The sequence below is a fragment of the Serratia sp. CY83965 genome (assembly GCF_052166375.1).
In the GTDB taxonomy this organism is placed as follows: domain Bacteria; phylum Pseudomonadota; class Gammaproteobacteria; order Enterobacterales; family Enterobacteriaceae; genus Serratia; species Serratia marcescens.
The window spans coordinates 1-109,746 of record NZ_JBJNOV010000001.1 but is presented as its reverse complement, the minus strand read 5'-3'; the positions used below and the strand labels follow the sequence as shown (position 1 = coordinate 109,746).

116 protein-coding genes and 3 tRNA genes (1 of these 119 only partly in view) are annotated in these 109,746 nt (G+C 58.8%); 42 read left to right on the top strand and 77 right to left on the bottom strand.

Annotated elements, in window-relative coordinates:
* A protein-coding gene (locus ACJ8PL_RS00595) for a TonB-dependent siderophore receptor (RefSeq protein WP_049191782.1) crosses the window boundary here: on the bottom strand, positions 1 to 1,687 show its 5' portion. Its footprint begins 437 nt before the window's first position; the window shows 1,687 of its 2,124 coding nt (coding positions 1–1,687); its start codon is at positions 1,685 to 1,687; its stop codon lies off the left edge, out of view.
* Positions 1,680 to 2,795 carry an ABC transporter substrate-binding protein gene (locus ACJ8PL_RS00590; protein WP_048795154.1) on the bottom strand — a complete coding sequence of 372 codons (1,116 nt, stop codon included), beginning with the start codon at positions 2,793 to 2,795 and terminating at the stop codon, positions 1,680 to 1,682. The genes ACJ8PL_RS00595 and ACJ8PL_RS00590 overlap by 8 nt, the downstream gene beginning before the upstream one ends.
* A gap of 219 nt (positions 2,796 to 3,014) precedes the next feature.
* Here ACJ8PL_RS00590 and ACJ8PL_RS00585 point away from each other — a divergent pair, with 219 nt between their 5' ends.
* Positions 3,015 to 3,476, top strand: coding sequence for a GNAT family N-acetyltransferase (locus tag ACJ8PL_RS00585; protein ID WP_442530737.1), 462 nt, complete (start codon positions 3,015 to 3,017; stop codon positions 3,474 to 3,476).
* Here ACJ8PL_RS00585 and ACJ8PL_RS00580 read toward each other — a convergent pair whose 3' ends face one another.
* Both ACJ8PL_RS00580 and ACJ8PL_RS00575 read right to left on the bottom strand, forming a co-directional pair.
* Complete coding sequence (locus ACJ8PL_RS00580) at positions 3,477 to 4,034, bottom strand: class I SAM-dependent methyltransferase (RefSeq protein ID WP_016928909.1); 558 nt, start codon at positions 4,032 to 4,034, stop codon at positions 3,477 to 3,479.
* 241 nt (positions 4,035 to 4,275) lie between these two features.
* A complete protein-coding gene (locus tag ACJ8PL_RS00575) occupies positions 4,276 to 4,560 on the bottom strand; it encodes a YdgH/BhsA/McbA-like domain containing protein (protein ID WP_004940519.1) in 285 nt (94 codons plus the stop codon).
* A 309-nt stretch (positions 4,561 to 4,869) separates the two neighbouring features.
* On the opposite strand from ACJ8PL_RS00575, the gene ACJ8PL_RS00570 reads away from it, so the two are divergent.
* Positions 4,870 to 6,045 carry a low temperature requirement protein A gene (locus tag ACJ8PL_RS00570; RefSeq protein ID WP_016928910.1) on the top strand — a complete coding sequence of 392 codons (1,176 nt, stop codon included), beginning with the start codon at positions 4,870 to 4,872 and terminating at the stop codon, positions 6,043 to 6,045.
* Positions 6,046 to 6,076: 31 nt separating this feature from the next.
* Here ACJ8PL_RS00570 and ACJ8PL_RS00565 read toward each other — a convergent pair whose 3' ends face one another.
* A complete protein-coding gene (locus ACJ8PL_RS00565; RefSeq protein WP_442530735.1) occupies positions 6,077 to 7,438 on the bottom strand; it encodes an esterase-like activity of phytase family protein in 1,362 nt (453 codons plus the stop codon).
* A gap of 425 nt (positions 7,439 to 7,863) precedes the next feature.
* On the opposite strand from ACJ8PL_RS00565, the gene aqpZ reads away from it, so the two are divergent.
* Positions 7,864 to 8,559 carry an aquaporin Z gene (gene aqpZ / locus ACJ8PL_RS00560; RefSeq protein WP_004940529.1) on the top strand — a complete coding sequence of 232 codons (696 nt, stop codon included), beginning with the start codon at positions 7,864 to 7,866 and terminating at the stop codon, positions 8,557 to 8,559.
* Between the two features lie 57 nt (positions 8,560 to 8,616).
* On the opposite strand, the gene ACJ8PL_RS00555 is transcribed toward aqpZ, so the two are convergent.
* Entirely contained in the window at positions 8,617 to 9,387 is a 771-nt protein-coding gene (locus ACJ8PL_RS00555; RefSeq protein ID WP_049299700.1) for a class I SAM-dependent methyltransferase, read from the bottom strand.
* Between the two features lie 117 nt (positions 9,388 to 9,504).
* Here ACJ8PL_RS00555 and ACJ8PL_RS00550 point away from each other — a divergent pair, with 117 nt between their 5' ends.
* The 3 genes from ACJ8PL_RS00550 to ACJ8PL_RS00540 all read left to right on the top strand — a co-directional run bounded on the left by ACJ8PL_RS00550 (position 9,505) and on the right by ACJ8PL_RS00540 (position 11,785).
* A complete protein-coding gene (locus ACJ8PL_RS00550) occupies positions 9,505 to 10,308 on the top strand; it encodes a helix-turn-helix transcriptional regulator (RefSeq protein ID WP_016928914.1) in 804 nt (267 codons plus the stop codon).
* Between the two features lie 107 nt (positions 10,309 to 10,415).
* Positions 10,416 to 11,141: a DUF2076 domain-containing protein gene (locus tag ACJ8PL_RS00545; protein WP_016928915.1), complete on the top strand. Its 726-nt coding sequence runs from the start codon at positions 10,416 to 10,418 to the stop codon at positions 11,139 to 11,141.
* Positions 11,142 to 11,236: 95 nt separating this feature from the next.
* Positions 11,237 to 11,785, top strand: a complete 549-nt coding sequence (locus ACJ8PL_RS00540; RefSeq protein WP_016928916.1) for a GNAT family N-acetyltransferase — start codon at positions 11,237 to 11,239, stop codon at positions 11,783 to 11,785.
* Here the strand turns inward: ACJ8PL_RS00540 and ACJ8PL_RS00535 are convergent.
* From ACJ8PL_RS00535 to ACJ8PL_RS00515, 5 genes are all read right to left on the bottom strand, one after another.
* Complete coding sequence (locus tag ACJ8PL_RS00535) at positions 11,776 to 12,027, bottom strand: hypothetical protein (protein ID WP_016928917.1); 252 nt, start codon at positions 12,025 to 12,027, stop codon at positions 11,776 to 11,778. The two genes, ACJ8PL_RS00540 and ACJ8PL_RS00535, sit on opposite strands and share 10 nt — an antisense overlap.
* A gap of 86 nt (positions 12,028 to 12,113) precedes the next feature.
* Positions 12,114 to 12,566: a thiol-disulfide oxidoreductase DCC family protein gene (locus ACJ8PL_RS00530; protein WP_049299702.1), complete on the bottom strand. Its 453-nt coding sequence runs from the start codon at positions 12,564 to 12,566 to the stop codon at positions 12,114 to 12,116.
* A gap of 75 nt (positions 12,567 to 12,641) precedes the next feature.
* Complete coding sequence (locus tag ACJ8PL_RS00525; protein WP_015376796.1) at positions 12,642 to 12,971, bottom strand: hypothetical protein; 330 nt, start codon at positions 12,969 to 12,971, stop codon at positions 12,642 to 12,644.
* A gap of 154 nt (positions 12,972 to 13,125) precedes the next feature.
* Positions 13,126 to 13,752, bottom strand: coding sequence for an isochorismate family cysteine hydrolase YcaC (gene ycaC / locus ACJ8PL_RS00520; protein ID WP_004928476.1), 627 nt, complete (start codon positions 13,750 to 13,752; stop codon positions 13,126 to 13,128).
* Between the two features lie 118 nt (positions 13,753 to 13,870).
* Positions 13,871 to 14,752 carry a pirin family protein gene (locus ACJ8PL_RS00515; protein ID WP_016928920.1) on the bottom strand — a complete coding sequence of 294 codons (882 nt, stop codon included), beginning with the start codon at positions 14,750 to 14,752 and terminating at the stop codon, positions 13,871 to 13,873.
* Between the two features lie 125 nt (positions 14,753 to 14,877).
* On the opposite strand from ACJ8PL_RS00515, the gene ACJ8PL_RS00510 reads away from it, so the two are divergent.
* Positions 14,878 to 15,786, top strand: a complete 909-nt coding sequence (locus ACJ8PL_RS00510) for a LysR family transcriptional regulator (RefSeq protein ID WP_033634044.1) — start codon at positions 14,878 to 14,880, stop codon at positions 15,784 to 15,786.
* Here the strand turns inward: ACJ8PL_RS00510 and ACJ8PL_RS00505 are convergent, their stop codons facing one another.
* Together ACJ8PL_RS00505 and ACJ8PL_RS00500 are read right to left on the bottom strand one after the other, a co-directional pair.
* Complete coding sequence (locus tag ACJ8PL_RS00505; RefSeq protein ID WP_033651049.1) at positions 15,787 to 16,170, bottom strand: VOC family protein; 384 nt, start codon at positions 16,168 to 16,170, stop codon at positions 15,787 to 15,789.
* 2 nt (positions 16,171 to 16,172) lie between these two features.
* Positions 16,173 to 16,955, bottom strand: coding sequence for a DeoR/GlpR family DNA-binding transcription regulator (locus ACJ8PL_RS00500; RefSeq protein ID WP_016928923.1), 783 nt, complete (start codon positions 16,953 to 16,955; stop codon positions 16,173 to 16,175).
* A 173-nt stretch (positions 16,956 to 17,128) separates the two neighbouring features.
* On the opposite strand from ACJ8PL_RS00500, the gene ACJ8PL_RS00495 reads away from it, so the two are divergent.
* The gene (locus ACJ8PL_RS00495; protein WP_048795777.1) at positions 17,129 to 17,746 is read left to right on the top strand and encodes a hypothetical protein; all 618 of its coding nucleotides are present in this window, start codon (positions 17,129 to 17,131) and stop codon (positions 17,744 to 17,746) included.
* Between the two features lie 36 nt (positions 17,747 to 17,782).
* Here the strand turns inward: ACJ8PL_RS00495 and ACJ8PL_RS00490 are convergent, their stop codons facing one another.
* The 4 genes from ACJ8PL_RS00490 to ACJ8PL_RS00475 form a co-directional block, all read right to left on the bottom strand.
* Complete coding sequence (locus ACJ8PL_RS00490) at positions 17,783 to 18,046, bottom strand: putative hemolysin (protein ID WP_016928925.1); 264 nt, start codon at positions 18,044 to 18,046, stop codon at positions 17,783 to 17,785.
* A 50-nt stretch (positions 18,047 to 18,096) separates the two neighbouring features.
* Positions 18,097 to 18,585: a DUF2501 domain-containing protein gene (locus tag ACJ8PL_RS00485; protein WP_079449624.1), complete on the bottom strand. Its 489-nt coding sequence runs from the start codon at positions 18,583 to 18,585 to the stop codon at positions 18,097 to 18,099.
* A 126-nt stretch (positions 18,586 to 18,711) separates the two neighbouring features.
* A complete protein-coding gene (gene pagP, locus ACJ8PL_RS00480; RefSeq protein WP_028128205.1) occupies positions 18,712 to 19,302 on the bottom strand; it encodes a lipid IV(A) palmitoyltransferase PagP in 591 nt (196 codons plus the stop codon).
* Between the two features lie 156 nt (positions 19,303 to 19,458).
* Positions 19,459 to 19,938 (bottom strand): universal stress protein, encoded by a 480-nt coding sequence (locus ACJ8PL_RS00475; protein WP_016928927.1) that lies wholly within the window; start codon positions 19,936 to 19,938, stop codon positions 19,459 to 19,461.
* Between the two features lie 675 nt (positions 19,939 to 20,613).
* On the opposite strand from ACJ8PL_RS00475, the gene ACJ8PL_RS00470 reads away from it, so the two are divergent.
* Positions 20,614 to 22,293 carry an alpha-keto acid decarboxylase family protein gene (locus tag ACJ8PL_RS00470; RefSeq protein ID WP_079450855.1) on the top strand — a complete coding sequence of 560 codons (1,680 nt, stop codon included), beginning with the start codon at positions 20,614 to 20,616 and terminating at the stop codon, positions 22,291 to 22,293.
* A gap of 55 nt (positions 22,294 to 22,348) precedes the next feature.
* On the opposite strand, the gene ACJ8PL_RS00465 is transcribed toward ACJ8PL_RS00470, so the two are convergent.
* On the bottom strand, positions 22,349 to 23,452 hold the full coding sequence (locus tag ACJ8PL_RS00465; RefSeq protein WP_079450854.1) for a DUF1615 domain-containing protein: 1,104 nt from the start codon (positions 23,450 to 23,452) through the stop codon (positions 22,349 to 22,351).
* A 178-nt stretch (positions 23,453 to 23,630) separates the two neighbouring features.
* On the opposite strand from ACJ8PL_RS00465, the gene tehB reads away from it, so the two are divergent.
* A complete protein-coding gene (tehB, locus tag ACJ8PL_RS00460; RefSeq protein WP_016928930.1) occupies positions 23,631 to 24,494 on the top strand; it encodes an SAM-dependent methyltransferase TehB in 864 nt (287 codons plus the stop codon).
* On the opposite strand, the gene ACJ8PL_RS00455 is transcribed toward tehB, so the two are convergent.
* Both ACJ8PL_RS00455 and ada read right to left on the bottom strand, forming a co-directional pair.
* Positions 24,489 to 25,202 (bottom strand): 2OG-Fe(II) oxygenase, encoded by a 714-nt coding sequence (locus tag ACJ8PL_RS00455; RefSeq protein WP_442530734.1) that lies wholly within the window; start codon positions 25,200 to 25,202, stop codon positions 24,489 to 24,491. The genes tehB and ACJ8PL_RS00455 overlap by 6 nt on opposite strands.
* Positions 25,199 to 26,254 carry a bifunctional DNA-binding transcriptional regulator/O6-methylguanine-DNA methyltransferase Ada gene (gene ada / locus ACJ8PL_RS00450; RefSeq protein WP_110146715.1) on the bottom strand — a complete coding sequence of 352 codons (1,056 nt, stop codon included), beginning with the start codon at positions 26,252 to 26,254 and terminating at the stop codon, positions 25,199 to 25,201. Before ada ends, ACJ8PL_RS00455 begins: the two co-directional genes overlap by 4 nt.
* 237 nt (positions 26,255 to 26,491) lie before the next feature.
* On the opposite strand from ada, the gene leuE reads away from it, so the two are divergent.
* Both leuE and ACJ8PL_RS00440 read left to right on the top strand, forming a co-directional pair.
* Positions 26,492 to 27,130, top strand: coding sequence for a leucine efflux protein LeuE (leuE, locus tag ACJ8PL_RS00445; RefSeq protein WP_016928933.1), 639 nt, complete (start codon positions 26,492 to 26,494; stop codon positions 27,128 to 27,130).
* A gap of 159 nt (positions 27,131 to 27,289) precedes the next feature.
* Positions 27,290 to 28,789: an aldehyde dehydrogenase family protein gene (locus ACJ8PL_RS00440; RefSeq protein ID WP_442530733.1), complete on the top strand. Its 1,500-nt coding sequence runs from the start codon at positions 27,290 to 27,292 to the stop codon at positions 28,787 to 28,789.
* A gap of 33 nt (positions 28,790 to 28,822) precedes the next feature.
* Here the strand turns inward: ACJ8PL_RS00440 and feaR are convergent, their stop codons facing one another.
* From feaR to ACJ8PL_RS00425, 3 genes are all read right to left on the bottom strand, one after another.
* Positions 28,823 to 29,722, bottom strand: coding sequence for a transcriptional regulator FeaR (feaR, locus tag ACJ8PL_RS00435; protein WP_049299733.1), 900 nt, complete (start codon positions 29,720 to 29,722; stop codon positions 28,823 to 28,825).
* A 137-nt stretch (positions 29,723 to 29,859) separates the two neighbouring features.
* Complete coding sequence (locus ACJ8PL_RS00430; protein ID WP_048795772.1) at positions 29,860 to 30,501, bottom strand: DsbA family protein; 642 nt, start codon at positions 30,499 to 30,501, stop codon at positions 29,860 to 29,862.
* A 107-nt stretch (positions 30,502 to 30,608) separates the two neighbouring features.
* Positions 30,609 to 31,013 carry an Exc2 family lipoprotein gene (locus ACJ8PL_RS00425; protein ID WP_016928937.1) on the bottom strand — a complete coding sequence of 135 codons (405 nt, stop codon included), beginning with the start codon at positions 31,011 to 31,013 and terminating at the stop codon, positions 30,609 to 30,611.
* Positions 31,014 to 31,205: 192 nt separating this feature from the next.
* Here ACJ8PL_RS00425 and ACJ8PL_RS00420 point away from each other — a divergent pair, with 192 nt between their 5' ends.
* Positions 31,206 to 31,454, top strand: coding sequence for a hypothetical protein (locus ACJ8PL_RS00420; protein ID WP_016928938.1), 249 nt, complete (start codon positions 31,206 to 31,208; stop codon positions 31,452 to 31,454).
* Here ACJ8PL_RS00420 and ACJ8PL_RS00415 read toward each other — a convergent pair.
* Positions 31,451 to 32,218, bottom strand: a complete 768-nt coding sequence (locus ACJ8PL_RS00415; protein ID WP_110146714.1) for an NAD(P)H-dependent oxidoreductase — start codon at positions 32,216 to 32,218, stop codon at positions 31,451 to 31,453. The two genes, ACJ8PL_RS00420 and ACJ8PL_RS00415, sit on opposite strands and share 4 nt — an antisense overlap.
* An 84-nt stretch (positions 32,219 to 32,302) precedes the next feature.
* On the opposite strand from ACJ8PL_RS00415, the gene ACJ8PL_RS00410 reads away from it, so the two are divergent.
* On the top strand, positions 32,303 to 32,683 hold the full coding sequence (locus tag ACJ8PL_RS00410; protein ID WP_016928940.1) for a winged helix-turn-helix transcriptional regulator: 381 nt from the start codon (positions 32,303 to 32,305) through the stop codon (positions 32,681 to 32,683).
* Here the strand turns inward: ACJ8PL_RS00410 and ACJ8PL_RS00405 are convergent.
* On the bottom strand, positions 32,680 to 33,261 hold the full coding sequence (locus tag ACJ8PL_RS00405; RefSeq protein WP_033641194.1) for a flavin reductase family protein: 582 nt from the start codon (positions 33,259 to 33,261) through the stop codon (positions 32,680 to 32,682). The genes ACJ8PL_RS00410 and ACJ8PL_RS00405 overlap by 4 nt on opposite strands.
* Positions 33,262 to 33,435: 174 nt before the next feature.
* Between ACJ8PL_RS00405 and ACJ8PL_RS00400 the strand changes: the two genes are divergently transcribed.
* From ACJ8PL_RS00400 to ACJ8PL_RS00380, 5 genes are all read left to right on the top strand, one after another.
* Positions 33,436 to 35,037 (top strand): ABC transporter substrate-binding protein, encoded by a 1,602-nt coding sequence (locus tag ACJ8PL_RS00400; protein WP_097102707.1) that lies wholly within the window; start codon positions 33,436 to 33,438, stop codon positions 35,035 to 35,037.
* Positions 35,038 to 35,306: 269 nt separating this feature from the next.
* Complete coding sequence (gene cybB, locus ACJ8PL_RS00395; protein WP_097103131.1) at positions 35,307 to 35,831, top strand: cytochrome b561; 525 nt, start codon at positions 35,307 to 35,309, stop codon at positions 35,829 to 35,831.
* A 53-nt stretch (positions 35,832 to 35,884) separates the two neighbouring features.
* A complete protein-coding gene (locus ACJ8PL_RS00390) occupies positions 35,885 to 37,171 on the top strand; it encodes a hypothetical protein (RefSeq protein ID WP_442530731.1) in 1,287 nt (428 codons plus the stop codon).
* A complete protein-coding gene (locus tag ACJ8PL_RS00385) occupies positions 37,168 to 38,343 on the top strand; it encodes a hypothetical protein (RefSeq protein WP_016928945.1) in 1,176 nt (391 codons plus the stop codon). The genes ACJ8PL_RS00390 and ACJ8PL_RS00385 overlap by 4 nt, the downstream gene beginning before the upstream one ends.
* A gap of 16 nt (positions 38,344 to 38,359) precedes the next feature.
* Complete coding sequence (locus ACJ8PL_RS00380) at positions 38,360 to 39,064, top strand: hypothetical protein (protein ID WP_016928946.1); 705 nt, start codon at positions 38,360 to 38,362, stop codon at positions 39,062 to 39,064.
* 3 nt (positions 39,065 to 39,067) lie between these two features.
* Here the strand turns inward: ACJ8PL_RS00380 and ACJ8PL_RS00375 are convergent, their stop codons facing one another.
* Positions 39,068 to 40,183, bottom strand: a complete 1,116-nt coding sequence (locus ACJ8PL_RS00375) for a hypothetical protein (protein WP_240293892.1) — start codon at positions 40,181 to 40,183, stop codon at positions 39,068 to 39,070.
* A 485-nt stretch (positions 40,184 to 40,668) separates the two neighbouring features.
* On the opposite strand from ACJ8PL_RS00375, the gene ACJ8PL_RS00370 reads away from it, so the two are divergent.
* Positions 40,669 to 41,199: a hypothetical protein gene (locus tag ACJ8PL_RS00370; RefSeq protein WP_240293891.1), complete on the top strand. Its 531-nt coding sequence runs from the start codon at positions 40,669 to 40,671 to the stop codon at positions 41,197 to 41,199.
* A gap of 50 nt (positions 41,200 to 41,249) precedes the next feature.
* Here the strand turns inward: ACJ8PL_RS00370 and ACJ8PL_RS00365 are convergent, their stop codons facing one another.
* The 13 genes from ACJ8PL_RS00365 to ACJ8PL_RS00305 all read right to left on the bottom strand — a co-directional run bounded on the left by ACJ8PL_RS00365 (position 41,250) and on the right by ACJ8PL_RS00305 (position 53,833).
* Complete coding sequence (locus ACJ8PL_RS00365) at positions 41,250 to 41,468, bottom strand: TM2 domain-containing protein (protein WP_015376761.1); 219 nt, start codon at positions 41,466 to 41,468, stop codon at positions 41,250 to 41,252.
* Between the two features lie 623 nt (positions 41,469 to 42,091).
* Complete coding sequence (locus ACJ8PL_RS00360; protein ID WP_442530730.1) at positions 42,092 to 42,262, bottom strand: hypothetical protein; 171 nt, start codon at positions 42,260 to 42,262, stop codon at positions 42,092 to 42,094.
* A 70-nt stretch (positions 42,263 to 42,332) separates the two neighbouring features.
* Entirely contained in the window at positions 42,333 to 42,890 is a 558-nt protein-coding gene (locus ACJ8PL_RS00355; RefSeq protein ID WP_442530729.1) for a LuxR family transcriptional regulator, read from the bottom strand.
* A 71-nt stretch (positions 42,891 to 42,961) separates the two neighbouring features.
* Positions 42,962 to 44,506: a Wzy polymerase domain-containing protein gene (locus ACJ8PL_RS00350; protein ID WP_442530728.1), complete on the bottom strand. Its 1,545-nt coding sequence runs from the start codon at positions 44,504 to 44,506 to the stop codon at positions 42,962 to 42,964.
* A 1,611-nt stretch (positions 44,507 to 46,117) separates the two neighbouring features.
* On the bottom strand, positions 46,118 to 47,104 hold the full coding sequence (locus ACJ8PL_RS00345; protein WP_442530727.1) for a reverse transcriptase domain-containing protein: 987 nt from the start codon (positions 47,102 to 47,104) through the stop codon (positions 46,118 to 46,120).
* Positions 47,097 to 47,621: a fimbrial protein gene (locus ACJ8PL_RS00340; protein ID WP_080497505.1), complete on the bottom strand. Its 525-nt coding sequence runs from the start codon at positions 47,619 to 47,621 to the stop codon at positions 47,097 to 47,099. Before ACJ8PL_RS00340 ends, ACJ8PL_RS00345 begins: the two co-directional genes overlap by 8 nt.
* Before the next feature lie 14 nt (positions 47,622 to 47,635).
* The gene (locus ACJ8PL_RS00335) at positions 47,636 to 48,112 is read right to left on the bottom strand and encodes a fimbrial protein (RefSeq protein WP_308346740.1); all 477 of its coding nucleotides are present in this window, start codon (positions 48,110 to 48,112) and stop codon (positions 47,636 to 47,638) included.
* A gap of 14 nt (positions 48,113 to 48,126) precedes the next feature.
* Positions 48,127 to 48,627 (bottom strand): fimbrial protein, encoded by a 501-nt coding sequence (locus tag ACJ8PL_RS00330; protein WP_442530725.1) that lies wholly within the window; start codon positions 48,625 to 48,627, stop codon positions 48,127 to 48,129.
* A gap of 10 nt (positions 48,628 to 48,637) precedes the next feature.
* Positions 48,638 to 49,291, bottom strand: a complete 654-nt coding sequence (locus ACJ8PL_RS00325) for a fimbrial protein (RefSeq protein ID WP_442530723.1) — start codon at positions 49,289 to 49,291, stop codon at positions 48,638 to 48,640.
* Between the two features lie 29 nt (positions 49,292 to 49,320).
* Entirely contained in the window at positions 49,321 to 50,070 is a 750-nt protein-coding gene (locus ACJ8PL_RS00320; RefSeq protein WP_442530722.1) for a fimbria/pilus periplasmic chaperone, read from the bottom strand.
* Positions 50,071 to 50,077: 7 nt separating this feature from the next.
* A complete protein-coding gene (locus tag ACJ8PL_RS00315; RefSeq protein WP_442530721.1) occupies positions 50,078 to 52,624 on the bottom strand; it encodes an outer membrane usher protein in 2,547 nt (848 codons plus the stop codon).
* A 54-nt stretch (positions 52,625 to 52,678) separates the two neighbouring features.
* Positions 52,679 to 53,224, bottom strand: coding sequence for a fimbrial protein (locus tag ACJ8PL_RS00310; RefSeq protein WP_265527265.1), 546 nt, complete (start codon positions 53,222 to 53,224; stop codon positions 52,679 to 52,681).
* 84 nt (positions 53,225 to 53,308) lie between these two features.
* Positions 53,309 to 53,833 (bottom strand): fimbrial protein, encoded by a 525-nt coding sequence (locus ACJ8PL_RS00305; protein WP_442530720.1) that lies wholly within the window; start codon positions 53,831 to 53,833, stop codon positions 53,309 to 53,311.
* Positions 53,834 to 54,209: 376 nt separating this feature from the next.
* Between ACJ8PL_RS00305 and ACJ8PL_RS00300 the strand changes: the two genes are divergently transcribed.
* From ACJ8PL_RS00300 to ACJ8PL_RS00270, 7 genes are all read left to right on the top strand, one after another.
* Positions 54,210 to 55,055, top strand: a complete 846-nt coding sequence (locus ACJ8PL_RS00300; RefSeq protein ID WP_442530718.1) for a winged helix-turn-helix domain-containing protein — start codon at positions 54,210 to 54,212, stop codon at positions 55,053 to 55,055.
* On the top strand, positions 55,052 to 55,519 hold the full coding sequence (locus ACJ8PL_RS00295) for a hypothetical protein (RefSeq protein ID WP_135637813.1): 468 nt from the start codon (positions 55,052 to 55,054) through the stop codon (positions 55,517 to 55,519). Before ACJ8PL_RS00300 ends, ACJ8PL_RS00295 begins: the two co-directional genes overlap by 4 nt.
* 684 nt (positions 55,520 to 56,203) lie before the next feature.
* Entirely contained in the window at positions 56,204 to 56,488 is a 285-nt protein-coding gene (locus ACJ8PL_RS00290) for a DUF3892 domain-containing protein (protein ID WP_442530717.1), read from the top strand.
* Between the two features lie 132 nt (positions 56,489 to 56,620).
* Positions 56,621 to 57,847, top strand: a complete 1,227-nt coding sequence (locus ACJ8PL_RS00285) for an SMODS domain-containing nucleotidyltransferase (RefSeq protein ID WP_442530716.1) — start codon at positions 56,621 to 56,623, stop codon at positions 57,845 to 57,847.
* A gap of 1 nt (position 57,848) precedes the next feature.
* Positions 57,849 to 58,328 carry a hypothetical protein gene (locus ACJ8PL_RS00280; RefSeq protein ID WP_442530714.1) on the top strand — a complete coding sequence of 160 codons (480 nt, stop codon included), beginning with the start codon at positions 57,849 to 57,851 and terminating at the stop codon, positions 58,326 to 58,328.
* Positions 58,318 to 58,872, top strand: a complete 555-nt coding sequence (locus ACJ8PL_RS00275) for a 3'-5' exonuclease (protein WP_442530713.1) — start codon at positions 58,318 to 58,320, stop codon at positions 58,870 to 58,872. Before ACJ8PL_RS00280 ends, ACJ8PL_RS00275 begins: the two co-directional genes overlap by 11 nt.
* Position 58,873: 1 nt before the next feature.
* Positions 58,874 to 59,980 carry an SAVED domain-containing protein gene (locus tag ACJ8PL_RS00270; protein ID WP_442530712.1) on the top strand — a complete coding sequence of 369 codons (1,107 nt, stop codon included), beginning with the start codon at positions 58,874 to 58,876 and terminating at the stop codon, positions 59,978 to 59,980.
* A gap of 218 nt (positions 59,981 to 60,198) precedes the next feature.
* Here ACJ8PL_RS00270 and ACJ8PL_RS00265 read toward each other — a convergent pair whose 3' ends face one another.
* The 13 genes from ACJ8PL_RS00265 to gpt all read right to left on the bottom strand — a co-directional run bounded on the left by ACJ8PL_RS00265 (position 60,199) and on the right by gpt (position 71,472).
* Positions 60,199 to 62,532, bottom strand: a complete 2,334-nt coding sequence (locus tag ACJ8PL_RS00265; protein WP_442530710.1) for a primase-helicase zinc-binding domain-containing protein — start codon at positions 62,530 to 62,532, stop codon at positions 60,199 to 60,201.
* A gap of 10 nt (positions 62,533 to 62,542) precedes the next feature.
* Positions 62,543 to 62,878 carry a DUF5375 family protein gene (locus ACJ8PL_RS00260; RefSeq protein WP_043147841.1) on the bottom strand — a complete coding sequence of 112 codons (336 nt, stop codon included), beginning with the start codon at positions 62,876 to 62,878 and terminating at the stop codon, positions 62,543 to 62,545.
* Positions 62,875 to 63,138 (bottom strand): hypothetical protein, encoded by a 264-nt coding sequence (locus ACJ8PL_RS00255; protein ID WP_015376194.1) that lies wholly within the window; start codon positions 63,136 to 63,138, stop codon positions 62,875 to 62,877. Before ACJ8PL_RS00255 ends, ACJ8PL_RS00260 begins: the two co-directional genes overlap by 4 nt.
* A complete protein-coding gene (locus tag ACJ8PL_RS00250) occupies positions 63,135 to 63,680 on the bottom strand; it encodes a host cell division inhibitor Icd-like protein (protein ID WP_380692660.1) in 546 nt (181 codons plus the stop codon). Before ACJ8PL_RS00250 ends, ACJ8PL_RS00255 begins: the two co-directional genes overlap by 4 nt.
* 5 nt (positions 63,681 to 63,685) lie before the next feature.
* A complete protein-coding gene (locus tag ACJ8PL_RS00245; RefSeq protein ID WP_265526709.1) occupies positions 63,686 to 63,931 on the bottom strand; it encodes a hypothetical protein in 246 nt (81 codons plus the stop codon).
* The gene (locus ACJ8PL_RS00240) at positions 63,928 to 64,191 is read right to left on the bottom strand and encodes a helix-turn-helix transcriptional regulator (RefSeq protein WP_265526707.1); all 264 of its coding nucleotides are present in this window, start codon (positions 64,189 to 64,191) and stop codon (positions 63,928 to 63,930) included. The genes ACJ8PL_RS00245 and ACJ8PL_RS00240 overlap by 4 nt, the downstream gene beginning before the upstream one ends.
* 746 nt (positions 64,192 to 64,937) lie before the next feature.
* The gene (locus tag ACJ8PL_RS00235) at positions 64,938 to 66,128 is read right to left on the bottom strand and encodes a tyrosine-type recombinase/integrase (RefSeq protein ID WP_033634086.1); all 1,191 of its coding nucleotides are present in this window, start codon (positions 66,126 to 66,128) and stop codon (positions 64,938 to 64,940) included.
* 162 nt (positions 66,129 to 66,290) lie between these two features.
* A tRNA-Thr gene (locus ACJ8PL_RS00230) sits at positions 66,291 to 66,366 on the bottom strand.
* Between the two features lie 190 nt (positions 66,367 to 66,556).
* The gene (proA, locus tag ACJ8PL_RS00225) at positions 66,557 to 67,810 is read right to left on the bottom strand and encodes a glutamate-5-semialdehyde dehydrogenase (protein WP_016928977.1); all 1,254 of its coding nucleotides are present in this window, start codon (positions 67,808 to 67,810) and stop codon (positions 66,557 to 66,559) included.
* 9 nt (positions 67,811 to 67,819) lie between these two features.
* On the bottom strand, positions 67,820 to 68,923 hold the full coding sequence (gene proB, locus ACJ8PL_RS00220; RefSeq protein WP_015376738.1) for a glutamate 5-kinase: 1,104 nt from the start codon (positions 68,921 to 68,923) through the stop codon (positions 67,820 to 67,822).
* A gap of 239 nt (positions 68,924 to 69,162) precedes the next feature.
* The gene (gene crl / locus ACJ8PL_RS00215; RefSeq protein WP_004930258.1) at positions 69,163 to 69,564 is read right to left on the bottom strand and encodes a sigma factor-binding protein Crl; all 402 of its coding nucleotides are present in this window, start codon (positions 69,562 to 69,564) and stop codon (positions 69,163 to 69,165) included.
* 60 nt (positions 69,565 to 69,624) lie between these two features.
* Positions 69,625 to 70,872 (bottom strand): esterase FrsA, encoded by a 1,248-nt coding sequence (gene frsA / locus ACJ8PL_RS00210; RefSeq protein ID WP_016928979.1) that lies wholly within the window; start codon positions 70,870 to 70,872, stop codon positions 69,625 to 69,627.
* A 141-nt stretch (positions 70,873 to 71,013) separates the two neighbouring features.
* A complete protein-coding gene (gene gpt / locus ACJ8PL_RS00205) occupies positions 71,014 to 71,472 on the bottom strand; it encodes a xanthine phosphoribosyltransferase (RefSeq protein WP_004930253.1) in 459 nt (152 codons plus the stop codon).
* 339 nt (positions 71,473 to 71,811) lie between these two features.
* On the opposite strand from gpt, the gene pepD reads away from it, so the two are divergent.
* Positions 71,812 to 73,272: a beta-Ala-His dipeptidase gene (gene pepD, locus ACJ8PL_RS00200; protein WP_117287615.1), complete on the top strand. Its 1,461-nt coding sequence runs from the start codon at positions 71,812 to 71,814 to the stop codon at positions 73,270 to 73,272.
* A 42-nt stretch (positions 73,273 to 73,314) separates the two neighbouring features.
* On the opposite strand, the gene dinB is transcribed toward pepD, so the two are convergent.
* Positions 73,315 to 74,376 (bottom strand): DNA polymerase IV, encoded by a 1,062-nt coding sequence (gene dinB / locus ACJ8PL_RS00195; RefSeq protein ID WP_016928981.1) that lies wholly within the window; start codon positions 74,374 to 74,376, stop codon positions 73,315 to 73,317.
* A 183-nt stretch (positions 74,377 to 74,559) separates the two neighbouring features.
* On the opposite strand from dinB, the gene ACJ8PL_RS00190 reads away from it, so the two are divergent.
* Entirely contained in the window at positions 74,560 to 75,456 is an 897-nt protein-coding gene (locus ACJ8PL_RS00190) for a glycerophosphodiester phosphodiesterase family protein (RefSeq protein WP_240293890.1), read from the top strand.
* Between the two features lie 65 nt (positions 75,457 to 75,521).
* On the opposite strand, the gene ACJ8PL_RS00185 is transcribed toward ACJ8PL_RS00190, so the two are convergent.
* Positions 75,522 to 75,941, bottom strand: coding sequence for a putative T6SS immunity periplasmic lipoprotein (locus ACJ8PL_RS00185; RefSeq protein ID WP_117287617.1), 420 nt, complete (start codon positions 75,939 to 75,941; stop codon positions 75,522 to 75,524).
* Between the two features lie 4 nt (positions 75,942 to 75,945).
* Positions 75,946 to 76,479: a hypothetical protein gene (locus tag ACJ8PL_RS00180; protein ID WP_016928984.1), complete on the bottom strand. Its 534-nt coding sequence runs from the start codon at positions 76,477 to 76,479 to the stop codon at positions 75,946 to 75,948.
* Between the two features lie 216 nt (positions 76,480 to 76,695).
* On the opposite strand from ACJ8PL_RS00180, the gene ACJ8PL_RS00175 reads away from it, so the two are divergent.
* Positions 76,696 to 76,917: a hypothetical protein gene (locus ACJ8PL_RS00175; protein ID WP_016928986.1), complete on the top strand. Its 222-nt coding sequence runs from the start codon at positions 76,696 to 76,698 to the stop codon at positions 76,915 to 76,917.
* Between the two features lie 32 nt (positions 76,918 to 76,949).
* Here the strand turns inward: ACJ8PL_RS00175 and nqrM are convergent, their stop codons facing one another.
* From nqrM to ACJ8PL_RS00135, 8 genes are read right to left on the bottom strand one after another with little or no spacing between them, the layout of a single operon-like run.
* Positions 76,950 to 77,177: a (Na+)-NQR maturation NqrM gene (gene nqrM / locus ACJ8PL_RS00170; protein ID WP_016928987.1), complete on the bottom strand. Its 228-nt coding sequence runs from the start codon at positions 77,175 to 77,177 to the stop codon at positions 76,950 to 76,952.
* Between the two features lie 7 nt (positions 77,178 to 77,184).
* On the bottom strand, positions 77,185 to 78,234 hold the full coding sequence (locus ACJ8PL_RS00165; RefSeq protein WP_117287619.1) for an FAD:protein FMN transferase: 1,050 nt from the start codon (positions 78,232 to 78,234) through the stop codon (positions 77,185 to 77,187).
* The gene (gene nqrF / locus ACJ8PL_RS00160; protein ID WP_028127828.1) at positions 78,218 to 79,441 is read right to left on the bottom strand and encodes an NADH:ubiquinone reductase (Na(+)-transporting) subunit F; all 1,224 of its coding nucleotides are present in this window, start codon (positions 79,439 to 79,441) and stop codon (positions 78,218 to 78,220) included. Before nqrF ends, ACJ8PL_RS00165 begins: the two co-directional genes overlap by 17 nt.
* A 15-nt stretch (positions 79,442 to 79,456) precedes the next feature.
* Positions 79,457 to 80,053, bottom strand: a complete 597-nt coding sequence (nqrE, locus tag ACJ8PL_RS00155; RefSeq protein WP_004930235.1) for an NADH:ubiquinone reductase (Na(+)-transporting) subunit E — start codon at positions 80,051 to 80,053, stop codon at positions 79,457 to 79,459.
* A 6-nt stretch (positions 80,054 to 80,059) separates the two neighbouring features.
* Complete coding sequence (locus ACJ8PL_RS00150) at positions 80,060 to 80,689, bottom strand: NADH:ubiquinone reductase (Na(+)-transporting) subunit D (protein WP_004930232.1); 630 nt, start codon at positions 80,687 to 80,689, stop codon at positions 80,060 to 80,062.
* On the bottom strand, positions 80,682 to 81,476 hold the full coding sequence (locus ACJ8PL_RS00145) for a Na(+)-translocating NADH-quinone reductase subunit C (protein WP_016928990.1): 795 nt from the start codon (positions 81,474 to 81,476) through the stop codon (positions 80,682 to 80,684). The genes ACJ8PL_RS00150 and ACJ8PL_RS00145 overlap by 8 nt, the downstream gene beginning before the upstream one ends.
* Positions 81,466 to 82,707 carry an NADH:ubiquinone reductase (Na(+)-transporting) subunit B gene (locus ACJ8PL_RS00140; RefSeq protein WP_016928991.1) on the bottom strand — a complete coding sequence of 414 codons (1,242 nt, stop codon included), beginning with the start codon at positions 82,705 to 82,707 and terminating at the stop codon, positions 81,466 to 81,468. The genes ACJ8PL_RS00145 and ACJ8PL_RS00140 overlap by 11 nt, the downstream gene beginning before the upstream one ends.
* A 3-nt stretch (positions 82,708 to 82,710) precedes the next feature.
* Positions 82,711 to 84,060, bottom strand: coding sequence for a Na(+)-translocating NADH-quinone reductase subunit A (locus tag ACJ8PL_RS00135; protein ID WP_028128252.1), 1,350 nt, complete (start codon positions 84,058 to 84,060; stop codon positions 82,711 to 82,713).
* A gap of 554 nt (positions 84,061 to 84,614) precedes the next feature.
* On the opposite strand from ACJ8PL_RS00135, the gene dpaA reads away from it, so the two are divergent.
* Positions 84,615 to 85,385 carry a peptidoglycan meso-diaminopimelic acid protein amidase gene (dpaA, locus tag ACJ8PL_RS00130; RefSeq protein ID WP_004930225.1) on the top strand — a complete coding sequence of 257 codons (771 nt, stop codon included), beginning with the start codon at positions 84,615 to 84,617 and terminating at the stop codon, positions 85,383 to 85,385.
* Here the strand turns inward: dpaA and ACJ8PL_RS00125 are convergent.
* On the bottom strand, positions 85,320 to 86,123 hold the full coding sequence (locus ACJ8PL_RS00125; RefSeq protein WP_004930222.1) for a class II glutamine amidotransferase: 804 nt from the start codon (positions 86,121 to 86,123) through the stop codon (positions 85,320 to 85,322). The genes dpaA and ACJ8PL_RS00125 overlap by 66 nt on opposite strands.
* A gap of 101 nt (positions 86,124 to 86,224) precedes the next feature.
* Complete coding sequence (gene lpcA, locus ACJ8PL_RS00120; RefSeq protein WP_004930220.1) at positions 86,225 to 86,806, bottom strand: D-sedoheptulose 7-phosphate isomerase; 582 nt, start codon at positions 86,804 to 86,806, stop codon at positions 86,225 to 86,227.
* Between the two features lie 246 nt (positions 86,807 to 87,052).
* On the opposite strand from lpcA, the gene fadE reads away from it, so the two are divergent.
* From fadE to ACJ8PL_RS00105, 3 genes are read left to right on the top strand one after another with little or no spacing between them, the layout of a single operon-like run.
* Positions 87,053 to 89,509 (top strand): acyl-CoA dehydrogenase FadE, encoded by a 2,457-nt coding sequence (gene fadE, locus ACJ8PL_RS00115; protein ID WP_016928993.1) that lies wholly within the window; start codon positions 87,053 to 87,055, stop codon positions 89,507 to 89,509.
* Positions 89,510 to 89,564: 55 nt separating this feature from the next.
* Entirely contained in the window at positions 89,565 to 90,647 is a 1,083-nt protein-coding gene (locus ACJ8PL_RS00110) for a hypothetical protein (protein WP_442530707.1), read from the top strand.
* A 53-nt stretch (positions 90,648 to 90,700) separates the two neighbouring features.
* Positions 90,701 to 90,853: a Hok/Gef family protein gene (locus ACJ8PL_RS00105; RefSeq protein ID WP_097102716.1), complete on the top strand. Its 153-nt coding sequence runs from the start codon at positions 90,701 to 90,703 to the stop codon at positions 90,851 to 90,853.
* A 73-nt stretch (positions 90,854 to 90,926) separates the two neighbouring features.
* Here ACJ8PL_RS00105 and mtnK read toward each other — a convergent pair whose 3' ends face one another.
* Positions 90,927 to 92,126: an S-methyl-5-thioribose kinase gene (gene mtnK, locus ACJ8PL_RS00100; protein ID WP_442530706.1), complete on the bottom strand. Its 1,200-nt coding sequence runs from the start codon at positions 92,124 to 92,126 to the stop codon at positions 90,927 to 90,929.
* Positions 92,127 to 92,271: 145 nt separating this feature from the next.
* On the opposite strand from mtnK, the gene mtnA reads away from it, so the two are divergent.
* The gene (mtnA, locus tag ACJ8PL_RS00095) at positions 92,272 to 93,300 is read left to right on the top strand and encodes an S-methyl-5-thioribose-1-phosphate isomerase (RefSeq protein ID WP_442530705.1); all 1,029 of its coding nucleotides are present in this window, start codon (positions 92,272 to 92,274) and stop codon (positions 93,298 to 93,300) included.
* 17 nt (positions 93,301 to 93,317) lie between these two features.
* On the opposite strand, the gene ACJ8PL_RS00090 is transcribed toward mtnA, so the two are convergent.
* The 3 genes from ACJ8PL_RS00090 to ACJ8PL_RS00080 are packed head-to-tail and all read right to left on the bottom strand — an operon-like array spanning position 93,318 to position 95,157.
* Complete coding sequence (locus tag ACJ8PL_RS00090; RefSeq protein WP_079449647.1) at positions 93,318 to 93,860, bottom strand: 1,2-dihydroxy-3-keto-5-methylthiopentene dioxygenase; 543 nt, start codon at positions 93,858 to 93,860, stop codon at positions 93,318 to 93,320.
* The gene (gene mtnC, locus ACJ8PL_RS00085; protein WP_016928998.1) at positions 93,857 to 94,546 is read right to left on the bottom strand and encodes an acireductone synthase; all 690 of its coding nucleotides are present in this window, start codon (positions 94,544 to 94,546) and stop codon (positions 93,857 to 93,859) included. Before mtnC ends, ACJ8PL_RS00090 begins: the two co-directional genes overlap by 4 nt.
* On the bottom strand, positions 94,543 to 95,157 hold the full coding sequence (locus tag ACJ8PL_RS00080) for a methylthioribulose 1-phosphate dehydratase (RefSeq protein ID WP_016928999.1): 615 nt from the start codon (positions 95,155 to 95,157) through the stop codon (positions 94,543 to 94,545). The genes mtnC and ACJ8PL_RS00080 overlap by 4 nt, the downstream gene beginning before the upstream one ends.
* A 164-nt stretch (positions 95,158 to 95,321) precedes the next feature.
* Here ACJ8PL_RS00080 and ACJ8PL_RS00075 point away from each other — a divergent pair, with 164 nt between their 5' ends.
* Positions 95,322 to 96,482 (top strand): pyridoxal phosphate-dependent aminotransferase, encoded by a 1,161-nt coding sequence (locus ACJ8PL_RS00075; protein ID WP_016929000.1) that lies wholly within the window; start codon positions 95,322 to 95,324, stop codon positions 96,480 to 96,482.
* Complete coding sequence (locus ACJ8PL_RS00070; RefSeq protein WP_016929001.1) at positions 96,470 to 97,243, top strand: amidohydrolase; 774 nt, start codon at positions 96,470 to 96,472, stop codon at positions 97,241 to 97,243. Before ACJ8PL_RS00075 ends, ACJ8PL_RS00070 begins: the two co-directional genes overlap by 13 nt.
* 152 nt (positions 97,244 to 97,395) lie before the next feature.
* Here ACJ8PL_RS00070 and ACJ8PL_RS00065 read toward each other — a convergent pair whose 3' ends face one another.
* Positions 97,396 to 98,274: a siderophore-interacting protein gene (locus ACJ8PL_RS00065; protein ID WP_116403898.1), complete on the bottom strand. Its 879-nt coding sequence runs from the start codon at positions 98,272 to 98,274 to the stop codon at positions 97,396 to 97,398.
* Between the two features lie 234 nt (positions 98,275 to 98,508).
* Here ACJ8PL_RS00065 and ACJ8PL_RS00060 point away from each other — a divergent pair, with 234 nt between their 5' ends.
* Positions 98,509 to 100,749 (top strand): TonB-dependent siderophore receptor, encoded by a 2,241-nt coding sequence (locus tag ACJ8PL_RS00060; protein WP_079450821.1) that lies wholly within the window; start codon positions 98,509 to 98,511, stop codon positions 100,747 to 100,749.
* Positions 100,750 to 100,854: 105 nt separating this feature from the next.
* Here the strand turns inward: ACJ8PL_RS00060 and ACJ8PL_RS00055 are convergent.
* Together ACJ8PL_RS00055 and dnaQ are read right to left on the bottom strand one after the other, a co-directional pair.
* Positions 100,855 to 100,931: transfer RNA gene (locus ACJ8PL_RS00055), tRNA-Asp, on the bottom strand.
* Between the two features lie 144 nt (positions 100,932 to 101,075).
* Positions 101,076 to 101,819: a DNA polymerase III subunit epsilon gene (gene dnaQ, locus ACJ8PL_RS00050; protein ID WP_004930195.1), complete on the bottom strand. Its 744-nt coding sequence runs from the start codon at positions 101,817 to 101,819 to the stop codon at positions 101,076 to 101,078.
* A 72-nt stretch (positions 101,820 to 101,891) separates the two neighbouring features.
* Between dnaQ and rnhA the strand changes: the two genes are divergently transcribed.
* On the top strand, positions 101,892 to 102,359 hold the full coding sequence (gene rnhA / locus ACJ8PL_RS00045) for a ribonuclease HI (protein WP_004930193.1): 468 nt from the start codon (positions 101,892 to 101,894) through the stop codon (positions 102,357 to 102,359).
* Here rnhA and ACJ8PL_RS00040 read toward each other — a convergent pair.
* Entirely contained in the window at positions 102,356 to 103,075 is a 720-nt protein-coding gene (locus tag ACJ8PL_RS00040) for a class I SAM-dependent methyltransferase (protein WP_016929004.1), read from the bottom strand. The two genes, rnhA and ACJ8PL_RS00040, sit on opposite strands and share 4 nt — an antisense overlap.
* 44 nt (positions 103,076 to 103,119) lie before the next feature.
* On the opposite strand from ACJ8PL_RS00040, the gene gloB reads away from it, so the two are divergent.
* Positions 103,120 to 103,875: a hydroxyacylglutathione hydrolase gene (gloB, locus tag ACJ8PL_RS00035; protein WP_016929005.1), complete on the top strand. Its 756-nt coding sequence runs from the start codon at positions 103,120 to 103,122 to the stop codon at positions 103,873 to 103,875.
* Between the two features lie 71 nt (positions 103,876 to 103,946).
* Positions 103,947 to 105,329 (top strand): murein transglycosylase D, encoded by a 1,383-nt coding sequence (gene mltD / locus ACJ8PL_RS00030; RefSeq protein ID WP_442530702.1) that lies wholly within the window; start codon positions 103,947 to 103,949, stop codon positions 105,327 to 105,329.
* Between the two features lie 51 nt (positions 105,330 to 105,380).
* Here the strand turns inward: mltD and ACJ8PL_RS00025 are convergent, their stop codons facing one another.
* Positions 105,381 to 106,175, bottom strand: coding sequence for an endonuclease/exonuclease/phosphatase family protein (locus ACJ8PL_RS00025; protein WP_028127832.1), 795 nt, complete (start codon positions 106,173 to 106,175; stop codon positions 105,381 to 105,383).
* 239 nt (positions 106,176 to 106,414) lie between these two features.
* Positions 106,415 to 107,590, bottom strand: coding sequence for an MFS transporter (locus tag ACJ8PL_RS00020; RefSeq protein WP_197789890.1), 1,176 nt, complete (start codon positions 107,588 to 107,590; stop codon positions 106,415 to 106,417).
* 105 nt (positions 107,591 to 107,695) lie between these two features.
* Between ACJ8PL_RS00020 and yafC the strand changes: the two genes are divergently transcribed.
* Positions 107,696 to 108,583, top strand: a complete 888-nt coding sequence (gene yafC, locus ACJ8PL_RS00015) for a DNA-binding transcriptional regulator YafC (protein WP_004930183.1) — start codon at positions 107,696 to 107,698, stop codon at positions 108,581 to 108,583.
* Between the two features lie 47 nt (positions 108,584 to 108,630).
* Here yafC and dkgB read toward each other — a convergent pair whose 3' ends face one another.
* Together dkgB and ACJ8PL_RS00005 are read right to left on the bottom strand one after the other, a co-directional pair.
* On the bottom strand, positions 108,631 to 109,434 hold the full coding sequence (gene dkgB, locus ACJ8PL_RS00010; RefSeq protein WP_016929009.1) for a 2,5-didehydrogluconate reductase DkgB: 804 nt from the start codon (positions 109,432 to 109,434) through the stop codon (positions 108,631 to 108,633).
* 209 nt (positions 109,435 to 109,643) lie between these two features.
* A tRNA-Asp gene (locus ACJ8PL_RS00005) sits at positions 109,644 to 109,720 on the bottom strand.
* Positions 109,721 to 109,746: the final 26 nt, after the last annotated feature.

The following is a 109,746-nucleotide window of genomic DNA, read 5'->3' as shown; positions in this document are numbered from 1 at the left end:
GCTCCACGCCCTGCGAACGCACGCGCCCGGCGGTGCGCGTCACGGTTTCGCCCTCCACCAGCTCATTGACCATCACGTTGCGTTTGGTGATGTCGAACAGCGCCAGCGTGCCGGTGACGCCGTTCGGCAGCGCCAGCTTGCCGCCGACTTCCCACGACTTGCCCTGTTCCGGCGGCAGCGAATCAATTTGGGTGGCGATGGAAGAGTTCGGCTTGAACGACTCGGTATAGCTGCTGTACAGCGACACGTAAGGCGTCAGCTTGTAGACCACACCGGCGCGCGGCACCAGCTTGCCGTCCGAGCTGTCGGTGTTGGTCTGGAACGGCCGCCCCTTGCCGGCATAGACGTCGAAAGCGTCGTAACGCAGCCCGCCCATCACCAGCCATTTATCGGTCAGTTGGATGGAGTCCTGCATAAACCAGCCGTAGCTGGTGAGATTTTCCCGCTGGTCGCTGTCTTTGGCGCTGACCGCGGTCGACGGCGGCATCAGGCCGTATACCGGATGATAGATATTGAAATCGCTGTTCTTTTTACCGCGGATCATGTCGCCGCGGTAGGTACGGTTATCTTCAAAATCAAAGCCGAACAGCATCTGGTGGTTGATGCTGCCCCAGTCCACGTCGCCATTGAGCGTCAGCTGCACCGCGTTGGCGTGGCTGACGGCATGGGCGGTCGAGTCGGCCTGGCGGCTCAATGCGCCGCTCTCCGGGTTCAGCGCCGTAGCGCGCGCCTGGTTGTCGCTGTAGCTGTTGCGGCTGTAGGCGTAGGTCAGCGAGCTTTTCCAGCGCTCATTGAGCGTTTGATCGATCTGCAGAGTGACGCTGTCCTGATCGCCGCGGGTGGCGTTATAGGCTTCGTCGAAACGGCGATCGCGCGGCGTATTCACCGGTTTGCCGGTGCGCGAATCGATAATGGTGCCGCGATCGAACGGCACCAGATATTCCATATGTTCATAGGCCAACCGCACGGTGGTGTTCTCGCCGTACCACATCAGCGAGGGCGCGATCACCGTCTGGCGATTGCGGCCAAAGTTGCGCCAGTAGTCGGTTTCATCGTGATCGACGATCATCCGATAGGCAAATCCCGACGTGCCGAGCGGCCCGGTAACGTCAAGCTGGCCGCCGCCGCCGTTGAAGCTGCTGCCCCAACCTTCCACGTGGGTGTGCTGCTGCAGCTGGGGTTTTTTGGTGATCATATTGATCATCCCGCCCGGCTCGCCCATGCCGTACAGCATCGAGGCAGGCCCCTTAAGCACCTCCACCCGCTCGGTGGTCGGCGTAAAGTTGCGCGCCTGCACCGAACGCACGCCGTCGCGCAGAATGGAGCCGTCGCGGTTGTCGCCGAAGCCGCGTTTCATTACCGCGTCCTGGGTGCCCCCCAGCGTGTTGGCCTGGGTAATGCCGCTGACGTTGTACAGCGCTTCGTCCAGGCTGCTGACAGCCTGATCGGCAATCACCTGTTGCGGCACCACGTCGATCGCTTGCGGCACATTCAGCAGGTTGGTTTCGCTGCGGGTGCCGGTGACGCTGGTCAACGGCTGATAGCTCTGCACGCCGTCGGCGTCTTTGCGGCCGACCACCACCAGGTTCTCTTCCTGCGGCGCGGCTTTTTCCGCCGCCCACGCCGGCGATGTCGCGCAGGCCGCCAAAGGCAATGCGCACCACCAGCCGCGCTTGTTGTTATTCATTATCTAACTGACTCCAATAGGTCCCTGAAAAAGGTAACGGCAAAAACTGCTGATACAACTGTTGGAAGGTCTGCTGCGGGTTGATGTCGGCGAACAGATCCGGGTAAAACGCTTTGGCGAACATCTCGACCAGCACGACATGGTACGGGCTGAGGTAAAAATTGTGCCAGACGCTCCAGGCGCGGTGGTTTTTCACCGCCTGCAGGTTGGTCAGCATCGGCTGTTTGGCGATCAGCCGGCGGAAGCTGTCGGCGGCCTCCTGCGGGCTGACCTGCGGCCCGAGGCGCAGATCGGACAGCCGTTTGCCCTGCGGGCCGGCCATGCCGGTGGCGAGGTACACGTCAGGATTGGCGCTCAGAATGGTTTCCGGGTTCAGTTCACCATACACCCCTTTGACGCTGGCGTTGGCGATGTTGTCGCCGCCGGCGAAGGTCAGCAGATCGCCGAGATTGCCGTGCGCGGCGGTGGTGCAGCAGGTGTCGCGCCGCCCCAGATGCAGGTGCAGCATCACTTTGGGCTTCGGTCCCTGATAGCCCGCCAGCCGTTGCTGAACCACCGCCATATGCTGCTGATAAAACGTGATGAATTGCTCGGCGCGCTGCTGGCGGTTGAGCACTTCGCCCAGCAGCCGCACGCTCGGCACGGTGTTGTTCAGCAGATCGATGCGCAAATCGACGTAGATCACCGCCACGCCGGCCTTGCTCAGTGCGGAAACCAGCCGATCGTTGTCGCCGTCTTCCCGCGCGTAGCGCGCCAGGATCACCAGATCCGGCTTCAGCTGCAGCAGGCTTTCGATGTTGACCTGGCGAAAGTTATTGCCGCTGATGACGGGGATCTGGGCTATCTGGGGAAACTTCTGCGTATAAAGCTGCCAGCTTTGCGCATCAAAGCGCGCCAGATCCGCCGGCCAGCCGATGATGCGCTGCGCCGGGTTGCCCGGCTCCAGCAGCGCCAGCGTATACAGCATGCGGCTCTCCCCCACCACGATGCGCTGCGGGTTGTCCGGCACCGCGACCTGGCGGCCGGTGATATCGGTCACCGTCTTCGCCTGGGCGGAGAACACGCCGAACCACAGGGAAAGCAGCAGTAAAATGAGGGAATTGCGCATGATTGAGCCGAAACGGGGGAAATAGTGTGCGCATGATAATCACTCTCATTAGCACTTGCAATCCCACGCCGCGATTGCCAAAAGAAATCCGGGAAACGGTGCCGGGCACGCGGTGAAACACCGTGAAACCGCTAAAATAGCGGCTTTAAAAAGTTAAAAAAATGGCGGAAAAATCGGTTAAATAGGAGGGGGAAACAGCAAAAAAACCGGGAGACCGCCATGACTCAACGCATCATTCCGCTGTCGGAGTGCCCGCAGTTTGCCGATGTGTGCGCCGCCTGGGCTTTCGGCCAATGGGGCTCACAGCGCGGCGGTTCGCTGGCGCGCACCCAGCTGCGTTTCGCCCAATGCAGCCGGCCAAGCGACGACCACCTGACGCTGATGATGATCGACGGCGATCGTCCGGTGGGCATGGCCAGCCTGTGGCCCAGCGACGACCATCAGCGCCAGGATCTCACCCCGTGGCTGGCCGGCGTCTTCGTGCATCCCGATCACCGCCGCAAGGGCATCGCCCACCGTCTTGAAATGGCCATCGTCGAGGCGGCACGGCAGCGCCATCACTCGGTTCTGCATCTCATCACCGACAAATCGGAAGTGCTGTACGCCGGCTGGGGTTGGCAACCTCTGGAACGCCGGCGGCAGCATGACGAAGACGTGGTGGTGATGGCGAAAACGCTGTAGCTAACGCGGCGTACAGACATACACCAGCGCCGGCGGGAAGTTGCGCACCACCCGCAGGCGCCTCCAGTGAAAATAGCGGGACAGCAATTTTTCCGACAGGTGGCTGTATTGGAACAGCACCAGCGTGCCGTTGCGCGCCAGCAGCCGCTGCCGGGCCTGCTGAAGAATGCGCACGCTGATCCTGACCGGGATCGACAGCAGAGGCAGGCAGGAAAACACCACGTCGTAATCCGTGGCCATCCGGGTCGCCGAATGGCCCATCACCTGCAGCCGCCGATCGTCTATCCCGCGCAGCCGATGCACGAAATGGGGCTGGATTTCGAAAGCCTCCAGCGCCGCATCGGCGCGCATCCGCCCCAAAATGCGTTTGGTCAACACCCCGTCGGCCGCCCCCAGTTCCGCGATCGACAGCGCCCGGGTCCATTCAATCTGGTTCAGCATCGCCTGACACAGCCACGGGGAAGAAGGTGCCAGCGTACCGACGGTGCGCGGTGAAGCCATAAATTGCTGCAGGTAAGCGAAGTGATTCATCAGTTGCAGCCGGGTCGCATTTAACATTGAGGCCTCCTTGGGTTAAGCCCTCAATGTGAGCCGAATTTCTTAAGTAATCATTAACATGATTCCGAAAGCGGCAGACACAGTTGTAATAAAATGCAACCTCATCAGCGGCACGCAAAGAAAAACGGCCGTAATAATGACCTGAAAATAAGTCGTTTAAACACCGACCACTCAGATAATTAGTACGACCATTTATTTTATTGACCGCGTTGCCGCGGCCAAAGCGTAAAAAAGCCGATGCTTAGCGATAAATTTCCGCATTGCCGCGCCAGTTGCTGGAATCCCCGGGGGTGTCCAGACCGATAATGCGATAATGGCTGGCGCCGTCCGCCGCGGCTTTTTCTTTAAGGGCGGTGATGGCATCATGCGGTGAGCCGCTAATGCCGGAAACCGACACGACGCCGATGCTTTGCAGATTGGCGGCCTGCTCGCTGTTGACCTGTTTCACCGACGACAGCGGCGCGGCGAAAGTGGAGAAGGAAGCGGCGGCGATCAATACGGCTGCGATGCTTGGGATGAGTTTCATGATTGACTCCAGGTGTTCTTGTTTATTAGCTCGTTGTCAGTGATGTTAATTATCCGCCAGCCAATGAAAACGGACGTCATGCAACGTAAAGAACATCAATCATTGTGAGGAGAATAAGGAGGAAGTGAGAGCGGGTGTGTATTTTCAGGCGAGAGTGGCTTTATAGGCTTCACCTTACCCCTATTTGATGAACAATTAAAGGCAGGGTGAAAGAAAGAACGCGCGCTGCGTCTATTTAAGATTTTTTACCCGCCGGAGCGCGCTGAGCTACGCTGATTTTGTGGCTTACCCTTTTAAGGAAGAACGCTTATGTCGCAAAACCTGCTGCGCGTGCGTGACGGTCAGGGCGCTTCGGTGTCATTTTCCGAGCTGCTGTTCGATCTGATCTACGTTTTCGCCGTGACCCAACTCTCCCACTATCTGTTGCATCATCTGACGCTGACCGGCGCGCTGGAAACCCTGCTGCTGTGGTTCGCCGTCTGGCTGGCCTGGCAATACACCGCCTGGGTCACCAACTGGTTCAATCCGGATACCCGTCAGATCCGCCTGCTGCTGTTCGCGATCATGCTGCTGGGGCTGTTCGCCGCCGCCGCGCTGCCACAGGCGTTTGGCGAGCGCGGCCTGATCTTCGCGCTGTTCTATGTCGCCATTCAGGTCGGCCGCTCTGTCACGGTGCTGCGCCTGCTGGCGCCTGGTCACCCGTTGAAACAGAACTTTCGCCGCATCCTCGGCTGGCTGTGCATCTCCGCCGTCTTCTGGATCGCCGGTGGGCTGGAGGAAGGCAATGCCCGCCTGGCGCTGTGGGCGATCGCCGTCTTGTGCGAATACGTCTCGCCGATGTTCGGCTTCCGTCTGCCGGTGCTGGGGCGCTCGGACAGCAGCAGCGAATGGACCATCGAAGGCCACCATCTGGCGGAGCGCTGCCAGCTGTTCGTTATCGTGGCGCTGGGGGAAACCATTCTGATCACCGGCGCCACCCTGAGCGAGATGGAAAGCTGGAGTCTGCCGGTGCTCATCGCCTCGCTGGTGGCCTTTCTCGGCAGCCTGGCGATGTGGTGGGTTTACTTCGACACCAGCAGCAAAGCAGGCAGCCACGCCATCAGCCAGGCGGAAAACCCCGGCCAGCTGGGCGCTTATTTCCACTACGTGCACGTCGCGCTGGTGGGTGCCATCATCGTCTGCGCCGTGGCCAACGAGCTGGTGATCGCCCATCCCGATGGCCGCATCCAACACGCCACGGCGGCGGTGCTGCTGCTCGGCCCGGCGCTCTACCTGTTCGCCAACGCGCTGTATAAACGGCTGGTGTATCGCCGCTTCCCGCTGTCGCACCTGGTTGGGCTGCTGGCGTTGGCGGTATTGGCCCCTGTCGCCTATTTAACCGATCTGCTGATGGTCAATGGCCTGACGACGCTGATCATGGTGGTGGTGGCGGTGTGGGAGAGCATCTCGCGCGGCAGAGCGCCGCAGCGGCACGCGGAAGCCTGAAGCGAACGGGGGCGCTGTCGCCCCCTCTCGATCACTTCAAGGGTTGCGGCAAGGTGAGCACCCAGAGCTCGCTCAGCGACTCCGGCTGCTCCAGAGGGCGCAATTCGATACGGGCGTCGGTCTTGTCGCCGTCGAGGCTCAACCGCCCTTCTTTCTCCAACTGGTAGTCGCCGATTTTTTTGCTCTTTGGCGACGCATCCACCAGCTTCGCCTGCAAGCCGAAATCGTTGTCATTGATCACCGCCAGCGTGCGCTCGTCGATCAGCGCCAGCCCTTCCGCTTTCTCCTGGCGCCAGCCCAACTGGCGCAGATCCGCCACTTCCCGTTTCTGCGCCAGCTTCACGCCGCGTTTAGCCAGATCTTGCGCGTCGTCGAATTCCAGCGCTTTACCCTGGCCATCAAACGTACTCAGATCGCTGGCCTGCGCGAGATCCACCAGATAGATCTTGTTGATCATCGTCTTATCTTTACCGGTTCCCTGTTCAATCAACAGGATGCGCTGGTTGTCCAACGCCACGACATCGCCAATCTTGGCGTCTTTGGCTTTTTTATAGCGGTCGATATCGATGGGATAGCCATACATCGCAGTTTTGCCACTGCGCGGATCGAAGCTCACCAGCCGGGTAAACTGCGCCTTGTTTTTGCTTTTACCATCGACATCCAGCGTGCTCTGCACCGCCGCCAAAATGCGCCCATCCCGCATCCGAGTCAGCCCCTCAAAACCGCGGTTAGGCTGGCGCCACTTCAGGATGTTCGGCAAACCGCTCGCCACCGCCTGCTCGCCGGCCTGCGGCGTTGGGCCATATTTGGCGAGAATTTTGCCTTTGTCGTCGACGTGGATCAGAAACGGGCCATACTCGTCACACAGCCAATAGCCGCCGTTGCCGTCACCGATGATGCCTTCGGTATCCAACCCGCGGCGATCGCCGGACAGCGGTTGCAGCGCGTCGTTCAAGGCCACTTCGTTCGTGGAACCAATCAGCTCGCTCGGCAGCGGCAGCCCGCTAATCGGCCCTTTTTCGTCATGCAAGGGCCGCGCATTCTCGGCCACGGCCTTGCCGCCGCCGATGCGAATATCCATCAACAGAGGCGTGAATTGCGGATTGGCGAAAATCTTGGCTTCTTGCTTGCCCACCGCAGGGGCATCAGCATTCGGGCCGCGATCGGTCAGCGTCGTCAGCACCAGATCGTCGCCCTGCTTGCGATTGAACGACAGCCCTGAGCCGATCCCCACCGGCAGCCCCTGCGGGAAATGCTTGGCAAACGCCCCCTGATAGGCGACGCGCTCCCCGCCGGGGAAGCCGACCACATAACGCGCCACCTCAATATCTGCAGCGTAGGTGAATACAGGAAACAGCGAAGCCAACAGCAGGGAGAGCGATTTTATTCTCATGTTTTTACCCGAGGTTGAATGAAGCGTTATCAGGCAGAAGAAGATATTAATTTAGCATGACACTTAGATGACAACAGGCGCTGCGTCAAATGTAAAACAAGCAATAAGGTTGGCTGGCAAATAGAAATTAGCAATTAACCTGAGCGTATTGAATGGAGAAAACCGCTGGAAAAAACCGCCCGAAAATACCCCGCCATTTTGCTTAGGGTAAATTCTTATAGTAAAGATAAAAAAAACGGCAAACGCGCGTCGGCACGGGGAAAAACGGTGTTTTTCTCATAGACAAAATAAAATACCAGGGATTTAATACCGCCGTTATTCAAGGTGCATTAAGAAAATTCTATAGAATATCTGCATGAACTCAAAAAGCTGTTCTATAGTTTTTAGTGCTAACGCCCGTTAGTCTATTCCGCAGGATGGAATCTATGTCAAAGCGACTTTTTGCTGAATTTTTTGGCACATTTTGGTTGGTGTTTGGTGGTTGTGGTAGCGCAGTATTGGCAGCGGCATTCCCACAGCTGGGTATTGGTTTCCTCGGCGTCGCGCTCGCTTTCGGTTTGACCGTGGTGACGATGGCCTATGCCGTCGGCCATATTTCCGGCGGGCATTTTAACCCGGCGGTCACCGTCGGCTTATTCGCCGGCGGCCGTTTCGCGGCGAAAGACGTGATTCCTTACGTTATCGCTCAGGTCATCGGCGGTATCGCCGCAGCGGCGGTGCTGTATTTGATCGCCAGCGGCAAAGCCGGTTTCGACGCCACCGCAGGCGGCTTCGCTTCCAACGGTTACGGCGAACACTCACCGGGCGGTTATTCTCTGCAAGCCGCGATCGTGATTGAGCTGGTGCTGACGGCCTTCTTCCTGATCGTTATTCACGGCGTGACCGACAAGCGCGCGCCGGCAGGCTTTGCCCCGCTGGCGATCGGCCTGACGCTGACGCTGATCCACCTGATCAGCATCCCGGTGACCAACACCTCCGTCAACCCGGCGCGCAGCACCGGCGTAGCGATCTTCCAGGGCACCTGGGCGCTGCAGCAGCTGTGGGTGTTCTGGCTGGTGCCGCTGGTCGGCGGCATTATCGGCGGCCTGATCTACCGCTGCCTGCTGGAAGACAAAAAATAAGCGTATCGCAGTCGATCGCGTTTCACGGGGCAGCCTTCATCGGCTGCCCCGTTGCTTTCAGCCCTTCGTCACTGCAAACATCATGATATCGCTGGTAAAGGAGCCGTCCGGCTGAATGGCGAAATGCGCCGCCACCTCCTGCGACACGCTTTGCTGCAGCGCGCGGATCGCGGTAACGAAATGCGCCGGCGTGCGCATGCGCGCCACCCAGCTGCCGAACTCCAGCATCAAGCGATCCGACGTCACCTCACGCACCACCAACCCGGCTTCGGTCAATAACGTCAGCCACTCGCCCGGCGCATAATTGCGCACGTGCGAGGTGTCGCGCAGCACTTCCACGGTTTGCAGGTAGATATCCAGCAGCGGATGCCCCGGCGAGACCACGTCCATAAAGATCGCTCTGCCGCCCGGTTTGAGTACCCGCCTGACCTCGCGCAGCGCCTGGCCGACGTCGTGCCAGTGGTGCGCCGAATAGCGGCTGATGACCAGATCGAAGCTGGCGTCTTCAAACGGTAAAGACTCGGCCACGCCCTGCTGCAGCTGAATGTTATTCAGGCCTTTTTCCGCCGCAGCCTGCTTCACCACCGCCAACATTTGCGCCGACAGATCGTAGGCCACCACCTGCGCCACCCTGGCCGCCGCCGTGAAGCTGGCGTGCCCGGCGCCGCAGCCCAGATCGAGCAGGCGCGCGTCGGCGTGCGGCTCCAGTAACTGTGCAAGGCGTTGCAAATCCTTGCCCTGCGCGTGTACCGCGCTGGTTAAGTAGGCGTTGGCCTGCTCGCCGAACTGCCGGTCTACCGCGTTTTTATGGCTGTTGCTGATGCTCATGTTTGCTCCCGTTATTATCCGGCTTGCGCCTGTGCCTGAAGGCTTTCGGCTACTATAATCAGGCTACTATACGGGTACAATATGAGCAGTTATCCTGGTATAAATAGGTACCACGCTATGACATCAGAAGCCTTATCCGGGCCAAAGGCCCTCGGCGCGTTCCTGCGGGCGCACCGCGAACGCATCACGCCGGAAATGCTCGGCCTGCCCAGCTCCTCGCGCCGTCGCACCAGCGGCCTGCGGCGCGAAGAGCTGGCGCAAATCAGCGGCATCAGCGCCACCTGGTATACCTGGATCGAACAGGGCCGCGAGGTATCCATTTCCCCCTATACGCTGGCACGCATCGCCAAGGCGCTGCGGCTCGGCCCGGCCGAACGCCACTACCTGTTTACCCTCGCGCGCGTCGCCGATCCCGAGCAGGAAACACACCGCGAAACCGCCAACGACGCGGTGCTGCAAAGCGTGCACCAGATGACGGTGCCCTGCTACCTGCTGGACGTGACCTGGAACGTCGTCGCCTGGAACCCGCAGGCGGCGGCGCTGTTCAGCGGCTGGCTGGATGTGGCCAACAGCCCCAACCTGCTGCACTTCATGTTCTTCCACCCGTTGGCGAAAACGCTGGTCAGCGATTGGGAGGAACGCGCTCGCCGCGTGGTGGCCGAGTTTCGCGCCGAGACCAGCCATCATCAAAATACCGAAGAGATGCGCGCCTTCGTGCGCAACATGACGCACAACAGCGCGGACTTTAATCACTGGTGGAAGCAACATGACGTCATGGCGCGCGAAGGCGGCGAAAGAGCGTTCGAACATTCTCGGCAAGGCGCACTGCGCTATCGCCAACTGACCTTCCACCCGGCAGAACACGCCGGTCTGAAGCTGGTGATGCTCATCCCGCTGCCGCAATTGGTAACAAATTCATAGGCAAGTTTACCCGCCATTTATTTATTGGTTCATGTAAACGCGCTAGGGTGATTAATACCGATGATAATGATCATCCAGCACCGTTATTTATCTCCTGAGGTACTCCTATGCAATCCGAAGAACAACGCCTTATCGATGGTCTGTTTGGCCGCCTGAAAGACGCCGAGACCAAGACGGGCCCACGGGATCTCCAGGCAGAGCAGCAAATCAACCAGCATATTCGCGAGCAGCCTTCCGCCCCTTATTACATGGCGCAGGCGATGATTATTCAGGAGGCGGCGCTCAAGCAGATGGATCAGCGGGTCAAAGAGCTGGAGGCTCAGGTGGCACAGCTGCAGCAAACCGCCAACGGCCAGCAGAGCAGCGGCGGCTTCCTGGCCGGTCTGTTCGGCGGCGGCAGCCGCACGCCAAGCCCGCGCGAACAGTATCAGGCACAGCAGCAAAATACGGCGGCCTGGAACAACGCGCAGCAGCAGCAGCCTGCCTATGCCCAACCGCAGCAGGCGGCGCCTTCACGCGCCGGCGGCTTCCTGGGAGGCGCCTTGCAAACGGCGGCGGGCGTCGCTGGCGGCGTGGTGTTGGCCGACATGCTGACCGGCATGTTCCGCCATTCGCAACCACAGGAAATCGTAAATATTATCGAGGAAACCCCGGCGCCGCTGGACGACAGCGCAATGCGCAATTTCGACGCCTCCAACAACCTCGATACCTTCAACAACGGCGATGGTGGCAGCTTCCTGAACCAGGACAACGGCTTCCAGAACGCCAGCTATCAGGACGACACGGATTACGCCGACGACGATTACAGCGACGACGACGACTCCTTCCTGTAATTCCCTTCGCCCCCTCTCACCCGCAGAGGGGGATTTCCCGTTTCACCAATCTGGTCTACAGTGAACACTGTTCATTTATCCAGCCGGGAGAAACGATGATGAGCCTTACTCCTTCAGACCCTTTTTTCAGCGAACGCCTGCAGATGCGCCCGCCGGTGATGGCGGATCTCGCACGTTTCTACGCCATCTTCGGCGATCCGCAAACCCAGCGTTTCAATCCCGCCGGCCCGCTCACCAGCGAAGCGCAGGCCGCCTCGGCGCTGCAAGAGAGGATTTCCGGGTGGCAACAACACGGTTACGGTTCCTGGGCGATCGCCCTGCGCGAACGGCCGGATTGGATTATCGGCTTTGGCGGATTGTCCTGGAAACCGCTCGGCGCGCAGCGCACCGTGAACCTCGGCTATCGATTCGATACACGCGTCTGGGGCATGGGGTTGGCCACCGAGATGGCGCGGGCTTCGCTGCGATATGGTTTTGTCGGATTGGCGATGGAGGAAATTTCCGCCATTGTGCGAGCGGAGAATCAGGCGTCGTGGCGAGTGCTGGAAAAGATCGGCATGCGGCGGGTGGATACGCTGGATGACGTGCCCGGCGCCGCGCCGAGCCTGGTGTACACACTAAAGCGCGGCGACTATCAGGGCTGATCGTCGCTGATTTTGGCCAATGCCATGCGATAAGATTTGACCTTCTGACGCTTCTTTAGCCAGGTCGTGGTCGACACGATGAACACCGCGCCCGACATCGCCAACACGCCGGTCGGGTGGCCGTAAAACACCATCAAGGCAAAGTACACGGCGGAAACGATCGCCACCCATTTCGCCGTATTGCCCATGTCGTTTTTCTCCTGGGTCAAACGGCGAATGCGCTCTTCTTCACTGATTCCCATACGCGCTCCTTGTTGGTTGAACGTTCCATTATATGGAGTTGGAGTGCTGATATTTCAAGCGATTGGATGGTAAAGAAGCGTAAAGCTCAGGCCGGCGGCTCCCGCCGCCGAGACAGATAACGCCCGGGCTGATCGGCGCCCGGCAGGCCGCTGCCGTCGTTGCGGCCAAACAGCCGGTAGCGATTGCCGGCGACCGCATCATAGACCTTGTCCGCCAGTCGCGGCGGCAGGTAACGCGCCAGCGCCAGCGCGCGGTACGGCCATCCCAATTGGCGCAGCGCCTGAAACAACGCCGCCGAACGTAGCCAACAGCGCCCCTGCTCAACATAGACCACGGAATCGAATCGATCGGTCGGCAATCCCAGCGCCTGCAGGATCGCCTGCCCTTCGACGGATTGCACCGTCGCCAACAGAATGCGCCGCTGCCGATCGGCGCGAATAAGGTATCTCACCAGCCCGTGACACAGATTGCATTCGCCGTCGAACAACAGCGCGCGATCGCCGGGCTGGAGATAAGGCAGCTGTGATAAAAGGGTCATCCCGCCTCCCGAGAACCGCTCTCCTTAGCCTAACGCGCCTGGCGCGCCCAGGCCAGGACGGGATGACAGGGCTCGTTAAGGCGCAGGCGGCGCGTCAGGCACGGCCACCACCGCGACGCGCACTTCGTAATGTTTGGCGCTGCCCGCCGGGATCACCGCCGTCAGTTTGTTGATGGTTTCCACCGGATTGTCGCTGGCCGAGGTGGCGCAGAACAGCTCGCCGCCGTGGCAGAATCCCGGCTTGGGCGGGTGCCCGCCCGGGAAAGGCGGCATGCGCATCGGCGCATCCATCAAAGGCGGCAACGCGTTGGCCGCAGGCTTCTCAGGCGCCGACATCGCGCTCGCGCTGAACAATAGCGCCATGCCCATGCAGGGCAGCGCCAGGATCTTGATTGCTTGTTTCATTGAATTAGCCTCATTTGCCGGGTTCGGGATTACGCTACCCCGCCCCCGGCCCATGAGAAAGCCGCTTTTCGCTACCTTTTCGCCTCACTGCGTTTTGCTTACATCCCGTGTCTAACGTGATGAAAGGCGAAAGGTTGGGTAAAGGGCCGTCGCGTTACTTACCGTTCGTCAGCGTGTTATAGCTGGTCATCAGGTTGCGGTAGTCCGGGATATGGTTGGAGAACAGCGTGCCCAGCCCTTCGATATCGTTACGCCAGTCACGGTGCAGCTCGCAGGCGACGCCGAACCAGGTCATCAGCTGCGCGCCGGCGGCTTCCATGCGGCTCCAGGCCGACTGACGCGTCAGCTCATTGAAGGTGCCGGAGGCGTCGGTCACCACAAAGACCTCGAAACCTTCATTGAGCGCCGACAGCGCCGGGAATGCCACGCACACTTCGGTCACTACGCCGGCGATGATCAGCTGCTTGCGGCCGGTGGCTTTTACCGCTTTGACGAAGTCATCGTTGTCCCAGGCGTTGATCTGGCCGGGGCGCGGAATAAAGGGAGCATCGGGAAATTGGGCTTTCAGTTCCGGCACCAGCGGGCCATTGGGGCCGTTTTCGAAACTGGTGGTGAGAATGGTCGGCAGGTTGAAGTACTTCGCTAAATCACCCAGCGCCAGCACGTTGTTTTTAAACCGATCGGGATCGATATCACGCACCAGCGAAAGCAGCCCTGCCTGATGATCCACCAGCAATACGGCGGCCTGGTCTTTGTCGAGGCGCTTGTAGTTTGCAGTCATGGTTTTACTCCTGTGGGGGGTTGATGTTGCGGATGGAACGCCCCGCCTTGCGGCGGGGCGTTGAGGTTTAAGTGTAGCGCCTGAGCCGGGAAACACGGCCCGCCCCAAGCGCCAAAGTTCAACCGGCGCTCGCTTCGGCGTTCATGCTGCCGAACTTGCCGCTGTTGAAATCGCGGAACGCCTGCTGGATTTCCGCGTCGCTGTTCATGACGAACGGGCCGTAGCCGACGATAGGCTCATCGATCGGTTCGCCGCTCAGCACCAGCAGCGCGACGTCGTTGTTGGCTTCGATGGTGATCGAATCCCCCGCCCGGTCGAAACGCACCATTTGGGTTTCACGCACCACGTCTTCGCCGTTGACCAGGATCGCACCGTGCAGCATCACCAGCGCCAGCGTATGGCCTTCTTTCACCGTCAGCGTGGTGGTATGGCCGGCATTCAGCTTCATGTCCCACACGTTGAGCGGGCTGAAAGTGCGTGCCGGGCCGGCGTGGCCGCCAAAATCACCGGCGATCACCCGCACCTGCCCTGCGCCGTCCGCCAGCGGAACCACCGGAATATCGGCGTTCAACAGCGTCTGGTAACCCGGCTCGGCCATTTTGTCCTTGGCCGGCAGGTTGACCCACAGCTGCACCATTTCCATGGTGCCGCCCTTGCGCGAGAAGTCCCGCGAATGGAACTCTTCGTGCAGGATGCCGGAGGCGGCGGTCATCCACTGGACGTCGCCGGGGCCAATCACCCCGCCGCTGCCGGTCGAGTCGCGGTGTTCCACTTCGCCCTGATAGACGATGGTCACCGTTTCAAACCCGCGATGCGGATGCTGACCCACGCCACGGGTGCCGGAGGCGGAGCGGAATTTGGTTGGCGCCGCGTGATCCAGCAGCAGGAACGGGCTCATTTCCGCCCCCAAATCGTTATAAGAGAACAGCGAATTCACCAGGAAACCGTTACCGACCCAATGCGCTTCCGGGCTGTTGTGAATACCGAGGATTTTTTTCATCTTGAACTCCCGTTTCAGACCTCACGGCCTTAAGTTGATGTCAGAAGTTTAATCCGCCGGAGTTTGCTGCAGTAGTAGGCAAGATGTACACTCAGCGTTCTACTGATAGAACGATAAGGGGTACGATGCTGACCGATCTGAACGATCTGTTTTTCTTCGCCAGCGTGGTCGATCACCAGGGATTCGCCCCCGCCGGCCGGGCGCTGGGCATTCCCAAATCCAAGCTCAGCCGCCGCGTGGCGCTGCTGGAGGAGCGGTTGGGCGTGCGCCTGATCCAGCGTTCAACGCGGCGCTTCTCGGTGACCGAGGTCGGCCAAACCTATTACGCGCACTGCAAGGCGATGCTGGTGGAAGCGGAAGCGGCGCAGCAGGCGATCGAACAGACGCGCGCCGAGCCCTGCGGCACGGTGCGCATGTCCTGCCCGGTGGCGATCCTGCACACTCGCGTCGGCAGTATGGTGGCGGCCTTTATGGCCGATTATCCCAAGGTGACGGTGCATCTGGAGGCCACCAACCGCCGGGTGGACGTGGTGGGGGAAGGATTGGATCTGGCGATCCGCGTGCGGCCGCCGCCGCTGGAGGACAGCGATCTGGTGCTGAAGATCCTGGCGCAGCGCACCTGGTGCGTCGCCGCCAGCCCGGCGCTGGTGCGCACCCTCGGGCCGGCGCACACGCCGGAAGACCTGCGTAAATACCCGACGCTCGATCTCGGCCCGGCGCGCGGTCAGCACCAATGGCGGCTGACCGGCCCGCAGGGTGAACGGGTGGAGTGGGAACACACGCCGCGGCTGGTCACCGACGACATGCTGATGCTGCGCACCGCCGCCATCGCCGGCGCCGGCATCGTTCAGTTGCCGGCGATGATGATGCGCGACGACATGCTGCGCGGCGAGCTGGTGCAACTGTTGCCGGGCTGGCAGCCGCAGGGCGGCGTGGTGCATGCGGTTTACCCGTCGCGCCGCGGCCTGCTGCCGGCGGTGCGGCTGCTGCTCGACTATCTGGGCGAGCAGTTCGCCAGCATTGAAGAAGAGTGATCAGGCGGTGATTTCGATCGCATTGCCGTCTGGATCGCGAATGACGGCCTCGTAGAAACCGTCGCCGGTCCAGCGCGGCGCGGACAGCAAAATGCCCTCCTGCTGCGCGCGCTGCGCCAACCGATCGACCTGCCGCTCATCCCCCAGCGACAGCGCGATGTGCGCCCAACCGACCCGCTCCTCCTGCGCCTGCGCCGGCAGCAACGTCGGCACGCGCATGATCTCCAGCGTCGGCCCGGCCGCCAGGCTGACGAAACGGGAAACGAACCCCGGCCGGTTGCGGCTGACGTACTCCTCTCCCGCTTCACCGTTGAAATAGCGCTGCCAGAACGCCAGCTGCGCGTCGATGTCACGGGTCCACAGAGCAACATGGGCTATTTTCATCATCATTCTCCGGTCGGTAAATCGCTGTGCCAAACCTGGCCGCCGCCCTGCGCCACCTGCAGCTCAAGCTGCGGGTGCGCGCCGCGCGCCGTCACCAGATGATCCACCCGCCCGGCGGGCAGGAAGGGGTAAGGGGCGTAGGTATTGAGCTTGTCGCGGGTGCACAGCACCGCCACGCTGCCGGCGCGCGTCAACAGCCGCTTTTTGAAGGTGGCGTCCTGGTAGCTCAACGCGGAGAAGCCGCCGGCCGGGTCGTAGGCGCAAATGCCGGTGAACACCAAATCGAAATGGAAACCGTCGATTTCTTCCGCGGCCTTGGCGTCCACGCAGCCGCCGACCTGCGCATCCAACTCGCCACCGATCAGGATGGTGCGGATCCCCGGCCGCTCCAGCATTTTGCCGGCGATGCTCAATGCATTGGTCACCACCGTTAAACGCCGATCGCGCGGCAACAGATCCGCCAGATACAGGTGGGTGCTGCCGGCGTCGAGGAAGATCAGCTGTTCTTCACCGATCACCCCCAGCGCGGTTTGCGCCAGCGCCAGCTTCTCGTCACCGCTGAGCGCAATGCGCGTCGCAACGGGCCCCTCGGCCGGCGTCGGCGCCAGCGCGCCGCCATAGATGCGTTTGCACAGGTTCTGCGCCGCCAGCTGGCGCAGATCGCGGCGGATGGTCGCTTCGGTGGTGTTCAGCCGCTGCGCCATCTCCAGGGCCAGCACCCGCCCCTGTTGGCGGAGCGTGTCAAGAATGGCCTGGTGACGCTCATTCGGTAACAGTTTGGACATCATGTCAATCCGGTGACGCTAAAAGTGATCACGAATGTACACAAACAAACAAAAACGTACAATCCAGGGCGGAAGAAAAATCGCCGGGCAGGATTTTCGCCTGCGGGATGTTGGCTATACTGAGGCAAGCGAAGTTACCGCAGACGTAACGGCTTGGGCGCTAAGGGAAAACGATGTTATTGACGATCGCAAGGTGGCTGTTTCAACTCCCCGGGAAGCTGTTCGGGCTGATTTTCAAAAATCGCCTGAGGATATTTTTGTTCTTCATGCTGGTCGCCGTTGGGGTGCTCGGCGCCAAGCGCTATCTGCGCGCCCACCAATATGACGACGAATTCAGCCTCGCCGCCCCCGCCGATTACAATCGCGCAATCAAGCGCGAAATGCCGCTGCGAGAGGCGCGCGAACAGTGCGGTGGGCCGTTGCACGACAATGTCGGCCAGCCGTGGCCCGCCTCAGCCGGTTATCTGCATCAGCCGACGCGGCTGCCCGCATCCGGCCTGCATCGGCTGACGCTGGATAATCAGGGCAACGATTTCGCGGTGCTGGTCAAACTGGAAACGCCGGCGGCGCCGCAACAGCTGGCGGAAGTCTTTATTCCGCCCGCCGGCAGCTTCGAGGTAAAAATCAATGCGGACGCGGAACACGTGATGAAAATCAAGAACATCAAGACCGGCTGCATGTTCCGCTCCCGGCCGTTCAACCTGGATAAACAGCGCGATTGGCGCATGCCGCTGACGCTACAGAAGGATGGCAGCCTGCAGCTGCAGCCGATAGGCGATCGCCAATTCTGATCGGGCGCCGGGCGGAAGAGCCGGCGCCACATAGGGTTACTTTTTCACCGGATGATCGCGGCGGAACAGTTCCCAGCTTTCAATTTCCTGCCCACTCGGCAAGGTACAGGTGGAATACTGGCCTGCCGCATTCTCTTTGGCGTTCAACTTGCCGCCGATTTGGGTGCAGTACACGTCGGCCGGGTTCGCCATGCCGATCGGTTTCACCTGCGGCGGTGGCGGCGCCTCATTGGATTTCACGGAACACCCCTGCAACATCGTCATCCCTGCCAGCAGGGAAAGCATCAACGTTTTTTTCATTTTTTCAGCTTATGCAAAAACGAACGGCGGAACGCTCCGCCGTTCGCTCATCATGAAATAAAGGATTTGCCCTGTTTCAGCACCAGATCGCAGGCTTTTTGCTTCACCTTCTCGGTGATCTGCGAGGTGCCCAGGCTGTTCAGATCCAGACTCTTGCCTTCGCCGGTCTGCAGCAAGCCGCCCAGGCCCTGCTGATAATCCTGGCTCTTGGCGTTTTCGGTGCTGGTGATGCCCAGCTTGCTGAGCAGCTGATCTTTCACCCCTTCGGCGCCGTTAGCCGACAGCACATTGTTTTTCACGCAGTACTGCAGGATACCGGCGGCATTGGTCATGCTGCTGGAGCTCAACGCCTTGTCGCCGCCGTTCAGCAGGCCGGTCAACGAGGAGAGCGACATGCCGCCGCTGCTGTCGCCGCCCGACTTGCTCAGTTCGCCCGCCGCGCTGCTGAGGGAATCCATCAGCCCGGCGGCCTGGGTGGCGCCGCTGGCCAGGGTAGCGGACAGCGCCAAAGCCAGAAATAAACGATGTTTGGTGATCATAGTGGTGAAACTCCTGTCATAACGGCATGCAATCGGCGCAGCGCGCCGGGATACCCTTCCGACGCCGTCGGCGGCGACAAGTTCCTTTTATCTCGCCGCCGCGCCGTTTTTCGGAATTCAGGAAGTTTAGAACTGCCAGCGCAGCCAGGCGAAGAACACGTTGCCGTTGTTATAGGTGCCGGGAATGTAGGTCGCCTGGAACGTCAGCCGCTGATAGCCGATAGAGGCCAGCGGCAGCGGCGCCGGGATAGGGATGTAATTCCAGTTGTCGCGCGCGGTGACGCTGGCGGTGAAGCCCAGCCCCAGGCGAAAATCCTTGTCATCCAGCGGGCGCCAGATCTTCTCGTAGGCATAACCGCCGATCGGCTCCCATTTGTTGAAGGAGTCCTTGAACGCCATGATATAGATGCCGTGCCAGTCACCGTCGCTGTCGTAGCGGGAGATGCCGTAACCGGCGCCCCACGGGCGTTCGTTGTACTTATCGATATGCTCATCATCATAAGTCCAACGGTTGTGCCAGGTGATGGCCGGGATATAGAGATCGTGGTTAGGCGAGTTGTTCCAGGTCTCCGCCACGTTATCGGTAAAACGCTGCCATAAACCCGGTTTTTCAGCCTGTGCGGCATTGCCACTTTCTGCACCAACCTCAGCGTACGAAGGCAGTGCAGGAAATATCAACGCCAGAGAACACGCCAAAAGAGTCCGTTTTAGAAACATCGTAAAGCTCCTGTAAAAATACGGCCGCAGATTTTTACCGATAGCCCGGGCAAGATCAAGCCGTATCTAATTTATCCAACGCCCGTTGTGCTTTGGTTAAGTTTAGCACCGGAAAATTCCCAATAATTCATGACAGACCGTACCGATATCCGCATGCTATCGCCTTTCGGGCGGCAAAACCGTGGGAAAAGTCCGCTTTGTCGCACGCGACTCGCGAGCAAGGTGCTTGACCAACACATCGACATCGAGACGGTTCACAAACGCCAGGGAATAAGAGGAATAGAGGCCGAACAGGCGGTTTTGGTGCCCGACCACCACCAGATCGATGCCGGCCTGGTGAATAAAATCGCTCACGTCCTTAAAGCGCCTTATGGTGACAATCTCCTTGACCGCGACCGGCACATCGACGGCGCTCACCAACCGGCTCAGCATCGCCTTGGCGGCGATCACTTCCTGCGCCTGGCGATCCTTGATTAACGCATCGCTGCCGTACTCCAGCTCCGCATAGTCGGCGTTAAGATGGCCGACAGTGAGGGCGATTGGCTGCCCGCGCACCATCGCCGCCGCTTGACTCAGCAACGGCAGCCCATCACGCTCGTTATGAATCAGTACCAAAATATGCCGATAGCCTTTCATCACACTTCCCCCTCCCAGGCCAGCACTACTGGGATATGATCCCCTCTGGTAGGTATACGCCATCCGCGCACACGTAGAGAAAAGTTTACGTATCACTTCCCACAGAATGTGATGACCGCCACGTTATATTAACGCCCGTGACGGCCCATTTTTACACCGGCCCGACGCGGCGCGCATTGCGGCATCTGTAAAGCAAAACTGACAACCATGACCGAATAAAAAAACCTTATTGTTAATTTTTTGTTTTTTATTGGTTACGGGATGGTTTCGTGAAATAAGCGTGCGGCGGATCACCAAAATGCCCCTTTACGCCAGGCTCTGCTTTTCTTTCTCAGGCAAAAAGCGTTACGCCACCCGATGGGACTTAACGCGGCGTCAAAAGTACCGGATGTCTCGCCCTGCATCACGATAAATGCCAATGCGCCGCCGCTTCTCTGCCGATATACCGTCAATGAAAAATACCGTCTCTTCCCAATATCCAATAACCCTACTTTTTATGTATTACTCAATCGCGTAAAGCGCCGAATACAAACCGCCTATTCACCGGCCGCCCTCCTTATCTTGAACAAGCCGAGACTTTAAATAACTGTTAATGCTAACGACACAACATCGCCAGCAATTTATTTTTGCTGATTTTCGCCTGACAAAATAAAGATAAATAATCCGGAGCAATCAATGAAAATAACTATCGGGTCATTCATTCTGCAACAGCTTCATGCCCTGAGCGTCGATCGTATTTACGGCGTGCCCGGCGACTATAACCTCAGCCTGCTGGAGCTGTTGGAAAGCGACGAACGGCTGACATTTGTCGGCAACTGCAATGAATTGAACGCCTCCTACGCCGCTGACGGCTACGCACGGATGAAAGGCGCCGGCGCGCTGATCGTCACCTACGGCGTCGGCGATCTGGCCGCGTTGTCCGGCATCGCCGGCGCCTATGCCGAATCTTCACCTGTGGTCTGCATCGCCGGCACGCCGCCGCTGCACGCGATGAAGAATCATCAGCTATTGCACCATACCCTGGGCGACGGCAATTTCGACAACGTCATGAACTGCTTTAAACAATTCACCGTCGCTCAGGCTCTGATCACGCCGGAAAATGCCGCTCAGGAAATTCCACGCGTTATTTCTCGCGCCTGGATAGAGAAGAAACCGGTATATTTACAGCTGCCGTCTGATATTTGCGATGTCGAAATTGAAGTTGCCGCAGCCGCAGCACCGCCGCAGTTGCCGGCAAGCGATAAATACAATGTGCAATTAGCGGCGATGGCGCTGTTAACCAAAATAAAACGCGCGCAGCGCCCGATCATATTGGTCGACCAAATGGTGGATCGTTATCGGTTGCAGCAGCAGGTTATCGCCGTCGCTCACCGCTTTGCCATTCCGCTGACCAATATGCCAACCGCCAAATGCATTATTCCGGAAGATACCGCCGGTTGGATGGGCGGCTACAGCGGCAACCTATCGCGCCCCGAACTCTATGAACGCATGGCCCACTCGGACTGCGTGCTGAGTTTCGGCGTGCGTCTGGTGGACTCCACCACCGGCTATTTCTCGCAGCAAATTCCCGCCGCCGCTCAGGTGGATATTCAGCCGTTCTCGATGACGCTGGACAAGACTTCCTACCCGGCGGTGTCGACGGCGGATCTGCTGCAGGCGCTGTTGGACCTGAGCGAAGACGCGCCGGCGCAGCGTTTATCACCGCTGGCCGATCCGCGTGACAAGCTGGCGACGCCGAGCGACGCGCCTCTCGACCAGGCCTATCTGTGGCAGCGGATCCAACGCTTCATTCAGGCGGATGATGTGGTGGTGGTGGAAAACGGCACCTCGGGCGCGGCCATCGGCGGCATGCGCATGCCGGGCGGCGTCAAGGTGGTCAACCAACCGATTTGGGGCTCGATCGGTTATACCCTGCCGGCGCTGCTCGGCACCCTGATGGCGGCTCCTGAGCGCCGTCACCTGCTGTTCATCGGCGACGGCTCCTTCCAGCTTACCGCGCAGGAAGTGTCCACCCTGCTGCGCTGTGAACAAAAACCGATCATCTTCCTGATCAACAATGACGGTTACACCATCGAACGCTATATCCTCGGCGAAAACTCGTCCTACAACGACATCAGCCCGTGGGACTACACCAAACTGCCGGCGGTATTGAATACCCAGGCGCAGCCGTTCAGCGTGGCGGTGGAAACCACACAACAGTTGGAAATGGCCCTGGAACACGCCTCGCGGCAGGATCGGCTGGCGTTTATCGAGGTGAAAGTGCCGATGATGGACACGCCGCCAGTGATGAAAGAGTTCTGTAACCGCTGCAACAGCTTTAACTTCGGCCTGACCAACCCGCGCCGCAGCGCCTGAGGCGCGATGATCGCGCCGCCGGTGGTTCAGGCCGCCGGCGGCGTTTTTCATGCCGTTACCCGCCGGCGCGCGCCATGCAACGCTGGCGGCGTTCATCCACCCGCTTGGCGAACCAGGCGGTGGTCAGCTTGCGGGTGATTTTCGGGCTTTCCAGCTGAATGCCCGGCAGCATCTCACGCGGCAGCTTGCCGCCCGCCAACGCAAAGACCTTCTTATACAGGTCGGTATCGGCAAAGTCAGCCGTATCGCCTTTCTCAAGCGCCCGGCGAATGGCGCTGTCGCTCATGTTCAGGCGCTTGCCGAACGTGCGCACCGCCAGCTCGGTCGAGCCGGGCTTGTCGCTGCTGAAGTCGATCAGATCGCCGTCCAGCGCCAGCGGAATGGCGCTCGCCCGGCTGACCGCGTTTTGGAACGCCGCGTTGCGGCTGGCGTACCAGCCGGCGTTAAAGTCGGCAAAGCGGTAAATCGGCCGGCTGTAATCGGCCGGGTACCCCAGCAAATGCATAATGCCGAAGTACATACCGCCGCGCCGGCTGAAAACTTCGCGGCGAATCGAGCCGTCGACCGGATAAGGATACCCTTTGGCGTGCGCCTCGGCGAAGGCGATGCTCACCTGCATCGGGCCGCCGGTATGTACCGGGTTCAAATGGCCGAACAGTTTCTGTCCCATCGGCACGCGGTCGATCATGTCATCGAAGATATCGCTCAGATCCTTCTCCGTGCGCACCTTATCCAGACGCTCGCTGTAGCTCTGGCCGTTCGACGACGAGATCTTCAACGCGGTATGCACCAAAAAGTTCGGGATGTGCATCTGATCGGCGCGGCGGTCGATCTCTTTCCAGGCGATCTTCGGCAGCCCCGGCACCTGCGGGTTAGCCTGGAACGTCGACTCTTGTTCGGTCACCGCCAGCACCGAACACAGGTTCTCATCGCTCGGTTCGATGCCCTGCGCGGCAAAGGCGGCGGTAATATCGGTGGCCCAGCCCTGACGATCGCCGGCGTTGGCCGGGATCAGCGTCATCAGTCGGGCTTTGACGTCGGCGGGACGCGCCGCCGGCGCCGTGGTGGTGGTCTTGCTGGTACAGCCCGCCAGCGCCAGCAGCGCGGCCAGGCTCAGCCAACGGAAGGGCATCGGGTGGAATAAACGAGGTATCGGCATCTTTTCCCTGAACGTGATGACATGAACAGCACTGAAATTAGCCCAGCCGCCGCGCACAATCCAGTATAAAGATACCGCCGCGCCTTTCCGTCAGGCCGCTATGTTCAAACGATCGATAAAGATGTATTTTATATGCATCATATAAATCACTTTGCTCACCCAGCCAGAGGAGCCCCCTATGGAGCAGCAGCTGCTTTGCTATAAAACCCTGCCGGAATGGAACAGCGATACGCTGCCGGAAGCCTTCCGCCAGCGCCACAACACCCAGAGCGGCACCTGGGCGAAGCTCACCGTGCTGAGCGGCAACCTGACGTTCGCCATGATGACCGAAGACGGCGCCACCACCGAAACCTGGCAGTTCAGCCCCGAAAGCCAGCCGCCGTTTATCGCGCCGCAGCAGTGGCATCGCATCGTTTCCTTCTCGGACGACATGACCTGCCGGCTGGCGTTTTACTGCACGCCGGAAGATTACTACCACAAGAAATACGAACTGACGCGCACCCACTCCGAAGTGATCGAGGCGGCGGCGCGCATCGCGCCGGGCAAGGCGCTGGATCTGGGCTGCGGCGGCGGCCGCAATTCGCTCTATCTCAATCTGAAAGGTTTCGACGTCACCGCCTGGGACAAGCACGCGCCGTCGATAGCTCGCCTCAACCAGATCGTCGACGCCGAGCAGCTGACCCGCCTGCGCGCCGGGGTGCAGGATCTCAATACTCACCGCTTCAGCGGCGAATATGACTTCATCCTGTCCACCGTGGTGTTGATGTTCCTCGAGCGGCAGCAAATCCCGCATATCGTGCAAAACATGCAGGACAGCACCGTGCGCGGCGGCCATAACCTGATCGTGGCGGCGATGGATACCGAAGATTATCCCTGCCCGCTGCCGTTCCCGTTCACCTTCAGCCCGGGTGAGCTGAAGCATTATTATCGCGACTGGGAAATCCTCAAATACAACGAAGACGTCGGCCAACTGCACAAGACCGACGCCAACGGCAACCGCATCTCGCTGCGCTTCGCCACCCTGCTGGCGCGCAAGCTATAGCGCGTCGTGAAAGATCACCCCCAGCGTATGGCGTTGGCCGGTGCGTATCCGGCTGACGCCGTGGCGCAGATTGACCCGATAGTAACCTTTCATTCCCGCCACCGGCCGGTGATGCACGGCGAACACCACCGCGTCGCCCTGCTGCAGTGGCACCACCTCCGGCCGGCTCTGCATCTGCGGCCGCTGTTCGGTCAGCACGAATTCGCCGCCGGTGAAATCCCGTTCGGGGACGGAGAGCAAAAACGCCACCTGCAGCGGAAACACCCGCTCGCCGTACAGATCCTGATGCAGGCAGTTGTAATCCCCTGTTTCGTAGCGCAACAGCAGCGGCGTCGGCCGCCGTTGGCCGGCCCGGTGGCATTCGGCCAGGTAGGCTTCGTGTTCGGCGGGATAGCGCGCCGCCAGGCCCAACAAGGCGTTCCAGCGGTTGGCCACCGGCGCCAGCCGTGCATACATCAGGCTGCGCGCCTCGGCCACCGGCGGCGGCAGCGGATAGGCGAAATAGCGGTACTCGCCGCGGCCAAAACCGTGCTTCGCCATTACGATGCGGCTGCGGAAGTGCGCATCCTGCGGGTAGAGCGCTGTCAGCTCGCGGCACAGCTCTTGGCTGAGCACGCCGGGCAGCCGCGCGCAGCCCTGCGCATCGAGTTCGCGCTCAATCGCCGCCCAGTCCAATTCGGCCAGCCGGGCCGCCAGCGCGCCGCTCATCGCTGCGCCTCTTTTTCCAGCAAGGCTTTCTTGCGCTCGACGCCCCAGCGATAGCCGGACAAGGCGCCGTCGTTGCGCACCACCCGGTGGCAGGGGATCGCCACCGCCAGCATGTTGGCGGCGCAGGCGCCGGCCACCGCGCGCACCGCTTTGGGCGCCCCAATACGCCGGGCGATATCGGCATAGCTGACGGTTTCGCCGACCGGTATCGCCTGCAGCGCCCGCCAGACTCGCTGTTGAAACGCGGTGCCGCGAATATCCAGCGGCAGCGCCAGCCCGTTCTCCGGCGCTTCAATCAGGCCCACCACCTGCGCCATCAGCGCTTCATACTGCGCATCGCCGCCGATCAGCTCGGCGTTGGGGAATTTGTCCTGCAGATCCTGCACCAGCTGCTGCGCATCGTCCCCCAGCAGAATGGCGCAGATGCCCACCTCGCTCTGCGCCGCCAGGATCTCGCCCAGCGAACAGCGCCCGACGGCGAAATGGATGCGCATGCCTTTGCCGCCCGCCCGATAGGCCTTCGGCGTCATGCCCAGCGCGGCGTTGGCCTGCTGGTAGAAGCGGCCATTGGCGCCATAGCCGGCGTCGAAGATCGCGTCGGTCACCGTTTCCCGCTGTGTAAGACCGGCGCGCAAGCGCTGGCTGCGCTGCGCATCGGCGTAGCCTTTCGGCGTCAGGCCGGTGATCGCTTTGAACAGCCGGTGGAAATGGTATTGGCTCAACCCGACGTGGCGCGCCAGCGTCTGCAGCGACGGCGCTTTTTCCGCCCGTTCGATATAGCGGCAGGCCGCGGCTATCTGCCGCGCATGCTGTTCCGTCAGCGGTGTCAGCCCTTGCCGGCAGCGTTTGCAGGGCCGATAACCCGCCGCCTCCGCCTGCTCCGCATCGTCGAACAGCTCCACGTTTTGCCGATTCGGCTGGCGTGACGGGCAGGAAGGCGAGCAATACACGCCGGTGGTTTTCACCGCGTAGATAAAGCGGCCGTCGGCGTGCTTGTCGCGGCTGACGATCGCCAGCCAGCGCGGATCGGCGCTGTCGATTACGTTTTTCATCATCCGTTCCTCACTGCGGTTTCGATGTTAACCAGCATAGTGACGAGCCGTTGGCGAAACACGCCGACTCTTGCTTTTTAATTCGATGCCGACGTTTTCAACAATGTTTCGACAATTTTTAACCAACAACATGAAGTTTATTACGTTGCCAACCTGGTTGCACGGCGTTAGGATCGCGGCCGGCCACGGGCGTGGCCAGTGTTTCTGCCTGTTAGTTGCGCGCATGGAGAGGTTATTGTGTTAGAGAGTTTTGGCGTCCTGAATTTATGGACCTATTTGGCCGGGGTGGTCTTCATCATCATTCTGCCGGGGCCGAATACGCTGTACGTGCTGAAAACCGGCGTATCGCGCGGCGTGCGCGCCGGCTATACCGCGGCGCTGGGCGTGTTTATCGGCGATGCGATCCTGATCTTCTGCGCCTATATCGGCGTGGCTTCGCTGATCCGCACCACGCCGTTCCTGTTTACCCTGGTACGTTTTCTCGGCGCGATTTACCTGCTGTTCCTCGGCGCAAAAATCCTCTACGCCACCTTCGTGCAGAAGGCGCAGGCGCAACAGCAGCAAATTGAAGGCGGCCACAGCATTCTGCGCAAGTCGCTGACGCTGAGCCTGACCAACCCGAAAGCTATTCTGTTTTACGTGTCGTTCTTCGTCCAGTTCATCGACTTTAACTACGCGCACACCGGGCTGTCGTTCACCATTCTGGCGCTGATCCTCGAAGCCGTCAGCTTTATCTACATGAGCACGCTGATCTTCTCCGGCGCGATGCTGGCGCATTTCTTCAATCACAAGAAAGGCCTGGCGAAGCTCGGCAACGGCCTGATCGGCCTGCTGTTCCTCGGTTTCGCCACCCGTCTGGCGACCCTGAGCTCGTGATCCCTCCCGGCCGGCGCCCGCCGGCCGCAGTTTACTGTTCCGTCACGGCAAAATGACACGCAGGACAAACCGAATGTCAGGCAGAGCAAAGCCGCCGCTTTACCGCTGATCTAGACTCTCAGGGTTAACGATAACCTGATGAGCCTGATCGGAGGATGTATGTCTGACAATACCGTAGCCGTGCTGGATAGCGTGTCGCGTTTTCTCGATCGTCAGCATGGGCTGTATATCGACGGCCAGTGGCGCGCGTCCGCCGCGGAAGGCCGCCTGGCGGTGTATAACCCCGCCAATGGGCAGCAGATCGCCACCACCGCCGACGCCAACGAACACGACGTCGCGCTGGCGGTGCAGTCCGCCCACAAAGCCTTCAGCGAAGGCGTCTGGGCGCAGCGTCTGCCGGTAGAGCGCGAACGCATCCTGCTGCGCTTCGCCGATCTGGTGGAGCAGCACGCCGAAGAGCTGGCGCAGCTCGAAACCCTGGAGCAGGGCAAATCCATCAACATCGCCCGCGCTTTCGAAGTCGGCAGCACCCTGAACTGGATGCGTTACACCGCCGGGCTGGCGACCAAAATCACCGGCCAGACGCTGGACGTCTCCATTCCGATGCCGCCGGGCGCCAAATATCAGGTTTATACCCGCAAAGAGCCAATCGGCGTGGTCGCTGGCATCGTGCCCTGGAACTTCCCGCTGATGATCGGCATGTGGAAAGTGATGCCGGCGCTGGCGGCGGGCTGCTCCATCGTCATCAAGCCGTCGGAAACCACCCCGCTCACCCTGCTGCGCATCGCCGAACTGGCGAGCGAAGCCGGCGTGCCGCCGGGCGCGTTCAACGTGGTCACCGGCCGCGGCACCGTGTGCGGCAAGGCGCTGACCGAACATCCGCTGATCGCCAAAGTCAGCTTTACCGGCTCCACCCCGGTGGGCAAAAGCATCGCGCGCGCGGCGGCGGATCGCCTGACCCGCGTGACGCTGGAGCTGGGCGGCAAAAACCCGGCCATCGTGCTGAAAGATGCCGATCCGCAGCAGGTGATCGAAGGCCTGATGCTCGGCAGTTTCCTCAACCAAGGGCAGGTGTGCGCCGCCAGCTCGCGAATTTATATTGAAGCGCCGATTTATGATCGGCTGGTAGCCGGATTCGAACAGGCGGTGAAATCGCTGTCGATCGGGCCGGGGATGGATACCGGCGCGCAAATCAACCCGCTGGTGTCGCTCGCGCACCGCAACAAGGTGGCGGCCTACCTGGACGACGCCCGGGCGAAAAACGCCGAGCTTATCGGCGGCGCGGCCGGGCCGGACGCCAACGGCTTCTACATTCCGCCGACGCTGGTGATCAACCCGGACGATCGGCTGAACCTGACGCGCGAGGAAGTGTTCGGCCCGGTGGTCAACCTGATCCGTGTGGCGAGCGCCGAAGAGGCGCTGAGCAAGGCCAATGACACCGACTTCGGGCTGACCGCCAGCCTGTGGACCACCAGCCTGCAGCAGGCGATGGCGCTGACGCCGCGCATTCAGGCCGGCACCGTGTGGGTCAACACCCATACGCTGATCGACCCGAACATGCCGTTCGGCGGGTTCAAACAGTCGGGCAGCGGCCGCGATTTCGGCCCGGATTGGCTGGATGCCTACACCGAGTCGAAATCGGTCTGCATCCGCTATTGAGTGCAGCGGCGCGGGCCTGGCCCGCGTCCTGATTTACTGATACTGCCGACGGTATTCGCTCGGCGACATGCCGAAACGCTGCTTGAAAGCGGTCGAGAAATGGCTGTGATCGGCGAAGCCCCAGTCGAGGCCGACCCCGGCCAGCTTTTCCTGCCCGGCGGCGCTGCGCAGCGCCTGCGCGCACAGATCCAGCCTGCGGTTCCTGATGTACTGCGCCACCACCAGCCCCTGACGGGCGAACAGCCGATACAGGCTGCGTAACGACACCCCCAACTCGGCCGCCACCCACTCAGGGCGCAGCTGCGCCGACTGAATATGCCTGTCGATCAACGCCAGCGCCTTGTCGAAGACCGATTGTTGTCCCTCCGGGCGCGCCTGTTCGAGCGCCAACGCCGGGCGCAGCAGCGCCGCCAGCGCATTCAGCACCGCCTCGCTTTCCGCCGCGGCGAGCTGAGGATCCTGCATGCTGCTCAGCACCAGCTGGCGGCTAAGGCGCACCGCGCTGAGCTCGGCCCCCAGACGCTGGGCGCAGGGCGGCGGCAGCGGCAGGCAGCCGCGCGGCAACAACAGGGAGATTTGGCGCGAATCGCGCTGGAAGGTGAAGCTGCTGGGCCGTGAGGCATCGATCAGCGTCATGTCGCCGGGAGAGAGCAGCGTTTGGCGATCGCCCTGCTCCATCAACGCGCTGCCGCGCAGCTGGATGACGGTGAAAAAGTGCGCGCCGTCGCTGCGGGCGATCTCACGCGGCGTGCGGTACAGCCGGGCCTGAGACACGTCGACCACGCTCAGGCGCAGGGCATGGGCGCGAAACTCCTGCATCGCCCCGCTGAAGCCGGGCCCCAACGTTTTCGCGCAGAATCGGCCGCAGGCGGTGTTGATTTTCCCCAGCCACTCTTCGAAGCCGACGTCCCGGAGCGTTGCCAATGCCGTCATGATCTCTCCCTTCAAACAGCAGCGGTGCTGCGCCGTTGAACAGAAAAACACCATAACAATCCGTTAACACACAATCAATGGCGAGCGGGGGATTTGGCGCCGCGATCACAGATCATCGAGCGCCGGGAAGCATCGCCTTAAGGCTGCGTATCCAACAGATAACGCACCACCGCCGCGTACTCTTTGGCGTAGCCTTCAACGCTGGTGCTGGCCATGCCGGCATTGTCTATCTTGTATTTGCCTGCCACGTAGAACGACGGGGTGCCGCGCACCTCGAACGCTTTCACCGCTTCGTTCTGCTTGGCGATCAATCCTTTGACCAGCAGGCTGTGGCGCGCGTTTTCATAGGTGGCGGCATCGATGCCGGCCGCCGTAAACACCCGCTGAATATCGTCGGCGCCGTTGACGGCGCGCTGTTTCTGCACCGCGTCGAACATCGCGCCTTCAATCTTGTCTTCCACGCCCAGCACCGTCGCCACCGCCCAGGCTTCGGTCAGCGCATTGCCCAGTTTGCCCATCAGGCTGACGTGATATTTGGTGACTTTCTCACCGGCGGGCAGCGCCTGCGCCACGGTGCCGCCTACGCGGTAGGTTTCGGCGAACTGATAGCAAGGGCCGCAGTAGAAGGAGAAGAACTCCACCACCGCCGGCGCGGCGGCCACCGGCTTATCCAGCCGGGTATATTGCTCGCCCGCACGGTAATCCGCGGCCTGAACCGCGGGCAGCGCCAACATCAATACGACGGCGGCGGCGAACGAACGCTTAACTTTTGCCAACATAAACACTCCTGGTTTCATCTATGAACATCGTCCTTAGCGGCGGTTTTTATAATCAAATAACCGCCAGAAGACCAGTTTTTATTACCTTCTATTTGTGAGGGATTAAGTCAGCGTCCTTCGTAGCCGTCCCAATAGGCACCCACCGCTTCCTGCGAGAGCACCTGGCGGCGCTTAGGATTGTCGGCGCTGCTGTAGGCGCGATTGATGAAAATGGTTTTGTGTTCCATGTTCTGCTGGAACTCCGCGCTGGCCAGGTAATCGGCCTTTTTCTGCGCCTCGCTGCGCGCCACGCCCGCCGCGCGATCCTTTTTCCCCTGCTGGTAGAACTGTTCGAACATCGGCACGGCGTTTTTAATGCTGCCGTTCACATCGGTGCGGAATTGCGGATCGAAGTCGTCGCGGGTTTGATAAACGTAGTGTTTGGCATGCTGCTCGGCGCTGCTGAGGTGATGAGTGCAGGCGCTGAGCGCCAACAGCGGCAACAACAGCGCCGCGCTTTTCAGTCTTTTCATGTCGTCTGTCCCTGTCAGTGAGGAAGCTTCCTTTAGCGCCACGAGCATAGCGCCGGCCCCCGGTGAACGTCAAACGACAAATCGCGCATCACTTTGTTTTATATTGATATTATATACATTGATTGGTATTCATTGCCTGAAACACTATGCTTTAACAGACAGGGTAAACACTCACCGACAGCGAGGCGGCCAATGAAACCGATCGACAAAAACGTGGGGGAGTACGACCTCACGGCGGAAAAAAAAGCGGGCATGATCACCGGCACCATCCGCGGTGAACTGCCGGACAGCGACGCGAATCTGCCGCTGGTGCCCTTCTCCGGCACTTTCGCCGGCCCCAGCGTAGCCGAAGCCATCGCCGATATTCAGCAGCAGTTCCCCGACATCGAACCGGCGATTATCGACGATTTGCGCGAGGAACTGCTGAAGGCCGGGTTCTAAGCCGGATCGCAGTGCCGCACGAACGGGCTGTACACCGGCGCGCCGGGCTTCAGCGCCAGATCGGCGTCAAAATCTTCATTGCGGTTGAACGGCACCGCCGGCCAGGCGGAAAACGCGTTCAAACCGTCCCGGTACGCCTGTGTCACCTGCGCCAACGCGGCGTTTTGCGCCTGCAGAGCTTCACCCGCCAACCCGCCGCGCACGCCATAGACCAGGAACGGCTCCAGCACGCTAAAGCCGATATAGTGCAGCGCATGCATGATTGGCCACAGCATCAGCCGCATGTCGCCGTCGCGCCCATTCGGCGCGCAGGCCTGTGCGGAAGCGCCGGCGGTGACGGTCAGCAGCGCCCGTTTGCCGCGCATTACGCCGTTCTCATGGCGGTGGCGGCTGTCGTAGATCCCGCCGTAAACGAACACCCGATCCATCCAGCCCTTGATGATAGCCGGCGCGCCGAACCACCAGAAAGGGAACTGCAGCACCAGCGTATCCGCCCAGCGCAGCAGCTCGATATGCCGCCGGATCTCCGCCGGCAGCGCCTGGATCGTCCAGTGATGGCGCTGTTCCTGCATCGCATCGAACCTGTCCGCCTGCTTTCTGCTGGGGTAGTGGCCGGCGCCCTCGCGCGGATCAAACCCCTCCTGATACAGATCGACCGTTTTCACCTGATGCCCCTGCGCCAGCCAGGCCTGCCGCGCCTGTTCGGCCAAATGGGCATTGAAAGAATGCGGCTCGGGGTGAGCCAGCACAATCAGCACGTTCATCCTGTGTCTCCCGTTGTAAGGTGGTGCTGTTATGCTGTGGTTTTATCGCCCCCTTGGCAATTACGCACCTGAAGGTAACCCCCAATGGCTTATCCCGGCGACGTCTATTCGAGCAAGTGTTCCGCGCGCGATGCGCTGGCGCTGATTTCCGGCAAGTGGGTAATGCTGATCCTGCCTGCGCTGGCGCAGCGCCCGATGCGCAACGGCGAGCTGCTGCGCCGCATCGACGGCATTTCGCAGAAGGTGCTGACGCAAACGCTGCGCCAGCTGGAACGCAACGGGCTGCTCGAACGGCTGGATTTAAGTGAAAAGAATCAGGCGCATGTGGAATACCGGCTCAGCGCCGTCGCCCGCTCGCTGGTCGAGACGCTGACGGCGCTGGACCGATGGGCGGAATACCATTTCCCCGAGCTGGACGCCGCCCGCGAGCGCTATGATGCCGACCGCGGGCGCGAAGCCGATTAAAGCGGTTTGGCCCGCAGCGTCTCGCCGCTGCGCACGAAGTTGCCGGCCCCCAGATGATGAATGGTGTGCAGATCCGCATTGGCGGCGGTGAAGTTCCAGCGCCCTTGCTGGAACACCCGCTCGTCCGCCGCCGCGCTCAACACCTCGCCGAAGCAGGTGTCGTATTTTTCCTGCGCGCCGCTTTCCGGCAATAAGCGGCACTCCAGCCACGCCACGCAACCCTGTTCGATCAGCGGCACCTGCAGCGTAGCGCTCGGCGCAGCGGCGATGTGAAAGCGAGCGAACTTGTCGTCATCCAGCCCGGACACGCTGCCGACCGCGTAGGTGGCGTCGATGAACATGGCCGCCGGCACGCAAATGCCGAATGCGCCGCTCTCCTCGATCATTTGCCGGCTGTGCGCCCCTTTGTCCACCACAATGGCGATGCGCGGCGGGCTGAACTCCACCGGCATCGACCAGGCGGCGGCCATCACGTTGCGTTTGGCGCCGTCGCGGCTGCGGCTGGTGATCAATACCGTCGGGCCGTGGTTCAGCAGGCGGCTGGCGTGTTCGAGGGCGACAGGACGAAAGTGGCTCATCGGGAAATCCTTGCGAGTGACTGTTTGCCCAGCAGTGTAGATCTGCGCCGTAAAGGCAAGCAACGCGGGGCGCACAGAATGCACCGATGAGACGCTTGTTCCCGATCTCGCCATCCGTTATCTATAGTTAGATCAATTCGCCGGTAACGGCCCACTCCACCTGAGGATCTTGCCTTGACGTTTTTAAAACACCCTATCGCCGGATTGGTGCTGGCCGGCTGCGGCCTGTTGTCGGCGGGCGGCGCGCTGGCCGCTTCCGATGCGCTGGTGTACTGCACCGTCGCCTCGCCGGAATCGTTCAACCCGCAGCTCTCCAGCTCCGGGCCGACCTTTATCGCCACCTCGCAGGTGCTGTACAACCGCTTGGTGACGCTGCGCGAAAGCGATAAAACCCCCGCCCCGTCGCTGGCCACCGAGTGGAGCGTCAGCCCGGACGGCAAGACCTACATCTTTACCCTGCGCCAGGGCGTGAAATTCAACAGCAACAAATACTTCACCCCAACACGCGACTTCAACGCCGAAGACGTGGTGTTCACCGTGATGCGGCAGAAGGATCCCGCTAACCCGTATCACAAGGTCTCCGGCGGCAACTATGAATACTTCACCGACATGGGCCTGGATAAGCTGATCACCAAGGTGGAAGCGGTGGACGAGCATCACGTGCGCTTCACGCTGAGCCAGCCCAACGCCGCCTTCGTCGCCGACTGGGCGATGGATTTCGCCTCGATCCTGTCCGCCGAATACGCCGACGCGATGCTGAAAAAGGGCACGCCGGAATACGTCGACAACTGGCCGATCGGCACCGGGCCGTTTGCGCTGCAGCAGTACAAGCAGGATTCGCTGATCCGCTACACCGCCAACCCTCACTACTGGCAGGGCGAAGTGGCCAGCAAGCACCTGATCTTCTCGATTACGCCGGATCCGCAAACCCGGCTGGCCAAGCTGAAAACCAACGAATGCCAGATCATCCCCGCGCCGCTGCCGGAACAGTTCGCCGCCATCAAGGCCGACGGCAACCTGCAGCTGCACGACATTACCGGGCTGAACGTCGGCTATCTGGCGTTCAACACCCAGAAAAAACCGTTCGACAACCTGCTGGTGCGCCAGGCGCTGAGCTACGCGGTAGACAAGAAAGCGATCGTCGCCGCGGTGTTCAAAGACAGCGGCACGCCGGCCAATTCGCTGCTGCCGCCGGGCATGCTGGGCTACAACGACACACTGCCGGAGTACGCCTACGATCCGCAGAAGGCGCGCGAGCTGCTGAAGCAGGCCGGGCTGGAACAGGGCTTTGAAACCGACATTTGGTCGATGCCGGTACAGCGCCCTTACAACCCGAACTCGAAACGCATCGCCGAGATGATCCAGAGCGACTGGGCGAAGGTGGGCGTGAAGGCCAAGATCGTCACCTGGGAGTGGGGCCAGTATCTGGCCGGGCTGCGCAAAGGCGAGCAACAGAGCGCGCTGTACGGCTGGGTATCGGACAATGGCGATCCGGACAACTTCGCCACCCTGCTCGGCTGCGCCGGCGTGCAGAGCGGCGCCAATGTGGCGCGCTGGTGCGATAAGGATTACGACCGGCTGATCCAGCAGGCGATCCAGGAGAACCAGCCACAGGCGCGCGCCAAACTGTATCAACAGGCGCAGGTGATCTTCGCCAAACAGGCGCCGTGGCTGCCGCTGGCCACCGGCAAAGTGTTCTACGCCACCCGCAGCAACCTGAGCGGCTACGTGGTGGACGTGAACGGCAGCGATTTCGCCAAGGCCAAATTGAACTGATCTCAGGCGCCGCAGCGAGGGCTGCGGCGTAATCCGCTTCATCGCTTAATAAGCTGCCAGCCTCTGAACCTATCGTTTATTAGCTTCATAACTTGCGACGCTCACCTATCGCCAGGCGCATATCCCACTAAGCCAATAGCTTAATAAGTGAGTTGAACCTGGCGTTTTGCCTAAATTGCGCGCACGCGCTTTCCTCCGATGTAACATTTCGTTACCATCGGCGCACAGACCCTTTAACATCAAAAGGTAACCCGGTGCAGAACACCTACATGCCGTGGCAAATTCGCCTGCACTGGCTGGTGGCGATCCTGCTGGTCATCACCTGCGTCACCATCGAGCTGCGGGGCTTTGCCGAACCGGGCAGCGCCCCCTGGTACGTGCTGGTTGTCACCCACTTCAGCTGCGGCGTAACGGTGTTTGCGCTGATGATCGCCCGCCTGTTCCTGCGCTGGCGCCGCCCCTCGCCCGCCATCGCGCCCAGACCGCCGAAGTGGCAAACCGGCCTGGCGCACCTGACGCACACCCTGATTTACCTGCTGCTGCTGACGCTGCCGGTGCTGGGGGTGTATTCGCGCTATCTGGGCGGCAAGGAGTGGTTTCTGTTCGGCCTGCCGATGCCGTTCGCCGACGTGGCCGATCGGCCGCAGGCGCGGACGATTATCGGCTGGCACAAAACGCTGGCGTCATTCGGCTACTGGCTGATCGGCCTGCATGCCACCGCCGCGCTGTTCCACCACTATATCGTCAAGGACAATGCGCTGGTGCGCATGCTGCCGCTGATGAAAAAGCGCTGACCACCCGGCGCCAGGGAAGAATTTTCGGGCCACGCCCGCTGACAGGGAATGATATGCAAACCCAATTTTTTAATGTGACCGTCGAACAATGCGCCTGCCAGCAGACGGCGCCCGACAACCTGGTGAGGATCATCGCCTCCGGCCAGACATTCTTTTTTTACCGTGACGACTTCAGCGACAGCGAAAATCTGCTGGCCAGGCTCGCCGCCGGCGATCGGGTGAAGATCGGCGCCCACCGCCTGCAAGACGGCAGCTACTGGCTGCACTGGCTGCTGCACGGGACAAAAGGCCGGCTGGAGCCGGACAGAACGCTGAAATACAAACTGAAATACTTCGCCCTGCTGCTGCTGGGCGCGGTGCTGGCCGGCGGTTTCCCGGCGGCCTTTTTCATCATGGACGGGGAAGATTCCTGGCTGACCATCGTCCTGTTCTTTATCGCCATCATCGCCGGCCTTATCGGCATCGGCATAGTGCTGTTCGTCGGTTCGGAGCTCCTGCTGATCGGGCACCGCGGCCGCAGGCGCCTGCTCCGGGCGCTGGATCGCGTGCTGCTGGGGCAAGACGTCACGCCGCCCGGCTCGCTCAGCCTGAAAATCCCCGGCATCAAATACCGGGCTGTCCGCGCAGACGCTGTGCCGGCAACCGCACCGCTGCAGACCGCGCCCCCCCTCCCGGACGGCGTCGAGACCTTTGGCATCGAGACGGTCAACGCCCTGAACTACGAACTCTGCCAATATGAGATCCCGCGGCAGGTGCAGTATTTGGATACGTATGCGTGGCGCCAGAAGGAGACGCACTTTGCGTTGACGACCCGCGCGCTCAATGTCCCCAATACCAAACTGCATCCGGTATTTCGTCGGCAACATCCGCTTTTCATCGCCAAAGGCGATCCGCTGCAGGTGCTGTATTGCGAGAACGACACCGTCCCCGAGTTGCCGACGGTGCGTGGGATCATCAATCATCGCGATCGCCAAACCTATCTCATCGGCGGCAGCCGCTACTTCACCGAAGCCGGCCTTAACCTGTGCGCGCGCGTTGTCTTCATTTTTGGGGCAATCGTGGCGTGTTTTGTGCTCGGCATGACGGTAGTGGATAACGCCGATACCCCGGCGGGCTTTTATCTGGATGCCTGGACCCTGAAGCGTCTCGGCAGCGAATTGCCGCCAATTATTCTGTTGCTGATGCTGATGGTCAGCGGCCTGGCGCTGTTGTTCGAGGGTTTCGCCCAGATCTGCCGCCTGTACTCTTTTGACCAGCACCGCACGTTTAAAACGTTTAAATACCTGCGAAATCTGCGCCGCAGGTTATGGCGGCAGGCTCAGGTGACGGAGCTGAAATGATGACGTTAGCGCTTTATAAAAGACCCCTTATTATCCTGACGCTGTTTTTGGCCAGCGCGCTGGGCGTCTATTTGCTCGCCCCTGAGCAACGCTATGCGCAGTGGCAATGGACTCAGGGCGACCAGGCGTTGCCGACGATAGCCCGTTACGATCTCATCCACAGCTACCCGGCGCAGGACGGCGCTCTGCTGCTCACCAGCAAAAGAAGTGAAGACCGCGCATACAATAGCTTTTACGGCTGGGCGGCCAACTACCTCAGCCAGGTGCTGTTTGCCGGCCCAAAAGGGTTACAGATGCTGGGGGAACTCGACGACTTGATCCACGATGCGGTTTGCGGCGAGCAGGAGTGCGTGCTTTTTCTCTCTGAGGGCCGCAGGCTGGTTGATGTGCAACGGGGCACCATCGGGGCGCTGATCCCCTGGCCGGAGGGCGACGACAACCGGCCTTCCTTTGTCGGCGGCAAACTGGTGGCGCAACCGGGAAAACGCGCGCTGTATCTCATCAGCACCGAAGGCGTATTCTACAGCCCGGACTTCGGCGCCCATTGGCGGCAGACGCTGGAGCTGCCGGCGCTGCTGGACGCGCGGCAACTGCTGGGCTTTGAGCGCGGCGAAGAGGACTCACCGACGGCTTACGCCTCCGGTAAGCGCAAATCCATGCCCGAGATTTTTACCGCCGTTGATGGCGATCGCGTGCATTTCTGGATGAACCCGGTGCTCGGCTCCGGCGCGTTACACATCGCCGTTAACGGTAAAACCGGCGAGGTGACTGAACTGCATTGGCTGCTGGTGCGCGTCAAGGAAAGCGCGCAGGCCCCGGACGGCGGCATCTACCTGATCGCGCAAACGCTGGACAGAGGACTGTATCAGCTTCTGCGTTATCAATCCGACGGGCAGTTGAAGGTGCTGCTGGAGACCGGCGATAAATCGCTGTATCAGCTCTGGGCGGGCAACGATAAGCTGGTCGCCCAAACGGATAACGGCGATGCGCGTCTTTCGCTGATTTTCGATCTGCGCTCATCCGAAGTGCGCTACCGACAGCCGTTGGAGTACCGGTACAACGGGCGCGACGACACGCGCCAAACCGTGATCGAACCGGAAAGCCACTATGACGATGACGGGGAGACCCCGGCGCTGCCCTACTTCGTTCGCTATCGCTCCACCACGCCGTGAACATAAGGAACTTGCCATGCTGTTAGGTTATGGCGCCGGCGCCGCCGGCCTGCTGGCGCTGTTATTGGCCCTGCTGCTCGCCGGCATCCTGCTCGCCTGGTGGGGCTGGCGATACGCCGCCGCCCGCTGCGGCCGCCCGCGCCCGCCGCTTTCCTGGGGCGGCTATCTGTTGGCCTCGGCGCTGGCGATCTACCCGGTGGCGTTCGCGCTGATGCTGATCGACATTGCCCTTCAGGATCTCAAGAGCCAGCGGGCGGAAGAACGCTGGAATCGGCGCAGTTACCTGACGCTCGAGGCGGCGAAACCGTTCGGTGAAATCACCCTGCCAAAAGGCAGCTGGGTAAACCGGCAGGAGCCGCGCCAGCCCGGCACCGAAGACAGCCCCATCACGATGAACGGCGTGACCGCCGTGCGCTTTCCTCAGCCGCAGAGCGTGGCCGGCGTGCCGATCATCGCCTTCGAGGTTTTACCGCCGGTGATGGAGCTGGCAGATGCGCATACTTTCACCCGCCCAACCGGTCAAATGGCGCACTGCGAAGCCGGTTGGCTGGTCTCTTTCTCTTTACCGCCGGATAAGCCGGCCCCGCAGTGGGAGGAGTGGCAAGCCGGCCTGCCTGCGGCGGCGTTTCGGCCCAGCGACTGGATCTTTAAGGAGTGCTTCTCCGGCAGCCCAATCGCGGTGCTGACCTTGCACAACGGCGAAGTCAGGGTGTTGCCTTAAGCCTTACGCCGTGGCGTTGGGCAAGCGCACGGTCACGCGGTTGTTGGCCGTTGGCAACTGCAGCGGCGTTTCCTGCCAACTCACCGCGATAACCAATACCGGCGGGGCCGGCACGCGCGGCTCACGCCCGTCGGGCCCCACGCTGTAAGCATCCCATTCAATCACAAAAACCCCGCCGTCTTGCGGCTCGACCCGCTCGACGAAAAAGGTGGTGTCCGAACCGCGCCCGCCCGCCGGTTTATGCGCGTAAGAGAGCAGGCTGAACCACTCGCCGGCGAAGTATAGATGGTACAGACCATCGACGATATGCTCGCCGTGGAACTGGCAGCCGCCGACGCTCAAGCCGTCACCCGACGGGGATCCCGCCACGCGTTCGAGATCGCGCACGAAGCGATCGGTCGGCCGGTTATCCAGCAGCAGCTCATAAGGCGGCGTGTGCAGCAGCGCGGCAGGATCGTCCGCCTGGCGCAGATCCGCCGGCAACATCGAGCGCGCCGCCAGCATCCGGTCGTTGGGTAAGGCGATCTCCAGCCGATCCGCCGGATCCGCTACCCACGGCGGCACCCACAGACCGCGTACAAGGTGCAACGGCGTGGCCTCCACCTGCCGACACGTCGCCCGCAGCCGCGCCAGCGCCTCAGCGGAACCGGCGGCCAAAGCTCCCAGCTCGCGATCGGTCAACGCAGGCAGCGCATACATCACCCGGGCAGCAGGCTCATAGACCGTCAGCCCCTCCCCCTCGCGGCCGCGGGTCGGGATCAGGCGCAGCTTGCCGTCGTCCACGTCCTGCGGCGCGGCACAGGCGCCATGCACAATCGCCCCGTCGCGCAGCAGCAGCGTCCAAAAGCTGGGGCCGCCCATGCCCAGTTCCCCCACGCCGCCAATCTGCCGGTCGCTGTCGCCGGCGTGCGCCATTTCAATCGGCTGCGAATGCCAGTCGGTCTTGCGCCACTCTGCCGCCTCTTCGGGTTCTTGCTCGCTTTTAGCGGCGTACTTCGCCCATTGCAGCACGGCAAACAGCGCGATGCACAGCACACCCCAAACCGGGTGATCCTGCCAAATCAACACCCAACCGACGATCAAAAGCGCCCAGGCGGCCATGACGATATCCTTTTCCACAAGAAAACCGCCTGATTCTAGCGCAGGAAACGCAAGGGGTTGAAGCCTATGCCATGAATAATTAGCCGTTAAATAGAAAGATAATAATTTCAGCGTTATTTCTGTGACTATGAAGATTACATAAATAATGCTTCACTGCGTGATTTTAACGTAGAAAAGACAACTCCCTGTTTCTCAATGTAATATTTATAACCCTGTTAAAAATAGAAAAATGAAAGTGAAAAAAACCGCAATAATTTGTGCATATTCTAAACATTGACTATGTTTATACATACTCTTTACATGCAGGTAAACAGACTGAAAAACAAAAGATAAAGACTCTCAATATAATTAAACAAACCTCGCGCACCGTGTGGGTGACACGCTATTTATTATAAAAATTCCGAGACTATTTTATCTCCACGGAACGGGCCACTTTGCGTTTTATCAGGCCAATAGGCTACACACCGCAATTAATATCATTATTAGCATTCCGGAGATCGACAATGAAAATCGTTACGGGCATTATCCTTACCTCTGTGGTCGCCTTCAGCGGCGCGGCTTACGCGGCCGATGCGCAACCTACCACCGGCAACGCAGAAGTGACGCTGGAACACGTGCACGCCGTGATGGAAAACGGCAGCCCGGCGCCGCAGCATGACGCCGCCTGCAAAAAAGAACTTTCCATGCCGGAATCGAAATATATGGGCATGAAGGTTAAAACCGATTACACCATCAACAGCAGCAGCATGATGATGTCGGCCAAATCGATGTTCCCATCGCCGGATTCCATGAAGCCCATGGAACTGACGGTCGATCTCTCCGCGCTGGGCCTGGCGGATGTGTATGCCTTCGGCGCCTTTAAACCGGCCGCATTGCCGCAGGCCTATATTTATTTCACCATCGACAAGGATTTTAAAAATCCGGTCAGCACCTTTATGATCATTAACCAAGACAAGCAATATAACTGCGTAATTTCCAGCTCGAATAAAATGATGAGTGAAGAAATGCGCGGCAAGATGATGAAGAAACAATAACGGAATGAAAAACGGCGCTTCCCTTAGCAGGAAGCGCCGCCAGCAAAGCCTTAAATCAGACCAGGATTGTATTTCTGGTTGAACTTCTCTTCCGACTGGAACAGATAAATAATGCCTTCGATAAAGCCGACAATCGCCGGGATCCCCGTCCAGCAGAACAGCAGGTAGAACAGCCCCCACCACTTCATCCCCAGGTAAAACTTGTGAATACCCAGCCCACCCAGGAAGATGGCCAGCAGGGCCGCCGCGAGCTTGTCTTTTCTGCTCATAGTGCACTTCTCCTTACTTCTCACCGAACCACCGGCATGTCCAAAAACGGATGCCGCTCCGCAGAGCACCGCATCGCAATGCTTGAGGAGAAAACATTCATCCATCAAGACTCAACAGGGGTAATTATAACAGTGATTAATTAAACGGTTGTTTAACCGGCGAAAGGGTAAGCATATGGAGCCTGGAGAGGAGGTGGTGCCGATAATAGGAACGACAATGACACATTATCACTATGATTTTAAATGAATTTAAAGACACACATATAACCTCTATACCTATAAACATACACAGCAAACACAGGGGGAACCCACCGTTTAGATTGCAAACCGCGCAGACCGCCACGCATCGTCGCAAAAAAGATTGCCGGGAAAACTATACACCCTGTTCACGGCCCTGGTTTACATTTTAATTTCAATGAGTTGACACGTTAGCAGCCATCCTATCACTGCACATCGCTGTTCACCTTAGAGTGAACAACCCATATCCGAGCCAGTTTGGGAGCAAATAACATTATGGTTTTTACCCGACGCTATAAGCGCTTCAACATTGATTTTTAACGCTGAAAAACGCTGCCGACGAACGCCGCACGCATCCACCAATCAGAAACGCTCCCGCGCCCACGTTAAGAATTATGTTTACCCTCCTGTTCCGCAAGTATAATACGGCTAAACACCCCCTCCATTTCGCGCACTTTTTTTATAAACACGTCCGGTGAATACACCACTCCGGTATGAACAACATAGTGCAATGCCATTTCACGCGCTTTTTGCGCCACCCATTGATGTCTTAACATAATAGTAACCTCTCTCATATCAAAATGATGCGAGATGCCGCGTATGCAGCAATCGCTCATAATTAAATTTTTAGTAAAATAAATTAAACAGATTAAGCAGTGAGTGAGGCGTATTCTCTAACCCCAGTTTCCTCAAACCACTGATCTTTTGACTGCTGATTGTTTTTATACTTTTTCGGGTTCTGAAAGCGATTGCCGTTAAACTCATTCCTGATGCGGCGAACCGCAACACGGTATATTCAGCTTGCGATAACAGATCACCTTTTGCAGCATCAGACTCCGACCCGCTCCCCTCAACAATTTCTCGTTCAAATGCCTCAACGCTTGCGCTCTCATCAATAAACCTCAGTGTTTTCATTGATAAATAATTCATGAGTGCCGCCAGACGCCTCTGCGTAATGAATATTGCTTTTCTTAACCAGAAAAACTGCCTACTTCTCATTAACACCAACAACTCGGAATAATTCTCATCTGTTACATGAATCAAAATAGTTGCATTGGCACACTCCTTATCAACTTTATAACCAGAACTGAGATGCTCTATTGTATAGTCGGCTTTATTCTCAAAAACAGTCTTTAATGCCAGACACATGTACTGACATTGACTGAGCAAAAAGATCTTTTTCATATCGATTAATACGCTAATCAGTAAAATACAGCACTAGAATGTGGAATGGTGTTTATTAAACACTTCACCGTTTAGAAACCGCGCCGCTCAAAACGTCTATCAAAGGGAAATAATAGCGCCGCCTCGCGTCTTAATTCGTCCGCACGCACGTATTGTTGCTGCCGGTACAAGATAACCAGCAGGTTCGCATAAACGTTCTTGTCTATACGGCGATTCAAATATGCTTGAGCCCACTGCGCATAGCTTTCCAGCCGCTGCTCATCGTTCGAACGGTTGAAGGCCAGCAAACCGGCCAGTTGGCGATCAAACTGCAGGCGATCGTCATGTATCCAACTGGCCCAGCCCGGCAAGGCCTCCACCTGCCGTATCTCCTGCAACCCGCTGCGTTCCGCCTGCGTCAGCACCCACCCGCTGTAAAACCCGGTCGCCATCACCCACAGCCCCACCAGCGACAGTGCCAGCATCGGGTATTTCCACCGCGTCAGCTTTTCACCTTTACCCAAACGCGGGCTGACCAAGCGATCGAGCATCGCCAGCAGCATCAAAAACACCAACCAATGCAGCGCAGAAAGGTAGAAAGGGTATTCCGTCTGGCAGTGCAACACTATCGGCAGCAGAGCAATGCACAGCGCCAACGCTTCGCCGGAAGTGGCTTTGCCGCAGGCGAAAGTCCGCTTGTCGCGCCAGTGGGCGCGCGCAACCAATTCCAGCCCCGCCCACACCAGCAGCAGCATACCCAGCAGAGCGACAATCCCGCCCTCAACCCACCACAGCAACAGCTCGTTATGCGGGTGCCGGGCAATCCCCACGCCCTGAGTAGATAAACCTTGCGCCAGGCGAAAGTGCTGAAAGCTGTATTCGAAGCCGCCGTACCCCCAGCCAAGCAATGGTTTCTCGGCAATCATCGCCAACGTAGAACTCAGCATCGCGTAGCGCGCCTGATTGGAGCCGGCGTGGCTGGCATAGCCCATATCGCCCGCCAACCACAACACCAGTGCCGCAACAATGACGCCACCAACAACCAGTACGGAAGCCATGGTGACGGCCCGCGAATAACGGCGGAAAAAACACAGGGCAAACAGCCCCAGCACCAAAACACCCGCCAGCCAGCCGGTGCGAGATTGCAGCCACACCAGCACCATCGGCAGCAGCACCAGCGCCACCGCCAGCGCACGGCGGCGCCAGCGTTCTGTACATGGATTCAGCAGATGGAACCCCGGTAGCACAAACGCCGCCAACGCCAGCGTGGCTCCGGTCGCGATTAAGCTGGCGGTAACGTTAGGCTGCTGAAAAATGCCAAGAGCGCGCCCACCGTTGGCGGGCACCCAGAATTGGGCAAGTTGTGGCGCAAACAACTGCAACACCACTACCTGCGCCTGCACCACCGCCGCTGATAAAATCAAATACAGCACCGCATGGCGCTGGCGAGCCGTCATACGTACCTGCAGCCAGGTGAAATAAAACACCGCTCCGGCAAATAGCCCCCCCAGCCGCCACAGGCCGGCGCTTTGCCATTCCGCACGCGTGAATATAATCGGCAGTAGCAATAGCAAGCTGCCAATTAGTATTGTGCGGCAGGTCGGGGTTATCACCACCCGACACAGCGGAGTTGCCATCCAGCAAGCCCCCATAAGTAAAGACGCTCCCCCATAGAATAACAAATTGAACGGTAGCGCCAACCCAATCCCTCCGGGATTGGTGATGTATATCGCGAGCGGAATAAAAATCAAAAATGTAAATAAGAAAAAAACACGATCGAATATCATATATTAAAAGTCACTATCAGTATAAAGAATCACACACGCACTTAAAAAACAAATACACAATCGATGTTATCTCAGAAGGTAATTACCTATTCCAGAAGCGATTTGATAGATGTGGTAATCCCGGTCCGGGCGTTAGCACCGGCAACATGGCCTGGGTGTTACATTATGAAATAAATCTGTTGTCATCAGGATTCTATGGTGCAAGAAAAATCCGAAAAAATAGACATCAATTTCCAGTGATGAAGGGGCGCACACTGGCCTCGACGGATGATGCTGGTGTCTATATCCAGAACTGGTTATCGCATAAGCGTCACTATGTATACAGAACCTTTCCGACGGTTGACATTGATAGACCGTGCCCACGCCCATCACATCGCCCATGACCCGTACCAAATCCGACACGCACCATATCCCCCCATACCCCATATAGGTTGGTCCCCGCCCTTGTTCTATTTCGTCCTCGGTAACTATGCCGTTGCCCACATCCGACCGCGGCTCGGGTCGTCCCGATACCGTTCGCGGTAGTTATCAATCGGCACATCAGGGAAGCCTGAAAGAAACACCAGCTCATCAATACCGGGTTGATCATTAGAGAATTTCTACAGAGATCACAGCAGACGCAGTATACTTCCCAGGAAGAGCAGTGCCTGGCACCGTCGTCGCACGAATCGTCACATCGATCGGTTGGTTTTTGTCGGCATGCCCACTTATGATGTTCGTACCCCCTGCCCCGTCGAATTCCATCCGAACGCGGCCCCCATTCGTGTACTGAACGAGATCACTTCCGTTTGCAGATCCCACGGTCATCCGGTACTGCGCCTCTCCATCGCATCGGAGCCTGACGGGCGCAGTAGAAGACGCGATACCGTCAGCCCGGACGGGCCCGATCGACATATTTGCGGACGTGGCCTGGCACGTTACAGGAGCGACTAAGTTATACCAATTCCGAACCTTAACTTTCAGATAGTACAACCCCCCATGTTTCGGGTCGTGTACCTCTCCGTCCAAGCGTATCTCGTAATGCCGGGGGGGGTCCTTCGGATTCGGCGGCCCGTTGGGATAAGTCGGCGAGAATGCCGCGGAAGTCATCATGTTCACCGCCATGTCATACGCCCAGTTGTAATCCAACGTTACACCAGCTAGGTCCGTGACACTGGGATTGGACCCGTCACCAGATGTAAAATAGTACGCAAACGAGCGCCGAACCCAGCCATTTTTCGGTCCAGCCCGGGCCTGGAGGAAGGTGCCGTCCCATTCCACAATACTGAAGATCGGTTGTCGAGTGTGGTCATACCAATAGGCATCGACGATGGCAGTCCCGGTGCCGGTCCCTTCCCCGGCGATCGCGTTTTCCGGGCGGGAGCACACGACGGACATGACAATATACAGGAGGGTTAGACACTTTTTCATACTTTTGAGTTCCGAAGCAACAGATCATATGATCTAAGAATTGTCGGGCGTTTAAGCCGTTTCGTCAGTACTATGCACTGCCTTCAACATACGCTCTGCCCATAATGTCCACCGTGCTTCGTACGTTCGCACCCGCAATTCAGTCTCTGTCGGTGACAGCCCCTGTCGGCGAGCCTGCTCGTAAAGCCGCGCGCGTCGTGCACGGTGGTTTTCCAGCGCTCTAGGCGCTATGGCGGCCCCCGTGGGGGTAAACCATAGCCCCAGCCAGTCAAAACCCTGCGCAATCCTGCCCAGCTGCGTCTTGTCCGGGTGGGTTTCGAGGCCGCCCAGGTCAAAAAATTCATGCAGCCGCTTAACGCTACGCCGCAGTTGCCAGCGGGTGCGGGTAAACAACAAAAAGTCATCCATATAGCGCGCATACCACACGCCCTCCTGAGCGTTAAAAAAACTGTCTACGTGGTGCAACAAGCTGCCGCCAATCAGCGGACTCAGCGCGCAGCCCCGGCAGATGCCGTTTGGCGGGGTATAAAACTCACCGCCGTCTTCGACGCTGTAATGCACGTACTGCTGCATCACCTCAAACAGCACCGGGTCTGTCACATTCCATTTCAGTTGATTAATCACCTGCTGTTTACGGATGTGCCGGTAATAGCCGCGAATGTCCGTTCGATAGACAAAGGCATAGTCGCCACCGGTCAGGGCTTCCCGGACTTCCGCCGCCGAAGCCGTGCTACCGCCATGCCCGCGCAAGTGCAGGCAACGAGCGGATTTTGGTAGCGGCGGCGCCGCCAACAGCGCTGCCCACTTCAATATCAGCGCATCCTGCGCACACCACTGCACCCAACTGCGACTACCCCGTCGATACGCCTGCATCGGTGCCAGACGGTAACGTCCGTTTTGCAGTTGCTGCCAGAGTTGCTTCTCTTGCTGCGCCCAGTGAAAGCGCAGATGCCAAATGTCGGCATTGGGCGGCGCATGGCGGCGGCGTTGGCACAGCCAGCGATACGCGGCCTGCCATGCCTCAGTGCGGTTATTCATACTCCAGGCTAAAGGTCGCCACCGCACTGAACGGCCCGCGCTCGATAGTTTTGTGCTTCAGCGCCTCCGGCTCGCCCTGCACATAGGCCCGCGCCGTCAGGGTGTTGGCGCCGCTCACCAGCGTCTGTGCCTTACCCTGCTGGTTCACCGGCAACGGCTCGCCCTGCGGGGTTTCCATCCCGATGGCAATACCGCTGGCCTGGCTGGCACCGTTCAGCGCCAGCAGTCCCGGCAGCCCCGCGCTTTCCGCGCCGCTGAACGTCACCCTCACCGTCTTGCCCAAGCTCAGGTCGCACTGCGCCAGGCGCAGCTCAAATGTCTGCCCGGGGGTGCGGGTGTTCAGGTACAGGTACTTGTCAATCACCGTGTCAAAATCCAGCACCACCGTCTCGTCCCCCGGTGGTATCACGCAGGGCTCCGCGACCAGCGCCCCATGCAACCGCATATTCTCTGCCGCGCCGGCCGGCACACTGCACAGCAGCAATGCCGCGGCGCAGCAGACCATCCTGTTCACCATGCCCGTTCTCCGCCTCATTGGTACACCGCCAGCAGCGTCGCCGTCGCCTCAAACGCCCCTTCCTTCAGCGTGGCACCCGGCCGTTTCACCGGCACCGCCTCAAGCACCGGTTTCGCGTTCGGGTTGATGGGTATCGGCTGATTGAGGATGAACCGCTTGCCGTTTTGCAGCAGGCGCACAGCCAGGTCATCCATGTTGCTCGCCACGGCCGCCGTATCGTAATCCGCCGCCGTACCGACCACTGCCAGCGTCATATTCCAGGCGCCGGCTCCCGGGGTGCAGCTTATCCGGTAGTTCACCGGTTGCTGGTAGTTAACGCCGTCCACCTTGCTGACCCCCACGCGGTTGCCGAAGTCGACATCCACCTCACCGCCGTCGTTGATGGTGCATGGCGGCGGTTCGATAAGGACGCCGGAGAACCGCATGTTGTCCGCCGCCGTCGCCGGGCCGCCGAGGGCCATCAGCAGTAAAATGCAGCCATAGCGCGCCATTGCCTCCCCTCCGTTCACTGGTATTCCACCTTCATGGTCGCCCCGGCAGAAAACTCGCCGCCACGCAGGGTCGCCCCGGCCTGTTTCACCGGCACCGCTTCCAGCGTCGGCTTCGTCGGGTAGGTAAAGTTAATCCAACTGTTGATGGGCTGCCGGCTGCCATTGCGCAGCAGCGCCACCCCCAATCCGTCCTTGTTGGTTTGCAGCACCTCACTGTCAAAGCCGGCGCCGGTGCCCTGGATTTGCAGTTTCATCGCGTTGTTCGGCGCGTTTTTGCACTCCAGTGAATACACCACCGGCTGCTTCTTGTAGCTGCCGTCGATGCGGGTGGTCATGACGTCGTTGCCGAAATTCACTTCAATCAGGTTGTTGTTGTTAATCACACAGGGTGGTGGCGCGACAATGGTCACCGTCACTTTGATGGTCGTGCTGGCCGCCTGTGCCTGCGGGCCGAACATCAATACCCACATCACCAGACCGCAACCGGGCCAGTACCGTCTGAACGTTGCCGTCATGCTGCTTCCCCTAGTCATAGCTGAGCTGAAAATCCACCACCGCCGCATAGGCGCCGGGCACCAGCGGCGCACGGGTGCGCTCCGGCGTCACGATATAGTTCAGCGCCTGTTGCCCCACCGCCAGCGCCAGCGGCGCGCCGCGGCTGCCGAGGCGGACGTCGTGACCGTGCGCGTCGGTGATGCGCAGCGCCAGTCCAGCGGCGCCGCGCACCTTCACCAGTGCCGGGTTGTCAGCATCCGCCGGGGCGATAAAACTGACCGACACCGCCGGCTGCTTCGCGCTCCACACAAGATTGCCGGTACGCGTATCCCGGTTGTTCGACGCGGTACGCAGGCAGTCGCGCAGGTGCAGCTGCACGTTCACCGGCACGCCGCGATCACCGGCCTGCGCCAGCTGCGCCGTGGCGGTATTCCCCAGCGAGACCGCCTGGTACGCGGAGGCCATCTCCAGCCGGCAAGCGCTTTCGGTCAGCTCACCGCGCACATGCAGCACGCCGTGAGCGCCTTCCACCTGCCAGTTGTCCGCCGCCTGCGTCGAGGGCAGCAGCCACAGCATCACCGTCAGGCACAGCGGCACCATCAGCGCCGCCAGCGTCACCACCAGGGCATACAACCATTCATGACGGTGATAACCACCGTTCCATCGCCGGGTTCTTGTTCGCATCGCTTCCCCACCTGTGAGTTCCGTGAACCTTATTTGCTGCCCGCCACTGCCTGGCAGCTCGCACCGTTACAGCTAAACGTCAATTGCGGGCGGCCGCCGTAGTCGTTGACATAGGTCAGCACCGGCGCACTCCCCAGCGCAGAGGCGGACACCTTCAGCGGCGCACTGCCCTTCGGCGGCACCATCAGCGGCTCGAAGCCCGGCGCGCTGTCGCCGCCCTTTTTGCTGCTGGCATCAACCAGCGTCACGTAGTACGGCGTCGGGTTGTTCACCTGATAGCCATCGCCCTGTTTGGTCAGCGTCAGCTTCTCCTGCCACGGCGCGGCGGATTCCGGGTTGGTCACCGCAATCGCCTTTGGCCGGTAGAACAGCTTGATGCGCGTTTGCAGCGCCAGCTGCAGCGTGTTGGGCTTGTCGCTCTTCGGCGGAATTTCACGCAGGTTGAAGTAGAACAGGGTTTCCCGGTCCTGCGGCAGCGCATTGGCCGCCGGCAGCCCCTGCACCTTCACCTGGCTTTTGGCGCCCGGCTCCAGCCGCTGCACCGGCGGCAGCACCGTCAGCGGGCTGCTGATTTTTTTGCCGTCGGCATCTTCAATCCAGCCCTGCGCCAGGTAAGGCAGCTGCTTGTTCTCGTTGCTGATGCTCATGCTCACCGACTTGTCGCCGCCGTTGAAAATCACCCGGGTGCGGTCCAGCGCGATGGCTGCACTCGCCTGCTGGGCGACCAGCAGGCCCGCCAGGCCACCGGCAATTAATGTCACTGCATGTTTGGTTTTCATCGTTTCTCTACTCTTCACTCGTGTTTAACGCCTTGCCGTCGGCCACCGGGCCGCAAGGCAGTAACAGGTTGGTTAATTCGCTCGGCGAGAGCGTCTGCGGCAGGGTAATGCCGCACTGCTCCGCGCCGCCCCAGTTCACGTGCATCCCTTCACCGGCATTGATGCCGCTCAGGTACACTTCGCCGTTGTCGTTGACGATGCCCACCTCTTGCCCCTTGCCGTTGCGCACCGTGGCGCCGAACGGCGGCGAACTGCCGTCCGCCAGGCGTATCACCGCCATCGCCTTCTCGCCGGCAACCACCTCGAAGCGGCGGTAACCGATGGCGCCTTCGGTCAGCGTGGCCTGCGCCACGCTCTGGCTGACCTCGGCATTCTCCGGCAGCGTGTTCAGGTCGATGCTGAACTGGTTGCGGTAGTAACTGCCTACATCCACCACCACCGCCTTGCCAAAGGCATTGCTCAGGGTCGGCGTGCTGTAGCCGCGCACAGGAATGCCCGGCACGCCGTCGGTATCCAGCAGCATGCGGGTACCGCCATTGACACTGCTGCGGTGCAAGGCCGCTCCCTTCAGGGTGGCGGTCGCACCGCCCTGCAGTGACAGCCCGAACGAACTGTATTGGCCGGCCTGATAACTGGCGCTGGCGTTCATCTGGCTGATATCACCGCTGTGGCTGTAGTAGCCGCTGGCGGTGGCGCCGCTACGCGCGCTGCCGGCGCTCACCTGATAGGTGTCGCGCTCATTCAGCCGGTCGTAGTACCCCACCTGCTGGGTGGTATCGTTGCGGTTGTAGCTGCCGCTGTAGCTCAGCGAGCCGCTGCGGCCCCACGGCAGCGACAGTGACAGATACATGCCGTCGTCGTTGGTGCCGTTGTACTTGTTGCGGTAACCGGTCAGCGACAGGCTGATGTTCCGGAAACGCCCCAGGTCGAAATAACGCGACAGCGTCAGGTTGTAACGGTCGTTCGCCGGCCGGTCCCAGTAGGTCTGGTGGTTGTAGTTGAGATAGGCACTCAACCCCAGGTCCCGGAACTGCTGGTTAAAGGTGATGGTGTACATCTCCTTGCTGCTGTTATGGCGCGTGCCGTACGTGCGTGCATCGAGGTACTCGCTCATCGACATGTAATTGCGCTCCGAGAAGCGGTAGCCGGCGAAGGTTACCTGGCTGTCGTAGTCGTCGAAGCGCTTGGAATAGCTCAGCCGATATGAACCGCCGCTGAGTGTGCCCTGCTGAGGCAACCGTGCGCGCGACTGTGTGGCGTCGAACGACAACGCGCCGAACATCATCAGGTCGCGCCCCACCCCCAGCGCCAGCGCGTTATAATCACCGCCCGCCACGCCGCCGCCATACAGCGACCAACCGTTGCTCACGCCCCAGGAGAACTCGCCGGTGCCGAACATCGGCCCGTTGCTGTGGTGCTCCCAGTCCGCCGGCCGGCCGGCCGCCAGTTTGTAACGCACCGAGCCCGGGCGGGTCAGGTACGGGATGCTGGCGGTGTCCATCTTGAACTCCTGCACGCTGCCGTCCTGCTCTTCCACCCGCACGTCCAGCTGGCCGCTGACCGCGTCGTTGATGTCCTGAATACGGAACGGCCCCGCCGCCACCTGGGTCTCGTACAGCACGCGCCCCTGCTGGCGGATAACCACCTTGGCATTGGTACGCGCCACGCCGGTCACCTCCGGCGCATAGCCGCGCAGGTTGGGCGGCAGCATGTTGTCGTCAGTCACCAGGCTGGCGCCGGCAAAGCGGAAGCTGTCAAAGATGTCGGAGTTTAAATAGTCCTCTCCCATCGTCAGCCGGGCGCCCAGTTTCGGCAGTGCGCGATAGGCGTAGTAACGGCTCCAGTCCCAACTGGAGCGGGTCGATTTTACGACGCCACTCTGGCGGTCCAGCCGCGATTGCCAGTCGGCCCGCAGCCGCCAGGCCCCCAGGTTGCCACCCAGCGTGCCGTTGCCGCTGAGGTTATAACTCTGCGTGTTCTGCTTTTGCTGGCGCTGGGCCTGCCCGTTCAGGTTGTAGTCGAACAGCAGGCCGGGAATCCCCTCGTCCCAGCGCGACGGCGGGTCCCAGTTCTCGGCGGTGTACTCCAGGTACGCCTGCGGAATGCTCAGGTATAAGGCCGCCGCCCCCAAATCACCCCGCACCTCCATCCCTTCCAGGCTCTCAGGGTTCATGCACTGGTTCTGGTGCCACCAGGTGATTTTTTGCAGGGCACTCTCTTTCAGCCCCAGCTGTTCAACCAGCTGCGGCGTAATGCAGGCTTCACTGCCTTTGGCGTCGTCATCCGGCGGGTAATACATCACCGGCTGGTCCGGCAGGTTTTGTTTATTGATATGCACGGTAAACAAATAATCACCGGGCATGATAAAATTGCCGCGAGAAAACTGTTCCAGGTCAATATTGGCGCGATCCGTCACATCCAGTACGTCGGTATTGAATTCAATATCAGCAGCCACGGAGCAAGCCGCATTTCCCGCCAAAACAAAGGCAATCAGCCGCCCCAATATTCTCGGTCGTAATTTCCCTGCACAACCATATGACGGAACAATTGACATCCGCAGACCCTTATCAAAAATTATTTAATTCACAGCTTTGGCATTCAGACAGGTTTAGTAGTAATCCATTTTAAAGCGCACCGTGGAGTAATAGCTCCCGGCTTTCATTACCTGGTTATTGCCAATCAACCTCAACCCGTAATTAAACTCCAACGTCCCGGGTTGAATCTCATTTTTACTCATAGGAACACCAGGCGCAGCGACATTCCCCTGCCTATCGGTTATTTGTAAGGCAATACCTTTCGCGTTACCGTCAATGCCAAAAAGATCGGCATCCGCTTTACCATCAAAGGTCACGGCAAAATATCGCCAGTCATCCAGCGCAGGGTTAAATTTCTCCAACGCACAGTTCACCAATTTAATGGTAAACTCGTGCAATTCACCGTGACCGTCGCGAATAATTTGGCTGACGGGCACTGTTGCCATCGTAATGGTTTGATCGAGGCTTTCGGTATCAATGGCGCAGGCCGAGGCGATAATCCGGCCGTTTACGGTCACTTCGCCACGCCCCTGATTGGCGGATTGCGCCAAAGAAGAACACAGCAACAGATTGATAAACACCGCACTGTGCAATATCCATTTGCCACACTGTGAATACATACCTACTCCCCCACATAACGCGTTAATCAGCAGCATGCGGGTTGCCCCGCATGCAATTAACTGTGCGAATTAATCGCCGTGGGCTTATTGGTACGCCAGGGTAAAGTCAGCAACAGAGTTGAATTCACCCGGGGTAATGGCAGCAGATGCGCCGTCGCCCTGCAGGTGAGCGCTGAAGCGCAGGGTCGCCTGACCGTCTTCAATTTTTTGCGCCTTGCTGGTTTTGGTCAGCGGCAGCAGTTTACCGTCAACATCGTTGATTGCGATGCTGGCACCGCGCGCGCTGCCTTTCATCGCCAGCAGCCCTGGCGCAGCGTCAGACTCAGTACCGCTGAAGGTGGTGGTTACGTTTTTAGCCGTTTGCACATCGCAACCAACCAGTTTGATCAGAATATCCTGTGGGGTAGACTTGCCGCCGTTTTTCAACTGAGCAGAAGTAATGTCACCCAGCTTCACGGTCTGATCCAGAGTACCTGGCTCGATTGAGCACGGTGCATCAACGATAGAACCTTTAAAGGTAACAGAACCGCCACCCTGGTTAGCTGCGTTAGCCATAGAAATAGTACCCAGAGTCATTACCGCTGCCAGCATGATTTTGTTCAGTTTCATTGTGTTAATTCCATATATACAAGTAATTAATTAAGGAAAGAGCCCTGCGATAACGCACTACTCTTTTTATACTTTCACTCTCGCCAGCACAGAGAGCTAAGTTCTCCCCCTGTTTCGGCGATGTGAGAATGATACCCCCCAACAAACCTTAACAGCAAAATAAACTAAATAAATCTAATTATACGACATAAAACACCAAAAATAATTTGTTTATTATTTTTAAATTCTGATATTTATTGAAAAAAACAACATACTGAAGACTTTTAATTCATGATAATAAACATAAATTTTCAATCGATATCGTGAGCATCAGAAAAGATAAGATTTTTCTTGAAAATTCCAAGCCGGCAGATAGGATAACGATAGACACACTCACATGAAATCAAATATAAAACTTATAAAAATGAAATATATAATCAACAAAACTGTTGTTTTCGATTCAAATGAACTGACATTGTGCCTGTATGAAAATACACAGATCGTGGCCAGACTAACCAAACCTGCCACACGTTTACTACTGGCATTAATACAAAATAATGGGCTCAGTGTTACCCGGGAAACATTATTGGACAATGTATGGCTTACCTATGGCTTTACAGCTTCCAATGCAGGATTAAATAATTACATCAGTGAATTACGTAAAGCATTTACATCGTTAGGTTGTCATCATGAGCTGATCATCACCATCCCTAAACTGGGTTTCAGATTTGAAGCTGAGGTAGATCTTTCCGATGCAGGTACCGCCGCGCCAGAACAAAACCTGAACGATGAAGAAAATAGGATGTTAACCAGCCCTGACGAAATTCAAGAAGCGGTGCTGATAAAACCACCGACGTCAAAAAATGAGGCGCCTTCGAAGCGCAATCGGAATTTTATTTTTTTAGCCAGCTCCGCGCTATTCCTTGGGCTTCTTGGTGCTATAGTTTTAAGTATTACAGATAGCAAAATTTATGATTACCATAAAATTATCAGCATTGATCGCTGCGACATTTATGTACTGAACAAAACACCTCTGCTTGTAGATCCAGCGGAAAAAATAAATACCGCACTAAAAAGAGAGGGAGTGGATTGTAAAAACATACCGAGCGATGTTTTTTACCTAGAGGATCGTATTAGTAAAAAAAACGTGCGAACAGATTTAATCTCCGTTTGCAGCAAAGCGGATAACAACCGGTACGACACCTGCTTCAATATCAAAAACCAGAGAAATACTTCAATATGAAAAAACTGCTGACAGGGCTCTTAACCCCACTCTTCTTGCTTTTTTTTTCATTCAACACGCTTGCGGAAGAACCATTCAAATGCACATCACATTACAAAATAATGATAGAAAATGACAGGGGCCCCGTTCAGTTTGATGGCCGCCTAACCTTATTTTTAAAAAATGAGAAGGAAGGTTTGTTTTCGTTAACGGGTAAAGTAAAAACCAGCAAAAGTAGCTACCTGCTTTTCCGCACCAGCCATTTCTCTCTGGTTCCGCAAGAGATCAACCCTGTCAAGCAGGCAAACATTACTAAAGTGATTAAACACCCCAGCGATACGACTCCAGAGGATATCTGGCTGGCAGACATCTTGCCGGAAATGCCTGGTATCGATTTTCAGATCGAAATATGGCACTTGAGAAATAATCTGATCTTGATTAAATCCCTGAACAGCGGATATCTTATCTGCGCCGCAGAGCGCTAATTTATCTCAAATAGCGAAATTATTGCCGGTTATCTACCTTGGTAACCGGCACATCGCGGCAATTCATCTCTATCGAACTCACTCTGCTGAGTAGCCATATCTTTATATAGATATCCGCCGCCTGAAGTCGTCACGTGGTTGTTACTTGAATCCCCCCCAGCCTCTTGTTCTGTGAAAAACCGGTGACAAAATGCTAAGTGAAAGTTAGCTTCCTATCCGTATCTAATGTACTCATTACTGATAAAAGCTACTCATATCGGTAAATAAGTAACAGTATCCTGCCCACATGTAGAAGCAGTTATAAAAAACACCCCATACAAAACCATAACATATTGATAATTAACAAATTAAAAACCAACAAACACCACCCAACCACAGCCAATAATAAATAACTTAATTATCTTATTTATTAAAATTATAAAAAACAAACAACCAAGATTTAAAAAAACCATTTTTCTCATATTGACTTTAGCTAAAACAAAAAACATGATTAACGCCACAGACAATAAGAACACTTATGGCAAACACCAGCAAAAAAATCTGTTATTTAACGCATCGTCATTAACAGGTTGCATATTTTTAAACACGGTTTCCGCATAGGGTATATACAAAACATCTCAATTCCATTGTTTATACCTTCTAATTACGCTCACGCGTAGCGTTTCCCCTAACCAAGGAGTTGTTATGTCAGACCATCAAGTCACCTGTATCAAAAAATCCGACCGTCAAAATGCGCATGAGCGCATTCAGGCTATCGGCGGCGTCAATGCCGATGGCACACGCTGGTCACTGCCCCAGGCAGACGCCATTGCCGGTATCGAGGCAGGCACCTGGCGTTTTTGGGTCACTGCCAATGGCCATTCCGTCTGGGTGATTGTCTCAATCAGCGCGGCGGGCAATAAATACCTCAAAACGCAAAATGACGGCGAACAGCCCAATAACCTGCTGAGCCTGCCGGAATGCCCCTGACGCAACCCGAGTTTCATGATTGATACGGTGTGCGGGCCCGCTTGCAGCCCATCGCTTCGCCTCTTTCTATTATTGGCCGCAGTGGCGTTTTCACGTCCGCAGTACAGCGGCCCCATAGCATAAGGAAATACCATGTACGGTTCCGCTACCGCCAGAAACCTGCCTTCAGGGAAAAAACAGCGTATCGCCGATTTATTATCGCAAATTATTGAAACGCTGGATCTCACCAAAACCCAATATGCCAACATCGAAAGCGCCTATAACGGCGTCGGCACCTTTCTGTCCGAAGGCGACGATCCGCTATTGCAAGATGCCGTTATTTACCCGCAGGGCAGCGTGCGGCTCAACACCACCGTAAAACCCAAAAATGAAGAGCAATACGATATTGACCTGATTTGTTATCTGCCCCATGCCACCCAGGCGGATTATACCGGCGTGATATCGGCCATTCGCCAGCGGCTGGAATCACATAAAACCTACAAAACGCTATTAAGCGAGTTACCGCGAGGGTTTCGCATCAATTACGCCGGGGATTACCATCTGGATATCACACCGGGCCGCGATCACACCGGTGCAGCAGAACGTTTAGGCCAGCCGCTGTGGGTCGTGGATGCACAAACCGCCTGGAAGGAGTCCAACCCCAGCGGCTACGCCGAGTGGTTCGAGAGCAGCGCCAGCGTGCAGCCCCTGCGCACCATTCTGGTCATGGATTCCGCCAGCCGCGTCGGCACCGAGGCGTTACTCCCGTTGCCGGACAGCACCGACAAGAAATTGCTTAATCGCATCGTACAAATTCTCAAACGCCACCGTGACGAATGGGCCGCAGAGCAGGATGAGGTCCGGCAGCGCTGCCGCCCGATTTCGGTCATCATTACCACGCTGGCGTGCCATGCCTACAACCACATCATTGCTGACAGGCGCGCCTACGACAACGACCTGGATATCCTGTTAGACGTGCTGGAACTGATGCCGGATTTCATCGTGTCGACACAGGGAGAAATACAGGTCAGCAACCCGCACATGCCGGAGGAAAACTTCGCCGAGAAGTGGAACCGTTCAGAGCAGGATGAGGGCCCTCAGCGCAGTGAAACCTTTTACCAGTGGCATACCGCGGCCCAGGCGACGTTTAACACCATCGCCGCCAGCGTGGGGGAAGATAACCTGTTCCTGAGCCTCGAAGACAGCTTCGGCAAAGACCCGGTCGATGTCGTCAGGCAACGTCTGATGGAACATATGCAGTCAGCCAGAGAACAAGGCAGCCTGCATATTGATAAGAAAACCGGCGGGCTGATTGCCACCGGCCTCGCCGGTACGGCAGCCCATGCCGGCGTGCCTAAAAACACCTTCTACGGTGAATAACGTGGTTATCAGGCATCACTGCAAACCGCTGACCCTCGCTCAGCAATATCGCGCGTTGAAAGCCGGCGGCCCGTATGAACGGCTGCGCATTATCCATCACGACCGCACCCTGCTTTGGGAAGGATGGTTGCAACCCTCAGTGTTCAGCCGCCGCTACAGGGTCGCGGTCCGGTATAGCCTCGGCACCCCACCGATTTGCGTGGTGACAGAACCGGATCTCTTCACGCTGGCTGGCACACGGGCCATCCCGCACCTGTATCCCGCCGACAAGCATATTCCCGGCGCCAGGCTGTGCCTGTTTTTGCCCCGTTCACAGGCCGACGACGGGCTCAGCGAATGGCGCGCCCAGTTAAAAATCAGCGACACCCTCATTCCCTGGGCGTCGCTCTGGCTGTTTTATTTTGAACAGTGGCTGTACACCGGCCACTGGGAAGGCGGCGGCAAGCACCCACGCACCAGCGAGGTAAAAAATGAGCGTTGAACATGAAGGCTTTATCTCGGTCGATATTGAAACCGCCGGGCCCATACCCGGCGTGTGCAGCCTGCTCTCCATCGGCGCCTGCGTCATCGACCGCCCGGCGGAACGCTTTTACATTGAAGTGCAGCCGCTGAATCTGCATTACGAGCCTGAGGCGCTGGCCGTCACCGGTTTCAATCTGCAGACCCAAATAATGCGCGGCATCGACCCGAAAGAGGCCATGCAACAATTTGCCCACTGGGTAACTTCCGTCACCGACGCCACGAGCAAACCGATTTTTGTCGGTTTCAATGCGGCGTTCGACTGGTCATTCATCAATCACTACTTTCACGTTTATCTCGGTCATAACCCGTTTGGCTTTGCCGCCCTCGATATCAAAGCCCTGTACATGGGCGCCACCGGCTGCGACTGGCAGAACACCCGCTCCAGCCGTATCGACGCCCGATTTAATCTCAAAAACCACGGCAGCCACAACGCGCTGGATGACGCGCTGTATCAGGCTGAGATGTTTGTGAAAATCAACGCATACATGAGGGAAAAGCACTGACATGGAAACGGTAAAATACATTCTGATTAAGCTGGTCGACTGGAAAACGCGCCAACGGAAAATCCAGTACCTCATCATGCTGCTCGGCGCCGGGATCCTGAGTGTGAATAACTCGCTGGGAAAGGCATTAACGCTGGAGAAAGGCGATGCCCGCTTCTCGCTGACCATGTCCGAGGGGAATGCCATCTCGGACTCTGCTGTCACGTTTGTGGCGGCGTTTATCATTCTGGGGGGATTTGTCTGGCTGCTGGTCGACGCCTACCGGGAGGCTAAAATCGCGGTGCGCAAAAAGGGGGTAGTTATCGAAGGGAGAGCGCTGCGGAAAGTCGCGACAACACCTCTGCACAAAACGGTCTCCCGTCATTTCAACGGGAAGATAGACGCATTAACCCTCGATATGACGCAGCGGATGCGGGATGGCGCAATCAGTCACCCGGAGGAGGCTTTTGACGACAATATCAGCACGCTGGCCAGCAATATCGCCACCCGGATTGACGGTATCGACCATCAGGACCTGACGCTGGTATATGGCGGGCAATTGCCGGTTCCGTTCACCTTCTACATTGGCGCCATTCTCGATGACAATGGCCCGGTCGGCGTCTATGACTGGGACAGAGCGCAAGAGGCCTGGCGGTTGATTGACAACAAGGCCGATGATGACCGCGCCAATTTTACCCTGATGGAAAGCCTCGTCACCTCAACGGCCAAAGATGTGGTGCTGGCGGTCTCGGTGTCCTACCAGGCCGACATTACGGCCATACGCCAAACCTTCCCCGCCTACCCGCTGTCGCATCTCTCGCTGAGCTCCACAACGCTCGGTAATCACTGGTCGCTTTCCAAACAAACCCGGCTGGCGCTGCAATTTATCGAACAGGTCAAAATGCTGACGGCGTGCGGCGCCGAACGCATCCACGTGATTTTGGCCGCTCCCAGCAGCATTGCGCTCAATTTCGGCCGCCGTTATGACCACCGCAATCTGGCGCAACTCATTGTTTATCAGTATGAGAAAGAACAGCAACCGGCCTATCCCTGGGGGGTGGTGATGCCGACGCAGGGGCAACGCCGGGGCGCGGTGGTTAAGCCTCCCACCGTTCCCTCATCCGACTGACTGTCGGACTGGGGCGAAACAAGGATATAAAAAACCGGCCTGAGCCGGTTTGGGAGCGCTTGTCATTATTAGGTCGGCCGTAGAACGGTCGGGGTAATGCCCTGGTGTTGCTGCGTATTTTCACTGTCACTATAGGCGGTGCGATGATTGAGCGTCCAATGGGTTCGGCAGATCAATAAAGGACAATTGATCGGCCCGGCCGATCGTCCTGCTCATCGTCACAGCGCCCCACATTTCGGCAGCCAGTCCGCTTCGCACTCTTCACTCAATATCACATTGGTCTGCATCCCCAGCCGGGTTTTACGCTTGAGCAGGGTTTTCTCATACTCCCTTAACGTCTGCGGCACCGCCAAACCAAAGGCCGTCAGGTTCATCACGTGCTGATAGCCTCGTGCCGCCATAAACGACAAGTAGGCGTGATACAGGTAGCGACGCGGGTTGGCCGGGGTGATATTGGCGTTGCCTATCATCATCCCTTCCGGCGTACCCAGCACCGTCAGGTAACCGCAAAAATCAACCAGTGGGTCGGCCTGGCGTTTGATGGTCAGCGCCTCGTCCGAGCTTTGCTGCGCCTGGAGCAGGGTACGGGCCTCGTTCGGGTTGGCGAAGCGCTGCATCAGGTGACGCACGATGACGGCCAGCTCATTAGTAATTTTGTCCAGCAGCTGCGGGTCACGTTCGGCCAGCGGTATCGCGTCCGGGAAGGTGATAATCACCCGCCGCCGGGAGACGCCGCCGCTGCGGTCGCTGAACTGCATCGGGTTGTTGTTGACCGCCAGTATCACTGCAGGGATGTGGGCGGCGTAGGCGTCGCGGTATTTGGGGTCGATAGCGACCGCATCGCCGCCGGTGATGGCCTTGATACCCGCGCCGTCACCGCTCCACTTCTCCTGGTCAGGCAGGAGTATCAGCGAGTAGCCGACCACCGAGGCACGTTCGCGCGCCGACTCCAGGTTGTCGATGGTGGCGGAGGTGGTGTTATCACTTCCTGCCAACAGCCGGGCGATGGCCGCCATTACGCTCTTGCCGCTGCCGCCCGGGCCGGTCACCTCGAGGAACAGCTGCCAGTCGTAGCGGTTGGCCAGCACCATAAAGAGTGCCGCGAGAATGCGTTCCTGCTTGTCGTGATTGCCCCCGGCGGCCCGCGTCAGCCATTGCCAGAAGTGCGGTGCATGGTCGGCCAGGTTCTCCCCGGCACGCGGCGGGGTATAGTCCACGCTGTTGACGGTGCGCAGCCAGTGTTCCTGGCGGTGGGCGCTAAACTGGCCGCTGACGGTATCAAACACCCCGTTACGAAAGCCTATCAACCGGCGGGCCGGGTCGCCCATCTGCGGCACCATCAGCTTGAGGGTGTCCAGGATGCTATTGATACCGGCGGCGGAGAACGGCGCGCGCACCTTCTGGAACAGCGCGGCAATCTCCCGGCTCAGCTGCCGGTGTGGCAGCACCTGCCAAGCGCCGCGCGTGTAGCGGCACAGCTCTTCCCCCACCGGCGGCACCGCCAGGGTATTGCCGTAGTGCTCGGCCAGCAGCTCGGCTTTCTCACTGGCACTCATGGCTTTTAAATCGGCATCGCTCAGCGTGTCGAACGGGCTGGGCTGCGGCGGCTGGCTGAACGCCTGGAGCTGCGCGCGCGTGGACTCAGCGCCCTGCTGACAGTAGACATCGTTCCAGTCGCCTTCCGTGGGCGGCAGTGCCGGGATACCGCCGGTACGTGTGGCCGCCTCGACGGCGCGGGTCTGCCCGGTGCCGCTGCGGTCATTATCGGCCGCCAGCAGCAACCGTGCATCCGGGTAATGGCTGCGCAGCTGCTGCGCCACCGCCGCCAGATTGTTGGCACTGAGTGCCACGCACACCGCCTCACCGGTCAGGCGGTGCACGGTAAGGCCGGTGGCATAGCCTTCGGTGAGCCAGATAACCGCGTTGTCCGGGCCGTTCAGAATGTAGCAGGCGGCTTTCACCTGCCCGCCTGCCAGCATGCGCTTGTCCCCGCTGGCGTTAATCAGCTGCACGTTAACCACCTCGCCCCCGGCATTATACAGTGGCAGCAAGAGGTCGCCGGGCTGGAAAGTGATACCCCCAACGCGCAGCGGCTGGCCCTGCAAGGTCAGGGTGTCCACCTCCGGCCAGCCTTTGGCGCTCAGGTAGGCATTGCCGGTCTGACGTTGAGCGGCAGCCACCAGAGCCTGTGCCTGTCGCGCGGCCTTGCACTGAGACTCGGCCTTATCTTTCGTTGAATGACCAGTCTCAGCGGCCGGTGGCAGGGCGTTGGTGTTTTCTCCCATCACGGCAGCCACCTGTTCGGCGGCGGCCTTTGCTGACAGCGACAGGGCTTTTTCTACCAGGTTGAGGCCGTCACCGGCCCCGCACTGATTGCAGAACCAGGTGCCGCGCCCGTCCTGGTTGTCGAAACGGAAGCGGTCTTTGCCGCCGCAGGTCGGGCACGGCTGCGGCTTGCCGTTCGGCTGCAAGGCAATGCCGAGGGCCGGGAGTATCACCGGCCAGTGGCCGGTGGCGGTGCGTACGGTCTGGGAAACGAACTGGGCGCTCATGCTCTTCTCCTCAGTGTACGGTGGCGTTCTGCGATGCCGACAGGCGCTCACAGCACAGCTCGTCCATCATCTTTTGCCCGAGCGCGGTCAGGCGCGGCGCAGCCACCAGAACGTCCGGCTGCACCATATCGCTCAGCATGGTGCACGCCATATCCATGCCGTCTTCTGCGCCGTACTGACGCACAAAGTGCCCTTCCAGACGCAGGGCAATCGTCATCTGCAGCTCGTCCAGCGTGTACCCCAGGCTCACCCGGTAAAAGGCGCAGGTGTCCAGATAGGCTTGCGCCACGGCGCGGCGGAAAACGGCGGTACGGACTTCAATCGGTAAACAGGATGCAGTGTTCATGCGGCGGTGGCCTCCATGCGGGCAAGAATCTGGGTTTCACAGGTGTTGACGACGTGGCCGAGCTGGTCGGTCAGCAAAGCAATGACCGAAGCAAACGACGCCTGTTGCGTGGCATCGGGGCGCTGCCCGCCGAGGTCGAGGGTGTCCAGCAGGTCGAGGAACAGCACGCCGGTGGCGTGCGCATGCTGAAGACGCAGAAAATCGGCGTGCGGAATAGGGTAATGGGTGTCACGGTAGTAACGGTCGGCCAGGGTGTTCATGCTGCCGCCTTAACCGGCAGACGACCGGCAAAGGACAACACGTAATCACGGGCCAGCACGCGGCGGGCATTGCGTTCGCTATCCGCCACGGTGCGCACCATACGGGGCGAAGCCGTCAGAGCAGAACGGCGTACGGCCGCGAACAGAAAGCAGAATGTCGGGTGAGTCGGGGTGAGGGTCGTAGCCATGGTGGCAGCCTCCTTGAAGTAAAGGTTATTGCTACCACCGAAGTTCCTACACTTATGGGTGGTAGCCCAGACGGGGGTAGGAATACCGGCCTTCAAGGGAACCGGCCAGCCCGAAGGCTGCCCCGCCTGAGCCACCATTGATTGACTGCTGCGATAGCATAACATCCACCGCGCAAAAAATGAGCGCACAAAGGCCACGACATAAAAAAACACGCCTGGCGCGTGTTGTGTCGCCTTGAAGTAACACGGGTTCCTACGCCCGGCTGCCGATTTTGCGGCAGCCGGAGGACTATAGCGCAGGGCCGGACGTGAGGGCAAGCCGTAAGACGCCCCCGGACGTTCAATCGATCGCATAGTGATCAACAGTCGGTAAGCGGGTCGTTGCGGGTATCGGCCGCCGCGCAGGTCAGCGGCACCGGCCCGGTACGGAACAGGCGCGGCTCGGCCTGGCGACTCGCCAGACGAATAACGCCGTGTTTTTCACTGCGGTGTTCCGGCAAGACGACGCCAGGCTCTTTACGCTGCAACAGGATAGCTTCCGCGATAAACAGTGCGTCGTTGTCGCTCAGGGTAAAGTGCTGGCGACCCAAGGTTAACTGCATCATGCGGCGCCCCCCTGGTGACGGTTGGCGATGCGTTCATCCATCCACTGCTCGACCTCGGAGGCCAGCCAGGCGACATTTTTACCGCCGAGGGAGACCTGGGCCGGGAACTGCCGGCGGTTCATCATCTCGTAGACGGTGGAGCGGGACAGGCCGGTGGTGTAGAGCACTTCCGGCAGGCGGATAAAGCGCTCGCGCGGGGTGTAACTGCCAGGAATAACCGGCGACGGGGTGGATGGAGTGGGGGTGGAAACGGTCAACATAAAACGCTACCTCTTTGTGTCCGGCCAACGCTGGCCGGGACTGTGTGAACTTCGGTAGCGCCCTATTATGTGAATATTTACTGGGGTGGCAACAAGGCGTTGTTGTGTGGTGGAACAGATTTTATGCTTGTTTTTCAATCAAGTGGACAACGTTGGCCGATATTGGCCTTTATTGGCATTTATTGACCGTTGTTGGCAAACCGGCCGAAAAGCCTGAGCGATGAATGGGCGGTTGATTAATAGGGAAAAACCGCCAAACATCGCTAGCCAGGGAAAAGGCCTCGCGAGAGCCGGTGAACAGGCATGAACACCAGGTGAACGGATACGGTCGCTACTCTTCACCCCACTACCTACTGATTTATCTATATTTTTTATTTTGGTGAACAGTATGAAGAGTGAGTAATAAAACTAAAAACACTCTGATGTGATTATCGTCAGCGCTAGGTACATCTCCCCCAGCTTCAGCAACGGTCCTCGGCCATGTCATTGAGTAACGCACGACAACGCCAGGCGTAACCCCCTCACGCCCCGTCATCAAAAAAGAGCTTTTTCTCTGGCTAGCGGGTATCAAATTGCGTGTGCATGCATAGGGTGCATGATTTTGCATGCGGGAAGATGCAATCTTTATCCCCCACAGCGCCAGTACAGGCAAGGCCTGCGGCCCATCATGCAGGTGCATGAAAAGCGACATATAAAGCGCGCAGGCGTGGCGGGGGTAGCATTGCGCGCCAGGGGGTTTTAACGCTTTATTGGCTGTGAGACTGGCGAGCAAGGCCCGCGATAAAATCGGCGTACCACTGCAACATGTCACGACGCTTCTCAAGGTACTGAGCATGGTTGTAAGTGCCGCGAATGGCGTTCTTGTCCACGTGGGCGAGCTGCATCTCTATCCAGGCTGTATTGAAGTCCTGCTCATGCAAAATCGTGGACATCATGTGCCTGAAGCCGTGGCCGGTGAGTCGACCGTGATAGCCGATACGCTTAAGGAGCTGGTTGATACTCGCTTCGCTCATCGGCTTGTTGACGTCATTACGGCCCGGGAAAACATAGCGATAGTTGCCCGTATAGGTTCTCAGTTCATTCAGGATGGCCGCCGCCTGCGTCGATAACGGCACGAGATGATCCCGGCGCATTTTCATGCGCTCCTGCGGAATTTCCCAAAGCGCGTTATCCAGATCAAACTCATGCCATTGCGCCATGCGCAGCTCAATCCCCCTGACTCCGGTCAACATCAGTAACTTCGTCGCCAGCTGTACCAACCGACTGCCGGAGTGCATCTCCAGCGCCGCAAGAAAATCGGGGATTTCGTCAACGGATAAAAAAGGATAATGAGTAGATTTTGGGCTAATCAAAACGCTGGAGAGATCGGCGGCTGGGTTGAACTCCGCCCGCCCGGTTGCCGTGGCATATCGGAAGACCTCACCGCAGCGCTGTCTGACCTTACGCATTTTCTCAAGCGCCCCACGCGCCTCAATTTTGCGAAGCACTGTGAGTAGCTCAAGCGGCTTTATCGCCGAAATGGGATGCTGTCCCAGATAGGGGAAAATATCAATGTTGAACGCGTCCATGATATCGGCCGCATACCCTGCTGACCACGTCGCCAATTTGGACTGATGCCACTCCTTCGCGATCGCTTCAAAGGTGTTTGCATTCCCGTATAGCTGCGCCAGCTTTTTCTCTTTACGAACTGTGCTGGGGTTCTGCCCCTCAGCAACTAACTTTCTGGATTCATCGCGCTTTGACCGAGCATCGGCCAACGAAACGGCAGGATAGACGCCGAATGAAATCATCTTGGGCTTACCGGCAAAGCGATAACGAAAGCGCCAGCTCTTGCTGCCATTGGGTTCAACCAAAAGGGATAAGCCCAACCCATCACTCAACGTGTAAGGTTTAGGGGTGGGTTTAGCATTCCGGATTTGTAAGTTATTAAGTCGCATGTGTATAGAAATTCAAGACCGAACAGAAGTACACGCAATTCTACACACACCTGATATTGGATTCCACAGGACGGCGCCGGACAATCACGGACAGAAAACCCAATCAATGCATTGTTATTTAATGTATTTTTGGATGATTACGGACGTTACAGGAAGAGAGGATGGTGCCGATAATAGGAGTCGAACCTACGACCTTCGCATTACGAATGCGCTGCTCTACCAACTGAGCTATATCGGCATCGAGCCGGGCCTGCGGGGCAAGCCGGAAGTGCGTTGAACAAGGTAGACCTGCGCGCGAAATGAGTCAATAGCCGCCGGGGCGTTTGGTTGTTTTGCAAGCAACCAGACTGTCGTGCAGACCCTCTTTTCCAAAAACAATCAGGGCGCAGCATGCTGCGCCCTGACCTCTTTATGACCGCAATGCGGCCTTAGCTGCGCACCAGATCGTCGCCGTAGCCGATCCACTTGTAGGTGGTCAACGCGTCCAGGCCCATCGGGCCGCGGGCGTGCAGTTTCTGGGTGCTCACCGCCACTTCTGCGCCCAGGCCGAACTGGCCGCCGTCGGTGAAACGAGTGCTGGCGTTGACGTACACCGCCGAGGAGTCCACCGCGCGCACGAAGTGCTCGGCGCTGCTGAGCGAACGGGTGAGGATCGCGTCGGAATGGTTAGTGCCGTGGGTGCGGATGTGATCGATGGCCTGATCGATATCGTCCACCAGCAGCACGTTCAGATCCAGCGACAGCCATTCGTCGTCGTAATCCTCCGCGTTCACCGGCACCACCGTCGCCGGGCCGCCCTGCAGCAGCGGCAGCGCGTTTTCCGCCGCGTGCAGCGTCACGCCCGCCGCCGCCATTTTGGCGCTCAGCGCCGGCAGGAACTCGGCGGCGATGCTGCGGTTCACCAGCAGCGTCTCCAGCGAGTTACAGGCGCTTGGGCGCTGGATCTTGGCGTTTTCAATCACCGTCAGCGCCTTGTCGAAATCGACGTCGGCATCCACGTAGGTATGGCACACGCCGATGCCGCCGGTGATCACCGGGATGGTCGATTGCTCGCGGCACAGCTTGTGCAGGCCGGCGCCGCCGCGCGGGATCAGCATGTCGACATAGCGATCCAGGCGCAGCAGTTCGTTCACCAGCGCGCGATCCGGGCTGTCGATCGCCTGCACCGCCGCCGCCGGCAGGCCGCACTGTTCCAGCGCCTGCTGGATCACTTTCACCGTTGCCTGGTTGGTATTATGCGTCTCTTTACCGCCGCGCAGGATCACCGCGTTGCCGGTTTTCAGGCACAGGCTGGCGACGTCAATGGTGACGTTCGGCCGCGCCTCGTAAATCACGCCGATCACGCCGAGCGGCACCCGGCGGCGCTCCAGCTTCAGCCCGCTGTCCAGCAGGTTGCCGTCCAGCACATGGCCGACCGGATCGTTCAGGCGGCACACCTGGCGCACGTCGTTGGCGATCGCCGCCAGCCGCGCCGGGGTCAACAGCAGGCGATCGAGCAGCGCTTCGCTCATGCCGGTGGCGCGCGCCTGCGCCATGTCTTGTTCGTTCGCCAGCAGGATCGCTTCACTGTTGGCTTCCAGCATGTCGGCCATCACCGACAGCACCTGATTCTTCTTCGCCGTGCTCAGCACCGCCAGCTGCCAGGAGGCCTGCTTGGCGGCCTTCCCCATCTGCTCCAGCATGCTCACTCCTTAACTGACAATCATATCGTCGCGGTGCACTGCCACCGGACCGTATTCGTAACCGAGGATCTCGCTGATTTCCTGCGAGTGGTGCCCGGCGATCATGCGCATCGCATCGCTGTTATAGCGGCTGACGCCGTGCGCCAGATCGCGCCCCGCCAGGTTGCGGATGCGGATCACTTCGCCGCGCGAGAAATCGCCCTTCACTTCGCGGATACCCTTCGGCAACAGCGAGCTGCCGCGCGCCATCATCGCTTCCACCGCGCCGTCGTCGACGGTGATCTCACCGGCCGGCGGCGCGCCGAAGATCCAGCGCTTGCGATTTTCCAGCGGAGTTTCCAGCGCGTGGAATCGGGTGCCCACCGGTTTGCCTTCGATCACGTCCGCCACCACGCCCGGCTTGCTGCCGGCGGCGATCACCACGTCGATGCCGGCGCGGCAGGCCACGTCGGCCGCCTGCAGCTTGGTGCCCATGCCGCCGGTGCCCAGACCGGAGACGCTGTCGCCGGCGATGGCGCGCAGCGCGTCGTCGATGCCGTGCACCTCACGGATCAGTTCGGCCTGCGGGTTGTTGCGCGGATCGGCGGTGTAGAGGCCCTGCTGATCGGTCAGCAGCAGCAGTTTGTCGGCCCCGGCCAGAATGGCCGCCAGCGCCGACAGGTTATCGTTGTCGCCCACCTTGATTTCGGCGGTGGCGACGGCGTCGTTCTCATTGATTACCGGCACGATGCGGTTGTCCAGCAGCGCCGTCATGGTGTCGCGCGCGTTGAGGAAGCGCTCGCGGTCTTCCAGATCGGCGCGCGTCAGCAGCATCTGCCCGACGTGGATGCCGTAAATGGAGAACAGCTGTTCCCACAGCTGGATCAGCCGGCTCTGCCCCACCGCCGCCAGCAGCTGCTTGGAGGCGATGGTGGCGGGCAGCTCGGGGTAGCCCAGGTGTTCGCGCCCGGCGGCGATGGCGCCGGAGGTGACGATGACGATGCGGTGGCCCGCGGCGTGTTGCTGCGCGCACTGGCGCACCAATTCGACGATGTGGGCGCGGTTCAGACGCAGCGATCCGCCGGTCAACACGCTGGTGCCCAATTTCACAACCAATGTCTGGCTGCCGTTCATAGTATTTCTGCCGTGTAATATACCCGTCATCTTTCAAGCTGCAGCGTTGTTGGCTGCACGCACTCACCCCAGTCACTTACCTCAGTAAGCTCCTGGGGATTCCTGCGCTTGCCGCCTAGCCGCAACTCGAAAGCTATAGGGTATGATGAGAATAAGAGTGCAAAGGTCTTTGTAACAGGAGAGACGCGTTATGCCAACAGGCACAACGCGAAATCAGCACAATACGTGGTCAAACGGGGTCAGGCGGAGAGTTTGATCAGTTTTTCTTTGAAATCATCGGCGGGTTCCAGCCCCAGCTCCATGGTCGCCAGCAGCTCGCCGAGGCGGCGATGGAAGTCGCGCAGGGTGTCTTCCAGCTTGGCGTTCACTTCATCATCCTTAATGTTTTGCGCCGTCCAGTCGCCTTCCTTGTCGAACAGGCCGAATTGGTACGAATAGGTGAAGCGCGCCTCTTCCGCCTGCAGCTCCATCCACCAGCCCCAGAACTCACGCTTCTCCGGAGCGGGCTTTACATTGACGCAGACGGCCAAACAATCAAAGAAAAAACGGTCGTTTTCACATTGCCCTTCACGCAGGTACGGCCCCAAGCTGGCAAAACGTTTCATTAGTCGGCTTTTAGGGTGACCACTCGGTAACGTCATTCTCTAACCTCCTCAATGTAGACCACTCTTTTTAACAAACTGTTAAAATTTAGCAACTAATTAACGCATTTTGTCCCTCAGCCAACCGGACATCTGCAGCAACGCCCGGTGGAAGCTGTCGTAAACCGGGGTGCGCGGGATGGCGACCAGCTTGCCGCTCACCGAGGAAGTGACGATCAGCTGCGACTCTTCTTTCGGGCTAAGCGTATCGCGCTCCCAGTAGCCGGAGATCATCGGCGTCGGGCAACGGCGCCCCAGCAACCCCTGCATTTTCAGCGAGTAGCTGTTCAACTCCACTTTCAGCACGTTGTCTGAAGCATTGGCCATGCCCATGCGGCTGGCCAGCACGTCCATATACATGTCCGGCACGTTCAGCTGGGTGCTGCTGTCGCACAGCAGGCGATGCACCACCGGCCCCAGGCAGGCCACGCCGCGCAGCCGCTGCGGCTCCAGATAGGCCAGCCGCACCGCCACGTTGGCACCGAAGCGGAAGCCGAAGGCGCTCACCCGCTGATGATCCACCCACGGCACCGAGGCCAGCTGGATCAACACTTGTTGGTGCAGGTAGCTGGAGTCCTGCGTCAGCTTCCATTTGCAGGAGGAACCTATCGACGGCATGTCGAGCGTCAGCATGGCGATGCCGTGCGGCGCCAGGTAGTCGCGGAACAGGCGATGATAGTCAGTCTGCAGCGTATCGAGACTGCCGCACATCAGCACCGTCGGGAACGGCGCTTCGCCCTTCTCGGGCATGTGCAGGAAACCGGTGACGCAACCGCCGCCTTCGATGCGGAACTCCAGCTCTTTCAACTGATACGGCAACAGCAGCGCCGCCTCTTCATAAGCGCGGTTGGCGAGCATCTCTGCCTGTTCAGCCAACTCGTCGCCCTTCAGATGCGGGTAGCCGGCGATGCTGTACAGGCTCGCGGCCTTCAGCCAGTACTCGCCGCCGAGCAGCGGATCCTGCTGCTCCGTCGCCCGCTGCTGCCACTGCATGCCCTGATGGATCCACTCGTAGATCCAGTTGCCGTTGCGGTAGCCCACCACGGTATCCAGCCGCTGCGGATTGCTGCGCTCGGCGTCCGAGGCGGCGATGCGCGCCAGCACTTCGTGGATTTCGATCGGGCTGACGCCGCGCCAGGCCCACAGCAGCGGATTCAGCATGCGGTACCAGCTGCCGGTGGTGTCGCCTTCCAATGCGGAATGCATGGCGGCGCTCACTTTGTTGCGCGCGCGCAGCACCAGCGTCGAGGTTTCAGGGTGTTTGAATTTGGGCTTGAAAAGAATTTCAGAAAGGTTGGCCTGTGCCATGGTAACAACAGCCTCCGTAAATCTGGCGATAGGCCGCAACAGGCCTACTTAACTGGAGGTAGTGTACCTAACTCTGGCGGGATAAACCAAGATAACGCAAACGCCCGGCATAACCGGGCGTTGACTTGGAACTGGCTGGGCTTAGCGACCGCCGATAGGGGGAACGAAGCTGACGCCCATGTCCCACGGCTGCTCAATCCAGGTGTCCTGCGGGATGTCGATCACGTAGTCGTCCACCAGCGGACGGCCCGCCGGCTTGGCGAAGATGGTGACGAAATGCGCTTTCGGGTACATGTCGCGAATCGCTTTTGCGGTGCCGCCGGTATCCACCAGATCGTCCACCACGATGAAGCCTTCACCGTCGCCTTCGGCGCGCTTGAGCACTTTCATTTCGCGCTGGTTGTCATGGTCATAGCTGGAAATGCAGACGGTATCCACATAGCGGATGCCCAGCTCGCGCGCCAGCAGGCCCGCCGGCACCAGGCCGCCGCGGCTGACGGCAATGATGCCGGTCCATTTGTCGGCAGGCAGCAGGCGGTGCGCCAGCTTGCGTGCATGTATTTGCAGCATATCCCAGGTAACAACGTATTTTTCGCTCATAGAATCGTGTCCCAGCCGGTTGGTGAAGCGGCTTACTTTATAGTTCAGGGGAAAAAAGGTTGCGCGAGATTATAGAGACTGGCCGCGTTGAATTCCAGCTGTACCGAGGAAAACCTCGCGATTTTCGCCGGGCGGCTTTTCGGTGATTGATGCTGAAAAAGCGAGCGTTCCCGCCGCGAAGCCGTGTGATCAAGCGCTTAAACCGCACAATACGGGGGGCGCACCGCCGGAAATAAAGTGATATTCTCTGACGATCGTGCCACGACGCACAGATACCCGCTCACCTTAACCGCGCGGCACGCCCGTCCTGTCGGAGCCTGCCGTCACAGGAGACTTATAGTGTCTGAATTGTCTCAGCTTTCGCCACAGCCGCTGTGGGATATTTTCGCCAAGATCTGTTCTATCCCGCACCCTTCTTATCATGAAGAAGCGCTGGCGCAGCACATCCTCACCTGGGCCAAAGAAAAGAACCTGCACGCTGAGCGCGATCGGGTCGGCAATATCCTGCTGCGCAAGCCGGCCACCAAAGGCATGGAAAACCGCAAGCCGGTCGCGCTGCAGGCGCACCTGGACATGGTGCCGCAAAAGAATAACGACACCGTGCACGACTTCGCCAAGGATCCGATCCAGCCTTATATCGCCGGCGAGTGGGTGAAAGCGCGCGGCACCACGCTGGGCGCCGACAACGGCATCGGCATGGCCTCCGCCCTGGCGGTGCTGGCCGACGACAGCGTTGAGCACGGCCCGCTGGAAGTGCTGCTGACCATGACCGAAGAAGCCGGCATGGACGGCGCCTTCGGGCTGCAGCCGAACTGGCTGCAGGCGGACATCCTGATCAATACCGATTCCGAAGAAGAAGGCGAAATCTACATGGGTTGCGCCGGCGGCATCGACTTCATCACCACCCTGCCGCTGCAGCGCGAAGCGGTGCCGGCCGGTTACCAAACCCTGAAGCTGACCCTCAAGGGCCTGAAAGGCGGCCATTCCGGCGCCGAGATCCACGTAGGGCTGGGCAACGCCAACAAACTGCTGGCGCGTTTCCTGTTCGCCCATGCGGCGGCGCTGAACCTGCGCGTGCTGGACCTGAACGGCGGCACTCTGCGCAACGCCATCCCGCGTGAAGCCTCCGCGGTGGTAGCGGTGCCGGCGGACAAAGCCGACGCGCTGAAAGCGCTGAGCCAGGAGTTCCTGGCCGTGCTGCAGAACGAACTCTCTGCCAAAGAGAAGAACATCACCGTGCTGCTGGAGCCGGCCACCAGCGCTTCGCAGGCGCTGAGCGCCGACAGCCAGCAACGCTTCCTGGCGCTGCTGAACGGCACGCCGAACGGCGTGATCCGCATGAGCGACGCGGTCAAAGGCGTGGTGGAAACCTCGCTGAACGTCGGGGTGGTCACCACCAGCGAAAACGAAGCGGAAATCATCTGCCTGATCCGCTCCCTGATCGACAGCGGCAAAGACTACGTGGTCGAGATGCTGACCGCGCTGGGCCAGCTGGCCGGCGCCAAGGTGGCGCCGAAGGGCGGCTACCCGGGCTGGCAGCCGGACGCCGACTCGCCGGTGATGCACCTGGTGCGCGAGCTGTATCAGGATCTGTTCAACAAGACGCCGAACATCATGGTGATCCACGCCGGCCTGGAATGCGGTCTGTTCAAAAAGCCGTATCCAAACATGGACATGGTATCGATCGGGCCAACCATCACCGGCCCGCACTCGCCGGATGAGCAGGTGCATATCGAAAGCGTCGGTCTGTACTGGAAGCTGCTGACCTCGTTGCTGAAAGCGATCCCTGAACGCGCGTAATCTGCGCGCTTAACGCAAAAAGCCGGCGACTCGCCGGCTTTTTTATTCCCAAGGTAGCGCCAACTGCCGCTCCAGCTGCGGATCGAGCAGCGTCACATGCAGCCCCACCAGCCGCACGCCGCGCCCTTCTCGCCGCTCGCGCCACGCCTGCCGCGCCACCTCCAGCAAATCCTGCCGGTTCAGCACCGGGAACACGTGCTCCTGAGTGGTTTGCTGAAAATCCTGAAACTTCAGCTTCACGCCTTGCCGGGCGATGTGCAGATCCGGCTTCACCTTGCGCAGCCGCATCTCCAGCTCGGGGTAGAGTTTGTCGATAATCAGCGTTTCGCAGTCTTCCCAATCGTGAATGTCTTCCGCCAACGTGCGCTCCACCCCCACCGATTTACGCAGCCGCTCCGCCGAGATTTCGCGCCGATCGATGCCCTGACACCGCTCCCACAGCACCCGGCCGAACTTGCCGAAACGCTTGAGCAACTGCGCCAAATCGTATTGCTGCACGTCAGCGCAGGTGATGAGCCCCACCTCTTCCAGCCGCTTGGCGGTCACCTTGCCGACGCCGGGGATCTTGCTGAGCGGCAGCTGCTGCAAAAACGCCGGTACCTGCGCCGGCGTGATCACGTATTGCCCGTTCGGCTTGTTCATCTCGGAGGCGATTTTAGCGAGAAACTTGATTGGCGCGATGCCGGCCGACGCGGTGAGGTTCAGCTCGTCGGCGATCGCCTGACGGATCTCCTGGGCGATCAGCGTCGCCGAACCGTTGCATTGTGGGCTGTCGGTCACGTCGAGATAGGCTTCATCGAGCGACAGCGGCTCGATCAACGGGGTGTAGCGGGCGAAGATTTCACGGATGTGTTGCGAAGCCTCTTTGTAGGCCGCCATGCGCCCCGGCAGCAGGGTGAGATGCGGACACAGCTTGAGCGCCATCGCCGTGGACATGGCGCTATGCACGCCGTAGCGCCGCGCCGGGTAGTTGGCGGTGCTGATCACCCCGCGCCGATCGGCGCTGCCGCCAATCGCCAGCGGGATATCGCGCAGGCTGGGATCGTCGCGCATTTCCACCGCCGCGAAGAAGCAGTCCATATCGACATGAATGATTTTACGCATCGCACCCTCCAGTAACACTGTATAAGTATACAGTCAGATACCGAAAGCTCAAGGCCGCAGGCTTCGATGAAAGCGCCGTTTCCGCCAGATATTTCCGCGTTGTTAAAAAAGCTTAATTTTTCAATAGTATGATTTCCGCCATCCCGTGCGGCTCACCACAACGATAACGACAAGGTACTCTACATGATCAGATTTTCTCATTGGCTGCTGGCTTCCGCACTGTCGCTGAGCGCGCTGGCGGCCAGCGCCGCCGCCGGTCACGCGCCGGCGATCGTCGCCCATCGCGGCGGCACCGCCGATGCGCCGGAGAATACCCGCATCGCCATCGAAACCGCGCTGAAAAACGGCGCCGACGCCATCTGGATCACCCTGCAAGCATCCAAAGACGGCGTCATCGTGCTGTATCGCCCCTCGGATCTGAAGGCGCTGACCAACCGGCAGGGCCCGGTTTCTGCCTATACTGCCGCGCAGTTGGCCGAGACCGATGCCGGCTGGGCGTTCGCCAAAGGCGATGCGCATCCGTTCCGCGGCCAGGGCATCGGCATTCCGCGGCTGGATGAGGTGTTGAAGGCCTTTCCGCGCGTGACTTTCTATCTGGACATCAAATCCCCGGATGCCGATCCGGCGCAGTTTGGCCAGGCGCTGCTGGCGACGCTGGAAAGCACCGACAGCCTGAATCGCACCCGCGTCTACTCTACCGACGCCAAATACCTGCAGGCGCTGCCGCCGGCCATCCCGCGCTTCGAAAGCCGCGACGAAACCCGCACGCTGCTGGCCAACGTCACCATGGCGCACCAGTGCGATGTCAAACCGGACAACCGGCAGCCGCGCTGGTACGGGCTGGAGCTGAAGCGCGAGGTGGAAGTGGTGGAGAAGTACACCCTCGGCGAAGGGCGGTCGAAGGCGTTTCTGACCTGGGATAAAGAGTCGATGGATTGTTTCCGCTCGCAGGGCCCGGCGCAGATCATTCTGTTCGGCGTCAACACGCCGCAGGCGTATCAGCAGGCGCTGGCGCTGGGCGCCGACGGCGTGATGGTCAACTCGCCGGCCGAGGCGAAAAGTTTCCGCAAGGCGAAATAAATCACCGGTTACGGCATAAGGCGGTTCGTCATCCCGCCTTATGCCCGTATGGCTTTCAATATCCGTTAGCGAGCAGGAACCACCTGGATGGTGCTATTTTCATAGCGAACACTAAACCCAGCACCGAATAGCCGGGCGGCAGGCTCAAGACCTTTACTTCGTTTATCCCGCGACAACAGCGTCACCGATATCCCGTAAGACTTCCCGCCTTCGAATTTATAGTTATCGTCGGGAATGCACGTAGCCGCGGTGACCGCAGGCATCTCGTTATCCGCGAAGTGCTTGCCGAAGATAGCATTGGCGTTGCCGATTTCTTCGATAATGACGCCGGCCAAGCGTTCGTCCCCTTCAGGTTGAACCCGCACACAAACGTGGTTATCAACGACAGTGACGTTGGCCGCGTAGTTTTTTGGCCTCGGATCGTTCATGTGCATGCAGCCGACGAGCAACAAAATTAGCGTTCCAGCCAAAATAATGCGGTTCATCCTGTTACCTCTGCTTAAGAAACTGAGAAAGCGCATATTCGTATTTTCTGGCGATCGTTTTATCCGTTACGCCCTGAAAATTCACGCCATTGTTAATCGCACCCAGCCAGATAGTGTAACCATACTTCTTCAGGAACCAATAATCAGCGATGATTGAAGCCTGCTGTTCCATGGAGTAGTTATGCAACAGCTGTTTACCATCGAGTCGATATTTGTATTCAGCAGCCCAACTCAATAACCCTCGGGTTCTCACCCACATGCCTTTTTGGTGCTGCCAGACATGGCTCATTTCGTGGATAAATACATGCTGGAAACCTGCAGCGGCCGTGGAAAAATCAGCCTTATATAAGGCTTGTCTAAACCAGACTTCTCCGTTGGGTGCCATCGCCGTTCTGTTGGCTTGCAGCCCAAACGGCAGATAGCTATCGCAGTGAACAAACACTTTTTCATAGAAAACTGACCTGCCAAACACGGAACGGGCCAAATTAATTTCACCCACCGTTAACCCCCGTTTTATCCCTTCTTGTTGTTGTCCCATCCTGGAACTCCCTAAATCCAAAAGAAACCTAATGAGACGACATTTTAACCAATCAAGTCAACAAGCTAACCTAATGATAAATATCAGGAATATTCGAATAATTCTAAAATGAGAGATGTATCAACCTTACGATTTAATCCTGAGCAAGATTAAAGATTACGATGGGCGTTTTAGCGATTTCGTTAAATCAAAAGAAGTCTGGTTCTGGCAGGTGATATGAAACGAATAGCAGCAATTATTGCCGGTGCGATAATAGGTATCGGCCTCATGCTCCTGGCTTTTCCCTTTCTCTCAGACTGGATTATTGGCCACGTTGAGGGCGAGGATCAGATGTCGGCTAACTTCGAGTTGCTGGCGATTGACCTAGTGTTATGCTGTTTCATGGACGGTGTACTCGGCAACCTGGCCTATTCAAAATCAAATAACTCCCCCAAATAAAAAAACCCGGCCAGGGCCGGGCTTTCACTTCGCTACAGAATGCGGTGCTTTTCCAACTGCTCGCGCCGCTGCGCCGCTTTGGCTTCGCGCTTTTTGCGCGCATCGCACGGCTCCGGGCAGTCGCAGACTTTCTCCATGCCCAGCGCGGTGATGCCGCCGCAGCTGCCCTGCAGGCTTTTGCGTTTGAACACATAGCCCAGCGACATGCCGCCGACGATCAGCAGGAACAACACGAAAGTAGCGGCGAATACCGTCAACATAGCAACCTCACGAACGCTTTTTCAGATAGGGCTTGAACGCGTCTGAATAACGCTCCTCAAACCCGTCGGCGGTTTTCACGATCATGAACACCGGAATGCCGAGCAGGTTGGCCAGCGCCATGCCGCGCTCCGGCCCCATCACGTTCAGGCCGGTGGACAGGCCGTCGGCGGTCATGCAGGTCGGGCTCAGCACGGTGATCGACACCAGCCGATGATGGATCGGGCGCCCGGTGATCGGATCGATGGTGTGCGAATAGCGCACCCCGTCCTGCTCGAAGTAGTTGCGATAGTCACCCGAGGTGGCGATCGACATCTCCCCCGGTTGGATCACCAGCTGCGCCTGCTGCTGCGCGCCGGTGGTCGGGCGCTCGATGGCGATGCGCCACGGCTTTTGCTCGCCGTTATGCCCGCGCGTGCGCACCTCGCCGCCGATATCCACCATGTAGTTCTTCACATGCCGGGACTGCAGATATTCCGCCACCACGTCCACGCCATATCCTTTGGCGATCGACGACAGATCGACGTACAGCTCGGGGATGCTTTTCACCAGCGCGCTGCCCTGCACCGCCAGTTTGTCGGCGCCGGTCCAGGCGCGGCGGTGCGCCAGCTCCGCCTCGCTCGGCACCTTATCCGGCCGCCCTTCCGGGCCGAAGCCCCACAGGTTGACCAGCGGCCCGACGGTCACGTCCAGCGCGCCATCGGTGACGCGATTGATGCGCAGCGCTTCGCGCACCACTTCGGCGGTGGCCGGCGAAACCGGGAACGGCCGGTCAATGTCGCGGCTGGCGTTGAAGCGGCTGAGCTCGGAATCCGGCCGGTAGGTGGACATCTGATCGTTCACCTGTTCCAGCCGTTTGTCGATCTCCGCCTGCATCTCGCGCGCCGACGGCGTATTGTCGCCGGCCACGTAACGGATCGAATACGAGGTGCCCATGGTTTTACCCGTCAGATCCACCTGTTCCGGCCCGCAGCCGGTCAGCAGCAGGGTGGCGCTCAGCGCCACGCCCGCCAGCCAGTTCTTCGTCGCCAATGCGCGCAATTTAGCCACCAAAGTCATCCAGCATGATGTTTTCGTCTTCGACGCCCAGATCTTTGAGCATCTTGATCACCGCGGCGTTCATCATCGGCGGCCCGCACATGTAAAACTCGCAGTCTTCCGGCGCCGGGTGGTTCTTCAGGTAGTTCTCCAGCAGAACATTATGGATAAAGCCGGTGTAGCCGGTCCAGTTATCTTCCGGCTGCGGATCCGACAGCGCCACGTGCCAGGTGAAGTTTTCGTTCTCCGCCTGCAGCTGGTTGAAATCGTCTTCATAGAACATCTCGCGCAGCGAACGCGCGCCGTACCAGAAAGTGATCTTGCGCTTCGAGTTCAGACGCTTGAGCTGATCGAAGATGTGCGAGCGCATCGGCGCCATGCCTGCGCCGCCGCCGATGAAGATCATTTCGGCGTCGGTGTCCTTGGCGAAGAACTCGCCGAACGGCCCGGAGATGGTCACCTTGTCGCCCGGCTTCAGCGACCAGATATAGGAAGACATGATGCCCGGCGGCACGTCCGGATTGTTCGGCGGCGGCGTGGCGATACGCACGTTGAGCATGATGATGCCCTTTTCTTCCGGGTAGTTGGCCATCGAGTAGGCGCGCACCGTGGTGTCGTTCACCGTCGAGCGGTAGCGGAACAGGTTGAACTTGTCCCAGTCGCCGCGATACTCCTGCGGCACGTCGAAGTCGGCATAGCTGATGTCGTGCGCCGGCGCTTCGATCTGGATGAAGCCGCCCGCGCGGAACGGCACGTCTTCGCCATCGGGGATCTTCAGCTTCAGCTCTTTGATAAAGGTCGCTTTGTTATCGTTGGAGATAACCTCGCACTCCCATTTCTTCACGCCGAAGATCTCTTCCGGCAGTTCGATCTTCAGGTTCTGCTTCACGTTCACCTGGCACGCCAGGCGACAACCCTCTTTCGCTTCGCGCTTGTTGATGTGCGAGAGCTCGGTCGGCAGGATATCGCCGCCGCCCTCTTTGATCACCACCCGGCACTGGCCGCAGGAACCGCCGCCGCCACAGGCCGAGGAGACGAAAATCCCCTGGCTGGAGAGCATGTTGAGCAGCTTGTCGCCCGCCGGCGCATGGAAGCTCTTATCCAGATCGCCGTTGATTTCCACCGCGATGTCGCCGGTATTCACCAGCTTCGACTTGGCGAACAGGATCAGCAACACCAGCACCATCACGATGGCGGTGAACATTGCTACGCCTAAAATAATTTCCATAAATTCTTCCCGCCTTTACAACTGAACACCGGAGAAGGACATGAAGCCCAGCGCCATCAGTCCGGTGGTGATAAAGGTAATGCCCAGGCCGCGCAGCCCTGCCGGCACGTTGGCATACTTGAGTTTTTCGCGGATCCCCGCCATGGCGACGATCGCCAGCATCCAGCCGGTGCCGGAACCAAAGCCGTACACCACCGATTCGGCGAAGTTGTAGTCGCGCTGCACCATGAAGGACACGCCGCCGAAGATGGCGCAGTTCACGGTGATGAGCGGCAGGAAGATGCCGAGCGCGTTATACAGCGACGGGAAGAAACGATCGAGGATCATCTCCAGAATCTGCACCAGCGCCGCAATCACGCCGATGAAGGTGATGAAGTTGAGGAAGCTCAGATCGACGCCTTCCACCAGCGCGCCGTCGCGCAGGATCAGGTTGTAGACCAGGTTGTTCACCGGCACCGAAATGCCGAGCACGATGGTCACCGCGATGCCCAGGCCAAAGGCGGTCGAGACCTTCTTCGACACCGCCAGGAAGGTACACATCCCGAGGAAGAACGCCAGCGCCATGTTCTCAACGAACACCGCGCGCACAAACAGGCTGATATAGTGTTCCATCGGCCTTTACTCCTTTTCGATCTGCGCCGGCTTCAGGGTGCGCAGCACCCAGATCAGCAGGCCGATGATGAAGAACGCGCTCGGCGCCAGCAGGAACAGGCCGTTCGGCTGATACCAGCCGCCGTTCTGCACCGTTTCCAGCACCGGCACGCCGAACAGCTTGCCGGAGCCGATCAGCTCGCGCAGGAAACCGACCAGCACCAGGATCACCCCGTAACCCAGCCCGTTGCCGATGCCGTCCATAAAGCTCTCGATCGGCGGCGACTTCATGGCGTAGGCCTCGGCGCGCCCCATCACGATGCAGTTGGTGATGATCAGGCCGACGAACACCGACAGCTGCTTGGAGATCTCGAACGCATAAGCGCGCAGCAGCTGATCGACCACGATCACCAGCGAGGCGATGATCGCCATCTGCACGATGATGCGCACGCTGTTGGGAATATGATGACGGATCAGCGAGATGAAGAAGCTGGAGAACGCGGTCACCAGCGTCACCGCAATGGTCATCACCACCGCCGTCTCCAGCTTGGTGGTCACCGCCAGCGCCGAACAGACGCCCAGCACCTGCAGGGCGATCGGGTTATTGTCGAACAGCGGCCCCAGCAGGACCCGCTTTATCTCTTTGGAATCAGCCATTTTTCAGCGCTCCTTCACGAACTTTTTTCAGGAACGGGCCGAAGCCGTGCTCGCCCAACCAGAAATCAAACGTATGCTGTACGCCGTTGGAGGTCAGCGTGGCGCCGGACAGGCCGTCCACACCATGCACATCCCCCTGACGCGCGCCGCCTTTCACCACGCGGATCGCCGGCTGGCCATTGTCGTCGAACAGCTGCTTGCCGACCCACTGCTGGCGCCAGGACGGGTTCTCGACCTCCCCGCCCAGCCCCGGGGTTTCCCCCTGGTCGTAGTAGGTGATGCCCTTGACCGTGTTGCCGTCATTATCCAGCGCCACGAAGGCGTACATCATCGACCACAGACCGGTGCCGTATACCGGCAGCACAATCTTGTTCACCTGGCCGCTTTCATCGCGCACCAGGTAGATTTCTGCCAGGTTGCTGCGGCGCTTGATGCCGGCCGGATCGTCGCCCGCCGCCAGCGCCACGCTTTTGGCGTCGTCGCGCAGCGCGGCGCCCAGATCGAACGCCGCCGCCTTGCCGGCGACAAACTCGCCGCTGTTCAGATCCACCAGGCGCGGTTCGATGCGCTCGCTGTACAGGCGCTTGACCTGCTCGCTCTCCATTTTCGGCTGCAACAGGCCGGCTACGTCGAGAATATTGCGCTGCTTGTCGAGCAGCTTTTGCTCCTGCTGTTTGGACTTCAGGCCGACGGCGGAGCCCGCCACCACCACTGAACACACCAGACACAGCAGCAGCACTACCAGCAGCGTTTTACCGATGCCGTCGTTTTTCGCTTCATTCGCCACGGGCTTTTCTCCGCTTGATGTTGGCCTGCACCACCAGGTAATCGAACAGCGGCGCGAACAGGTTGGCGAACAGGATCGCCAGCATCATGCCTTCCGGATAGGCGGGGTTGACTACCCTAATCAGCACGCACATCACGCCAATCAGAATGCCGTACCACCATTTCCCCTTATTGGTGAAGGAGGCGGAAACCGGGTCGGTCGCCATAAAGATCATGCCGAAAGCGAAGCCGCCCAGCACCAGATGCCAGTACCACGGCATGGCGAACATCGGGTTGGTGTCCGAACCGATGGCGTTGAACAACAGGGCGGAAGCCACCATGCCGAGCATTACGCCGGCGACGATGCGCCAGGAGGCCACGCGGCCGAACAGGATAATCGCCCCGCCGATCAGGATCATCAGCGTGGACACCTCACCGATCGAGCCGGGAATGTTGCCGAGGAAAGCGTCCAGCCAGCTGATGGACTGGCCGGTGGCCACGTTGCTCAGGCTGTGCGCCCCGCCCGCGCTCCACTGCGCCAGCGGCGTCGCGCCGGAGAAACCGTCCGCGGAGGTCCACACCAAATCGCCGGAGATCTGCGCCGGGTAGGCGAAGAACAGGAAGGCGCGGCCGGCCAGCGCCGGGTTGAGGAAGTTGCGCCCGGTGCCGCCGAAGATCTCTTTGGCCACCACCACGCCGAAGGTGATGCCCAGCGCGGCCTGCCACAGCGGCAGGGTCGGCGGCACGATCAGCGCGAACAGGATGGACGTGACGAAGAAGCCTTCGTTGACCTCATGCTTGCGGATAATGGCGAACAGCACTTCCCAGAAGCCGCCGACGACGAACACCACGGCGTAGATCGGCAGGAAGTAACAGGCGCCCAGCACCATCTTGCTGACCCAGCCGGCGTCGGCCGCCAGCGAGGCGCCGAGCCACTGCGCCAGGCGATAATGCCAGTCGCCCGCCAGCACCTGTTGCAGCGCGTCGCCGCTGTACAGATGGTGCAGCGCCGGGATTGCCTGCTGGCCGACGTTGTACATGCCCCAGAACATCGCCGGGAACACCGCCAGCCACACCAGGATCATCATGCGTTTCAAATCGATGGCGTCGCGCACGTGCGAAGCGCCGCGCGTCACCGTGCCGGGGGTGTAAAATACCGTAGTGGTCGCTTCATACAGCGGGTACCACTTTTCCAGTTTGCCGCCCGGCGTGAAGTGATGCTCTATCTTCTCGAAATAATTCTTCAGGCCCATCGGTTATCCTTCCTGCTCAATCTTGGTCAGCACCTCGCGCAGCACCGGCGCGTACTCATACTTGCCGGGGCAAACGAAGGTGCACAGCGCCAGATCTTCCTCATCCAGTTCCAGGCAGCCCAGCGCTTGCGCGCTGTCGCTGTCGCCCGCCAGCAAATCGCGCAGCAGCAGCGTCGGCAAAATATCCAGCGGCATCACCCGCTCATAGTTGCCGATCGGCACCATGGCGCGCTCGCCGCCGTTAGTGGTGGTTGAGAAAGCGAACAGTTTGTTCTTCAGGAAGTGGCCCAGCGTGGTGCGGGTAATGGAGAATTTGTTCGGCGAGGGCACGATCCAACCGAACAGCTCTTTGTCGCGCCCTTCCTCCAACACCGACACCTGCGAGTGGAAGCGGCCGAGCCAGGCGTTCGGCCCGGCGGCGTGCATGCCGTTCAGCACCGAACCGGAGATCACCCGATTCTCGCCGCCTTTCAGGCGGCCGGCGGTCAGCTCATCGAGGCTGGCCCCCAGGCGGGTGCGTAGCAGCGCCGGCTGCGCCACCTGCGGCCCGGCCAGCGCCACCACACGGCGGGTATCGAGCTTGCCGGTGGTGAACAGCGTGCCGATGGCGATGACATCCTGGTAACCGATGTGCCAAACGATTTTCTTCAGGCTGACCGGTTCAAGGAAATGAATGTGGGTGCCCGCCAGCCCGGCGGGATGCGGGCCGGCGAATTCGCTGTAGGCGATCTGCGAGCCGCTTTGCTGCCCAACCGAGGCGCCGGCGGCGTGGCATACGTGTACCTTGCCCGCCGTTAGGCGCGCCAACACCACCAGCCCGGCGTTAAACGCCGCCTGCTGTTCGGCGATGATCACCTGCGGGTCGGCGGCCAACGGCTGGGTATCCATCGCGGTGACGAAAATGGCGCGCGGCTCGCTGCCGGGGCTCGGCGTTTTGCTGAACGGACGGGTGCGCAGCGCGGTCCACAGGCCGCTGGCGATCAGTTCGCTTTCGACCTGTTCACGCGGCAGCTGGCTCAGTTCACCCAGCGGGTAGTGCGCAAACTCGAGCTGATCGTCGCCGCCGTTTTCCAGCGCAATCACCACCGATTGCAATACGCGCCGCTCGCCGCGGTTAATCGCGGCGATGCGGCCGCTGGCGGGTGCCGTGAAGAAAACCCCGGGGTTTTTCTTATCTTCGAACAACGCCTGGCCTTTCTTAACGGTATCGCCTTCCTGCACCAGCATGGAGGGGCGCATTCCGACATACTCTTCCCCAAGCAGGGCGACATGCTGAATGTTCGGGCCATCTTGGATCGCCTGAACCGGAACCCCGGCTATCGGCAGATCTAACCCTTTTCTGATCTTAATCATAGGATTTATACGATGTAGTTTGGTTTACACGTCTGCCCGGCCCCAGAGGCGGGTGCGGACGATGCCAGGATTGCCGGGCAGTGCGCACGACGGCACGCCCAACATGAACTTTCTCGCAGTGAATATATGGGGTAACGCGCATTCCCTTGATTCCCCCCTCTCCGTTATTTGCGTGACAATCGATGTGTTAACGGCCTGTAGCCAAATAACCACCGAAACGGCCGGGTTATATGCCATAACCCCCGCCGCTTCAATCGCCACCGCGCGTTAAATTGAAGAGAGAATATTAACATTGTTCGCAACATTGTTCTGCGTTCCGTCGTGACTTGGGTCAAGCAAACGCAATTAAATTTCGCCTGTTTTTCACTACTTATCGTTAAAATCTGCCGGTCATTTCACTTTTATCGAGCTTTGTCGTTTTTTTATACATATCACGTATTGCTAAAAATAAACGCGCTGGTAATCTGGCGGTGTTTTGCAGCAGTAAAAACAATAATCAGTGGCATGCTGGCCAGGTTGATTACGCCGGCAGATAAATATAAGCAGGAATTATAATGAGCAAAATCGCGCTGTTGTTTGCGATGCTTGTTTCTATGCCGATGATCACGGCCTGCAGCGCCAGCGAGCAGGTACCCGAAGCGCCGGTAGTTAAACAGCAATTATTGGGTTCGCCGGTCTATATTCAGATCTTCAAAGAGGAACGCAAGCTGGAATTGTATGCCAGAATGGGCAATGAATTCCGCCTGGTCAACACGTTCCCGATCTGTAATTTCTCCGGCGGGCTGGGTCCTAAACGTCGTGAAGGCGACTTTAAAAGTCCTGAAGGCTTTTATAGCGTTGACGCGCGCCATCTGAAACCCGACAGCAAGTATTATCGGGCGATCAATATCGGTTTCCCTAACGATTACGATAAGTCGCAGGGCTATTCCGGCGCTTATCTGATGATCCACGGCGAATGTAAATCGATCGGCTGTTACGCGATGACCAACACCTATATGGATGAGATCTATCGCTACGTCGAAGCCGCCTTCGCCTATGGCCAAAGCCGCGTCGACATCAGCATCTACCCGTTCCGCATGACCGAACAGAACCTGAAACGCCATGCGTCATCCAGCTATATCGCCTTCTGGCGCCAGCTGAAGCCGGGCTATGATTACTTCGCGAAGAACCGCCAACCGCCGACAATGGGCGTGGTCAATGGCCAGTACGTCTTGGGTCAACCGCTGATGAGCAGCGGCGGCATGATGACGCAGTACGCGTCAGCCAGCCCGACGCCCAACACCAACCCCTTCGCTCAGAACAAGCCGCTCACCGAAGTGAAATAACGCGAACTCGCCTGGCTCAATCTTGTGCCAGGTTTCGTTAGCGGTCAGCGGTTGGGTGGCGATCACCGTGACCACATCGTTCGGTGTGGTCTGTTGCTGAAAATCAATCTCCACGTCCTGATCAAGCAGCGTCGCCTTGCCGAACGGCGCGCGGCGCGTAATCCAATACAGGTTGGTGGAGCAATACGCCATCACGAAGCGCCCGTCCGACAACAGCATATTGAATACCCCTTTCTTGCGCAGTTGGCTCGCCAACAGGCCAATGTAGCGGAATACCGCCGGCCACTGGCTCGGGGTGCGCGGATATTTCAGCGCCAGCTGGTGCAGCAGCCAGCAGAAGGCATATTCGCTGTCAGTCTGGCCGACCGGGCGGAACGTGCCGGTATCCAACTGACGATAGCCTTTCAATTGGCCGTTGTGCGCGTAGGTCCAGTTGCGGCCCCACAGTTCGCGGGTGAACGGATGGGTGTTTTCCAACGCCACTTCGCCGCGGTTGGCCTGGCGAATATGGGACACCACCGCGCAAGACTTGATCGGGTAGTCCTGCACCAGGCGGGCGATCGGCGAGTTGAAGCTCGGCTGCGGATCCTTGAATGTGCGGCAGCCGTTCCCTTCATAGAAGGTAATGCCCCAGCCATCCTTATGCGGCCCGGTGCGGCCGCCGCGCTGTACCAGGCCGGTAAAGCTGAAGCAGATATCGGTCGGTACGTTTGCGCTCATCCCGAGCAGTTCACACATCGCCAGCACTCCTTAACCACACTGACACAGACTGTGCGGGCACGGCATACATGCGGCGCCCGCAGTCTTATTCATGGGGAGCCGCAGCCCCCCGAAGGCTATTACGCCTTAACCATCTCTTTTTCGATCAGCTGAATCAAGATGTGAATCGCTTTAATGTGGATTTCCTGAATGCGATCGGCGTAACCGAAGTGCGGCACGCGAATTTCCACATCGGCGGAACCCGCCATCTTGCCGCCGTCCTTGCCGGTCAGGGTGATCACTTTCATCCCCTTGGCACGCGCCGCATCGATAGCCTTGATGATGTTGCCGGAGTTGCCGGAGGTGGAAATGCCCAGCAGCACGTCGCCTTCGCGGCCCACCGCTTCCACATAGCGCGAGAACACATACTCATAGCCGAAGTCGTTGCTGACGCAGGACAGGTGGCTCACGTCCGAGATGGCAATCGCCGGGTAGCCCGGGCGGTTTTCGCGGTAGCGGCCGGTCAGCTCTTCGGCGAAATGCATCGCGTCGCAATGGGAACCGCCGTTGCCGCAGGAAATCACTTTACCGCCGGCTTTGAAGGAATCCGCCAGCAGCACCGCCGCGCGTTGGATGGCGTCGATGTTGGCGTCGTCATTGATAAATTTCGCCAGGGTATCAGCCGCTTCGTTCAGTTCACTGCGAATAAGGTCGTGGTACATGAGGAACCTCTTGTTATCGTCAAATCTTCCGCTCCGCAGTGTACCGGATCGCGGAAACAGCGAGAAGCATTCTCGGCCAAACAGCGCGCCGGTTAAGGAAGCGGAGAGGTTTTTGATGATTGGTGCTGTCAGTTTGTGACCTGAGTTGTAATTAAACTGTAAACGCATTGATAAAAATTCTGCCTTGTACTAAAACCTATTACATACACACAACAGGTCAGACCTCTTACTACTTCGGAGCTTCTTATGATGGTTCTTAGTATCGTCGTTTTCCTGGCTCTCCTCGGCGTGGTGTTCTACCACCGAGTGAACCTTACCCTCAGCAGCCTGATCCTGGTGGCGTACACCGCCGTCATGGGCGCTATCGGCCTGTGGAGCTTCTGGCTGTTGCTGCCGCTGGCGATCGTGCTGCTGCCGCTGAACCTTTCCTCTGTGCGCCGTTCCCTGCTCTCCGCGCCGGCGCTGCGCGCCTTCCGCAAGGTGATGCCGCCGATGTCCACCACCGAGAAGGAAGCGATCGACGCCGGCACCACTTGGTGGGAAGGCGATCTGTTCCGCGGGGCGCCGGACTGGAACAAGCTGCACAGCTACCCGAAACCGCGCCTGACGGAAGAAGAGCAGGCGTTTATCGACGGCCCGGTGGAAGAAGCCTGCCGCATGGCCAACGACTTCCAGATCACCCACGAACTGGCCGATCTGCCGCCAGAACTCTGGGCGTACCTGAAAGAACACCGTTTCTTCGCGATGATCATCAAGAAAGAGTACGGCGGTCTGGAATTCTCCCCTTACGCTCAGGCGATGGTGCTGCAAAAACTGGCCGGCGTTTCCGGCATCCTGGCGATCACCGTCGGCGTACCGAACTCCCTCGGCCCGGGCGAACTGCTGCAGCACTACGGCACCGAAGAACAGAAAAACCACTATCTGCCGGGCCTGGCGCGCGGCGACGAAATCCCATGCTTCGCGCTGACCAGCCCGGAAGCGGGTTCCGATGCCGGCGCGATCCCGGACGTCGGCACCGTGTGCATGGGCGAATGGCAAGGCAAGCAGGTGCTGGGCATGCGCCTGACCTGGAACAAGCGCTACATCACGTTGGCGCCGGTCGCCACCGTACTGGGCCTGGCGTTCAAACTGCATGACCCGAACCGCCTGCTGAGCGACAACGAATCCCCGGGCATCACCTGTGCGCTGATCCCGACCAGCACCCCGGGCGTGGAAATCGGCAACCGCCACTTCCCGCTGAACGTGCCGTTCCAGAACGGCCCGACCCGCGGCACCGACGTGTTCGTGCCGATCGATTACATCATCGGCGGGCCGAAAATGGCCGGCCAAGGCTGGCGCATGCTGGTTGAGTGCCTGTCGGTCGGTCGCGGCATCACCCTGCCGTCCAACTCCACCGGCAGCCTGAAATCCATCGCCCTGGCGACCGGCGCCTACGCGCACATTCGCCGTCAGTTCAAGATCTCCATCGGCAAGATGGAAGGGATCGAGGAACCGTTGGCGCGCATCGCCGGCAACACCTATGTGATGGACGCCGCCGCTTCGCTGATCACCTATGCGCTGGTGCAGGGCGAGAAGCCGGCCGTGCTGTCGGCCATCGTCAAATACCACTGCACGCACCGCGGCCAGCAGTCGATCGTTGACGCCATGGATATCGCCGGCGGTAAAGGCATCATGCTGGGCGAATCCAACTTCCTGGCTCGCGCTTATCAGGGGGCACCGATCGCCATCACGGTGGAAGGCGCGAACATCCTGACCCGCACCATGATGATCTTCGGTCAGGGCGCGATCCGCTGCCATCCTTATGTGCTGGATGAAATGGCGGCGGCGCAGAACAACGATCTGAACGCCTTCGATAAATCGCTGTTCGGCCACCTGGGCCACGTCGGCAGCAACAAGGTACGCAGCTTCTGGCTGGGCCTGACCAACGGCCGCACCAGCGCCACGCCAACCAAGGACGCGACCCGTCGTTACTATCAGCAGCTGAACCGCCTGAGCGCCAACCTGGCGCTGCTGTCGGACGTTTCCATGGGCGTGCTGGGCGGCAGCCTGAAGCGCCGTGAGCGCATCTCCGCTCGCCTGGGGGATATCCTCAGCCAGATGTATTTGGCTTCCGCCGTGCTGAAACGCTTTGACGACGAAGGCCGTCAGAAAGAAGATCTGCCGCTGGTGCATTGGGGCGTGCAAGACAGCCTGCATAAAGCCGAACAGGCGCTGGATGATCTGCTGCGCAACTTCCCGAACCGCTTTATCGCCGGCGCGCTGCGCTTCGTGGTCTTCCCGTTCGGCCGCGTGCATACTGCGCCGTCCGATCGCCTGGATCATCAGTTGGCCAAGATCCTGCAGGTGCCTTCCGCCACCCGCAGCCGTCTGGGGCGCGGCCAGTACCTGACGCCGAGCGAGCATAACCCAATCGGCCTGCTGGAAGCGGCGCTGGCCGACGTGATGGCCGCCGAGCCGATTCACGAACGTCTGTGCAAGGCGGCCGGCAAAAACCTGCCGTTCACCCGTCTGGATCGTTTGGCGGAGCGCGCGCTGGAAGAAGGCAAGATCAGCGCCGACGAAGCGAAGATCCTGGTGAAAGCCGAAGAGAGCCGCCTGCGCTCCATCAACGTGGACGACTTTGCGCCGGATGCGCTGGCGGCCGCCAAGCCGGAAAAGCCGGCGGCGCAGTCTAAGCGCCAGCAGCAGACCGAAGCGGCTTAACGCCAATTCCCACTCCACGCATCCAAGGGGCGATCATCATCGCCCCTTTTTTCTTTTGCTTTCAGGACAAACTGCGCACCACGCCGCAGGTTGGCGCAACGGCGGATTTCACAGGAAGGAAGTTCGGGTAGACTGCGCGGCGGGTGCTCTGGATCTTTCTGTCCGGAGCCTTGGCAAAGAAGAGAAAGAGAAAGAGAAAGAGAAAGAGAAAGAGAAAGAGAAAGAGAAAGAGAAAGAGAAAGAGAAAGAGAAAGAGAAAGAGAAAGAGAAAGAGAAAGAGAAAGAGAAAGAGAAAGAGAAAGAGAAAGAGAAAGAGAAAGAGAAAGAGAAAGAGAAAGAGAAAGAGAAAGAGAAAGAGAAAGAGAAAGAGAAAGAGAAAGAGAAAGAGAAAGAGAAAGAGAAAGAGAAAGAGAAAGAGAAAGAGAAAGAGAAAGAGAAAGAGAAAGAGAAAGAGAAAGAGAAAGAGAAAGAGAAAGAGAAAGAGAAAGAGAAAGAGAAAGAGAAAGAGAAAGAGAAAGAGAAAGAGAAAGAGAAAGAGAAAGAGAAAGAGAAAGAGAAAGAGAAAGAGAAAGAGAAAGAGAAAGAGAAAGAGAAAGAGAAAGAGAAAGAGAAAGAGAAAGAGAAAGAGAAAGAGAAAGAGAAAGAGAAAGAGAAAGAGAAAGAGAAAGAGAAAGAGAAAGAGAAAGAGAAAGAGAAAGAGAAAGAGAAAGAGAAAGAGAAAGAGAAAGAGAAAGAGAAAGAGAAAGAGAAAGAGAAAGAGAAAGAGAAAGAGAAAGAGAAAGAGAAAGAGAAAGAGAAAGAGAAAGAGAAAGAGAAAGAGAAAGAGAAAGAGAAAGAGAAAGAGAAAGAGAAAGAGAAAGAGAAAGAGAAAGAGAAAGAGAAAGAGAAAGAGAAAGAGAAAGAGAAAGAGAAAGAGAAAGAGAAAGAGAAAGAGAAAGAGAAAGAGAAAGAGAAAGAGAAAGAGAAAGAGAAAGAGAAAGAGAAAGAGAAAGAGAAAGAGAAAGAGAAAGAGAAAGAGAAAGAGAAAGAGAAAGAGAAAGAGAAAGAGAAAGAGAAAGAGAAAGAGAAAGAGAAAGAGAAAGAGAAAGAGAAAGGCCCCGAGTCGATATTATCAACCCGAGGCCACTCTGATGCCTAGCAACATCAGGTTAGCCTCTTACCCGCCGCAAGGCAAGGATAGGGAGGTCAAAAATGCAGCAAAAACGGGTCGTACTTAAACTGGTGATCGTCTGTATGACGCTGCTCGCGTTCATCTGGCTAACCCGCGGTTCGCTGTGCGAACTGCGCATCAGGTTGGGAGACTCGGAGGATGCGGCCACTTTGGCTTACGAATCCGGACGGTAAGGCAACCCAACGGCGGGGTTCGCCCCGCCCGTTGGCTGATGGTGTCAGGCAGGATCCACGAGCACCCGCCTTTTCAGCCCTGCTGACGAATGCGCGCCAACAGCGCGTCGATATGCTCGATCTGCGGCGCATTGACGATCAGCGTGCGCCCCAATCCCAGGGCGTGACGCTGACAGTCGAGGCGCATGTCGGCGTCGGCGATGCTGTCCAGATCGGCGACGTGCGCCAGGCCGATGGTGCGCCGAATCAGTTCGGTGCCGCAGTATCCTATCGCGTCGCTCCAGACCTGCTGCAGGAACTGCTCGGCGTAACCCGGCGTCGCCAGCGCCGCATCGCGGCTTTGCTGATGGCACAGCGCCAGAAAGCGATCGGCAAAGATCAGCCACAGCTCGCGCACATCCTGCAGCCGCTGCTCGCGCCCGGCGGCGGCGTCGCGCGGCCCGAACAGCCCCGGCTGGCCGCAATAGTTGAGCAGCAGGTTGCCTAACGCAGTGCCGACATCGAAACCGATCGGGCCGTAGAAACCGAATTCGGCGTCGATCGCTTTCAATCGCCCTTCCGCCACGAAGATCGAACCGCTGTGGATATCCCCGTGCAACAGCGCCTCCGCCTTGCTGAGGAAGCGATGTTTCAGGCCGGCGACCGCCAACTTCAGCGGCGCATCCTCGCGCAGCGCCTGCACCTGCGGCAACAGCGCCGCCTCGAACTGATTGCGCTCATGGTCGATATAGGGATCGGTAAAGAACAGATCTTCGGTGATCTTGCACAGTTCGGGGTTGGTGAAACGGCTGACTTCCGCCTTTTTCTGCTGCGCCGACTGATAAAAATCGGAGGTGTGAAACAGCGTCTGCGCCAGGTATTCCGCCAGTTGCCCGGCCGCCAGCGGATGATAGTTCCCCTGCACCAGTTCACTGCGCCAGATGCGATGATCGGAGAGATCTTCCTGCACCATCACCGCCAACTCGGGATCGTGATGCAAGACTTTTACCGTATGCCGCGGGCAGAAACCGCCGTGGACCAGCAGCGTTTCCGCTTCGATGCGCGCCCGATCCAACGTCAGCGGCCAGGATTCGCCCACGCAGCGCACGTAGGGCAGCGCCTGTTTGACGATCACCCGGCTCACACCTTCACGATCGCGGATCTTGAACACCAGGTTCAGGTTGCCGTCACCGATCTCGTCGGCGCTCACCAGCGCCTGCGGTTCGGCCACCTGCCCGTATTGGCGGGCATATTCAACGGCATCGGCAGCCGTAAACGTACGATAAAGCGACATTCCCCAACCCCTCTGTTCTCTCTCACTGACCCAGCGACTCTGATTATTTAGACGTAAAAGCATTTGGACGTCTATACATCTGGAAGTCATGTTGGCAGAATAGCGTTTCAGATGCAATAACCACGCAACAAGGAATTAACCGCCGATGCAAGCGCTTAACACCACCAGTTTGTCCCTGCGGGACAACCGCCTTTGGATCCTCGATCAGCAAGCCCTGCCGCAGGAAAAGCGGTGGCGCGCTTGCGACAGCGTGGAAGAGTTGGTCGGGCACATTCACAGCCTGCGGGTGCGCGGCGCTCCGCTGATCGGGCTGTCCGCCAGCCTGCTGTTGGCGCTGCTCGCGGAACGCGGTCTGCCGCGCGCCGAGCTGGAGCAGGCGCTGCACACGCTGCGCGCCGCCCGCCCGACGGCGGTTAACCTGATGAACAATCTGGATCGCATGAAGTTGGCGCTGGCGGAACCTGACTGGGCGCCGGCGATGGTGAACGAAGCGCTGCGGTTGGTGGAGGAGGATCGCCTGCTGTGCGATCGCATCGCCGATCGCGGCGCAGGGCTGGTCAAGCCCGGCAGCCGCCTGCTGACCCACTGCAATACCGGCGGATTGGCCACCGCCGGCGTCGGCACCGCTATCGGGGTGCTGCTGCGCGCCCACCAGCAGGGCAAAGTGCAACAGGTATGGGTCGATGAAACCCGGCCGCTGCTGCAGGGCGGCCGCCTGACCGCCTGGGAACTGGGCGAGCTGGGCATTCCCTATCGTCTGATCTGCGATTCAATGGCCGCCAGCCTGATGGCGCAAGGCCAGGTCGATGCGGTATGGGTCGGCGCGGATCGCATCGCCGCCAACGGCGACGTCGCCAACAAGATTGGCACCTACAGCCTGGCGGTGCTGGCGCACTATCACAGCATCCCGTTCTACGTGGCCGCCCCGCACACCACCCACGATCCGCACTGTCCGGACGGCGCCGCCATCCCGATCGAGCAACGCGCGGCGGCCGAAGTCACCGGCGTTTCAGGCAGCTTCGGCGCCTGCCAGTGGGCGCCGGCCGAGGCGCCGGTCTACAATCCGGCGTTCGACGTCACGCCGGCCAAGCTTATCAGCGGGTGGGTGTTCGACAGCGGCGTGATCACCCCGCAGCAGGTTGAAGCGGGGATTTTCCGGCGGACACTGGGTTAACGCCCGCCGGTTGACGATCAGTCCAGACGCGGATAGGCATCGGCGATCGTGTCGCCGGTGAAATGCGCCACCCAGCCTTCCGGGTTGTCAAATACCCGGATCGCGGTAAAGTGCGGCGCCGAGCCCATATCGAACCAGTGACGGGTGTTGGCCGGCACTGAGATCAGATCGTTCTTTTCGCACAGGATCTGGAAGATCTTGCCGTCCAGATGCAGGCAAAACAGCCCCGCCCCTTCAACGAAAAAGCGCACTTCATCCTCACCGTGCGTGTGTTCGGACAGGAATTTTTCGCGCAGCGCCTGGCGCTGTTCGTGGTCCGGCCGCATGCTGATCACGTCCCAGCTCTGGTAGCCCTTTTCCGCCACCAGCCGGTCGATCTCATGCTGGTAGGCGGCGATCACCGCCTGCGGCTGCGGGTTGTCGCCCAGTTCGCGATCCGCCTGCCAACGCTCAAAGCGCACGCCGATCTGCGCCAGCTGCCGCTGGATTTCCTGCGCGTCGCGGCTCTGCCACAGCGGCTGCTGCGGCTCTGTATCACTGAAAATGGTCAATCCACTCATGAGACAAACTCCCCTAAATCGATATGATCAAAACGGCTGACCTGCGGATGCCGGCTCTGTGCATCCGCCTCATCGCGGATCAGCTGGCAGGTATGCCAGCCGGCGGCCTGCGCGGCGTCCAGTTCCTGGTGGATATCGGACAGGAACAACAGTTCGTCGGGCGCGATGCCGATAGCCTGCGCAATGTTGCGGTACGACGCGGTTTCACGCTTGGCGCCGACGTGCGTGTCGAAATAGCCGCTGAACAGCGGCTGCAGATCGCCGGCGCTGCTGTGGCCGAACAGCAGCTTCTGCGCTTCCACCGAACCGGAGGAATAGACGTAAAGCTTCAGCCCCTGACGCTGCCAGGCGGCCAACTGCCCCGCAACCTCCGGGTACAGATGCCCGCGGAAATCCCCTTCGCGATAGCCGCTGCGCCAGATGATGCCCTGCAGCGCCTTGAGCGCGGTGGATTTGCGGTCTTCATCCATAAAGCGGTACAGCGCGGCGATCAGCGCGTCGAGATCCGCCTGCGGCTGGTCAATTTCAGCGCGCAGCGCCGCCAGCGGCGCGGCGACTTCGCTCTCCGTGGCGTGACGGCGTACAAAATCCGCCAGCCGTTCGCGGGCATAGGGAAACAATACCTGGTGCACGAAGCGAATATCGCTGGTGGTGCCTTCAATATCGGTCACGATAGCGCGGATCATTTCGCCTCCAGCAAGCGACGTTGCAGTTCACACTGGAACAGGAATTCCAGCCCTTCGAGATGGCGGCGGGCTTCCGCCACCTGGCTTCCCCAGCAATAGAGACCGTGGCCGCGCACCAGAAAACCGTACTGCAGCGGCGTGACCTCGGCATAGGCCGCGACGCGCGAGGCCAGCCGGGGAATGTCCTGATCGTTATCGAAAATGGGGATCGCCACGCTGTCCAGGTGGCTGCGCTGACCGGCGAGCGACTTTTGCATTTCGTACCCCTGCAGCACCAACGCATCGCCGCGTTCCACCCGCGACAACACGGTGGCGTTGACGGAATGGGTATGCAACACCGCGCCAAGATGCGGGTACAAGCGATAGAGCAGCGTATGCAGCCCGGTTTCCGCCGACGGCGTACGGCCGCTCGGCACATGATTGTCGGCGATATCCACCTGCAGAAAATCGGCGGCGCTCAGGCTGCCTTTGTCTTTGCCGGATTCGGTGACCAAGCACTGGCGTTCGTCGAGGCGCAGCGACATGTTGCCGCCGGTCGCCGGACACCAGCCTTTGTCGCCAATCCAGTGGCAGGCCGCCAGTAATGCGGTAAGTTGCGGATTCTCCGTCATTGTTATCGTTTCCCGTTCGGTAAGGCGGCCGGCAGATGAAACGTTGCCTGCCGCGTGGCGGGCTAAGCACTTTTTCGCATTTAGCCATCTAAGCGTCTTGATTGCCAAATACTAGCATCGTGTTATATTGACGGCAATATAAGCGCCTGGAGTATTCACCTGCTATGAGCACTTCCGCATTGATTCCCGAAAGTAAACTGCCTGCCCTGGGCACCACCATCTTCACCCAAATGAGCGCGCTGGCGCAGCAGCATCAGGCGATCAACCTGTCGCAGGGCTTCCCTGATTTCGACGGGCCGGACTACCTGAAAGAACGCCTGGCCTGGCACGTCGCCCAGGGCGCCAACCAATATGCGCCGATGACCGGCGTGGCGGCGCTGCGCGAAGCCATCGCCGACAAAACCGCCGAGCTGTATGGCTGGCAGCCGGACGCCGGCGGCGAAGTGACCGTCACCGCTGGCGCCACCGAAGCGCTGTTCGCCGCCATCACCGCGCTGGTGCGCCCCGGCGATGAGGTGGTCTGTTTCGATCCGAGCTACGACAGCTACGCGCCGGCGGTGACGCTGGCGGGCGGCGTACTCAAACGCCTCGCCCTGCAGCCGCCCGCGTTTGCCGTGGATTGGCAACGGTTCGCCGCCGCGCTGTCGCCGCGCACCCGCCTGGTGATCGTCAACACGCCGCATAACCCGTCCGCCACCGCCTGGCAGGCGGAAGACATGCAACAGCTGTGGCACGCCATCGCCGAACGCGAAATCTACGTGCTCAGCGACGAGGTTTACGAACACATCTGCTTCGCCAAAGGCGGCCACGCCAGCGTGTTGGCCCACCCGCAGCTGCGCCAACGGGCGATCGCGGTCTCCTCTTTCGGAAAAACCTTCCACATGACCGGCTGGAAAGTGGGTTACTGCGTGGCGCCCGCCGCGCTGAGCGCTGAGGTGCGCAAGGTGCATCAATACCTGACCTTTTCGGTCAATACTCCGGCGCAGCTGGCGCTGGCGGATAGCCTGCGCGCCGAGCCGGAGCACTGGCGACAGCTGCCGGCGTTCTATCGCGCCAAGCGAGATCGCTTTGTGCAGGCGCTGGCGAGCAGCCGACTGGAAATTTTACCCTGCGCCGGTACATACTTCTTGCTGGCGGACTACAGCGCCATCTCCGATCTGGACGATGTAGCGTTCTGCCATTGGTTAACCGAGCACGTGGGCGTGGCGGCCATTCCGCTGTCGGTCTTCTGTGCCGATCCTTTCCCCCATAAATTGATCCGGCTGTGCTTCGCTAAACAGGACGCCACGCTGGATGCAGCTGCGGAGCGGTTATGTCGACTTTAAAAATTACCCTGTTGCAGCAACCGCTGGTCTGGCGCGACGGCCTCGCTAACCTGGCCGCCTTCGACGCGTTGCTGGCGCCGATCGCCGGGCGTGATCTCATCGTCTTGCCGGAAATGTTCACCACCGGTTTCGCCATGGATGCCGGCGAGAGCGCCCTGCCCGAACAGCAGGTGATCGACTGGCTGCACGGTTGGGCGGTGAAAAGCCATGCGTTAATCGGCGGCAGCGTGGCGCTGAAAACTGACGAGGGCGCGGTCAACCGCTTCCTGCTGGTGGAGCCGGGCGGCCAGGTGCATGCCTATGATAAACGCCATCTGTTCCGCATGGCCGGCGAACACCTGCACTACCAGGCCGGCAACCGGCGTGAAATCTTCGAGTGGCGCGGCTGGCGCATCCTGCCGCAGATCTGCTACGACCTGCGTTTCCCGGTCTGGGCGCGCTATCAGCAGGATTACGATCTGGCGCTGTACGTCGCCAACTGGCCGGCGCCGCGCAGCCGCCATTGGCAAACGCTGCTGGCGGCGCGGGCGATTGAAAATCAGGTGTATGTGGCGGGCTGCAACCGGGTGGGCGACGATGCCAACGGCCTGAACTACAGCGGAGACAGCCTGATCATCAGCCCGCAGGGCGAGATCCTGGCGGATGCCGAGCCCGGCGCAGCCGCGCAGCTGGACGCTGAGCTGTCGCTGGAAACCCTGCAGAGTTACCGCAACGCCTTCCCGGCCTGGCGCGACGCCGACAGCTTTCTGCGTCTCGACTGATTAAACACGCTCCCAGCCGGCGATTGGCACGTCGATGTTCGGCAGAGAGATAAAGGCTCCGCGCCGATCGCCGCCAGCTTGTCGCCGCGCGTCATCATCCGTGCGGCGGCCTGCTGCGCCTCCAGCGCCGATGCCGGAAAAGGACGGCGCACTCAACACCAGTAGGCCATAAAGTTAACGGTAGCGCGGTCCAGATCGCGTTCGCCGATCAGGTAACGCCGCAGCGTTTTCACCGTGGAAGACTCGGCCGCCACCCAGGCGTAGAAAGCGTTGCTGCCGGCTGCCCGCTCCCACAACACCTCATCGCTCAGGCTGCTTTCCACCAGGGACTGCGCCTGCGCACAGGCCGACGCGGGGATATCCACCCGCTGGCGCACCGCTTCCACCAGCAACGTGCCGTGCGCCAATTGGCGGCCCACATCGCGCGGCAGCCAGTAAACCTCGGCGAACGGGAAACGGGTCAAATCCAGGCAATCCCCCGCCTGCGGCACTTCGAAGAACGCCTGCACGCGCGGCGGATTAGCCTGCTGCGCCAATTGCTCCAGAATGCCCATCGCCGCCGGCACGGCCGTTTCATCGGCGATCAACAGCGCCTGCTGCAACTGTGCCGGCGGCGTCCATTCGTAGCCGCCGCTGTCGCCGTCGAAGTCAGCGTTGGGGGCGACGGTCTGAATGGCATCACCCGGCTCGGCGTGAGTCGCCCAGGCGGAGGCCGGGCCGTTCACGCCATGCAGCACGAACTCGACGTCCATCTGATTCTGCTCACGGCGCAGCGCACGCAGCGTATAAGTGCGCATCACCGGGCGCCGCTCTTTGGGGATCGCCATGTAATCGCCGTACCAGTCCGGGCTATTGGCCAATTGCGGGATCTGGCCGTCCGCCGCCGGGAACAGCAGTTTGATGCGCTGATCCGGCGCTTCCAGCTTCATCCGATGAATATCCGCACCTTCAAACACGCAGCGCACCAGCGAAGGTGAAATCAGTATTTTGCTTTTCAAGGTGATATCAAAAATTCTGTAGCTGGCGGACATGTTCTCGATTCTCCGGCAACGGCTGTCGCTTGAACGTATGGCCGATCGGCTGCCGTGTTGACGGCGTGGGTTGCTCGATCGCGCAGCGGGCAAAATGTTAATAAAACTAATTAATTACGTTAATGTATCGCAAAAAATCATATCATGATTTTATTGATAACAAGAAACGTTATTGATAAAAGAATCATTCTCAAAAATAACGCAATAACAATATCACCTGGGAAATAAATAACGATGAAACGCAAACACCTTTGGGTTTTGAACCCTTGTCTGCTGGCAATGCTTGCGCCAGCGGCCTGGGCCGAAGATCAGAAAGCCGGCGCCGAAGAGCAGATGGTGGTCTCAGCCAGCCGTTCACACCGCAGCATGGCGGAAATGGCGCAGACCACCTGGGTGATCGAAAGTCAGGAGATCGAACAGCAGGTTCAGGGCGGCAAAGAGATCAAGGACATGTTGGCGCAGCTGATCCCCGGCATGGACGTCAGCGGCCAGGGCCGCACCAACTATGGCATGAATATGCGCGGCCGCTCGATGATGGTGATGATTGACGGCGTGCGCCTGAATTCATCGCGCAGCGACAGCCGCCAGTTGGATTCGATCGATCCGTTCAATATCGATCATATCGAGGTGATTTCCGGCGCGACCTCGCTGTACGGCGGCGGCAGCACCGGCGGCCTGATCAATATCGTCACCAAAAAAGGGCAACAGGAACAGCAGGTCGAGTTGCAGGTCGGCGGTAAAACCGGCTTTGGCGGCCATAACGATCACGACGAGAACGTGGCGGCGGCGGTCAGCGGCGGCAACGACAACGCCTCGGGGCGCCTGTCCGTTTCTTACCAGCGCTATGGCGGCTGGTATGACGGCAAAGGCAATGAGGTATTGATCGACAATACCCAAACCGGCCTGCAGTATTCCAATCGCCTCGATGTGATGGGCACCGGCACCCTCAACATCGACGATCATCAACAGCTGCAGCTGACCACCCAATACTACAAAAGCCAGTCCGACGGCGATCACGGCCTGTTTCTGGGGGAAAACTTCGCGGCGGTGACCGGCAACGCCAAGGCGTACAACAGCGGTAATTTAAACTCCGATCGCATCCCCGGCACCGAGCGCCACCTGATCAACCTGCAATATTCCAACACCGATTTCCTCGGCCAGGATCTGGTGGCGCAGGTCTACTATCGCGACGAAACGTTGACCTTCTACCCATTCCCAACGCTGGCGGGCAAAGCGCCGAACTATTACGTCAGCAGCATTGGCGCTTCGCAGCAAAAAACCGATTTTTACGGCGGCAAACTGACGTTAAACAGCAAACCTGTCGACGCGCTGACGCTGACTTACGGCATCGACGCCGAGCATGAGAGCTTCAACGCCAACCAGCAGTTCTTCAACCTGGCGAAGGCCCAACAGTCCGGCGGCATGACGCTGGAGAACGCTTACGGCACCGGCCGCTACCCGAGCTATACCACCAGCAACCTGGCGTCGTTCCTGCAGGCCAGTTACGACATCAATCCCATCTTCACCCTGAGCGGCGGCGTGCGTTACCAGTACACCGAAAACAAGATTGATGACTTCGTCGGTTATAACCAGCAGCAGGCGATCGCCACCGGCGCCGCGACGTCCGCCGACGCTATACCGGGAGGGAAAACCGATTACAACAACGCGCTGTTCAATGCCGGCCTGTTGGCACATCTGACCGAGCGCCAGCAAACCTGGTTCAACTTCTCTCAGGGCTTTGAGATCCCGGATCCGGGCAAATATTACGGCAACGGCACCTACGCGTTGAACGGCAGCCATTACCAATTGCTGAAGAGCGTCAACGTCGGCGATTCCAAACTGGAAGGCATCAAGGTCAATGCCTACGAGCTGGGCTGGCGCTATACCGGCGATAACCTGCGCACGCAAATCGCCGCCTACTACTCGCTGTCCGACAAGAGCATCGCCATCAACAAAACCGACATGACCATCAACGTCAATGCGGACAAGCGGCGCATCTATGGGCTGGAAGGCGCGGTGGATTATTTCTTTGAAGACAGCGACTGGAGCGCCGGTACCAACTTCAACCTCATCCGTTCCGAAACCAAGGTCAACGGCGAATGGAAGAAGCTGGTGGTCGATACCGCCAGCCCATCGAAAGTCACCGCTTATGTCGGCTGGGCGCCGGGCGACTGGAATCTGCGCTTACAGTCGCAGCAAACCTTCGACGTGTCGGACGACGGCGATTACACCAAAGCCAACTCCACTCAGGGCCGCAAGATCGATGGCTACAACACCGTCGACTTCCTCGGCAGCTATACCCTGCCGGTAGGAAAAATCAGCTTCAGCGTGGAAAACCTGCTGGACAAGGAGTACACCACCGTTTGGGGCCAACGCGCGCCGATCCTGTACAGCCCGACCTACGGCTCGCCTGAGCTGTACAGCTATAAAGGCCGCGGACGCACCTTCGGCTTGAACTATTCGGTGTTATTCTGAGGATAAGGGGCCGGTCCGCCGGCCCCGTTGATTGGGCCGCACCGTTTTTCAGAGAACGGAAACGACGAAGCCCTGAGTTATCGCTAACTCAGGGCTTCTGAATAGTGGCGGAACGGACGGGGCTCGAACCCGCGACCCCCTGCGTGACAGGCAGGTATTCTAACCAACTGAACTACCGCTCCGCGCCATTCCCTCTTGCGGGGGAACGAGGCGCATATTACGGACGCCTCTCGGTTCCGTCAACGCCTTTTTCTCCGCAAATGAACCGTTTGCACAGTTTTTCAACGAAGATTCATCCGGTGAGGTTTTTTCACGCAAAAACGCCGTTATTCCGCCGGCGCCCCGCGCCACAGGCAGCTACCGCCCTTTTTTGCCACCAGATCCAGACGCGCCTCATGCGCCTTCACTTCTTCGTCGCTGGCGTAGACCACTTTCATCGCCGTAGCCGGGCGGACGATACGCTGTATTTCTTGCGCGGCGTCATTTTGCTGGGTATCCCCCTCCATCTGGAACGCTATCGAGGTCTGACCGCCGGTCATCGCCAGATAGACTTCCGCCAGGATCTCGGCATCGAGCAATGCGCCGTGCAGCGTACGCTTGCTGTTATCTATCTCATAACGGCTGCACAAGGCATCGAGGTTGTTGCGCTTGCCCGGGAACAGGCGACGCGCCATCAATAGGCTGTCGGTGATGGTGCAGAAGGTCTCGGTCTTCGGGATGCCCTGCTGCAACATGCGGAATTCGTGATCCATAAAGCCGATATCGAACGCCGCGTTATGGATCACCAGCTCGCCGCCGCGGATAAAGTCGAGAAATTCCTCGGCAACCTGATCGAAGGTCGGCTTGTCGGCCAGGAAGTCGTCGCTGATGCCGTGTACGCCGTAGGCTTCCGGATCCACCAGCCTATCCGGCTTGATGTAAACGTGGAAGTTGCGCCCGGTCAGGCGGCGATTAATCACCTCCACCGCACCGATTTCGATGATGCGGTGCCCTTCGTAGTGCACCCCAAGCTTGTTCATACCGGTGGTTTCGGTATCGAGGACAATCTGTCTGGTGGTTGTAGAGATCATATTGCAGTGCTCACAGCGCTCGTTTATGTCAGACTTGGCTTTTATAAAACTGATAGGAAGAGTCTACCAGAGATGCTCAAACAGGTAGAAATTTTCACCGACGGCTCCTGCCTTGGCAACCCCGGCCCCGGTGGCTACGGCGCGATACTACGCTATAAGCAGACGGAAAAAACCTTCAGCGAAGGATTTCGTCTGACCACCAATAACCGCATGGAAATGATGGCGGCGATCGTGGCGCTGGAAGCGCTGACCGTCCCCTGCGCCGTGACGCTCAGCACCGACAGCCAGTACGTGCGCCAGGGCATCACCAGCTGGATCCATAACTGGAAGAAACGCGGTTGGAAAACCGCCGACAAAAAACCGGTCAAAAATGTCGATCTGTGGCAGCGGCTGGATCAGGCCATTCAGCGCCACGAGGTGAAATGGGAATGGGTCAAGGGCCACGCCGGCCATCCGGAGAACGAACGTTGTGACGTGCTGGCGCGCGAGGCGGCCGGCAAACCGACGCAGGAAGACGTCGGTTACCAACCGGAAGCCTAAGGCAGCTTGCGATAGCTCTTGGTCGCGCCCACCGCGCGGCTGAGAGACGGCTTTCTCGCCCCCAGTTTCATCGGCGTAGGCGTCAGCGGCAAGGTGCGCTTACGCGCCACAATTACGCTCATGCAGCCCAGCGCCGGCAAATGGGTACATAAAAACTTGCCGCCCTTGCGGTGCCACGGCAGCACGTGAAAACGCGCCTGGTGCAACACCTCGTAATTCAGCAGGCTGAGCCAATCCAGCAGCCGCATCTGGGTAAACATGCGGCTGACATAGGGCTGGCGGCGACGCAACCCGGGCACCAGCTTGCCCAATCCCAGCAGGCTGAACGGATTGAAGCTGCTGATGACCAACCAGCCGTCGTCGATCAACACCCTGTCCACTTCACGCAGCATGCGGTGCGGATCGTCCGCATAGGACAGCGTATGCGCCAGCAGGCAGGCATCTACCGATTTGGCGGCGAACGGCAGTTGATAAGCATCGGCGACCACCTGCAGCCCTTCCCCCTCCAGCCCTACGTTAACCTGGTGGGAGATTGCGCATTTGTCCGTGGCCAGCTCGGCGCTGAGCATGCCCATCTTCAGCAGATGGAAACCGAACAGCTTGGGCCACCAGGGTTGCAACTGCCGCTCGAGCGCTTCACGATAGTACTCCCCCCACGGCAGCTCAGCCCAGGACTGCGGGCCGGTGAGCTTTTGTAGAGTATGGGCTGGTTTCATGATTTATTATCTTCTTTCAAGCCGTTGCCAACGAGAGGTACACCATGAATCTTATCAGCATTCCCGCCTTCCAGGACAATTACATTTGGTTATTGGATGACCGACAGGGGCGCTGCATTATCGTCGATCCGGGTGAAGCGCAGCCAGTACTTGAAGCGTTGCAGCGCCTGCAGCTGGCGCCGGCGGCGATCCTGCTGACCCACCATCATCACGATCACGTCGGCGGCGTGGCGCAGATCGTGGCGCAGTATCCCGGCCTGGCCGTCTATGGGCCACAAGAAACCGCGGACAAAGGCGCCAACCACATCGTCCGCGACGGCGACACCTTTGACATCGATGGCCGCCACTACAAGACTATCGCCGTTCCCGGTCATACGTTGGGCCATGTGGCATTCTATAGTGCCCCTTATCTGTTCTGCGGCGACACCATTTTCTCCGCCGGCTGCGGCAGGCTGTTTGAAGGCACCGCCAAACAAATGTACGACTCATTTCAACAACTCGCGCAACTTCCCGATAACACCTTAATTTGCTGCGCGCATGAATATACTCTTTCAAATCTTAAGTTTGCGCGGGCTATTTTGCCGGAAGATCGAGAGATTGAAACATATCAACAACATGTTGAAGCGTTAAGGGCAAAAGGCCAAGCCAGCGTGCCGACTACATTGCAATTAGAGCGCAAAATCAACCTGTTTTTACGCTGCCATGACACTGATTTACAAAAGAAATTAGGCTTTAATTCACCACCCCAAAGCCTTCATTCAGTTTTTTCCGAATTACGCCTGCGGAAAGATAACTTCTAAGCTTTTAGTTGTGTTATTTGGCGAAGCAAAGTATTATTGCTCGTCTTTTAAGCAACTACATTGACACACACATGAAGGCTAAAGCGATATTTCTCGCCTCAGTCTTGCTAGTGGGTTGCCAGTCGTCCAGGCAGGACGCACCGGCGCCAGAACAGCATGCACAGAGTTTGTCTTCGGCTGGTCAAGATGGTGAAGCAGGAGAGTACACAGCAAATGGCCGAGCGAGCTCGGCGCGGTGGTTGGATAACAACAGTCCCACCGCGCAACAGGACCTGTGGAACTTCATTAGCGACGAGCTGAAGATGGAGGTTCCGGAAAATTCCCGGATCCGTGATCAGAAAAGAAAGTACTTAAAAAGTAAGAGCTATCTCCACGATGTAACATTACGGGCAGAGCCGTACATGTACTGGATAGTCGGGCAGATTAAGAAACGTAATATGCCGATGGAACTGGTACTGCTACCCATAGTGGAGAGCGCTTTTGACCCACACGCCACGTCAAGTGCCAACGCCGCAGGGCTATGGCAAATCGTGCCGCAAACGGGTCGTAATTATGGTTTGAAAAACAATCAGTGGTATGACGGTCGACGCGATGTCGTCGCCTCAACAACCGCTGCGCTTAACATGATGCAGCGCTTGAACCGCATGTTTAACGGCGACTGGTTACTGACCGTAGCCGCCTATAACAGTGGTGAAGGCCGCGTGATGCAAGCGGTGAAGGCAAACAAACGCCAGGGTAAGCCAACCAATTTCTGGGCATTGTCGCTTCCGCGTGAAACGTCAATCTATGTCCCGAAAATGCTGGCGCTGAGCGACATCATCAAGAACAGCAAGAAGTACGGCGTGAAACTCCCGAAAACGGATGAAACCCGTGCGCTGGCGCGTATTGATGTCGGACAGCAGATCCAGCTGACTCAGGCGGCTGAGATGGCAGGGCTTTCAGTCACCAAGATGAAAGCGTATAACCCAGGCTACAAAAAAGGCGTTACGGCACCCAACGGGCCCCATTACATCATGGTTCCCAAAGGACATGCCGAGCAACTGAAAGACTCGCTGGCCGATGGCCAGATCGCCGTGACTCAGCCAACGACGCAGTTGGCGAAGAACAGCGGTTTGACCGGTGGCAGTTCGTATAAAGTGCGCTCCGGCGACACCTTATCGGGCATTGCCAAGCGGCTGAACGTTAAGACCAGCGATTTGCAGAGTTGGAACAACTTACGCGCCAAGAGCGCCATAAAAGTTGGGCAAACCCTGCAAGTGGCCAGCAATACTGGCAGTAACAGCAGTATCACCTACCAGGTCCGTAAAGGTGATTCGCTCGCCAGTATCGCACGTCGTCACGGCGTCGATATTAACGACGTGATGCGTTGGAATTCAACGCTCGCCAAAGGCAACCTGCAGCCAGGTCTGAAGCTGACCCTGTTTGTCGGCAACAAGCTAACGCCGGATACCTAAGTTTCCGGTACAAAAAAGCACCCTGCGGGGTGCTTTTTTATTACCTGCGATTCACCAGACGGGAGAGTCTTTTTCCGGGTGGAACTCCACCAACAACGGATTGTGATCCGACGCGCTGGTCACCAATACCGACGCCTCCACGACCCCCAGATTGCGGTAAAATACGAAATCCAGCGGACGGCCGAAGGCCTTGCGGCGATGATCGTCGGCGAAGCTCACTTCGCGCAGCGCCATCTCTCCGGCGAAGTCATACAGCGCATTGATGCGCTTGCGGCTCCAGGCGTTGAAGTCCCCGGCCATGATCACCGGCCCCCGGTGGCTGGCGATCTGCTCACCGATTGGCCCCAGTTGCTTGCTGTAGACGTCGACGCCCAGGCTAAAGTTCACCGCATGGATGTTCACCACCATCAACAGCTCGCCGTTGTACAGCGGATAAACGGTGATCAGGGCCGACTTGGACAGCCGCAGCAGCGGCTCTCGCTCGCGCAGCGGGCAACAGTAAACAGGATGAGCGGCCGCCAGCGTCATCACGCCGGAAGGGTGCTGCGGTAGCACAAAGGCCGGTACCTGATCGGCCGCCAGGTAGTTGGCGGTAGCGTAGCTCACCAGCTCCGGCGTGGTTTGCGCCTCTTGCAACAGCACCAGTTGCGCGTCTTTGCCATGGTTTTTCAGCACCGAAAGCCAGTCGGCTCGCTGCTGTTTGAAAATATTCCACACCATAACGCGCAAGGCGCCGGTCGTCGGCAGCGCCGCCCCTGGCGGCAACGGCTGGTTAACGGCGCCAGGAAAGATTCGCTCAACTGGCTGACCTGCAACATACCGCATTGCATAAGTTCGTTTCGGCACGCGATTCGCCTATTACCCAGTAACATGAAAACTGGCGATGAAGACTCGCCAACGATGAATTGATTATACGCCTACCCCGCATAGAGGGCATGGCTTTTGCGGGCATCACCTTTTCAGTTATAGGGGCCACCTGCAGCGATTTCAATCTTCTGACGGTATAGCTGTGTAAAGGTGGGGGATAATAGGTGAAAAATGCGAAAAGGCCCGCAAAACGCGGGCCAGGTAGTAATAGTTGCCTATCAAGCTGTTTGCCGCTGAGACTTTTTATCCAGACGGCCACTGAGGCTAACCAGCAACAATGCAACCACCACGATCAGCGCGCCAATCCAGGGGGTCTGCGCCAGCCCCAGCGAGGCAACGGTCTGGCCGCCAATCACCGAACCAAGCGCAATGCCGATGTTGAACGCCGCGATGTTGAGACCGGACGCCACATCCACCGCATTTGGCGTGTATTGTGCGGCTTTTTGTACCACATAGACCTGCAGCCCCGGCACGTTGCCGAAAGCGAACACGCCCATCGCAATCACCGTCAGCAAAGCGGCGATACTGTGGCTGGCGGTAAACTGAAACACCAGTAACAAAACGGCCAACGCGGCAAAGATAAAGCTCAACGCACGCACCGCCCCATGGCGATCGGCCAGCTTGCCCCCCCAGATGTTACCCACCGCCACCGCGACGCCATAAGCCAACAGTATCCAGCTCACGGTCGGAGCAGAGAAGCCCGCCAGTTCCTGCATCATCGGCGCAAGGAAGGTAAAGGTCGTGAAGACCCCGCCGTATCCCAATGCGGTAATTGCGTAAATCAGCAGCAGACGAGGATGGGTCAGTACTTTCATTTGTTCCCGCACGCCGGCACTGCCCTGGTTCTTGATATTGTTCGGCACCAGAATAATGCTGGCCACCGTAGCGACCGCGCCAATCAGAGAAACGGCCAGGAAGGTTTCACGCCAGCCAAACTGCTGGCCGATGAACGTCCCTAACGGTACGCCGGTCACCAGCGCCACCGTCAGGCCACCAAACATGATGGCAATGGCGGAAGCCGCCTTCTCTTTCGCCACCAGGCTCGTCGCGATAGTGGAGCCGATAGAGAAGAACACGCCGTGCGCCAGGCCGGTCAACAACCGGGCAATCACCAGCGATTCATAGCTGGGTGATTGCCAGGCCAGCAGGTTGCCGAGAGTGAACAGCACCATCAGGCCAACCAGCAGCAGCTTGCGCGGTATACGGCTGGTCAGGGCCGTCAGCACCGGCGCACCAATGGCCACGCCGAGGGCATAGATAGTCACCAGCAATCCAGCGGACGGTACGGTCACCCCAAGCTGTTCCGCGATAGTCGGGATCAACCCGACAATCACGAACTCGGTCGTGCCGATAGCAAAAGCGCTGATGGTTAAGGCAAGTAATGCGAGTGGCATTTTTTACTCCGAAATAGCATTCAAGTTGATGACGGCTATTATCGGCCTATGCTTAAATGATAAAAATGCTCAAAATTTCAAATTAACTTTGCTATCGGAGCAAAAATGAAAGCAAACTCAGACGAGCTGATCACCTTTGTCACCGTAGTGGAAAGCGGCAGCTTCAGCCGGGCGGCCGAACGCCTGGAACAAGCGAACTCCGTAGTCAGCCGAACGGTGAAAAAACTGGAAAGCAAACTGGGCGTGACGTTACTCAACCGCACCACGCGCCAAATCAGCCTGACTCAGGAAGGAGAGAATTACTTTCGCCAGGTGCAGAAGGTACTGAACGACATGGCCGCGGCGGAAAATGCGCTGATGGAAAGCCGCCAGCGTCCGCAAGGCCTGCTGCGCGTCGACGCGGCAACGCCGGTGGTGCTGCACATGCTGACGCCTTTAGTGGCGGAGTTCCGCGAACGTTATCCTGAAATGTCGCTATCGCTGGTGTCTTCGGAAAACTTTATCAATTTGATCGAGCGAAAAGTGGATATCGCAATCCGCGTAGGCGAACTGACCGATTCCACGCTGAAAGCACGCAAACTGATGACCAGCTATCGGCATGTGCTCGCCTCTCCCGCCTATCTGGCTCAACACGGCACGCCACTAACGGTAGAAGATCTTGCACATCACTGCTGCATCGGCTTCAACGACCTGCCCAGCCTGAACCGCTGGCCACTGGCTTGTTCAGATGGCAGCCAGTTGGAAATTACCCCAGGCTTGACGACCAATAGCGGAGAAACCCAGCGCCATCTCTGTCTGCATGGCAACGGTATCGCTTGCCTGTCGGACTTTATGAGCGACGAAGATATCAAACGTGGAGATTTGGTTCCGATTCTGGTGGAAGCGACACTGCCGGTCGCCATGCCGATCAACGCGGTTTATTACAGCGACAGCGCCGTCAGCAACCGTCTGCGCAGCTTTATTGATTTTGTGAGTGAATACCTGAAACGATAAAAAAGGCGCCCCGATAGGCGCCTTACGCTGACTACTGCGAGGAATGATTAATCCCAGTTTGGCGCCAGACCTTCCGGGCTAACCAGACGGCCGTTGCACTCCAGTGCGGCAATCTGCGCCATATCTTCGTCGGTCAGCGTCAGTTGCTGCGCCAACAGGTTGCTCGCCAGGTTTTCACGCTTGGTCGAGGAAGGAATAACTGCATAGCCCAGTTTCAATGCCCAAGCCAGGACAACCTGTGCTGGAGTTGCATTGTGACGAGCGGCGATGCTTTTGATCGTTTCATCCTGCAGCGCTTTGCCGTAGGCCAACGTCATGTAAGAGGTGATGGCGATGCCGTGCTGCTGCGCGAATTCTACCACCTTGCGGTTCTGCAAGAACGGTGACAGCTCGATTTGGTTGGTGGCGATTTCATCGGCGCCAATCGCGTCAATCGCTTGCTGCATCAAATCGATGGTGAAGTTAGATACGCCAATTTGGCGAGTCAGTCCCAGCTTTTTCGCTTCCAGCAGCTCAGCCATAAATTCGGCAACCGGCACTTCGTCGTTGGGTGACGGCCAGTGGATCAGCGTCAGATCAACGTAGGACGTTTGCAGTTTTTTCAGGCTTTCTTGCAGGCTTGGGATCAGCGCGCCTTTCGCCAGGTTCGCGATCCAAATCTTGGTGGTGATGAACAGATCTTCACGTTTCACGCCGCTGGCAGCGATAGCCTGGCCAACAGCCGCTTCGTTTTCATAGATCTGCGCGGTATCGATAGTGCGATAGCCCAGCTCGAGTGCGGTGCTGACAGAATCGATAACAACCTGATCCTGAAGGCGGAAAGTACCTAAACCAAATGCAGGGATGCTCATAATGTTTTCTCTCATTAACAGGTAGATGTGGTATGAGGAAGATTATGGCAACTTTTTTATTGATCAAAAACGCCTGGTTCGGCATAAGACTTTTGATCTAACGGCAACAATATGGGGTAAGGCGGTAAGGAAGGACAATTCCGGCCTGAAAAGCGCAAAATGCAGATATGAAAAAGCCCTGAGTCGAGACTCAGGGCTTATCAATTAAGTGGCGGAACGGACGGGGCTCGAACCCGCGACCCCCTGCGTGACAGGCAGGTATTCTAACCAACTGAACTACCGCTCCACCGATTCTTTTACGTTGCATCTTTC

Bases quoted from the DNA above. Each gene is read 5' to 3' on its own strand.
- ACJ8PL_RS00590 (WP_048795154.1), bottom strand. From the start codon at position 2,795: ATGCGCAATTCCCTCATTTTACTGCTGCTTTCCCTGTGGTTCGGCGTG.
- ACJ8PL_RS00585 (WP_442530737.1), top strand. From the start codon at position 3,015: ATGACTCAACGCATCATTCCGCTGTCGGAGTGCCCGCAGTTTGCCGAT.
- ACJ8PL_RS00580 (WP_016928909.1), bottom strand. From the start codon at position 4,034: ATGTTAAATGCGACCCGGCTGCAACTGATGAATCACTTCGCTTACCTG.
- ACJ8PL_RS00575 (WP_004940519.1), bottom strand. From the start codon at position 4,560: ATGAAACTCATCCCAAGCATCGCAGCCGTATTGATCGCCGCCGCTTCC.
- ACJ8PL_RS00570 (WP_016928910.1), top strand. From the start codon at position 4,870: ATGTCGCAAAACCTGCTGCGCGTGCGTGACGGTCAGGGCGCTTCGGTG.
- ACJ8PL_RS00565 (WP_442530735.1), bottom strand. From the start codon at position 7,438: ATGAGAATAAAATCGCTCTCCCTGCTGTTGGCTTCGCTGTTTCCTGTA.
- aqpZ (WP_004940529.1), top strand. From the start codon at position 7,864: ATGTCAAAGCGACTTTTTGCTGAATTTTTTGGCACATTTTGGTTGGTG.
- ACJ8PL_RS00555 (WP_049299700.1), bottom strand. From the start codon at position 9,387: ATGAGCATCAGCAACAGCCATAAAAACGCGGTAGACCGGCAGTTCGGC.
- ACJ8PL_RS00550 (WP_016928914.1), top strand. From the start codon at position 9,505: ATGACATCAGAAGCCTTATCCGGGCCAAAGGCCCTCGGCGCGTTCCTG.
- ACJ8PL_RS00545 (WP_016928915.1), top strand. From the start codon at position 10,416: ATGCAATCCGAAGAACAACGCCTTATCGATGGTCTGTTTGGCCGCCTG.
- ACJ8PL_RS00540 (WP_016928916.1), top strand. From the start codon at position 11,237: ATGATGAGCCTTACTCCTTCAGACCCTTTTTTCAGCGAACGCCTGCAG.
- ACJ8PL_RS00535 (WP_016928917.1), bottom strand. From the start codon at position 12,027: ATGGGAATCAGTGAAGAAGAGCGCATTCGCCGTTTGACCCAGGAGAAA.
- ACJ8PL_RS00530 (WP_049299702.1), bottom strand. From the start codon at position 12,566: ATGACCCTTTTATCACAGCTGCCTTATCTCCAGCCCGGCGATCGCGCG.
- ACJ8PL_RS00525 (WP_015376796.1), bottom strand. From the start codon at position 12,971: ATGAAACAAGCAATCAAGATCCTGGCGCTGCCCTGCATGGGCATGGCG.
- ycaC (WP_004928476.1), bottom strand. From the start codon at position 13,752: ATGACTGCAAACTACAAGCGCCTCGACAAAGACCAGGCCGCCGTATTG.
- ACJ8PL_RS00515 (WP_016928920.1), bottom strand. From the start codon at position 14,752: ATGAAAAAAATCCTCGGTATTCACAACAGCCCGGAAGCGCATTGGGTC.
- ACJ8PL_RS00510 (WP_033634044.1), top strand. From the start codon at position 14,878: ATGCTGACCGATCTGAACGATCTGTTTTTCTTCGCCAGCGTGGTCGAT.
- ACJ8PL_RS00505 (WP_033651049.1), bottom strand. From the start codon at position 16,170: ATGAAAATAGCCCATGTTGCTCTGTGGACCCGTGACATCGACGCGCAG.
- ACJ8PL_RS00500 (WP_016928923.1), bottom strand. From the start codon at position 16,955: ATGTCCAAACTGTTACCGAATGAGCGTCACCAGGCCATTCTTGACACG.
- ACJ8PL_RS00495 (WP_048795777.1), top strand. From the start codon at position 17,129: ATGTTATTGACGATCGCAAGGTGGCTGTTTCAACTCCCCGGGAAGCTG.
- ACJ8PL_RS00490 (WP_016928925.1), bottom strand. From the start codon at position 18,046: ATGAAAAAAACGTTGATGCTTTCCCTGCTGGCAGGGATGACGATGTTG.
- ACJ8PL_RS00485 (WP_079449624.1), bottom strand. From the start codon at position 18,585: ATGATCACCAAACATCGTTTATTTCTGGCTTTGGCGCTGTCCGCTACC.
- pagP (WP_028128205.1), bottom strand. From the start codon at position 19,302: ATGTTTCTAAAACGGACTCTTTTGGCGTGTTCTCTGGCGTTGATATTT.
- ACJ8PL_RS00475 (WP_016928927.1), bottom strand. From the start codon at position 19,938: ATGAAAGGCTATCGGCATATTTTGGTACTGATTCATAACGAGCGTGAT.
- ACJ8PL_RS00470 (WP_079450855.1), top strand. From the start codon at position 20,614: ATGAAAATAACTATCGGGTCATTCATTCTGCAACAGCTTCATGCCCTG.
- ACJ8PL_RS00465 (WP_079450854.1), bottom strand. From the start codon at position 23,452: ATGCCGATACCTCGTTTATTCCACCCGATGCCCTTCCGTTGGCTGAGC.
- tehB (WP_016928930.1), top strand. From the start codon at position 23,631: ATGGAGCAGCAGCTGCTTTGCTATAAAACCCTGCCGGAATGGAACAGC.
- ACJ8PL_RS00455 (WP_442530734.1), bottom strand. From the start codon at position 25,202: ATGAGCGGCGCGCTGGCGGCCCGGCTGGCCGAATTGGACTGGGCGGCG.
- ada (WP_110146715.1), bottom strand. From the start codon at position 26,254: ATGAAAAACGTAATCGACAGCGCCGATCCGCGCTGGCTGGCGATCGTC.
- ACJ8PL_RS00440 (WP_442530733.1), top strand. From the start codon at position 27,290: ATGTCTGACAATACCGTAGCCGTGCTGGATAGCGTGTCGCGTTTTCTC.
- feaR (WP_049299733.1), bottom strand. From the start codon at position 29,722: ATGACGGCATTGGCAACGCTCCGGGACGTCGGCTTCGAAGAGTGGCTG.
- ACJ8PL_RS00430 (WP_048795772.1), bottom strand. From the start codon at position 30,501: ATGTTGGCAAAAGTTAAGCGTTCGTTCGCCGCCGCCGTCGTATTGATG.
- ACJ8PL_RS00425 (WP_016928937.1), bottom strand. From the start codon at position 31,013: ATGAAAAGACTGAAAAGCGCGGCGCTGTTGTTGCCGCTGTTGGCGCTC.
- ACJ8PL_RS00420 (WP_016928938.1), top strand. From the start codon at position 31,206: ATGAAACCGATCGACAAAAACGTGGGGGAGTACGACCTCACGGCGGAA.
- ACJ8PL_RS00415 (WP_110146714.1), bottom strand. From the start codon at position 32,218: ATGAACGTGCTGATTGTGCTGGCTCACCCCGAGCCGCATTCTTTCAAT.
- ACJ8PL_RS00410 (WP_016928940.1), top strand. From the start codon at position 32,303: ATGGCTTATCCCGGCGACGTCTATTCGAGCAAGTGTTCCGCGCGCGAT.
- ACJ8PL_RS00405 (WP_033641194.1), bottom strand. From the start codon at position 33,261: ATGAGCCACTTTCGTCCTGTCGCCCTCGAACACGCCAGCCGCCTGCTG.
- cybB (WP_097103131.1), top strand. From the start codon at position 35,307: ATGCCGTGGCAAATTCGCCTGCACTGGCTGGTGGCGATCCTGCTGGTC.
- ACJ8PL_RS00390 (WP_442530731.1), top strand. From the start codon at position 35,885: ATGCAAACCCAATTTTTTAATGTGACCGTCGAACAATGCGCCTGCCAG.
- ACJ8PL_RS00385 (WP_016928945.1), top strand. From the start codon at position 37,168: ATGATGACGTTAGCGCTTTATAAAAGACCCCTTATTATCCTGACGCTG.
- ACJ8PL_RS00380 (WP_016928946.1), top strand. From the start codon at position 38,360: ATGCTGTTAGGTTATGGCGCCGGCGCCGCCGGCCTGCTGGCGCTGTTA.
- ACJ8PL_RS00370 (WP_240293891.1), top strand. From the start codon at position 40,669: ATGAAAATCGTTACGGGCATTATCCTTACCTCTGTGGTCGCCTTCAGC.
- ACJ8PL_RS00365 (WP_015376761.1), bottom strand. From the start codon at position 41,468: ATGAGCAGAAAAGACAAGCTCGCGGCGGCCCTGCTGGCCATCTTCCTG.
- ACJ8PL_RS00360 (WP_442530730.1), bottom strand. From the start codon at position 42,262: ATGTTAAGACATCAATGGGTGGCGCAAAAAGCGCGTGAAATGGCATTG.
- ACJ8PL_RS00355 (WP_442530729.1), bottom strand. From the start codon at position 42,890: ATGAAAAAGATCTTTTTGCTCAGTCAATGTCAGTACATGTGTCTGGCA.
- ACJ8PL_RS00350 (WP_442530728.1), bottom strand. From the start codon at position 44,506: ATGGCAACTCCGCTGTGTCGGGTGGTGATAACCCCGACCTGCCGCACA.
- ACJ8PL_RS00345 (WP_442530727.1), bottom strand. From the start codon at position 47,104: ATGAATAACCGCACTGAGGCATGGCAGGCCGCGTATCGCTGGCTGTGC.
- ACJ8PL_RS00340 (WP_080497505.1), bottom strand. From the start codon at position 47,621: ATGGTGAACAGGATGGTCTGCTGCGCCGCGGCATTGCTGCTGTGCAGT.
- ACJ8PL_RS00335 (WP_308346740.1), bottom strand. From the start codon at position 48,112: ATGGCGCGCTATGGCTGCATTTTACTGCTGATGGCCCTCGGCGGCCCG.
- ACJ8PL_RS00330 (WP_442530725.1), bottom strand. From the start codon at position 48,627: ATGACGGCAACGTTCAGACGGTACTGGCCCGGTTGCGGTCTGGTGATG.
- ACJ8PL_RS00325 (WP_442530723.1), bottom strand. From the start codon at position 49,291: ATGCGAACAAGAACCCGGCGATGGAACGGTGGTTATCACCGTCATGAA.
- ACJ8PL_RS00320 (WP_442530722.1), bottom strand. From the start codon at position 50,070: ATGAAAACCAAACATGCAGTGACATTAATTGCCGGTGGCCTGGCGGGC.
- ACJ8PL_RS00315 (WP_442530721.1), bottom strand. From the start codon at position 52,624: ATGTCAATTGTTCCGTCATATGGTTGTGCAGGGAAATTACGACCGAGA.
- ACJ8PL_RS00310 (WP_265527265.1), bottom strand. From the start codon at position 53,224: ATGTATTCACAGTGTGGCAAATGGATATTGCACAGTGCGGTGTTTATC.
- ACJ8PL_RS00305 (WP_442530720.1), bottom strand. From the start codon at position 53,833: ATGAAACTGAACAAAATCATGCTGGCAGCGGTAATGACTCTGGGTACT.
- ACJ8PL_RS00300 (WP_442530718.1), top strand. From the start codon at position 54,210: ATGAAATCAAATATAAAACTTATAAAAATGAAATATATAATCAACAAA.
- ACJ8PL_RS00295 (WP_135637813.1), top strand. From the start codon at position 55,052: ATGAAAAAACTGCTGACAGGGCTCTTAACCCCACTCTTCTTGCTTTTT.
- ACJ8PL_RS00290 (WP_442530717.1), top strand. From the start codon at position 56,204: ATGTCAGACCATCAAGTCACCTGTATCAAAAAATCCGACCGTCAAAAT.
- ACJ8PL_RS00285 (WP_442530716.1), top strand. From the start codon at position 56,621: ATGTACGGTTCCGCTACCGCCAGAAACCTGCCTTCAGGGAAAAAACAG.
- ACJ8PL_RS00275 (WP_442530713.1), top strand. From the start codon at position 58,318: ATGAGCGTTGAACATGAAGGCTTTATCTCGGTCGATATTGAAACCGCC.
- ACJ8PL_RS00270 (WP_442530712.1), top strand. From the start codon at position 58,874: ATGGAAACGGTAAAATACATTCTGATTAAGCTGGTCGACTGGAAAACG.
- ACJ8PL_RS00265 (WP_442530710.1), bottom strand. From the start codon at position 62,532: ATGAGCGCCCAGTTCGTTTCCCAGACCGTACGCACCGCCACCGGCCAC.
- ACJ8PL_RS00260 (WP_043147841.1), bottom strand. From the start codon at position 62,878: ATGAACACTGCATCCTGTTTACCGATTGAAGTCCGTACCGCCGTTTTC.
- ACJ8PL_RS00255 (WP_015376194.1), bottom strand. From the start codon at position 63,138: ATGAACACCCTGGCCGACCGTTACTACCGTGACACCCATTACCCTATT.
- ACJ8PL_RS00250 (WP_380692660.1), bottom strand. From the start codon at position 63,680: ATGCGATCGATTGAACGTCCGGGGGCGTCTTACGGCTTGCCCTCACGT.
- ACJ8PL_RS00245 (WP_265526709.1), bottom strand. From the start codon at position 63,931: ATGATGCAGTTAACCTTGGGTCGCCAGCACTTTACCCTGAGCGACAAC.
- ACJ8PL_RS00240 (WP_265526707.1), bottom strand. From the start codon at position 64,191: ATGTTGACCGTTTCCACCCCCACTCCATCCACCCCGTCGCCGGTTATT.
- ACJ8PL_RS00235 (WP_033634086.1), bottom strand. From the start codon at position 66,128: ATGCGACTTAATAACTTACAAATCCGGAATGCTAAACCCACCCCTAAA.
- proA (WP_016928977.1), bottom strand. From the start codon at position 67,810: ATGCTGGAGCAGATGGGGAAGGCCGCCAAGCAGGCCTCCTGGCAGCTG.
- proB (WP_015376738.1), bottom strand. From the start codon at position 68,923: ATGAACGGCAGCCAGACATTGGTTGTGAAATTGGGCACCAGCGTGTTG.
- crl (WP_004930258.1), bottom strand. From the start codon at position 69,564: ATGACGTTACCGAGTGGTCACCCTAAAAGCCGACTAATGAAACGTTTT.
- frsA (WP_016928979.1), bottom strand. From the start codon at position 70,872: ATGGCACAGGCCAACCTTTCTGAAATTCTTTTCAAGCCCAAATTCAAA.
- gpt (WP_004930253.1), bottom strand. From the start codon at position 71,472: ATGAGCGAAAAATACGTTGTTACCTGGGATATGCTGCAAATACATGCA.
- dinB (WP_016928981.1), bottom strand. From the start codon at position 74,376: ATGCGTAAAATCATTCATGTCGATATGGACTGCTTCTTCGCGGCGGTG.
- ACJ8PL_RS00190 (WP_240293890.1), top strand. From the start codon at position 74,560: ATGATCAGATTTTCTCATTGGCTGCTGGCTTCCGCACTGTCGCTGAGC.
- ACJ8PL_RS00185 (WP_117287617.1), bottom strand. From the start codon at position 75,941: ATGAACCGCATTATTTTGGCTGGAACGCTAATTTTGTTGCTCGTCGGC.
- ACJ8PL_RS00180 (WP_016928984.1), bottom strand. From the start codon at position 76,479: ATGGGACAACAACAAGAAGGGATAAAACGGGGGTTAACGGTGGGTGAA.
- ACJ8PL_RS00175 (WP_016928986.1), top strand. From the start codon at position 76,696: ATGAAACGAATAGCAGCAATTATTGCCGGTGCGATAATAGGTATCGGC.
- nqrM (WP_016928987.1), bottom strand. From the start codon at position 77,177: ATGTTGACGGTATTCGCCGCTACTTTCGTGTTGTTCCTGCTGATCGTC.
- ACJ8PL_RS00165 (WP_117287619.1), bottom strand. From the start codon at position 78,234: ATGACTTTGGTGGCTAAATTGCGCGCATTGGCGACGAAGAACTGGCTG.
- nqrF (WP_028127828.1), bottom strand. From the start codon at position 79,441: ATGGAAATTATTTTAGGCGTAGCAATGTTCACCGCCATCGTGATGGTG.
- nqrE (WP_004930235.1), bottom strand. From the start codon at position 80,053: ATGGAACACTATATCAGCCTGTTTGTGCGCGCGGTGTTCGTTGAGAAC.
- ACJ8PL_RS00150 (WP_004930232.1), bottom strand. From the start codon at position 80,689: ATGGCTGATTCCAAAGAGATAAAGCGGGTCCTGCTGGGGCCGCTGTTC.
- ACJ8PL_RS00140 (WP_016928991.1), bottom strand. From the start codon at position 82,707: ATGGGCCTGAAGAATTATTTCGAGAAGATAGAGCATCACTTCACGCCG.
- ACJ8PL_RS00135 (WP_028128252.1), bottom strand. From the start codon at position 84,060: ATGATTAAGATCAGAAAAGGGTTAGATCTGCCGATAGCCGGGGTTCCG.
- dpaA (WP_004930225.1), top strand. From the start codon at position 84,615: ATGAGCAAAATCGCGCTGTTGTTTGCGATGCTTGTTTCTATGCCGATG.
- ACJ8PL_RS00125 (WP_004930222.1), bottom strand. From the start codon at position 86,123: ATGTGTGAACTGCTCGGGATGAGCGCAAACGTACCGACCGATATCTGC.
- lpcA (WP_004930220.1), bottom strand. From the start codon at position 86,806: ATGTACCACGACCTTATTCGCAGTGAACTGAACGAAGCGGCTGATACC.
- fadE (WP_016928993.1), top strand. From the start codon at position 87,053: ATGATGGTTCTTAGTATCGTCGTTTTCCTGGCTCTCCTCGGCGTGGTG.
- ACJ8PL_RS00105 (WP_097102716.1), top strand. From the start codon at position 90,701: ATGCAGCAAAAACGGGTCGTACTTAAACTGGTGATCGTCTGTATGACG.
- mtnK (WP_442530706.1), bottom strand. From the start codon at position 92,126: ATGTCGCTTTATCGTACGTTTACGGCTGCCGATGCCGTTGAATATGCC.
- mtnA (WP_442530705.1), top strand. From the start codon at position 92,272: ATGCAAGCGCTTAACACCACCAGTTTGTCCCTGCGGGACAACCGCCTT.
- ACJ8PL_RS00090 (WP_079449647.1), bottom strand. From the start codon at position 93,860: ATGAGTGGATTGACCATTTTCAGTGATACAGAGCCGCAGCAGCCGCTG.
- mtnC (WP_016928998.1), bottom strand. From the start codon at position 94,546: ATGATCCGCGCTATCGTGACCGATATTGAAGGCACCACCAGCGATATT.
- ACJ8PL_RS00080 (WP_016928999.1), bottom strand. From the start codon at position 95,157: ATGACGGAGAATCCGCAACTTACCGCATTACTGGCGGCCTGCCACTGG.
- ACJ8PL_RS00075 (WP_016929000.1), top strand. From the start codon at position 95,322: ATGAGCACTTCCGCATTGATTCCCGAAAGTAAACTGCCTGCCCTGGGC.
- ACJ8PL_RS00070 (WP_016929001.1), top strand. From the start codon at position 96,470: ATGTCGACTTTAAAAATTACCCTGTTGCAGCAACCGCTGGTCTGGCGC.
- ACJ8PL_RS00065 (WP_116403898.1), bottom strand. From the start codon at position 98,274: ATGTCCGCCAGCTACAGAATTTTTGATATCACCTTGAAAAGCAAAATA.
- ACJ8PL_RS00060 (WP_079450821.1), top strand. From the start codon at position 98,509: ATGAAACGCAAACACCTTTGGGTTTTGAACCCTTGTCTGCTGGCAATG.
- dnaQ (WP_004930195.1), bottom strand. From the start codon at position 101,819: ATGATCTCTACAACCACCAGACAGATTGTCCTCGATACCGAAACCACC.
- rnhA (WP_004930193.1), top strand. From the start codon at position 101,892: ATGCTCAAACAGGTAGAAATTTTCACCGACGGCTCCTGCCTTGGCAAC.
- ACJ8PL_RS00040 (WP_016929004.1), bottom strand. From the start codon at position 103,075: ATGAAACCAGCCCATACTCTACAAAAGCTCACCGGCCCGCAGTCCTGG.
- gloB (WP_016929005.1), top strand. From the start codon at position 103,120: ATGAATCTTATCAGCATTCCCGCCTTCCAGGACAATTACATTTGGTTA.
- mltD (WP_442530702.1), top strand. From the start codon at position 103,947: ATGAAGGCTAAAGCGATATTTCTCGCCTCAGTCTTGCTAGTGGGTTGC.
- ACJ8PL_RS00020 (WP_197789890.1), bottom strand. From the start codon at position 107,590: ATGCCACTCGCATTACTTGCCTTAACCATCAGCGCTTTTGCTATCGGC.
- yafC (WP_004930183.1), top strand. From the start codon at position 107,696: ATGAAAGCAAACTCAGACGAGCTGATCACCTTTGTCACCGTAGTGGAA.
- dkgB (WP_016929009.1), bottom strand. From the start codon at position 109,434: ATGAGCATCCCTGCATTTGGTTTAGGTACTTTCCGCCTTCAGGATCAG.